The 115343-nt window shown below is 50.7% G+C and carries 104 protein-coding genes and 1 tRNA gene (1 of these 105 running past the window's edge); 46 read left to right on the forward strand and 59 right to left on the reverse strand.

The window, feature by feature from the left end; translation table 11 throughout:
- Nucleotides 1–369: 369 nt before the first annotated feature.
- The 4 genes from fabF to Q4E93_RS18315 all read left to right on the forward strand — a co-directional run bounded on the left by fabF (nt 370) and on the right by Q4E93_RS18315 (nt 6098).
- Complete coding sequence (fabF, locus tag Q4E93_RS18300) at nt 370–1623, forward strand: beta-ketoacyl-ACP synthase II (protein ID WP_303587649.1); 1254 nt, start codon at nt 370–372, stop codon at nt 1621–1623.
- 823 nt (nt 1624–2446) lie between these two features.
- Entirely contained in the window at nt 2447–3178 is a 732-nt protein-coding gene (gene rnc, locus Q4E93_RS18305) for a ribonuclease III (RefSeq protein WP_303587650.1), read from the forward strand.
- A gap of 494 nt (nt 3179–3672) precedes the next feature.
- Nucleotides 3673–4818 carry a T9SS type A sorting domain-containing protein gene (locus Q4E93_RS18310; RefSeq protein ID WP_303587651.1) on the forward strand — a complete coding sequence of 382 codons (1146 nt, stop codon included), beginning with the start codon at nt 3673–3675 and terminating at the stop codon, nt 4816–4818.
- A 113-nt stretch (nt 4819–4931) separates the two neighbouring features.
- Complete coding sequence (locus Q4E93_RS18315) at nt 4932–6098, forward strand: T9SS type A sorting domain-containing protein (protein WP_303587652.1); 1167 nt, start codon at nt 4932–4934, stop codon at nt 6096–6098.
- 171 nt (nt 6099–6269) lie between these two features.
- Here Q4E93_RS18315 and Q4E93_RS18320 read toward each other — a convergent pair whose 3' ends face one another.
- Nucleotides 6270–7643, reverse strand: a complete 1374-nt coding sequence (locus Q4E93_RS18320; RefSeq protein WP_303587653.1) for a S41 family peptidase — start codon at nt 7641–7643, stop codon at nt 6270–6272.
- A 277-nt stretch (nt 7644–7920) separates the two neighbouring features.
- Here Q4E93_RS18320 and Q4E93_RS18325 point away from each other — a divergent pair, with 277 nt between their 5' ends.
- The 3 genes from Q4E93_RS18325 to Q4E93_RS18335 all read left to right on the forward strand — a co-directional run bounded on the left by Q4E93_RS18325 (nt 7921) and on the right by Q4E93_RS18335 (nt 11700).
- Nucleotides 7921–9123, forward strand: a complete 1203-nt coding sequence (locus Q4E93_RS18325; protein ID WP_303587654.1) for a T9SS type A sorting domain-containing protein — start codon at nt 7921–7923, stop codon at nt 9121–9123.
- Nucleotides 9124–9192: 69 nt separating this feature from the next.
- Nucleotides 9193–9912 (forward strand): ankyrin repeat domain-containing protein, encoded by a 720-nt coding sequence (locus tag Q4E93_RS18330; RefSeq protein WP_303587655.1) that lies wholly within the window; start codon nt 9193–9195, stop codon nt 9910–9912.
- A gap of 93 nt (nt 9913–10005) precedes the next feature.
- The gene (locus Q4E93_RS18335) at nt 10006–11700 is read left to right on the forward strand and encodes a hypothetical protein (protein ID WP_303587656.1); all 1695 of its coding nucleotides are present in this window, start codon (nt 10006–10008) and stop codon (nt 11698–11700) included.
- Nucleotide 11701: 1 nt separating this feature from the next.
- Here the strand turns inward: Q4E93_RS18335 and mce are convergent, their stop codons facing one another.
- Both mce and Q4E93_RS18345 read right to left on the reverse strand, forming a co-directional pair.
- Nucleotides 11702–12103, reverse strand: a complete 402-nt coding sequence (gene mce / locus Q4E93_RS18340) for a methylmalonyl-CoA epimerase (protein WP_303587657.1) — start codon at nt 12101–12103, stop codon at nt 11702–11704.
- A 26-nt stretch (nt 12104–12129) separates the two neighbouring features.
- Nucleotides 12130–12594 carry a hypothetical protein gene (locus Q4E93_RS18345; protein WP_303587658.1) on the reverse strand — a complete coding sequence of 155 codons (465 nt, stop codon included), beginning with the start codon at nt 12592–12594 and terminating at the stop codon, nt 12130–12132.
- 11 nt (nt 12595–12605) lie between these two features.
- Here Q4E93_RS18345 and Q4E93_RS18350 point away from each other — a divergent pair, with 11 nt between their 5' ends.
- Both Q4E93_RS18350 and gldG read left to right on the forward strand, forming a co-directional pair.
- Nucleotides 12606–13835 (forward strand): IscS subfamily cysteine desulfurase, encoded by a 1230-nt coding sequence (locus Q4E93_RS18350; protein ID WP_303587659.1) that lies wholly within the window; start codon nt 12606–12608, stop codon nt 13833–13835.
- Nucleotides 13836–14455: 620 nt separating this feature from the next.
- On the forward strand, nt 14456–16963 hold the full coding sequence (gldG, locus tag Q4E93_RS18355) for a gliding motility-associated ABC transporter substrate-binding protein GldG (protein WP_303587660.1): 2508 nt from the start codon (nt 14456–14458) through the stop codon (nt 16961–16963).
- 127 nt (nt 16964–17090) lie between these two features.
- On the opposite strand, the gene Q4E93_RS18360 is transcribed toward gldG, so the two are convergent.
- From Q4E93_RS18360 to Q4E93_RS18400, 9 genes are all read right to left on the reverse strand, one after another.
- Nucleotides 17091–17756: a YiaD family glycine zipper/OmpA-like lipoprotein gene (locus Q4E93_RS18360; RefSeq protein WP_303587661.1), complete on the reverse strand. Its 666-nt coding sequence runs from the start codon at nt 17754–17756 to the stop codon at nt 17091–17093.
- Between the two features lie 108 nt (nt 17757–17864).
- Nucleotides 17865–18689 carry a tetratricopeptide repeat protein gene (locus Q4E93_RS18365; protein WP_303587662.1) on the reverse strand — a complete coding sequence of 275 codons (825 nt, stop codon included), beginning with the start codon at nt 18687–18689 and terminating at the stop codon, nt 17865–17867.
- A 59-nt stretch (nt 18690–18748) separates the two neighbouring features.
- Nucleotides 18749–19981, reverse strand: a complete 1233-nt coding sequence (locus Q4E93_RS18370; RefSeq protein WP_303587663.1) for an FAD:protein FMN transferase — start codon at nt 19979–19981, stop codon at nt 18749–18751.
- Between the two features lie 36 nt (nt 19982–20017).
- The gene (locus Q4E93_RS18375; RefSeq protein WP_303587664.1) at nt 20018–22498 is read right to left on the reverse strand and encodes a hypothetical protein; all 2481 of its coding nucleotides are present in this window, start codon (nt 22496–22498) and stop codon (nt 20018–20020) included.
- A 15-nt stretch (nt 22499–22513) separates the two neighbouring features.
- Nucleotides 22514–23272: a DUF3823 domain-containing protein gene (locus tag Q4E93_RS18380; RefSeq protein WP_303587665.1), complete on the reverse strand. Its 759-nt coding sequence runs from the start codon at nt 23270–23272 to the stop codon at nt 22514–22516.
- Between the two features lie 29 nt (nt 23273–23301).
- Nucleotides 23302–25215, reverse strand: coding sequence for a RagB/SusD family nutrient uptake outer membrane protein (locus tag Q4E93_RS18385; RefSeq protein WP_303587666.1), 1914 nt, complete (start codon nt 25213–25215; stop codon nt 23302–23304).
- Between the two features lie 11 nt (nt 25216–25226).
- Nucleotides 25227–28586, reverse strand: a complete 3360-nt coding sequence (locus Q4E93_RS18390; RefSeq protein WP_303587667.1) for a TonB-dependent receptor — start codon at nt 28584–28586, stop codon at nt 25227–25229.
- Between the two features lie 278 nt (nt 28587–28864).
- Nucleotides 28865–30130, reverse strand: a complete 1266-nt coding sequence (locus Q4E93_RS18395) for a FecR family protein (RefSeq protein ID WP_303587668.1) — start codon at nt 30128–30130, stop codon at nt 28865–28867.
- A gap of 103 nt (nt 30131–30233) precedes the next feature.
- Nucleotides 30234–30836 (reverse strand): RNA polymerase sigma factor, encoded by a 603-nt coding sequence (locus Q4E93_RS18400; RefSeq protein ID WP_303587669.1) that lies wholly within the window; start codon nt 30834–30836, stop codon nt 30234–30236.
- 137 nt (nt 30837–30973) lie between these two features.
- Here Q4E93_RS18400 and Q4E93_RS18405 point away from each other — a divergent pair, with 137 nt between their 5' ends.
- The gene (locus Q4E93_RS18405) at nt 30974–32623 is read left to right on the forward strand and encodes a T9SS type A sorting domain-containing protein (protein ID WP_303587670.1); all 1650 of its coding nucleotides are present in this window, start codon (nt 30974–30976) and stop codon (nt 32621–32623) included.
- A gap of 36 nt (nt 32624–32659) precedes the next feature.
- Nucleotides 32660–34024 carry an O-antigen ligase family protein gene (locus Q4E93_RS18410; RefSeq protein ID WP_303587671.1) on the forward strand — a complete coding sequence of 455 codons (1365 nt, stop codon included), beginning with the start codon at nt 32660–32662 and terminating at the stop codon, nt 34022–34024.
- Between the two features lie 6 nt (nt 34025–34030).
- On the opposite strand, the gene Q4E93_RS18415 is transcribed toward Q4E93_RS18410, so the two are convergent.
- Genes Q4E93_RS18415 through Q4E93_RS18455 form a run of 9 tightly spaced genes read right to left on the reverse strand, consistent with a single transcriptional unit; the run spans nt 34031 to nt 47084 of the window.
- Complete coding sequence (locus tag Q4E93_RS18415) at nt 34031–34771, reverse strand: ABC transporter ATP-binding protein (RefSeq protein WP_303587672.1); 741 nt, start codon at nt 34769–34771, stop codon at nt 34031–34033.
- Nucleotides 34772–34773: 2 nt separating this feature from the next.
- Nucleotides 34774–35571 carry an ABC transporter permease gene (locus tag Q4E93_RS18420; protein ID WP_303587673.1) on the reverse strand — a complete coding sequence of 266 codons (798 nt, stop codon included), beginning with the start codon at nt 35569–35571 and terminating at the stop codon, nt 34774–34776.
- Nucleotides 35572–35573: 2 nt separating this feature from the next.
- Nucleotides 35574–37847, reverse strand: a complete 2274-nt coding sequence (locus Q4E93_RS18425) for a glycosyltransferase (RefSeq protein WP_303587675.1) — start codon at nt 37845–37847, stop codon at nt 35574–35576.
- Nucleotides 37844–38968 carry a hypothetical protein gene (locus Q4E93_RS18430; protein WP_303587677.1) on the reverse strand — a complete coding sequence of 375 codons (1125 nt, stop codon included), beginning with the start codon at nt 38966–38968 and terminating at the stop codon, nt 37844–37846. The genes Q4E93_RS18425 and Q4E93_RS18430 overlap by 4 nt, the downstream gene beginning before the upstream one ends.
- Complete coding sequence (locus tag Q4E93_RS18435; protein WP_303587678.1) at nt 38965–39681, reverse strand: rhamnan synthesis F family protein; 717 nt, start codon at nt 39679–39681, stop codon at nt 38965–38967. The genes Q4E93_RS18430 and Q4E93_RS18435 overlap by 4 nt, the downstream gene beginning before the upstream one ends.
- Nucleotides 39669–44819 carry a glycosyltransferase gene (locus Q4E93_RS18440; protein ID WP_303587680.1) on the reverse strand — a complete coding sequence of 1717 codons (5151 nt, stop codon included), beginning with the start codon at nt 44817–44819 and terminating at the stop codon, nt 39669–39671. The genes Q4E93_RS18435 and Q4E93_RS18440 overlap by 13 nt, the downstream gene beginning before the upstream one ends.
- 17 nt (nt 44820–44836) lie before the next feature.
- Nucleotides 44837–45157, reverse strand: coding sequence for a hypothetical protein (locus Q4E93_RS18445; protein ID WP_303587682.1), 321 nt, complete (start codon nt 45155–45157; stop codon nt 44837–44839).
- Nucleotides 45158–45163: 6 nt separating this feature from the next.
- A complete protein-coding gene (locus tag Q4E93_RS18450) occupies nt 45164–46252 on the reverse strand; it encodes a glycosyltransferase (RefSeq protein ID WP_303587684.1) in 1089 nt (362 codons plus the stop codon).
- Between the two features lie 7 nt (nt 46253–46259).
- Entirely contained in the window at nt 46260–47084 is an 825-nt protein-coding gene (locus Q4E93_RS18455) for a glycosyltransferase (protein ID WP_303587686.1), read from the reverse strand.
- 139 nt (nt 47085–47223) lie between these two features.
- Here Q4E93_RS18455 and Q4E93_RS18460 point away from each other — a divergent pair, with 139 nt between their 5' ends.
- Genes Q4E93_RS18460 through Q4E93_RS18495 form a run of 8 tightly spaced genes read left to right on the forward strand, consistent with a single transcriptional unit; the run spans nt 47224 to nt 56381 of the window.
- Entirely contained in the window at nt 47224–48150 is a 927-nt protein-coding gene (locus Q4E93_RS18460) for a TerC/Alx family metal homeostasis membrane protein (protein ID WP_303587688.1), read from the forward strand.
- On the forward strand, nt 48147–50816 hold the full coding sequence (locus Q4E93_RS18465) for a bifunctional UDP-N-acetylmuramoyl-tripeptide:D-alanyl-D-alanine ligase/alanine racemase (protein WP_303587690.1): 2670 nt from the start codon (nt 48147–48149) through the stop codon (nt 50814–50816). Before Q4E93_RS18460 ends, Q4E93_RS18465 begins: the two co-directional genes overlap by 4 nt.
- 42 nt (nt 50817–50858) lie before the next feature.
- On the forward strand, nt 50859–51560 hold the full coding sequence (locus tag Q4E93_RS18470) for a lipoprotein signal peptidase (RefSeq protein WP_303587692.1): 702 nt from the start codon (nt 50859–50861) through the stop codon (nt 51558–51560).
- Between the two features lie 45 nt (nt 51561–51605).
- A complete protein-coding gene (locus Q4E93_RS18475) occupies nt 51606–52187 on the forward strand; it encodes an RNA polymerase sigma factor (RefSeq protein WP_303587694.1) in 582 nt (193 codons plus the stop codon).
- Nucleotides 52184–52630: an anti-sigma factor family protein gene (locus Q4E93_RS18480; RefSeq protein ID WP_303587696.1), complete on the forward strand. Its 447-nt coding sequence runs from the start codon at nt 52184–52186 to the stop codon at nt 52628–52630. The genes Q4E93_RS18475 and Q4E93_RS18480 overlap by 4 nt, the downstream gene beginning before the upstream one ends.
- A 55-nt stretch (nt 52631–52685) precedes the next feature.
- Nucleotides 52686–53129, forward strand: a complete 444-nt coding sequence (locus tag Q4E93_RS18485; protein ID WP_303587698.1) for a hypothetical protein — start codon at nt 52686–52688, stop codon at nt 53127–53129.
- A 14-nt stretch (nt 53130–53143) separates the two neighbouring features.
- Nucleotides 53144–53884 (forward strand): hypothetical protein, encoded by a 741-nt coding sequence (locus Q4E93_RS18490; protein WP_303587700.1) that lies wholly within the window; start codon nt 53144–53146, stop codon nt 53882–53884.
- Nucleotides 53885–53897: 13 nt separating this feature from the next.
- Nucleotides 53898–56381, forward strand: a complete 2484-nt coding sequence (locus tag Q4E93_RS18495) for a M1 family aminopeptidase (protein WP_303587702.1) — start codon at nt 53898–53900, stop codon at nt 56379–56381.
- Nucleotides 56382–56419: 38 nt separating this feature from the next.
- Here the strand turns inward: Q4E93_RS18495 and Q4E93_RS18500 are convergent, their stop codons facing one another.
- Both Q4E93_RS18500 and Q4E93_RS18505 read right to left on the reverse strand, forming a co-directional pair.
- Complete coding sequence (locus Q4E93_RS18500) at nt 56420–56683, reverse strand: PDDEXK nuclease domain-containing protein (protein ID WP_303588856.1); 264 nt, start codon at nt 56681–56683, stop codon at nt 56420–56422.
- A 212-nt stretch (nt 56684–56895) separates the two neighbouring features.
- Complete coding sequence (locus Q4E93_RS18505) at nt 56896–57561, reverse strand: hypothetical protein (protein ID WP_303587704.1); 666 nt, start codon at nt 57559–57561, stop codon at nt 56896–56898.
- A 111-nt stretch (nt 57562–57672) separates the two neighbouring features.
- On the opposite strand from Q4E93_RS18505, the gene Q4E93_RS18510 reads away from it, so the two are divergent.
- Together Q4E93_RS18510 and Q4E93_RS18515 are read left to right on the forward strand one after the other, a co-directional pair.
- On the forward strand, nt 57673–58629 hold the full coding sequence (locus Q4E93_RS18510; protein ID WP_303587706.1) for a hypothetical protein: 957 nt from the start codon (nt 57673–57675) through the stop codon (nt 58627–58629).
- Between the two features lie 59 nt (nt 58630–58688).
- Complete coding sequence (locus tag Q4E93_RS18515; protein ID WP_303587708.1) at nt 58689–58871, forward strand: tyrosine-type recombinase/integrase; 183 nt, start codon at nt 58689–58691, stop codon at nt 58869–58871.
- A 235-nt stretch (nt 58872–59106) separates the two neighbouring features.
- Here the strand turns inward: Q4E93_RS18515 and Q4E93_RS18520 are convergent, their stop codons facing one another.
- Nucleotides 59107–61863 (reverse strand): T9SS type A sorting domain-containing protein, encoded by a 2757-nt coding sequence (locus tag Q4E93_RS18520; RefSeq protein ID WP_303587710.1) that lies wholly within the window; start codon nt 61861–61863, stop codon nt 59107–59109.
- Between the two features lie 82 nt (nt 61864–61945).
- On the opposite strand from Q4E93_RS18520, the gene Q4E93_RS18525 reads away from it, so the two are divergent.
- Together Q4E93_RS18525 and Q4E93_RS18530 are read left to right on the forward strand one after the other, a co-directional pair.
- Nucleotides 61946–63763, forward strand: a complete 1818-nt coding sequence (locus tag Q4E93_RS18525; protein ID WP_303587712.1) for a PQQ-dependent sugar dehydrogenase — start codon at nt 61946–61948, stop codon at nt 63761–63763.
- 56 nt (nt 63764–63819) lie between these two features.
- Nucleotides 63820–64476, forward strand: a complete 657-nt coding sequence (locus tag Q4E93_RS18530; RefSeq protein WP_303587713.1) for a hypothetical protein — start codon at nt 63820–63822, stop codon at nt 64474–64476.
- On the opposite strand, the gene fumC is transcribed toward Q4E93_RS18530, so the two are convergent.
- Nucleotides 64442–65842 (reverse strand): class II fumarate hydratase, encoded by a 1401-nt coding sequence (gene fumC, locus Q4E93_RS18535; RefSeq protein WP_303587715.1) that lies wholly within the window; start codon nt 65840–65842, stop codon nt 64442–64444. The genes Q4E93_RS18530 and fumC overlap by 35 nt on opposite strands.
- 196 nt (nt 65843–66038) lie before the next feature.
- On the opposite strand from fumC, the gene Q4E93_RS18540 reads away from it, so the two are divergent.
- Nucleotides 66039–68984: a M16 family metallopeptidase gene (locus Q4E93_RS18540; RefSeq protein ID WP_303587717.1), complete on the forward strand. Its 2946-nt coding sequence runs from the start codon at nt 66039–66041 to the stop codon at nt 68982–68984.
- A 12-nt stretch (nt 68985–68996) separates the two neighbouring features.
- Here Q4E93_RS18540 and Q4E93_RS18545 read toward each other — a convergent pair whose 3' ends face one another.
- The 4 genes from Q4E93_RS18545 to gltX are packed head-to-tail and all read right to left on the reverse strand — an operon-like array spanning nt 68997 to nt 72571.
- Nucleotides 68997–69596 carry a hypothetical protein gene (locus tag Q4E93_RS18545; protein ID WP_303587718.1) on the reverse strand — a complete coding sequence of 200 codons (600 nt, stop codon included), beginning with the start codon at nt 69594–69596 and terminating at the stop codon, nt 68997–68999.
- Nucleotides 69597–69639: 43 nt separating this feature from the next.
- The gene (locus Q4E93_RS18550) at nt 69640–70419 is read right to left on the reverse strand and encodes an enoyl-CoA hydratase/isomerase family protein (RefSeq protein WP_303587720.1); all 780 of its coding nucleotides are present in this window, start codon (nt 70417–70419) and stop codon (nt 69640–69642) included.
- A gap of 18 nt (nt 70420–70437) precedes the next feature.
- On the reverse strand, nt 70438–70869 hold the full coding sequence (locus tag Q4E93_RS18555) for a cobalamin B12-binding domain-containing protein (protein WP_303587722.1): 432 nt from the start codon (nt 70867–70869) through the stop codon (nt 70438–70440).
- Nucleotides 70870–70885: 16 nt separating this feature from the next.
- Nucleotides 70886–72571, reverse strand: a complete 1686-nt coding sequence (gltX, locus tag Q4E93_RS18560) for a glutamate--tRNA ligase (RefSeq protein ID WP_303587724.1) — start codon at nt 72569–72571, stop codon at nt 70886–70888.
- 393 nt (nt 72572–72964) lie between these two features.
- Here gltX and Q4E93_RS18565 point away from each other — a divergent pair, with 393 nt between their 5' ends.
- The 5 genes from Q4E93_RS18565 (at nt 72965) to Q4E93_RS18585 (ending at nt 76546) form a co-directional block, all read left to right on the forward strand.
- Nucleotides 72965–73897 carry an ARPP-1 family domain-containing protein gene (locus Q4E93_RS18565; RefSeq protein ID WP_303587726.1) on the forward strand — a complete coding sequence of 311 codons (933 nt, stop codon included), beginning with the start codon at nt 72965–72967 and terminating at the stop codon, nt 73895–73897.
- Nucleotides 73898–73908: 11 nt separating this feature from the next.
- Entirely contained in the window at nt 73909–74553 is a 645-nt protein-coding gene (locus Q4E93_RS18570) for a polysaccharide deacetylase family protein (RefSeq protein WP_303587727.1), read from the forward strand.
- Nucleotides 74554–74947: 394 nt separating this feature from the next.
- Entirely contained in the window at nt 74948–75715 is a 768-nt protein-coding gene (locus tag Q4E93_RS18575) for a TatD family hydrolase (RefSeq protein WP_303587729.1), read from the forward strand.
- A gap of 30 nt (nt 75716–75745) precedes the next feature.
- Nucleotides 75746–75832, forward strand: a tRNA-Ser gene (locus Q4E93_RS18580).
- A gap of 384 nt (nt 75833–76216) precedes the next feature.
- On the forward strand, nt 76217–76546 hold the full coding sequence (locus tag Q4E93_RS18585) for a hypothetical protein (RefSeq protein ID WP_303587731.1): 330 nt from the start codon (nt 76217–76219) through the stop codon (nt 76544–76546).
- Nucleotides 76547–76894: 348 nt separating this feature from the next.
- Here Q4E93_RS18585 and Q4E93_RS18590 read toward each other — a convergent pair whose 3' ends face one another.
- Nucleotides 76895–77332, reverse strand: coding sequence for a winged helix-turn-helix transcriptional regulator (locus tag Q4E93_RS18590; RefSeq protein ID WP_303587733.1), 438 nt, complete (start codon nt 77330–77332; stop codon nt 76895–76897).
- 10 nt (nt 77333–77342) lie between these two features.
- Between Q4E93_RS18590 and Q4E93_RS18595 the strand changes: the two genes are divergently transcribed.
- Nucleotides 77343–77741, forward strand: a complete 399-nt coding sequence (locus tag Q4E93_RS18595) for a DoxX family protein (protein ID WP_303587734.1) — start codon at nt 77343–77345, stop codon at nt 77739–77741.
- A 521-nt stretch (nt 77742–78262) separates the two neighbouring features.
- Here the strand turns inward: Q4E93_RS18595 and Q4E93_RS18600 are convergent.
- The 4 genes from Q4E93_RS18600 to Q4E93_RS18615 form a co-directional block, all read right to left on the reverse strand.
- Nucleotides 78263–79027, reverse strand: coding sequence for a hypothetical protein (locus tag Q4E93_RS18600; RefSeq protein ID WP_303587736.1), 765 nt, complete (start codon nt 79025–79027; stop codon nt 78263–78265).
- Between the two features lie 409 nt (nt 79028–79436).
- The gene (locus tag Q4E93_RS18605; RefSeq protein ID WP_303587738.1) at nt 79437–79967 is read right to left on the reverse strand and encodes a hypothetical protein; all 531 of its coding nucleotides are present in this window, start codon (nt 79965–79967) and stop codon (nt 79437–79439) included.
- Nucleotides 79968–80154: 187 nt separating this feature from the next.
- Nucleotides 80155–80859 carry a LytR/AlgR family response regulator transcription factor gene (locus tag Q4E93_RS18610; protein ID WP_303587739.1) on the reverse strand — a complete coding sequence of 235 codons (705 nt, stop codon included), beginning with the start codon at nt 80857–80859 and terminating at the stop codon, nt 80155–80157.
- Nucleotides 80856–81896 carry a sensor histidine kinase gene (locus Q4E93_RS18615; RefSeq protein ID WP_303587741.1) on the reverse strand — a complete coding sequence of 347 codons (1041 nt, stop codon included), beginning with the start codon at nt 81894–81896 and terminating at the stop codon, nt 80856–80858. The genes Q4E93_RS18610 and Q4E93_RS18615 overlap by 4 nt, the downstream gene beginning before the upstream one ends.
- Before the next feature lie 202 nt (nt 81897–82098).
- Between Q4E93_RS18615 and Q4E93_RS18620 the strand changes: the two genes are divergently transcribed.
- The 3 genes from Q4E93_RS18620 (at nt 82099) to Q4E93_RS18630 (ending at nt 85357) form a co-directional block, all read left to right on the forward strand.
- Entirely contained in the window at nt 82099–83022 is a 924-nt protein-coding gene (locus Q4E93_RS18620) for an ABC transporter ATP-binding protein (protein WP_303587742.1), read from the forward strand.
- A gap of 6 nt (nt 83023–83028) precedes the next feature.
- Nucleotides 83029–83781, forward strand: coding sequence for an ABC transporter permease (locus Q4E93_RS18625; protein WP_303587744.1), 753 nt, complete (start codon nt 83029–83031; stop codon nt 83779–83781).
- Nucleotides 83782–84136: 355 nt separating this feature from the next.
- Nucleotides 84137–85357, forward strand: a complete 1221-nt coding sequence (locus Q4E93_RS18630; RefSeq protein WP_303587745.1) for a YXWGXW repeat-containing protein — start codon at nt 84137–84139, stop codon at nt 85355–85357.
- A 144-nt stretch (nt 85358–85501) separates the two neighbouring features.
- On the opposite strand, the gene Q4E93_RS18635 is transcribed toward Q4E93_RS18630, so the two are convergent.
- The 4 genes from Q4E93_RS18635 to Q4E93_RS18650 form a co-directional block, all read right to left on the reverse strand.
- Nucleotides 85502–86284, reverse strand: coding sequence for a helix-turn-helix domain-containing protein (locus Q4E93_RS18635; RefSeq protein WP_303587747.1), 783 nt, complete (start codon nt 86282–86284; stop codon nt 85502–85504).
- Nucleotides 86285–86358: 74 nt separating this feature from the next.
- Complete coding sequence (locus tag Q4E93_RS18640) at nt 86359–87396, reverse strand: SDR family oxidoreductase (protein WP_303587749.1); 1038 nt, start codon at nt 87394–87396, stop codon at nt 86359–86361.
- A 325-nt stretch (nt 87397–87721) separates the two neighbouring features.
- A complete protein-coding gene (locus Q4E93_RS18645; RefSeq protein WP_303587750.1) occupies nt 87722–88594 on the reverse strand; it encodes an MBL fold metallo-hydrolase in 873 nt (290 codons plus the stop codon).
- 60 nt (nt 88595–88654) lie between these two features.
- A complete protein-coding gene (locus tag Q4E93_RS18650) occupies nt 88655–89533 on the reverse strand; it encodes a helix-turn-helix domain-containing protein (protein WP_303587752.1) in 879 nt (292 codons plus the stop codon).
- Nucleotides 89534–89871: 338 nt separating this feature from the next.
- Between Q4E93_RS18650 and Q4E93_RS18655 the strand changes: the two genes are divergently transcribed.
- Nucleotides 89872–90444: a dihydrofolate reductase family protein gene (locus tag Q4E93_RS18655; protein ID WP_303587755.1), complete on the forward strand. Its 573-nt coding sequence runs from the start codon at nt 89872–89874 to the stop codon at nt 90442–90444.
- A 311-nt stretch (nt 90445–90755) separates the two neighbouring features.
- On the forward strand, nt 90756–91286 hold the full coding sequence (locus Q4E93_RS18660) for a nuclear transport factor 2 family protein (protein WP_303587756.1): 531 nt from the start codon (nt 90756–90758) through the stop codon (nt 91284–91286).
- Between the two features lie 155 nt (nt 91287–91441).
- On the opposite strand, the gene Q4E93_RS18665 is transcribed toward Q4E93_RS18660, so the two are convergent.
- The 7 genes from Q4E93_RS18665 to Q4E93_RS18695 form a co-directional block, all read right to left on the reverse strand.
- Nucleotides 91442–91990 (reverse strand): hypothetical protein, encoded by a 549-nt coding sequence (locus Q4E93_RS18665; protein WP_303587758.1) that lies wholly within the window; start codon nt 91988–91990, stop codon nt 91442–91444.
- Between the two features lie 188 nt (nt 91991–92178).
- A complete protein-coding gene (locus Q4E93_RS18670) occupies nt 92179–92823 on the reverse strand; it encodes a dihydrofolate reductase family protein (RefSeq protein WP_303587759.1) in 645 nt (214 codons plus the stop codon).
- Between the two features lie 393 nt (nt 92824–93216).
- Nucleotides 93217–93537: a peptidase associated/transthyretin-like domain-containing protein gene (locus Q4E93_RS18675; RefSeq protein WP_303587761.1), complete on the reverse strand. Its 321-nt coding sequence runs from the start codon at nt 93535–93537 to the stop codon at nt 93217–93219.
- Nucleotides 93538–93793: 256 nt separating this feature from the next.
- Nucleotides 93794–94165 carry a hypothetical protein gene (locus tag Q4E93_RS18680; RefSeq protein WP_303587763.1) on the reverse strand — a complete coding sequence of 124 codons (372 nt, stop codon included), beginning with the start codon at nt 94163–94165 and terminating at the stop codon, nt 93794–93796.
- A 370-nt stretch (nt 94166–94535) separates the two neighbouring features.
- Complete coding sequence (locus Q4E93_RS18685; RefSeq protein WP_303587765.1) at nt 94536–95300, reverse strand: hypothetical protein; 765 nt, start codon at nt 95298–95300, stop codon at nt 94536–94538.
- 224 nt (nt 95301–95524) lie between these two features.
- Nucleotides 95525–96007, reverse strand: coding sequence for a hypothetical protein (locus Q4E93_RS18690; RefSeq protein WP_303587767.1), 483 nt, complete (start codon nt 96005–96007; stop codon nt 95525–95527).
- Between the two features lie 235 nt (nt 96008–96242).
- Entirely contained in the window at nt 96243–96854 is a 612-nt protein-coding gene (locus Q4E93_RS18695; protein WP_303587769.1) for a class I SAM-dependent methyltransferase, read from the reverse strand.
- A 36-nt stretch (nt 96855–96890) separates the two neighbouring features.
- Between Q4E93_RS18695 and Q4E93_RS18700 the strand changes: the two genes are divergently transcribed.
- From Q4E93_RS18700 to Q4E93_RS18710, 3 genes are all read left to right on the forward strand, one after another.
- Nucleotides 96891–97310, forward strand: coding sequence for a response regulator transcription factor (locus Q4E93_RS18700; RefSeq protein WP_303587771.1), 420 nt, complete (start codon nt 96891–96893; stop codon nt 97308–97310).
- A 103-nt stretch (nt 97311–97413) separates the two neighbouring features.
- Nucleotides 97414–97941, forward strand: a complete 528-nt coding sequence (locus Q4E93_RS18705; RefSeq protein ID WP_303587773.1) for a DUF4199 domain-containing protein — start codon at nt 97414–97416, stop codon at nt 97939–97941.
- Between the two features lie 11 nt (nt 97942–97952).
- On the forward strand, nt 97953–98492 hold the full coding sequence (locus tag Q4E93_RS18710; protein ID WP_303587775.1) for a hypothetical protein: 540 nt from the start codon (nt 97953–97955) through the stop codon (nt 98490–98492).
- Nucleotides 98493–98626: 134 nt separating this feature from the next.
- Here the strand turns inward: Q4E93_RS18710 and Q4E93_RS18715 are convergent, their stop codons facing one another.
- A complete protein-coding gene (locus Q4E93_RS18715) occupies nt 98627–99007 on the reverse strand; it encodes a chorismate mutase (protein WP_303587777.1) in 381 nt (126 codons plus the stop codon).
- A 697-nt stretch (nt 99008–99704) separates the two neighbouring features.
- Nucleotides 99705–100136: a hypothetical protein gene (locus Q4E93_RS18720; protein ID WP_303587779.1), complete on the reverse strand. Its 432-nt coding sequence runs from the start codon at nt 100134–100136 to the stop codon at nt 99705–99707.
- 129 nt (nt 100137–100265) lie between these two features.
- Between Q4E93_RS18720 and Q4E93_RS18725 the strand changes: the two genes are divergently transcribed.
- Nucleotides 100266–100832: a hypothetical protein gene (locus Q4E93_RS18725; RefSeq protein ID WP_303587780.1), complete on the forward strand. Its 567-nt coding sequence runs from the start codon at nt 100266–100268 to the stop codon at nt 100830–100832.
- 108 nt (nt 100833–100940) lie between these two features.
- Here Q4E93_RS18725 and Q4E93_RS18730 read toward each other — a convergent pair whose 3' ends face one another.
- The 10 genes from Q4E93_RS18730 to Q4E93_RS18775 form a co-directional block, all read right to left on the reverse strand.
- Nucleotides 100941–102119 (reverse strand): RNA polymerase sigma factor, encoded by a 1179-nt coding sequence (locus Q4E93_RS18730; protein ID WP_303587782.1) that lies wholly within the window; start codon nt 102117–102119, stop codon nt 100941–100943.
- A gap of 43 nt (nt 102120–102162) precedes the next feature.
- The gene (locus Q4E93_RS18735) at nt 102163–102531 is read right to left on the reverse strand and encodes a YciI family protein (protein WP_303587784.1); all 369 of its coding nucleotides are present in this window, start codon (nt 102529–102531) and stop codon (nt 102163–102165) included.
- Between the two features lie 34 nt (nt 102532–102565).
- Nucleotides 102566–103504 (reverse strand): alpha/beta hydrolase, encoded by a 939-nt coding sequence (locus Q4E93_RS18740; protein WP_303587786.1) that lies wholly within the window; start codon nt 103502–103504, stop codon nt 102566–102568.
- A 178-nt stretch (nt 103505–103682) separates the two neighbouring features.
- A complete protein-coding gene (locus Q4E93_RS18745) occupies nt 103683–104351 on the reverse strand; it encodes a ClpP family protease (protein WP_303587788.1) in 669 nt (222 codons plus the stop codon).
- A 1-nt stretch (nt 104352) separates the two neighbouring features.
- The gene (locus Q4E93_RS18750) at nt 104353–104610 is read right to left on the reverse strand and encodes a hypothetical protein (RefSeq protein WP_303587790.1); all 258 of its coding nucleotides are present in this window, start codon (nt 104608–104610) and stop codon (nt 104353–104355) included.
- Nucleotides 104600–105106, reverse strand: a complete 507-nt coding sequence (locus Q4E93_RS18755) for an RNA polymerase sigma factor (protein WP_303587791.1) — start codon at nt 105104–105106, stop codon at nt 104600–104602. The genes Q4E93_RS18750 and Q4E93_RS18755 overlap by 11 nt, the downstream gene beginning before the upstream one ends.
- A gap of 153 nt (nt 105107–105259) precedes the next feature.
- The gene (locus Q4E93_RS18760; protein WP_303587792.1) at nt 105260–105829 is read right to left on the reverse strand and encodes a hypothetical protein; all 570 of its coding nucleotides are present in this window, start codon (nt 105827–105829) and stop codon (nt 105260–105262) included.
- Entirely contained in the window at nt 105819–106325 is a 507-nt protein-coding gene (locus Q4E93_RS18765; protein ID WP_303587793.1) for an RNA polymerase sigma factor, read from the reverse strand. Before Q4E93_RS18765 ends, Q4E93_RS18760 begins: the two co-directional genes overlap by 11 nt.
- Nucleotides 106326–106342: 17 nt before the next feature.
- A complete protein-coding gene (locus Q4E93_RS18770) occupies nt 106343–106645 on the reverse strand; it encodes a hypothetical protein (protein ID WP_303587795.1) in 303 nt (100 codons plus the stop codon).
- 215 nt (nt 106646–106860) lie between these two features.
- Nucleotides 106861–107484, reverse strand: coding sequence for a hypothetical protein (locus Q4E93_RS18775; RefSeq protein ID WP_303587796.1), 624 nt, complete (start codon nt 107482–107484; stop codon nt 106861–106863).
- Between the two features lie 455 nt (nt 107485–107939).
- On the opposite strand from Q4E93_RS18775, the gene Q4E93_RS18780 reads away from it, so the two are divergent.
- On the forward strand, nt 107940–108440 hold the full coding sequence (locus Q4E93_RS18780) for an LIC_13387 family protein (RefSeq protein WP_303587797.1): 501 nt from the start codon (nt 107940–107942) through the stop codon (nt 108438–108440).
- Here Q4E93_RS18780 and Q4E93_RS18785 read toward each other — a convergent pair.
- Nucleotides 108426–109610 carry an amidohydrolase family protein gene (locus tag Q4E93_RS18785; RefSeq protein ID WP_303587799.1) on the reverse strand — a complete coding sequence of 395 codons (1185 nt, stop codon included), beginning with the start codon at nt 109608–109610 and terminating at the stop codon, nt 108426–108428. The genes Q4E93_RS18780 and Q4E93_RS18785 overlap by 15 nt on opposite strands.
- Nucleotides 109611–109975: 365 nt before the next feature.
- On the opposite strand from Q4E93_RS18785, the gene Q4E93_RS18790 reads away from it, so the two are divergent.
- Both Q4E93_RS18790 and Q4E93_RS18795 read left to right on the forward strand, forming a co-directional pair.
- Entirely contained in the window at nt 109976–110779 is an 804-nt protein-coding gene (locus Q4E93_RS18790) for a helix-turn-helix domain-containing protein (protein WP_303587801.1), read from the forward strand.
- A gap of 59 nt (nt 110780–110838) precedes the next feature.
- On the forward strand, nt 110839–111600 hold the full coding sequence (locus Q4E93_RS18795; RefSeq protein WP_303587803.1) for an SDR family oxidoreductase: 762 nt from the start codon (nt 110839–110841) through the stop codon (nt 111598–111600).
- Nucleotides 111601–111617: 17 nt separating this feature from the next.
- Here the strand turns inward: Q4E93_RS18795 and Q4E93_RS18800 are convergent, their stop codons facing one another.
- Nucleotides 111618–112487, reverse strand: coding sequence for a class I SAM-dependent methyltransferase (locus Q4E93_RS18800; protein WP_303587804.1), 870 nt, complete (start codon nt 112485–112487; stop codon nt 111618–111620).
- 151 nt (nt 112488–112638) lie between these two features.
- Here Q4E93_RS18800 and Q4E93_RS18805 point away from each other — a divergent pair, with 151 nt between their 5' ends.
- The 4 genes from Q4E93_RS18805 to Q4E93_RS18820 all read left to right on the forward strand — a co-directional run.
- Nucleotides 112639–113664, forward strand: a complete 1026-nt coding sequence (locus tag Q4E93_RS18805; protein ID WP_303587807.1) for a hypothetical protein — start codon at nt 112639–112641, stop codon at nt 113662–113664.
- A gap of 84 nt (nt 113665–113748) precedes the next feature.
- Nucleotides 113749–114339, forward strand: a complete 591-nt coding sequence (locus Q4E93_RS18810) for a Crp/Fnr family transcriptional regulator (RefSeq protein WP_303587809.1) — start codon at nt 113749–113751, stop codon at nt 114337–114339.
- A 92-nt stretch (nt 114340–114431) separates the two neighbouring features.
- Nucleotides 114432–114902 carry a RidA family protein gene (locus tag Q4E93_RS18815; protein WP_303587811.1) on the forward strand — a complete coding sequence of 157 codons (471 nt, stop codon included), beginning with the start codon at nt 114432–114434 and terminating at the stop codon, nt 114900–114902.
- A gap of 151 nt (nt 114903–115053) precedes the next feature.
- Nucleotides 115054–115343, forward strand: partial view of an ABC transporter permease gene (locus Q4E93_RS18820; RefSeq protein ID WP_303587813.1) — the beginning only. The gene runs 2107 nt beyond the window's last position; 290 of the gene's 2397 nt are visible here — the first part of the coding sequence; the start codon lies at nt 115054–115056; the stop codon falls past the right edge of the window.

The following is a 115343-nucleotide window of genomic DNA, read 5'->3' on the forward strand; positions in this document are numbered from 1 at the left end:
CGAAGAATGCAGCTTCGACGAAGGCCGTACGATCGAGAAGGACCGTGTGAAGTACCCGAGGATACGAAGGGTACGAACGAGAAGGACTGTGTCGAAGTAACCCTGGGTACGAACGAGGTCTCTGAGAAAGGGCCCAACAGTGTTGGAACCAACGAAGGCAACCGAGCGGCAGGCGAAGGTTGCGACCAAGGTCTCAACGGTGTTGAGACCGTAAGCCTGGCGACGCCCTCGTGACGAAGCAGCCCTGACGAAGTTCTCCGACGAAGATCAGGGCAGCTTTCTGAAGGACTACAGATATTAGCCATTTGCTGGAATTGGACTAATTTCTTTCAAAGCACAATTCCGGCATAATTCCGGGAAAATCCAAATATGCAGTTGAAAAGAGTTGTTGTTACGGGTATCGGTGCCCTTACGCCGATAGGCAATAATTTAAACGATTACTGGAAGGGACTCCTTGGCGGCGTTTCTGGCGCCGGGCATATCACCCTATTTGATGCTTCCAAGTTCAAAACGAAATTTGCCTGTGAGCTGAAGGGGTTTGATCCGTTGCAACATCTTGACAAAAAAGAGGCCCGCAAACTGGACCGGTATACCCAACTCGCGGTGGCGGCCAGCGACGAGGCGGTGAAAGATGCTGCCATCGACAAGGACTCCATGAATCCCGACCGCATTGGCGTCGTTTTCGCCAGCGGCATCGGCGGTCTGATCACCTTCCAGGAAGAAGTGATCAGTTTTGCAAAAGGGGACGGCACTCCCCGATTTAACCCTTTCTTCATTCCCAAGATGATCCTGGACATTGCCGCCGGGCATATCTCCATGCGGCATGGATTTCGCGGGCCGAATTTCGCCGTCACCAGCGCCTGCGCCTCTTCCACCAATGCGATTATGGAAGCCTTCAACCTTATACGATTGGGTATGGCCGACATCATTGTCAGCGGAGGGTCGGAGGCGGTAGTGAGCGAGGCCGGGGTAGGCGGTTTCAACGCCATGAAGGCGCTGAGCGAGCGCAATGACGATCCCGGCACTGCCAGCCGTCCCTACGATAAGGACCGGGATGGATTTGTCATGGGAGAAGCTGCCGGCGTCCTGATACTGGAGGAGCTGGAGCATGCCAAGGCGCGCGGCGCAAAGATCTACTGTGAGATTGCCGGCTGCGGCGCCACGGCGGACGCCTATCATATGACAGCCCCTCATCCGGAAGGCCTGGGCGCCAAGAATGTTATGCTGGCTGCGCTGAAAGATGCGGGTCTACAGCCCACCGATATCGATTATATCAATACCCATGGTACCTCCACGCCGCTGGGCGACGTTGCCGAGGTAAAAGCCATCATGGATGTCTTTGGAGAGCAGGCTTACAAGGTCAATATCAGCTCTACGAAATCCATGACAGGGCATTGCCTGGGTGCTGCCGGCGTGATCGAGGCCATCGCCTGTATGATGAGCGTGGTGCACGACGAAATACCGCCCACCATCAACCATTTCACGGACGATCCCGAACTTGACCCCCGGCTTAACTTCACTTTCTGGAAACCACAACAACGAACTGTCCGGACCGCCCTGAGCAACACCTTTGGCTTCGGCGGTCACAATGCCTGTGTAATCGTTAAGAAATACCTGGCCTAACCGAGCTTATTGAAGGCAAACGAGCTAACTTGCCCCCGAGCGGTGCGAAGGGAACGAATGTAGCGGAGTATAACGGAGGCTACGAATGTAATCGAACGAAGTGAAGATTACGAACGAGGAGAGGCGTGTCGAAGCAGCCTCGACGAAGTTCTGAGCGAGGAACACGGCTTTGCCCAAATGCCAGGCAAGAGAAGCAACTTTCCTGATATTCCGGGTAACCGGGTAACACGAAGACGGGTGAGCGAAGCGTAGCCGAGCGAAGCAAAGGTTAGGAACGTACCTGAGGAGCGAAAGATACGAATGTAATCGAACGAAGTGAAGATTACGAACGAGGTATCCGAGAAAGGGTCCAACAGTGTTGGAACCAACGAAGGATACGGGCGTAGCCCTCGTGTCGAAGCAGCCTCGACGAAGTTCTGAGCGAAAAACGCAGCTTTGACGAAGTTCTGAGCGTAGGATGTAATCGAGCGGAGCGAAGATTACGAGCGAGGTATCCGAGGAGGGGTCCAACAGTGTTGGAACCAACGAAGGCAACCGAACGCAGGCGAAGGCGACCAAGGTCTCAACGGTGTTGAGATCGTAGGCCTGGCGAAGCCCTCGTGTCGAAGCAGTCCTGACGAAGCTCTCCGACGAAGTTCGTGCTGGCAAGGTGTCAACGGTGCTGAGACGGTAGGCCTAACGAGAAGGAGCAAGGGGCGAGGTTGCGACGAAGTTGTAACCGACCCTGACAAAGTTGCCTGGCCCCATCCGGGAATGGGCTATTCTAGGGACAGGTTTTCCGGACATATTTTTATCAGATCAAAAAAAATTGTAGCTTGTTAATGTGGGAATCTTCGAACGTATCATAAAGGGCGACGCTGCGGGCAATTCGTTTAAGAAACAACTTCGTAATGTGCTGGGTTTTGTGCCCGGCAAAGCGGTGTTATACAGGACCGCACTTACACACCGTAGTGTAAAGGACGGTGCGGACGAGAACAACGAGCGGTTGGAATATCTCGGGGACGCAATCCTCAGCGCCATCATTGCCGATTTCCTGTTTAAAAAATACCCTTATAAAGAAGAGGGCTTCCTCACGGAGATGCGCAGCAAGATGGTCAATCGCAACCAGTTGAATGACATTGCCATTAAAATGGGGTTAAAAAAGATCAGCAATTTCAATAAGTTCGACAGCTCGCTGAAGATGAGCCAGATCTTCGGCAATACCCTGGAGGCCATTGTAGGTGCTATCTACCTCGACAAAGGGTTTGATAAGACGCGCCAATGGGTCATGGAAAGGATCATCCAGCCCTATCTGTTCATGGACGACCTGGAAAACCTGGAGATCAATCATAAAAATAAGCTTTACGGCTGGGCCAATAAGAATGGCAAAGTCCTTGAATTCGAGACCCTTGACGAAAGGCTCGAAGGAGGCCGGCGGCTCTTTACCGTGGGGGCAGTCGTAGACGGAGAGATCATCGCCCAGGGAAAGGCCTATAATAAAAAGGACGCCAGCCAGATCGCCGCACAGCTGGCGCTGGATAAGCTCGGGCTGGCCAAAGAAGCGGGCGAAGAATAAAGGTCATCTCCAAGTCCCTGATACGGGCCGAGAATGAAGTCATCCTCCCAAGTCCCTGATACGGGCGGAGAATAAAGCTCATCCTGCCAAGTCCCTGATGCGGGCGAAGAATAAAGGACATCTCCAAGTCCCTGATGCAGGCAAAGAATAAAACTCATCCCCAAGCCCCGATGCGGGCGGAGAATAAAGTCATCCTCCCAAGTCCTTGATAATGATGCACTCTAAATTTTTTTACTGAAGGGCTTGCATAATCGTAGTTTTCTTTCTACTTTTACTCCGTCGAACGCCTCAATCCTCGGAAAATTTGCTTCTTCCTAAGTGTAACACCCCGAACCCAATATTCCTTCTTTAATTATTGTCTTTAACCTTCACCTGGCAACCCCGGGATAAGGATCTCATACTTCAGTCGTCCAATACATTCTGCGAAAGCTTACGATGAATCCATTGTCTATGGTTTACCACAAACCACATTCAATCAATTAATTATTGTGATCATGAAAAAGCTTTACCCTTTATCGGCTTTAGTGTCTGTAATCCTTCTCACCCATGGAGCCCAGGCTCAAACAGGCGGCACCTACACTGCCGTACGTGACGGCAACTGGCACGTCACTTCCGGTCCTAACGTATGGGATCCCAGTGGCGAACCCCCTACCAACTGTAACAATTGTGCTGTCATTATCAATTCCGGCGTAACAGTGACCCTGAACACGCACGTGGTCCTCTCAGGCAGCAGCACGCTGCAGGTGGGAAGTGCGGGCTCCGGCGCCATCGCCAATCTCCTGATCCCTGCTTCCGGCGGGACTGATTGGGCTACTGGCTACAATGTCATCCTTCCCAACGACGGATCGAGCCCTGCCAACAGGATCCTCCTGATCCGGGCCAGCGACAAGATTAATGCCAGCAGCGCTGGTACCTATGACGGTGTGCTCACCAGCTTTATCACCAGTGGTGTCACCACTTATTTCAAGCAGCTGGGCAACGCTCCCTCCGGCTTTGTGGAAACCACGGTAGCCAGCAACAGCCCTGCGGCTTATGGCACCACGCTGGCGGGTGAAGTTACTCTCAGCGCCAACGGCACGCTGCCCGTCACGCTGGAAGATTTCGATGCCGCAGTGAGCGGCGGTGAGGTCAGCCTGACCTGGAAAACCGCCATGGAGCAAAATTCCAGCCGATTTGACATCGAACGCAGCTCCAACGGCGGCGCCAAATGGGAGGTCATCGGTTCAGTGGCGGCCAAAGGCCAATCCATTACGGTAGTGAACTATGCCTTTACGGACGCCAACCCGGGTTCCGGCACCCTTCAATACCGTTTGCATGAGTATGACCTGGACGGCCGCCCTGCTTTATCCGATATCAAAGTGGTCCGTCTGTCGACCCTGGCTACGGTCAGCATCTTCCCCAACCCGGCTAAAGACTATGTCAATGTCTCTCTGCCTGTAAGTGAAGCTACTGCCGGTGCGGTGAGCGTCCGCCTCTTTGGACAGAGCGGTCAGCTGCTAGCTGAAAAGAACGTAAAGGGCGCAGGTGGCACCATCCTCTCTTTCCCTGTAAGCAGCTATGCTCCAGGCAACTACCTGGTGCAGGTGGTTACGGCGGACGGCGCAAGGCAGGTGAACAAGGTGGTTATTTCGAAGCAATAAGATCTTTCGTAATAAAATGCAGCGAGCCGCCCATTCGGGCGGCTCTTTTTTTTATATATGTGAAATAAACCGCTGACAACGGAGTTTAATAGACAGATCCAATCCCCCCTACCATGATGAACCGCAACCTTTCCCTTTGGAAAAACGCCTGTCTTGCGCTCTGCGCGGGGCTCCTCCTGCACCATAGCGCCGGGGCTCAGTGTGCGAATAACCTCTCCTCCCGCACCTACGACACGCTGCTCACCGGGCCGGGCTACGGCACCTACCAGCTCAGCTTCCCCAAATGGAGTATCGACTCAGGCCTCCTGGTGTCCGTGAAGGTCAGCGCCGTGGTGAATGTCCAATATGGCTTTTCCCTGAAAAATGTGGACGTAATGGCCGGCACCTATGGCCTTTGGGTTGGCCGGGAAGACATGATCACCAGCCCGTCCCTGCCGGCGACCTACGACAATATCACCGAACAAAAGATCGGCTCCTATACGCTGAACCCGGGGGACCAGGTGGCTGTCCCGCCCTTTCCTTTCCTGAGTAATTATGCGAATGTGGACAGCTTTTCTGCCGGGACCGCCCCTTTCCTGGGGGCGGGGAATGTAAATTTTACTTATTCCCCCATCACCTATACCAATATCCATGCTTCCAATAACGTCAGCTACAGCTATCATGCTACGGCCTCCGACGTGACACGCTTTTCCCTTACTTATATCTTTTGCAGGGATGGGGTTGTCCTGGCCAGCGGCCTGACGGCCTTTACGGCTGTGGCGAAGGACCCTGGCTCCGTACAGCTGGATTGGAGCGCGGCGGCAGGCGCCGCCAGCAGGGTCTACGAGGTCCAGCGCAGCAGGGATGGTACGGCCTTTGCCACCATTGGCTCCCGGGCATCTGTGGCGGGTGAGATGGACTATACCTATGCGGATCGTCCCGGTGCAGGCGGCAAATGGTATTACAGGTTGCGAGTCGTGACGCCGGGTGAGATCGCCTATTCTCCGATCAAAGAGGTAGTGCTGGAGAAGGGTGGTGGAGGAAAGCTGGTAGTTTATCCCAACCCCGCGGTGGACCATATCAACCTGGTGATGCCGGGTGATGCGGACGCGCCTGGTGACTGGCGGGTGGATATCTGTGCTGCCGACGGCAGATTGGTACAACGCGCCGACTTCTTTCACACCAATAACTTCTTTATCAATTTCAGGCAGCAGCTGTCGCCCGGGATCTATTTTGTCCGCGCTTCCCATCTGCAAAGTGGCAGTGGACAGGTGACGGCCTTTAGCGTGGATGCCAGGTAAGGCCTGTTCACCCCTGCCATTAAAGTTAAGGGTGCTCTTTAAAGTTAAGGGTGCTCTTTTAAGTTAAGGGTGCTCTTTTATGTTAAGGGTGCTCTTTTATGTTAAGGGTACTCTTTTATGTTAAGGGTACTCTTTTATGTTAAGGGTACTCTTTTAAGTTAAGGGTGATCTTTATAAGCCTTTTTGTTTCGGCTGATTTTCCGAAATGAGCTTCATGGCCAATGCTTTTGCCGGATCTTTTCCCGCCAGGATCTCGGCAATTTTCGGATGGACTGGATAATCCGGCATGACGCCATGACCGTCATTAGAGCCTGCGGTGATCCGATAGGTGGTGGTGGAAATTTCGATCTTGATCTTTGTTCGGGGCAGGATCAGTTCCACCGGATCGCCGCTGATAACGTGTGGATTTCCTCCTGTCTCTTCTCCGATGAAAAGGGCCCTTCGATCTCTTTTCAGGCAGGCGCAGACGATGGCCGTATTGGAGAAGCTCCCTCCATTCATCAGCACAAACAGCTTTCCTTTAAAGCGGTTTGCCCTGGGTTGAATAATACGCGCCTCTTTCCCGTCAAGCAAGAATCGGCAGGAATGCAGCGCTAAGAAGGATAGCAACATTCGCCCGGGAGGAAAGTCCCCGCCCTGGTTGTCCCTAAGGTCCAGGACCAGGCTCCTGATCTGATGGCGGTTGATTTGCGTAAACATGCTGTCAAACGCCTGTTTGTAGTCCTGTCGGTACAAAAGCTGGAGTAGATCAGGGTCGAAACTTTTAATCGTAAGGACCGCAACATGCTTTTCCTTTTCTTCCTGCAAAGAAATACCCTGGCCTTCCTTGTCAGGCGGATATTGGGCCGCATAGCGCATCTGACGGTAGCAGCGGATGCTATCCTTTGTCAGGGCTGTGACATATTTCGTATATGGCGCACCGGTGCCATCTCTGAGGCCCATGGCGAATCCGGCGGGCTGCCCGAAGATAAAGCTGTAATAGGCCGAAAAATAATGGTTGAGGATCCAAACGGGATAGGTGCGGTTATATCCATCCCTGACTTGTCTCACCAGTAATTGTTCCATGATGGAAGAAACGCTTAGCCCATTGACGCTTAGAATTTCCGATCCCGCCTGAAGGGTGCTGTCCGCCGAGTAATTTTCGACGATTGTCAATTTTCCATTTTCAAAATAGACCCCTAAAGGGAGCAGCCTGCCGCTGCGATTGAAATAGGCCATCGCCGAATCTTCGGGTAAGAACATCGTGTGCCCGTTGTTGATCCTGGAATGCAGTAGCGTTAAAAGCCGGTAAAATTCCTGCGCGGTCAATGGACCCGTGATGACATGGTCCACGCTGTCAAAGAGCCGATCGAGAGAAGCCCTGGTACTATATCGGTATAGTCCCGGATGCATCTTTTTCAGCTTATCATGTACGAAGTGAAGGTCCGCTTTCAAGGCTTCCTTCGAATACCGTTGGTTGGGATCATAGGGCAGGACCTGCGGGTGCCCGGTCCGGACATGGAATAAGAAGGTCAGGAGAAGCAAACACCGGTTGGCTATGTGCATCACAGTCGATATTGAGTAAGTAAGATAGACACAATTCTAATGTCGACCCGTGGAAATACCGGGTCTTTTCACCCATGATACGTAGTGCGTGCGCCATAAACGCTGTAGTTCTCCAACTACATTGAAGGGTAATCACTTGTAGGGGTTTTACTAACGGCGGATGGATTAATTACCTATTAAAATCGGTAAACCTACTAGGGGACATAAAATAAAACGGCCCCGTTTGTAGTTATATGCCTTGCAGTATTCCGGTATCCGTATCATTTAATTTATTCCTATGCGTCCTCTGAAAACCTCCGTACCCCTGGCGACATTCCTATTGTCGCTGGTCACCCTATCATCGTCTCCCTTATTGTCTGTCGCGCAATGCACGGGCGCGCTTCAATCCACTTCTTACAGCACAACTTTTACTGGCACAGGTAACGCAGTCTATGGTGTGACATGGCCCCAATATGCGCCGCCGGGCGGCTACTCCCTGGTGTCGGCAGTATTGAAGTCGGTGGTGTCCATCACGGCATCCTACCAGATCACCAATAACAACGGCGCCGATGCTACAAATGTCAAGCCGGGCGTGACCGGGGAGGACATCCTCCAGGTGAACGGCAATGACCTTACAGATGAGGATGGCAATAGCATCTCCGACGTGACCTTTCTGAAGAACCTTACGGCCGTCCCGGTGATCCATGCCGGGGAAACCTATAATTACCCGGCGACGGTGGTCTACAACAATTTCAAGATGATGAATGACTCCATCGCGACGAACAATGGCATGCTGAACGATTTTGTGGGGACGGGCGACCTGAATATCACCTATTCCAATACTCCGGGCTACAATATCAATGCCGCCGTGCAGGTGACCCCTTCCTATTCCATTACCAATAAGGTCTCGCTGACCTATTATTATTGTTATACGGGTGCGCTGGCATCGGCTATTCTAACGTTTACAGCTACGCGTCAGAATGACGGGACGGTGGCCCTCAACTGGATCAGCGCGGAAGCGCAGTCCAGGCGGCAGTATGTCGTCCAGGTGAGCGAAGGCAATAACACCGATTTTTCGGATGTCAACGCCCAGCTGAGCACCGGCATCGCCGGCAATGCGGCGTACTCCTATAGCTATGTGCTCTCTCCCAACGACGGGAAGAGGCTATATTTCCGGATCAAAGTGCTGGATGCGCAGGGGGATGCGACTTATTCGCCGTTGCGGATCATCGACCTGGATGCGGCAGGAGGTGCCGGGAATTTCCTGATCTACCCTAATCCGCCCAATGACTTTATCAATGTGGTCTTTCCTTTTGCGGACTCGGAATGGCAGGTGGATATCCTGGCTGCTGACGGCAGCCGTGTACAGCGGAACTACTATAAGAATACGGCTTCGGGCCGGGTGAATTTCATCCACCGGCTGCCTTCGGGCACATATTTCGTGCGGGCCACGGACCTGCAGTCGGCTAAGTCGCGATCGGCGTCGTTTATCATCCGGTGACACCGGCTGACAAAAGATTTTTCTGGCCGGGCTATTGCAATCGGCGATTTTTTTCGCTACCTTATGGGTATGATTGCCATGCCATCCCTCATCCCCACCCATGTGTGGAATGCGCTTTCCCTCGCCATTGCCAGGGGCGCCACCGACCAGGTGCAGCACCTGGTTGAAGAAAACAATCTCGACGTCAACGCCTGTCTGAGCGACGGTTTCTGGATGCCGGTGCTGATGGAAGCGCTGCTTGCCAGCGGGTTTTCGTCGGGGCAGGAGCGGCTGGAACTGCTGCGGTATCTGCTGAAGAAAGGCGCCAATCCCAATACGTGCTGCAGCAAGGGTTACAACTGCCTGCATATCGCGGTGCAGCAACCACAATATTTTCGTGCGCTGGACCTCTTCCTCGACTTCGATGCGGATGTCAATGTGACGGACGCCGATGGCTCTAACGTTGTGTACTGGGCTATCCAGGGCTTTCTTTTACGGAAGGAAGAGGCGGAAGACCGGGCATTGTCGCTGCGCGTGCTGGAAAAGATCCTGCTGCACGGGGCTGACCTGGATCAAAAGAACCGGTATGGCATGAATGCCCGTGGATGGCTGGGCCATGCGGCACCGGAGGTAAAAGCGCTGGTAGCCCGTTGGGAAGCGGGCAGCCCGGCTGTCCGTCCGGCCTACACCTTGCAGCCGGCATTCCCGGAACAGATGGCAGTGGTTCCCCGAAAGGAGCAACTCCGGCCGGGGCTGGCGCAAAAAATATGGAGGATATTCCGTGGGTCCCCCGCTGCTGCAGGCGGGTAGGTTCATTTTGGTCCAACATAGTAAGGGAATGGAAAAAGAGTGACTTTGATTGCTAAGCTTTTTCTATTATTTTGGGCCCAAACCCAAATAACTATGAAGCCCCTGTTAACCCTCACACTGGCATTGACCTCCTTTGCCGCGCTCTCCCAGTCCAAAGTCTCCTGGGGAGAAGAATTCAAAATGCATAGAAGCAGCACCGACCTGTCCATCGTGTATACGGATAAATCCGGCGTCTACATGGAAGAGTCACATGACATCGCAAAGGTGGGACTGTTCAGCGGCAGGGTGCGTAAATCCAGCATCCTGGTGAAGCTGGACGCCAATATGGCGGAACAATATCGCAATGATTTCGACAAAGAGCTGAAAGGAAAGGATTTCGACAGGCTGTTCCTCATCCGGGACCGTCTCTACCTCTTCGCTACGGACTTTACTAAAAAAGACAACACCCTGCACCTGTATGCCGCAGAGATCGACAAAGGTTCCGGCAACCTGAAAGGTGACTGGCAGGAGATCTATGCCTGGCAGAAGAATGACAAAAAAGAGGAGATCGACTATAACATCACCCTCAACGAAGACAGCTCCAAAGTGGTGCTGACGGGTACCTATACGGGAAAGGAGCAGAACAGGTACGAGATCAAGATGATGGACGCCAACCTGAAGCTGATTGGCAAGCCGTTGAATATTTCCAACGAGTTTGATCCGAAGACCTTCCAGGTGCAGGATTTCGTCTATACTACTTCCGGCAATGCGATCCTCATCGGCCGGATCTATACATATGAGGAAGGGAAGAAGAAAAAGGATAAGTTCCTCCTTTTTTCAAATTACAGCATCCGCATTTACGATCTGCAGGGAAAGATGGTAAAGGAGCTGTCGACGGACATTGACGGGAAGTTCCTGGTCACGGGCAAAATGTTCCAGCTGAAAAACGAGCTGGTGCTGGCGGCTTTCTACAGTAACGAGAAGAAACGAAAGGAGATCAACGGTATGTTGGTGCAACGTTTCGATCCCGCGACGGGCAAAGTGCTGATGACGGCGAAAAAAGATCTCAACACCTCCCTGATCTCCGAAGTGGAGGACGATGATGGCGATGATAAGAAAAAGAAAAAAGATAAGGATGACGACAATGAGGAAGGGCTCACGGCCAACCTGGTCTTCCGGAATTTTTACATCGCGCCGGATAATGGGCTGGTGATCCTGGCCGAGAAATACAGCCGGCGCCTGATCGAAACATCCTCCTATTCTCCCGGATTCGGTCCCAATGCGGTGGGCACCTGGAGTCATAATACGTATGTCCGGTATGATTGCGGGGATATTTATATGAGCAAGGTGTCGGCGGCAGGGAATATTGACTGGCTGCACGTGCTGCCGAAGAGCCAGGTAGAAACGATCCAGATCGGGCACGCCAGCTCTCCGGGGATGGGTGTCGGTTTCTGGGGCTTTTTCGATCGCGCGGATGGCCGGCCATTTTATGCGGGGTTCAGCAGCCTCGCGGGTAAGGGCACTATCCACCTCTTTTTCAACGATAATGACAAAAACGCCGACGTACTACAGCCCGGCACGAAGATCAAACAGGTCACGCGCTTTGGTATTACGTCCTGCTACCAGGTGAACCTGGATATGGTGACGGGTAAATACACCCGCAAGGCCATTTTCAGCAATAAGGACATCCCTACTTCCATGCCCAGGCTGGGATCCGTGATGAACAATACCTTGTGGGTAACGGGGAAGGACGACCGTACGTTTGCGAAGTCCAAGATCGCCGTGGGCAAGATCGTGTGCGCGGATTAGGTCAAGGCTTTTCCATGCACAGTTCGATGAGCATGGAGTGGGTGTCTTTGGGATGAAGGAAGCAGATCAGCTTATTGTCGGCCCCGGGCTTGGGCCGGTCGCTGAGCAGGGTGAAGCCGGCATCGGCCAGCCTTTTCATTTCAGCATGGATATCGGCTACCTCGAAAGCAATGTGGTGCATCCCCTCGCCTTTTTTTTCTATGAAGCGTGTGATGACACTGTCGGGTTCCTGCCCCTGCAGCAGCTCGATCTTCGTCTCTCCTTTTTTAAAGAATGCGGTGGTCACTTTTTCGGTGTCCACTGCTTCCGTTTTGTAGCACTGGGTGTCGAGCAGCGCCTCGAACAAGGGAATGGATACGGCGAGGTCCCGGACGGCAATGCCGATGTGTTCGACTTTCTTCATGGGGATTTTTTTCAAAAGTAAGGGGATCATCTTTTAAATCGGTAGAAGAATTGTTTTTCATCTCCGATGAGGATCAGCGTGTCCTTTGTATGCAGCCTGACCTGGAACCTTCCCTGGTAGTCATCGTACTGGATGACGAGGGTGTCCCTGGATAAAAAGAAAGGAAATGTCCTGAACGATTGGGGGTAGTTGATTTTGGACCCTTTGATGACAAAGGCAGCGTTGTCCTCTCCGACGGCAGCCCAGATCCCCTGAAGCATCGCCGGGTTGTTCAAACGTTGTTCAACGACCCTGGGAGTCGTGTCCTGCGTGGAAATATGCGATACGCAAGACCCTGGGGAATGGCTGGCGGACGAACAAAGGGACAGTATGACCACGGCGGCGGTGAAGGGGGAGAAGTTCATGGGATAAATGTAAGCAGTTCCTGGTTGAGGGCAAAGGTTATATAGTCCGGAGGATGTTCGTCCACCGGAGACCTGCGAGATGGACATAATCGGTAACTTTGTACCTCATTCACCCGGAGGACCTCATGCTCAAGCTGCCTATCTACTTCGACAACAATGCCACTACCCCCTGCGATCCGCGGGTGGTGGAAGCGATGCTTCCCTATTTCACGGAAAAATTCGGCAATGCCGCCAGCCGGACCCATGCTTTTGGCTGGGAGGGGGAGGAGGCGGTGGAGCAGGCCCGTGAGCAGGTGGCCAGGCTGATAGGGGCGGAGCCAAAAGAGATCGTTTTTACTTCGGGCGCCACGGAAGCGGATAATCTGGCGATCAAGGGGGTATTCGAAATGTATGCGGCCAAGGGCAGCCATATCATCACGGTGGCCACGGAGCATAAGGCGGTGCTGGACACCTGCCATCATATCGGGAAGCTGGGAGGTGAAGTGACCTATCTGCCTGTGAGCAGGGAGGGGCTGGTCGACCTGCGGACGTTGGAGGCGGCTATCCGGCCGTCGACGGTGCTGATCGCGGTTATGTATGCCAATAACGAGATTGGGGTGATCCAGCCCATCCGCGAGATCAGCGGGATCGCCAGGAAGCACGGGGTCCTTTTCTTCGTGGATGCGGCCCAGGCGGCGGGCAAGGTGCCTGTGCATGTACAGTCCGACGGCATCGACCTCCTGGCGATGAGCGCCCATAAATTATATGGCCCCAAGGGCGTAGGCGCCTTATACGTACGGCGGAGGGACCCGCGGGTGCGGCTGACGGCGCAGATGGATGGGGGTGGCCATGAGCGGGGTATGCGAAGCGGGACCTTGAACGTACCGGCCATCGTGGGCTTTGGGAAAGCCTGTGAGCTCTGCCGCCTGGAGATGGCGACGGAGGCGGTGCGGGTATCGGGACTGCGGGACAGGCTGGAGGCGGGCCTGCTCCAGCTGGAGCAAGTCTTCGTCAATGGCAGCAGGCAACATAGATTGCCCGGGACGGTGAACCTCTCGTTCCGGGGTGCCCCGGCCGAGGGACTGATCACGATGATCAATAAGAACATCGCCCTTTCGTCAGGATCGGCCTGCACGTCGGCCTCGCTGGAGCCAAGCTACGTATTGAAGGCGCTGGGGCTGGACGATGACCTGGCGCACAGCAGCCTGCGATTTGGATTGGGAAGGTTCAATACCGAAAATGAAGTAGATTATGCGATCAGTCAGCTAAGGATGGGGGTTGAAAGGCTGAGAGCGCAGAGCCCGATGTGGGAGACGTATAAGGAACAAAATGGGGTTAAAAACAGGTAAGTTATTGATATTCAGTTAAAAATAATGGAATTATATTCATATATAAATTATTTGTTCTATAATAATGTAAATATTTTGTAATATGATTGACGGCCCGCTTCTTTGAACGGGTGTGGAGGTGTTGGAAGGGTGTGTTGGGGCAATTGAAAGGTGCAGGGAGGCTTTAAAAAATAAGAAATGTGGTGGGAGGGCTGAATGCGGCTACCGGCGGATTGCAGGATGGGCTTGGGTTAAAAGCAAAAAACCGCCTATGAGGGCGGATCTTGCTTTGCAGTTGGTTTCGGTTAAATCTTTTTTAGTTACCTAACCATAATATTTTTTCGAAGGAGGTTGGTTCTTATTGAGTATGCGAATATAAGTATTCCTTTCGTTCTGACGCGTTTTTAGCAGGATCTAATTTTACTTTTTTTCCACATTTCAATATTTTATAATACGACTTTGCCTAGCCGGAAAGAGCCGGATGTCCTGGAAAGGACAAAAAAAGTTGATCCAATAAAATGTAGGGTAGAAAGGGTGCTGATCATAAACGATGAATGTCAATATATATTGTGTGAGTGAATTTGAACATGGGTCATACTCGTAGCGCTGATTACATCGTTATATCGCTTATTTTCGCGCACATGTGGGCAGTCTGCAAAAAAGAACTTCGTCAAAGCTTTAGTAATCTAACGGGTTATATCGCTATCATCGTCTTCCTGTTGTTGAATGGGCTCCTTCTGTTCGTGTTCCCGGACACGGATATATTGGCAGGGGGTTATGCGACCCTGGACAAGTTCTTTGAGCTGGCTCCCTGGATCTTGCTGTTGCTGATCCCGGCTATCACGATGCGCAGCTTGTCCGAAGAGTTCCGGACGGGGACCTTCGAGATCCTGCAGACGATCCCGCTCAGCCGGACGCAGCTGGTGGTGGGCAAATACCTGGCGGCCCTGTTGGTGGTGGTCATCGCCCTGGTGCCTACCCTGCTTTATTTCCTTACTATCCAACGGCTTTCGGGCCAGGGCGGCATCGACGTTGGCGCCACTATCGGCAGCTACATCGGGTTGGTATTCCTATGTGCCGTGTTTACTTCCATCGGCATGCTCTGCAGCAGCTGGACCAGCAATGCGGTGGTTGCATTCATCGCGGCGGCTTTTGCCTGCTTCCTTTTATACAGCGGGTTCAATGCGGTGAGCCAGCTGCCGGTGTTTGCCGCGGGGGCGGACTTCTATATCGAGATGCTCGGCATCGATTTCCATTACAGGAGCATCAGCAGGGGGGTGGTGGACAGCAGGGATCTCATCTATTTTCTCAGTATCATTCTCTTGTTTTTGAGATGGACGAATTGGAATCTGGCACGGAAACAAGCCACGAGCCACGAGCTACGAGCTACGAGGGGAGGACCTAATAAGGCCCTGGCTCACAGCTCACAGCTCACAGCTCGCAGCTCAAAGTGGGCTCGCAGTTGGCTAGGGGTCATCGTCGTGCTGCTGCTCATCAACCTGGGCGCCAGCCGCTTCCACTACCGCCTGGACCTGACCCATGAGAAGCGCTATACGCTGAGTATCTCCACCAGAGAGCTGCTGCGCCACCTGGATGACGACATACAGGTCGACTTCTTTCTCCAGGGCGATCTGAAGGCCGGTATCCGCAAACTCTCGAAAAGTACGCTGGAGCTCCTCCAGGAATTTTCTGAATATGCCGATGGACGTATCCGGGTAAGGGTGACGGACCCGCTGGCGGGATTGGACGATACCGCCAGTATGCGAACGCTGGACTCCCTCCAGCGCATGGGCATCCAGCCGAAGACGCAGGTGGCCCAATCCAAAAAAGGTGATGAGCAAAGCCAGCGCATCGTCATTCCGGGCGCCCTCCTCCATTATAAGGATAAAGTATTCCCTGTCGATCTGCTGAAAGGTGTGCAGGTGGCCAAACAGGACCAGCCGGAAGATCAGCTGTATACCAACGCGGAAACCCTGCTGGAATATAAGTTCGGCAGCGCCATCGATAAGATCACCCGCAAAAAAGTACCTACAGTGGGCTATGTGGTGGGCAATGGCGAGCCGGTGGATTACAGCGTGTATAATCTGATAGAGGATATGCGGTCCAATTACCGATTTGGTATCATAAAGCTGGACAGCATGCCGGTGATCCCGCAGGAGGTGAATGCGCTCATCATTGTAAAACCTACCCAAAAGTTCACGGACCGGGAAAAGCTGACGCTGGACCAGTATGTCCTCCATGGGGGCCATATCATCTGGGCGGTGGACATTCTCCATGCGGAGACGGACAGCCTGCGCCTGGACAGGGAGACGCTGGCGTATGACAGGGGTTTGGAATTAGAGGACCTCTTCTTCAAATATGGCGTCCGTGTGAAACAGGACCTTGTGGAAGACGCCGGCCAAAGCGCCAGTCTCAATATGGTGGTCGGCACCATTGGGGGCAAGCCGGATATGCAGCTCATACCCTGGCCCTATTACCCATTGTTGAACGGGAGCCTGTACCACCCCATTTCCAAGAACCTGGACCCTGTCTATGCGCGTTTTGCCAACTCCATCGATACGGTGAAAGCGCCGGGCATTCAAAAGACGGTGCTGCTCCAGACCTCCGCCAATGGCCGGGTGGTCAGTACACCTGCGATCATCTCTTTTGAAAGCGCGAAGCAGGCCAGCGATCTACGGCTCTTCAATACGCCGAATATTCCCGTGGCCTACCTGCTGGAGGGCAAATTTAGTTCTCTCTTTGCCGGCAGGATAGGTACGGCTGTAGCCGATAGTTTGGCCAATGATTATCATCAGCCATTCCTATCCGAGGGAGACAAGCCTGGCCGTGTCATTGTCATGGGCGATGCAGATATAGTGATGAACGAGGTGGTCCAGCAGGGCCGGCAGCCCCTGCAGATGGGATACAGCAAGGACATCAATTACAAGTTTGCAAATGAGGACTTCATCGAGAACTGCCTGGAATATATGACGAACCCCTCCCGGATCCTGGAGACGCGCAGCAAGGATTTCACCCTAAGGCTGCTGGACCCTGCCAAGGTGGAAACGGGCCGTCCTTTCTGGCAGTTCATTAACATCGGCCTGCCCATTCTGCTGGTGATCGCGGGGGGGTATCTCTATCAGTTCCTAAGGAGGAGAAAATATACTTAGCTGCAAGCTACAAGCTTCAAGCTACAAGCTACAAGTGGCTTAAAGGTACGTGCTTGTAGCTTGCAGCTTGAGGCTTCAAGTGGCTTAAAAGTACGTGCTTGTAGCTTGTAGCTTGAAGCTTGCAGCTCTAATTCAGTTTCCCGTCCTTCGCCTCCTGCTTCATCTGCTCATTAGCCGTAATGGCCACTTCCACGCGACGATTCATGGTGCGGTTGGCATCCGTGGTGTTGGGAACTTTCGGCTGTGACTCTCCATACCATTTCACGTTCATACGGCTGGAGGACACTCCCTTTGACTGAAGATAATCGCTGACGGAATAAGCCCTCTTTTTGGATAGCTCCATATTGTATTCGGGCGTGCCGGTGTCGTCGGTATGTCCTTCGATGAGGATATTCGTTTCGGGATATTTTACAAATACGCCGGCGACTTTTTCCAGGTTGGTTTTCGCAGCTTCGCTGAGGGCGCTGGAATTGATCTGGAACAGCAGACCGGAATTGAAGGTCATGTTGATCCCCTCACCCACTCTTTCCACCTGGGCGTCGGGTACGGCCTGTTTGATCTCTTTGGCTTGTTTGTCCATGTGATGCCCGATGACATAACCGGCGCCGCCGCCTACCGCAGCTCCGATGAGGGCGCCCCATACGGAGCTTTTGCCTCCGCCCCCGATGAGCGCACCGGCGCCTGCACCGGCGGCGGCGCCGATGGCCGTGCCTTTCTGGGTGTTGTTGGCGCTTTTACAATTTGTCAGGAGAACGGCGAAGAGGGCGGGTATGAAGATCCAATTTTTACGCATGGCTACTAGTATTTTTCGAATGTTTGAATAGTGGTTACTTTTTGACGGCTTCTACTGGCTGGGTTCATTTACATTTATTGGCTGGTGCCTTTATTCACTGGCAGAAGATCATTGGCAGACGGTGGCCTGTACGAGGTCGACCTGGACATCCCTGAGGCCCTTGCCCTGTGCGGTCCTGATGCTGCTGCAAAGGGTCTGCTTGTCGGATGCGCTGATCTTCTTTTTCAGCCCGTCGGCACTTTCGGTGCCATATTTTTTCTGGTATTGTTTAATGACGGTGACGGTGCGGGCCTTCCAGGTTTCCGCGTCGTCCTTGCCTTTGGCGATGGTCTCGTCATAGTTGGCGATGGCGGCTGAATAGTTGCCGGCGGCGGCGTTGATGTCTCCCCGCTGGAGATAGAAGTTCAGGTTGCTGCCGTCCAGGGAGATGGCTTCGCCGATATGCTGGAGGGCGTCCGTATACATTTGCTGGCGCATCTCCGTCTCCGCGATCTTGGCGTAGATGGTGGCGCGCTGGGTCGTGTTGCGATTCTTCTCCGTGAGGTTGGTGATGGTGGCCAGGTCGGCCTTGGCTTCGCCCGTCATGCCCAGACCCAGCTCGGCATTGGCCCTTTCGAAGAGGTTGTCCAGGCTGCTGGCGTTGATCTTCAGTCCGGCATTGGCGGCGGTAAGCGCGTCATTGTACTGGCGGAGGCCGTTGAGGGCAGCTGCTTTGCCGGCATAACCTTTCTCTTTGGCGTCGTAAGCGTCGCACTTGGATAATACTTTGTTGAAATTGTCCAGGGCGGAGGAGTAGTCGCCTGACTTATTCTGGGACTGGCCAGTACTGATCAGGTTGTAACAATTGTTGGACATGGTGACGAGTCCGCTCTTGCATTGGGTAGCTGTAAGGGACAATACGATTAGTCCCGTTGCGATCAGGTGATTTTTCATTGGTTCAAATATTCTTTACGAACGTACCGTTCGCGTTGAGGGTGTAAAAGTAAGGATTTTTACATTAACTTATAAAAGCCGGCCGTAGCCGTATCCGTCATCTCTCCGCCTTCACGGTGATAGATAAAATACGCTTCCAGCCCGGGGTGCCGCCGTAGAAAAGCAAAAGCTTTTTGCAAACCCATCCCCATCAAAGCATTGTCATAGCCATCGGCGGTGATGGCGTCATGAGCGTATACTGTTACGCTAATCAATTCATTCTGGAATGGATAGCCTGTCCTGGGATCCATCAGGTGGGATATTTTTTTGCCGTTGATCTCGTAATATTTCCGGTAATTACCGGAAGTCGTGATGGCGCCATGGTCGACGTGTACGATCTTTTCAATGACCGGCGCGTCCAAACTATTTTGCGCCGGGGCTTCAATGCCTATCTGCAGGGTGGTGCCTCCGGGATACTTTTTCCCTTTTACCCTCAATTCGCCGCCCACCTCCACGATGTAGTTCTTTATGCCCCTGCTTTCCAGGAAACCGGCCACCACATCCACGCTATATCCCTGGGCAATGCTGTTGACATCGATCTTTACACAAGGCTTGTCCTTTAAAAGCCAACGATCGCGGATATGAATTTTGTCGGAACCGACGCAGGCCATGGTCGTACGGACCATCAGGGAATCCGGGTGTGCCGGGGGATGCGGGGTTGTTGGTGTATCAGTGACCATCGAAGAATTCAGGTTTGTCGGGCAATCCGGCGCTGTTGATAAATCAGTGACTGTCTGATAATGCGGGGTTGTTGGTGAATCAGTGACTGTCGAAGAATCCGGGTTTGTCGGGGAATGCGGGGTTGTTGGTGAATCAGTGACCGTCGAAGAATCCGGGTTTGTCGGGGAATCCGGCGCCGTAGAAGCATGGCGGGGGCCGAATCCCCATAGGTCCATCAGTGGATAAACCGTGATATCCGAGATACCCCCAGTGGCTTTGTATATTTCCAAAGAACGCCGGACCACCTTGTTCAAATGCTCATCCATTTGTATGCCTTCTGCGGCGCTGTTAAACCGGCTGATGATCGAATAGGGCTTATAGATGGAGAGGGAGCTGTCTATATTATCCAGCAGGCTGTCGATCTGTCTTTTAACCACCAGGCTGTCATGGGCGAAAAATGTAATATGGTAAGTTGTTCCCTGGGCATATCCGGAAATGTAGAAGGCCGACAAGGGATCTGCGGTATCGTTTTTAAATGATAGCATGCCCATCAGCAGGAAGAAAAATATGCATACACGATGCTTCGGGTTCATGTAAGGATCATCTTGAGCGTCAAAAATATCGATGATCTACCAATCTATGTTAACTTTTATCCCCTCCGGGCTGTTGTCGAATCCAAGGTAAAGTGTACCCGAGGCTGCGTCCCATGAGGTATTTACGTCTGTAAGATTTTCTCCTTTGCTATTGGTGCATGTTGTCCGGGCCGGAGCGGCAGGCAGCAGCATCCGCATGCTGTTCCTCGTGTTCAAGGGGCTTTTGGCTATGAAGGAATAGGTCTTGTCCTTTATGGTCTCCTCGTAGATCCTGCACGCGGATGCCAGTACCTGCGGTTTCTTTTTGTCGGCGACCCTGCCTATGTTGTACAAGAAAGCTTGTGTGCCTGGCTGTACGGTCTTTTGGGTCAGCGCGGGTAATTGCGGGTCGAAGAGGTCAATGACAGGCCCATTGATGACATAAGGTTCGCTGCCGGCGCCTTCATCCATGACGGAGACAATGTCATAGGGTCCCCTTTGTAAGTAGAAATTGTTTTTTATCATCAGCTCGCCGGCTTTGGCGTCGTTCTTATAAGCGTTTTTCAGCAGCCCGATGTAGGCGGCGTCGTTGTTGGGCTCCATTACAAATTCCTTCGGGTTCTGGCGGACTACGTAGACCTTGCCCTTGCCGACGGAGAAGGATTGGGTAAAGCCGGCGGTGGAGGGATTGGTGCTGCCGGTGGATGTTTGATTGGTGCTGCCGGTGGATGTTTGACTGGTGCTGCCGGTGGATGTCTGACTGGTGCTGCCGGTGGCGGACATTTGTTCCGCGCTGACAGTAGATGTTTGATTGGCGATACTGGCCGGCCTGATATGCAATAAATGGAACAGGTGCTCCGATGGAGCGGCGTAATGGTTGGCGCCGGTATTCCACCATTCCATTACTTTCTGGTAAGGGTCGTCATCCTTGCCGCAATAAATCAGCACGCCGCCCTTGTTCACCCAGTCGGCGAGATGTTGGTGCACTTCAGGGGACAGGGGCTTCATATTGGAATAGCTCATCACGAGGATCCTGATGTCTTTCAGGGTAGCCGGATAAGCCAGATTTTCCATATGCACGGTCTCTACGGGGACGCCTCTTTTCACCAGGGGTAATGTCTGCCCGTAGAAATTGGAGAACTGGGGATCCTCAAATCCTTCATGGGTGGGGAACCGCTGGAACATGAGCGAATTGCCCATCAGCACGCCGATGCCGCCGGAGCCGCTGATCCGATGGGATGACACCTGGATATTGTTGAGGGCATTCACCATCACCTGCATCTGGGTGGAATAATATTTCGGGATCAGCACTTTTTCATCGCTGTTCGCCAGCTTGTAAGGCCGGGTATAGATCCGCTCCGGCCAGGGCATTACTTCATAATCGGCCACCATGGGATACAATATTTCGGCCGTGAAAGTAGCTTCGTAGTTCCGTTTGTAATCGGCCCAGTCCCTTGGCCAGTCTTCGATGGGATCCGTGAGAAAGAATAACTTTCTTTTGGTGGGCGCTGTCATGGACACCATGGAGCCGTATTCCAGGAAAGCGTTCTCGAAGACTCTTTCTTTTTTGACGCCATTGAAATACGTCGGCTCGCGGGAGGTCCCCGTCCACACCTGTGCAATATAGCCGTCGATGCCGGGTAAGCTGGCCAGGCTCGCTTCGGGACTTACGATCTTCCAGGAGGAATAATTCACCAGGGAATGCGTGGGTATATAGACCTTTACATCCAATCCTTTTGTTTTGCCATATGCTTTGGCGTAGGAGGACACCTGTTTGATGGCATTATAGTATAATTGATATTTTAATTTACTGGAGAGATACGTATTCTCGGGCGATTCGTGCTGTGCGCGCCAGGGAAAGCCATAGAACTTCTGCCACTCCTGTTTGAAGACCTCGCCGTAGCCGGCCCTGGCCCAGAACTCGGGCTCTTCCAGGTAAATGGAAGTGACGCCGGCATCGATGACCCTTTTCACCACGCCTCTTTGCATGAAATCAATATAGGAGGCGACAGGCACTATATAAGGGATGTTGTGTCCATGCCAGATGGTATCGCCTCTTTCAGTGACCTGTCCCTCTCCCAAATGATTCTTGCCATCCCACTTGCCCAAAAAATAATCGTCATACTGTCCCCAGGCGATGCCTGTCATGAAATGGACCTGGTATCCTCTGTCGCGCCAGCTCTTTACCCTGTCTTCGAAGCTGACATGTCCCCGCTCGCTGACGCCATAGACGATGGCGATGTCGGAGCGTACGTCTATTTCCGGTATCCAGGCATGGCTGGTCTGGAAGGCCGTTTTTTCGGGCGGTGAGGAGGGGCGGTCATGTCCGGAGGATTGGGTTCGGCCGGAGGATTGGGACTGGTCTGCAGATTTAGTCCGACCGGAAGGTTGGTTTTGGTCTGCAGATTTAGTCCGGCCGGAAGGTTGGTTTTGGGCTGCAGATTTAGTTCGGCCGGAAGGTTGGGTTTGGTCTGAAGACTGGGCCTGTCCTTTAAGTACGAAGAGGGTAAGCGCGCAGAGGATTACGATCCATTTCATGTTGACAGCGATTTACTAGGGAAGTGTGATTTTCTTAATATCGGTGTAATTGTATTGCTTTAGTCCATAGGTGGTCCTGGCGCCAATCCGGAGCCAGTAGGACCGCTTGGGCGGCAGCTTACCGGTGGTCGTCAGGACGATGGTCTGGCCCAGCAGGGCATTGCCTGCCGATCCGCTGTACGTCACCTGTCTGGAATACCGGTTGTCATAATTATTATTTCCTACGTAAGGGACAGTATTCAGATAGAGGAAGAGATCGCTGACGTCATTCTGGAAATCGGGATTGCTGGTGCCCCGGCTAAAGCGCGCCTGCACGGTGATCGTGCTGTCGGCATTCACGACGGGGTCGCTGACCCATTCCACCCGGAGAAAGGGCTCCACTTCGAAAGTGATGTTCTGCGCACTGCCTCCCAGCACGACCTTCTGGCGCTTATCCACAGTGATATTGCCCGCGTTGTCGTATTGCACCAGGGGCACAAAAGCGCCTTCCACGCTGATCATGTTCGTGCTGGCGAAAAGCTTGGTATTATTGAAAGTGCCATCCTGCATGCTGTAAAAATAGAATGGCGTGGGATTGTCGCTCCAACTGATCTCCTCCAGCTTGACCCTGGTGCCACCGCCGCCCGTTTCGGTCTGGATAGTGGTCTTTCCTCCGCCTGCATCGACTACACGTCCTGTGAGGGTGGCATTGGGTTGGGGAAAATTATCCAGCTTGGAACATGATACGGTGGCGATGACCGCCAACGTAACAAATGTATATAATAGTTTACGCATCTTTTTAGATTTTGTGTTAGTGTTTGGCGTCAGTAACCGGGATTCTGTTTCAGGCTATGGCTTTTATTGATCTCGTCGGTGGGGATCTGTTCGTAATACCATTTCGGATCGAAATTGTAGAACCTGTTCTTCTCATCCTTCCTTACATCAAAGAAGTACTTGTAATTCTCCGCCACGTAGAAGGGCATCATCACCCTGTATAAGGAATTGTTCTGCTCTTTGTCGAGGATCCTCCATCTTTTCAGGTCCCACCAGATCTTGTTCTCGAATCCCAGCTCTTTACGCCTTTCTTTCTGGATGATCTTCAGGTCGCTGAGATCGGCGGCGGTTGCCAGCAGGTCCGCGCCGGCCCTTTCCCGCACGAGGTTGATGGCGGTGAATGCCTCCTGCTGATAGTTGGCGCCCGTCTGTCCCGCGGAGAAGAGTTCATAAGCGGCCTCGGCCTTGTTCAGCAGCACTTCGGCATAGCGGATCTCGATCCATGTCTGGTCCTCGTTGTTTTCCTTCACCTGTGATTTGTCGAGGCTTTCATCCAGGTATTTCCGGATGAAAAAACCGGTCTGCGAGCAGGTCTCTTCGCTGAAGAACGTGCCGCTGGCCCCGGCGGGATTCATCTTGGTGCCATTGGGCAGGGTATAGGGCGTTTGCGAGCCGTTGGCGGATTGGACGATATTGGTGGTGGGATATTGTATGGTAGAGCCGGCGGGGATGAGCGGGCTGATACCGCCCGCTGCGCTGCCCGTGTAGATGCCCCGGCGGATCTCGATGCTCTGTCCTTTGAAGTTGTCGCCGGGCAGGATAACGGTGGCTCGCAGCCTGGGTTCTGCGCCCGCGAAAATATCCATGGTATTGTCGTAGAGGATATATTTCCCGGAGCCGTCCAGGTTCTGTATGGTGCCATCGGGGTTCTTCGGCAGGCCGTCGAACATTTCCACATAGTTCAGCGTGGGGGAAACTTCCGAAGAATATCCATTGGGACCCATGCATTGGAGGGGGACCATGTAGGCGTCGTAACCATGTACGGACTGCGGGTAGGAATATTGTTTGACGAAGATATTCTCGGGGCTGTCGCCGTCGAAGAACAGCTTCACATAATTCTGGTACTGGGCTTCCTTGTCGCCCGCGGCCCATGCTTTCTTATAGAGGCTGAACTGGCCATCCAGCAGCACCGCTGCATCGTAAGCGGCCTTGAAATAAGTGTTGGCCTTCTCGGGCGGGAGACCGCAGAGCCTGTTGTGGCTGTCATCGAAGAGGGATACCTGGTTGTATTTTGCGATCGAGCCGGCATACAGCATGGCCCTTGACTTGAATGCGGCGGCGGCATATTTGGTGGCCCGTCCCTGCTGGTTGCTGCCGGACATTTTCGCGATGGCAGTGTCCAGGTCGGCGGCGATGAAATCATAGGTCTTTTCTTCCGAGGCACGGGGGACGTCCAGGCTGGTGACATTGTCCGTCGGGTACTGGAGCACGTCACTGACGATGGGGACGCCGCCATATCTTTTGGCCAGGGAGAAATAGGTGAAGGCCCGGATGAAATGGGCTTCTCCGATCCAGGAATCCACGTCGGCGGCTTCGAAATTGGCTGCATATTTTGGCAGCGCCTGGAGGAAATAATTGGTCTCACGGATCAGCTTGTACGCGTCGCCCCAGTAGAGGACGGCCTCTGTCATGGCGCCGCGCTGGTCGCGGCTGAGCGCCTCGCCCGTGACGGCGGGGAAGGGGCTGATGATCCAGAACATGTTCAGGCCCCGTTGGGGAGAATACCGGAAGTCCTCGATGGGCAGCTCGCTGTACATCCTCGCCATATAGATCTGGATACCGCCGTTGGTGCTGAAAACGTCGTTGTCCTGTATGATGTTCATCGGGGCAAGGTCCAGCTTGGTACATGCATTCAGGCCGCATGCAAGCGCAATTATGATAATGAGATATCTAAGAATTTTCATGGTGCTAGTATTTAAAAATTAACAACTACGCCTCCGCTGACGGTCTTGTTAAGCGGATAGAGGTACCCGTAAGTCGCGGAGGGATGTTCCGGGTCGACATACTTCAGTTTGGTAAAGGTCAGCAGGTTGTACCCGTTGATATAGGCCCTTACGCCCTTGATGCCCATCTTCGATACGATGTTATACGGGATGGTATATCCGATCTCCACTGACTTGAGCCGCAGGTAAGCCCCGTTCTGCGTATTGACGGCGGAATTGGTGGGCGGTACGGTGCCGGTGTAAGGGAAATGCCCGGAGACCCAGACGGTGTTGGGATCATATGGGTCGGCAGTCGGGTCTACGGGATGATAGTTGTCCAGGAACTGGGATAGGGCGCTGCTCCGGTTGGACCCCCACAACGGGGTGTTCAGCTGCTCGAAATAAGCGATGTCATACTTTGCGGCGCCCTGCAAAAGGAGGTTGATGTCAAAGCCTTTGTAAGCGCCGCCGATGGTCAGGCCATACTGGATCAGGGGGTCGCCCGAATACGCGTAGGGATGTTGGTCGAGATCGTCTATCTGCCCGTCGCCGTTCCAGTCCTGCAAAGCATAGTCGCCCGGCAGGGTGTTGCGGCCCAGGGCAGTTTGACTGTTGTAGATGTCATTGAATGAGCCGTACCTGCCTGCGTCACCAAAACCCCAGTAGATGCCGCTGTACCGGCCGTTCATATTATTCCTCCAGTTGAGGTAGGAGTTGCCTGCCTTGGCCTGTTCCTGGTACCGCAGCATGGTGCGGGAATAGGAGAACATGCCTTTCAGAAAATAGGAGAATTTTCCGAGATGGTTGCGGTGGGTGACCTCCAGGTCGACGCCCCGGGTCCTGTCGGTGTTGAGGTTCTCCTGCGGCAGGTTGGCCCCTACGACGCCGGGGAGGCTGAGGACCCTGGTGGTGAGGAGTCCGTTCCTGTCCCTGTTGAAGAAATCCACCGTCACGCCCAATAAACCCTTCCATGCTTCGGCATCGATGCCGATGTCGAAGGTTTTGGAGGTATACCAGGTGAGATTGGGATTGGGGATGCCGGTGCTGGACAATGCATTGACAAAAGTGCCGTCAAAGACGGACCCGGGCGGCAGGCGGTTGTTATCTCCCGTGGTGGGATACTGATAGCCTGTGATGTACTGGTAGTTGGCGCCCTGGTCATCACCCAGCTTGCCATAGGAAGCCCGCAGCTTGAGGCTGTTGATAAAGGCCAGTGAATGACTGTTCATCCAGAAAGGTTCTTCGGAGATGCGCCATCCCACGGAGGCGGCGGGGAAGAAGCCCCAGCGGTGCGTGGGCGGGAAGCGGGAGGAGCCGTCATACCGGAAGCTGAACTCGGCAAGATATTTTGAGTCGAAGCCATAGTTCAGGCGGCCGACAAGTCCTTTGTTGGCGAATTTGTACAGGTCATTGGGATAGGTATTCCCCTGCTGGTTGAGGGCATTGCCGGCCAGCAGCTGATCCACGGGCAGGGATAGTTGCCGCGAAGCATAGAAGTTATCGCTGCTCCGGGTACTTTGCTCGTACAGCACGAGGGCCTCTACGCTGTGAATGGCCGCAAACGTATGGTTGTAGTTCAGGGACAGCTGTGACAGGGACCTGGGCAGCGAAAAGAATTCACGGGTGATGGTGTTGGGCGAATTCTGGATGAATTTATTATAGGTCCCGGTGGCGCTGTTGTACGTGTACTGATTGTAGGACTTCTGGAAGAACTTATTTTCCACGACGTTGTAGTCATAGCTGTACATGCCTTTCAGGTTCAGCCCATCCACATAAGGGATCTTATAGGTGAGGGCAATGGAGGACTGGAACCATTTTTTATTCCAGATCTTATACCCGGAGACATCGCTCCTGGACAGGGAGATGGGATTCGTCCCATCCACGGAACCCTGGAAGAGGTGAGCGGGATCATCGTTGGCATAGAAGGGGTCCAGGGGATTTTGCCGCCAGATGCTGCGGATGATCCACCAGGAATCGGAGTTGGGCTGGTTCTTGGTGTCCAGGATGCCATTGACATTCAGGTCCAGGGTGATCCGGCTGGTCAGCCGGCTGGTGATATTGCTGCGGACGTTGAAGCGTTTGTAGTTCAGGTCGCCGCTCTTCAATATGCCGTCCTGGTAAAGATATCCGGCACTGAGGAAATAAGTGGTGTTGTCATTGCCGCCGCTGGCGGTGAGCGTATGCTGTGTCTGGGGGACGCTGTTGGCGATGGCGGCATGATACCAGTCATAGCTTTTTTTCGAGCCGCTCTTATAGGTGTCGAAATCTTCGGGCTTGTATACGAGGACGCCGCCATTGACATTGTGCAATGCCTGCTGGTTTACCAGGGTCATATAGCCGATGGCATCCAGGGGTTTGGGAAGGCCCGAGGGGAATTGCCAACCCTGGTTACCGGAGTAGGTGAGGGCCAGCGTTCCTTTCTTTCCTTTTTTGGTGGTGACGAGGATGACGCCATTGGCGGACCTTACGCCGTATACGGCGGCGGAGGCGTCCTTCAGCACGGAGACACTCTCGATGTCATTGGGGTCCAGGCGGGTGATATTGTCTCTGGGCACCCCGTCCACTACGACGAGTGGCGAGCCCAGTCCCCGGATATTGATGGAGTTGTTGAAGTCACCCGGTTCGGCGGTGTTCTGTATGACGCGCAGACCCGCCACTTTTCCTGTGAGCATATTCTGGACGTTCTCATTCTTCGTGGTGACGATCTCAGCGCTGGTGACGGAGGTGACGGCGCCGGTGAGGGCTTTCTTTTTCTGGCTGCCGTAGGCGATGACGACGGAATTCTCCAGCTCGGAGATCTCCATCTTCATGGAAAGATGGATGGCCTGTTGCAGGCTTCCGACCCTGATGGTTTGTGTCTGGTAGCCGATGGAGCTGATCTCCAGCTGATCGCCTTCCGCGGCGGTGATGGAGAATTTTCCATCTGTGTCGGTGGCGGTGCCTTTGCCGGTGCGTTTGTTCTTAATGGTGACGCCGGCGAGCGGCTTGCCGTCGGGGTCTCTTATCACACCGGTGATCTCGGCGGTGGGCGCCGCTTCGACCCCGATGACGGGCGGCATAATTTTTTCCTTGACGATGATGGTCTTTTCGATGATGCTATAGGTCAGGGGCATATCCTTGAAGCACCGGTCCAGCACTTCTTCGACGGACGCGTTCCTGACGCTGATGTCGACCTTCCCTGCCAGCCGCAGCAGCTCGTCCTTGTAAAAGAAATGGAATCCGGATTGTTTCTGGATGGCCCTGAAGACTTTTTGCAGCGGCGCATTCCTTTCATTCAGCGAGATCTTCTGGGCATGGCCTTCTGCGTGCATCTGCAGGCCGGCCGCGATCAGCAAAACAACCGTAAGTCTCATAATCAGAAGCATTTGTGAGAGCGAGGGTCCCGTGTATGGCGGGATCCTGCATGAATTCAAGCTCAGTTTAATCCAATCGTAATATCTTTTCAAAGGATGGATTGAACCTCGTAGGGCTCTTTTTCCGAAATTTGTACTCGGTTTCATACATTTGCAATGTTTGGGTTATGAAAAAAGAAATCCTTCCACCGAAGGTGTAATTGAGTAACCCTTATATTATCCAGGGGCGCCGCAATCGCCTCTGGTTTTTAAGGTCAGCTATTTTGAAAAAATATTTTCTATAATACAGTTAGGTCCTTTCCTTCAATTTTAAATTTCAGACCGCCTTCTTCCAGTATTCGTAAGACTTTCAGTAAGCTTTGCTCCCGTCCTACCGTCCAGCTGTAGTGCCCTTCGGGCGCTTTGCCTGCGTAATGAACATCTACGTCGTACCATCTTTCCATTTGCCGCATGATGGTCTGTATATCCGTGCTCTCGAACTGGAACATCCCATTCTTCCATGCCACGACGACTTCGGTGTCCACCGGGTTGACGATGATGGAGGCGGACCCGTTATAGATGCTGGCCTGCTGTCCGGGAGTGAGCCTGGTGCTCTCGCCAGGTTTACCGGCGAGCGGCCCGACCCGCACGGCGCCATCCAGGAGCGTGGTGGTAAGCATCGCCTCATTGCTGTAGGCGTTTACGTTGAACCTTGTGCCCAGCACTTCTATTCTTGTGTCATTCACCCGCACGGTGAAAGGCATATTCCTGTTGGGGACGATGTCGAAGTAGGCTTCTCCTGTGACGGTGACGGCGCGTTCCCTGCCTACGAAGGCGGTGGGAAAACGCAGGGAGGATGCTGCATTGAGCCAGACCTTGCTTCCATCCGGCAATACCACCTGGTATTGTCCGCCGCGCGGGGTGGAGATCATATTGTAAGCCGGAGCGCTTGTAGCTTGCAGCTTGTAGCTTGCGGCTGCTTTATAAGCGAGCTGTCCATTGTCAAGCTTGAGGATCTTCGTGCTTCCCTGCTGTGCCAGCATGCCCGTGTCCGAGTCGTCTAATACGATGGAGGAGCTGTCGGCCAGTAGCAGGATGGCCTTATTACGTCCGGGAGCTACGTCGTTGGATTGAGCAGGCCGCATCCGGACGAGCTCGATGGCCGGGCGACCGGGGGTTTTCAGAAGATAATAGCCTGCTATGATCAGGATGCATGCCGCCGCCGCAGCTATGCTGCGCCATAGCCGGGCATTCCTTTGTTGGAGACTGTGTTCGCTTCGTCCGACTACTGGCGGAACTTCCGGGGGAGCCATCCGGATGACGCTGGCCGCGGGTGGGCGCTCTTCTCCCGCCTGCTGCAGGATCTTGTGGAATATAATGTCCGAGCGGCTTTTGTCCGAGAGATCCTTGTAAGCATTGCTGGCCAACGCCTGGTCAATGGCTGCTTTGAGCGCTTCGGTATTTTCAGGTTGCCCGAGGCGCGCCAGCAATTCGTGCAGCTCTTCTGCAGAAAGGGAGTCGTTGAGGTATCTGTTCAGCAGATCTGAAAAGTCGGCATTACTCATATGGCGTCGTTGAGATGGTATTGTCCATCCGTAGTAAAGACGCACGAAAAAAGGCCAGGTATGAGTGGGGAAGGGAAGTTTTTGAGAAAAAAATTATAGCAGATTATAGCAAGCCGAGGATGATGCAGTAAAGGATGGCGAAAGCTTCCACCTCGGCATGCATCCGGAGGTAGTTCCGGATAAACAGGAGCGCCTTGCTCATGTGGGATTTCACGGTGTTCTTAGAGATGTCCAATTTGGCGGCGATCTCTTCCTGGTTGAGGCCCTGCTCCCGGCTGAGGCAATAAATAAGGTGCTGCTGAGGCGGCAGCTGCTCGATGGCTTTATGCAGCAGGTGTTCGGTCTCCCGCAGCATCAGCTGATCTTCGGGGTTGCTGTCTGTCTCCCGGAAATAGTTGAGCAGGTGATCCGGGAAGGACGTTTCTATTATTTTTTTGCGGAGGGTGCTTAAGATATGGTTGCGGGCGATGATGAAGAGATAATCATTGAATTTTCTCACCTGGGGAAGCTCTTCCCGCCGGAGCCAGATCTTTACAAAGACATCCTGCGCCATTTCTTCAGCTATGACGGGGGATTTGGTGAAGGCAAAGGCTACTCCGTAGATATTGTCCCAATGATGATCAAACAGCTGCCGGAAGGCGACCTCATCACCTTTGGCAATGCAAGCCAGCAAAGAGATCTCATCGTATGATGTGATAGCAGGCAATCTAAGACGCAGTTGCAGTTTTGTGAATAAAATTATACAAAAGGATCTTAATATTTGTAAAATTTTTTATGGGCGTGCGCCAAATTACCCTAAATTTAGGATAGCTGCCCTTTAGGACCCCACCCTAAACTTTCTGCATGAGAAAAGGCTTGATTGCTGTCGCCATGGCCGTCTGCTGCGTCATTCGCGCATGGCCTCAATACCCGGACCTTTCCCGGTATGAGGCTGTTTCCGCAGGCAAGGTCACCTTTCATTATCACTGCAATGACTGGCAGAATCTCACGCAAGGCTGTAATTTCGAAACTAATAAAATGAAAATGGAAGTGCCCCCCTGGATGATCCCGGGCGGATGGCATTCCTATTTCATGGTGGATGGCAGCAACAGTTATGTATGCTCCTCTCCCGCCAGCCTGGTGGTTAACAGCGACCTGGACATCAGGAGCGATGGTGCGGGGCCTTACAATGTCTCCACGCATTCCCTTGGGGGCGCAGGCGGTGGCTGCAGCGACAGGGTACCGGACTGGTCCAGGGTCTACTACGCCATTTACAGCGCTGAATATTTCCGTCATCCGGCGGCGGGCACGGTCTCGCTGGGATTCCTCCATGCGGAGAACAAGGATGTATGCGACGGCGGCAATGATTGCCACAACACGATCAACAGGGACCCATCCAATGTATGTCCCTTCAAGGGGGACTTTTGGCCCCGCTATAATTCATTCGTCTGTGCTTCGTGGATACCGAACAATGCGGCTACGAATTGGGGTCAGCAATATTTCTCCAATGAGATGGGGCCGATCGTCTGGCCCTGTGCGGGCTATCTGCAGTCCGACGGGACGAAGGCCAGCACGGGCGTGAACCACCCTTCTTCCATTCAGTATAACGGATATGTATATGTTTTTTATCACGATGCGGGTCCCTTTGCGGGCCTGAACCCGCATAGCGAGGAGGGCCGGCAGGAGGGCATCAAAGTGGCCCGCGCTCCTCTGGATAATGCCCTCGATCCCCGTGCTTACGAGGTCTATTACCGCGATCCGTCCGGCGTGGAGCATTGGAGTCCTGGTCTTCCGGCAGGCTTTGACAAAGACAACCTGCAGGCATATTTGCGGGTGCCCGGGCCCAGGAGCACGGACCTGATGGAAGACGAAGATAGCAACCAGTACAGGGACCTCCGCTTCAGCGTGGCCCGGGTACGCGACCGGGATTATTTCATCGGGGTGGAGTCCTATATAGATCATACGGATGGCCGCAAGTATAAGACGGCCCTGCGTTTCTCCACGGACCTGCTGCACTGGACAGATCGGCGTATGATCATTGACGTGGCAACGGATTTCACCACTTCTTTTATGAACTATCCGATCTTTTTGAGTGCAGACGGATGGTCCAATAGTGTAGTGGATGAAAAAGACCTGTATGTATTGGGGACGGGCGCGACCATCACCAACGTGGTGTACAGGAAGCACATCACTGTGGCGGGCCAGCCCCGGGTGCTGTCTGCAGGCGGTCCTGTCCTGTCCGGCGGTACGGCCGGCTCCCTGCAGGTGATGGAGGCGGCTCCCAATCCGGGACATGGCCTTTGCCGGCTGACCTACCAGCTCAATGAATATGCCATCGTCCGGGTGAATGTGCTGGATATGGCCGGCCGGATGCTGGCGAAGGGTATCCCGGTGCAGCGGGCGCCAGGTTCCTATACGGAGCCGGTGGACCTCAGCGGCTTTGCGGGCGGGATATACCTGCTGGAACTGGTGACGGGCAAAGATAGGCGGGTGCTTAAAGTGATAAAGGAATAGCAGGACTGGCCACATTTTTGCAAGGGTATCACCTGTATGCAGCAATCAGCCAGCAAAAGACGGGGGATGGCAGGTGTCGACCCGCTCCTGTCGAGGGATACGGTGGGTAGAAGTCTTTCCCGGAAAGAGCAGTTACTTTATTGGCTCTCGGCCGGCTTCTTCTGTACTCTCTTCCTTCCGGGCATGCCGGTGGTCAATAATGTGTTTACGGGAGGGCTCTTTGTTTTCAGCTTTTTTTATAATACACTGGCGGAGAAGCGGCAGCTCCTGGTCCTGCGTAAGGAGGTGCTGCTCATGGTCCTCTTTTTTTTACTGCATATCATCAGCGTCTTTTTTTCGCAGGACAAGCGGGAGGCCGTCAATATGCTGGTCCTGCGTATCCCATTGCTGCTCTTCCCGCTGTCGCTGGGGCTGATCCACATCCGGCCGGCGTTGAAGAACAGGATATTGTTGTCCTATTGCTGTGTGGTGACGGTGGTGGCCCTCATCTGCCTGGTATGGGCGCTGGCGAAATATCTGCGGACGGGGGACGGGGTGTACCTGTATAACGACTCCCTGACCTTGCCGATCAAAATGCAATCCTCCTATTTTGCCCTGGTGGTATCGGTGGCGGTCTTCAGCATTTTTTATCTGCTGGAGAGTGGCTATCTGGTGCGGCTACCCAAGCGCTATGCGCAGCTGAGCATTGTTTTCCTGCTGGTATTCCACTTTCTGCTGGCAAGCCGGATCTCCCTATTCATCCTTTATGCAGGATTGCTGATCCTGGCGGGATCGTATATGGTGAAAATGAAACGCACGGGGCTGGGCCTGCTGCTGGTGGCGGGACTGCTCATCTGCGTGGTGGTGTGTATCCGGGCCTTTCCCAAGACGCTGAACAGATTTCGCGAGCTGGAATATCCCACTTATCATTTTAACAGCGAGGCCGCGGAAAGCCATTACAATGGCACGTTGACCCCCGACCAATGGAATGGGGCGAACATCCGGCTGGCGATCTGGAAATGCGGATGGCAGGTGGGGAAAGCGCATTGGCTGACGGGCGTCCAGCTGGGAGATAAACAGGCGCGGCTGATGGAAGCGTATAAGGCGAACGGGTTTGAATTTGGCGTCCGTAACCGCCGTAATATGCACAGTCTCTACCTGGATATTTTTTGCTGTTTTGGGATCATCGGCCTGGCGCTCTTCCTGGCGGGCTATCTGGTGCTGCCCTTGCGGACGGCCTGGCGTTCCGCGGACTGGATCGGGCTGGCGATACTATTGACCTTTGCCATCGGCATGATCGTGGAATCGTATTTCGATCGCAGCGCAGGCTGTCTGCTGGCGGGGTTCTTCTTCAGCTTTATCGCAGGGTATAAGGACGGAATCCCGGGGAAGAAGCAATGGAATATGTGGGTGGTGGGATAGGGGCGGTCAGGCATTGTCTTCCACATACATGCTGATAGCCTTTGCCGTGTCCCCGAAATACACCAGCTCCCCTTTACGCATAAATGCGGCCCGTGTGCAATACTTCTGTATCACATCCATGCTGTGACTGACGAGGACGACGGTCTTTCCCTCTATCCAGCTGGACTCGAATACCTTCACGGCTTTTTCCTGAAATTTCGCATCTCCCACGGCAAAGATCTCGTCGAGGAACATGATGTCGGCGCCGGCATTGACGGCGATGGAGAAAGCGAGCCTGGCCATCATCCCGGATGAGAAATATTTCACTTTGGTATCGACGAACTCCCTGATCTCGGCGAAGTCGACGATCTTGTCAAACAGCCCGTCGATGGCTTTGATCTTCAGGCCCAGCACGGAGGCGGAGACATAGATGTTCTCCCTTGCGGTGAGCTCCTGGCTCATGCCCACGCCCAGGTTGAGCAGGAGGGTGGTGCCGTAGATGTCTATATTCCCCGTGTCGGCGGGATAAACGCCTGCCAGCAGCTTGACCAGGGTGGATTTGCCGCACCCATTCCTTCCCAGCAGTCCCACGCACTCGCCCCTGCGGACCTCGAAATCCATCGGCTTCACGGCCTGGACATTTTTGCCGCGTGGCGGATTGAAGAGGTTGAAGAGCCGGTGCTTCACGGTGTTGTGACTATCCTCCGATATGTGGAAGGTCTTGCTGATATGGGTCGCCCTGATGGCGGCGGGTGTGGTGGTGGTCATGATCATAATTTTTCGGCGGCTTTTGAACCGAGGCGGTTCAGCAGCATCAGGCCAATGAGCAATAGGATCAGTGCATAGATAAAGTCGAAAGCCATGAGCTTAAAGCCGGGCCGGGTATGCTCCATCATCACTTTCCGGGCATTGATGATAATGCCTGCGATGGGATTGGCATATTCGAAGCTGGGCAGCGCCTCCTTGAATGTATTGAGCTTGTAAAAAATGGGCGAAAGGAAGAACAGCATGGATACGAACACGGTCCAGATCTGGTGGATATCCTTTGCCACTATGTATATATTCGACAGGATGAGCGACATGCCGAGGGCCAGCAGGAAAAGGTTGACGAACAGGGGTATGATCCAGAAATTCTGGAACGACAGGCCCGTGGATTGTTTTTCTATCAGGCTGTAGAACAACAGGAACATGAGGAAGTTGAAAAAGAAGCCGATGGAGTTACTGACGATGGTGGAGAGGTAGATCTCCAGCTTATTCATGTTGCTGTATTCATACAGGTATTTTTTTACGTGCAGGATCTGTACGGTGCCTGTGGTGGACTCTACGAAGAAGTTCCATAATATGAGGCCGATGAACAGGTAGGATGCAAACGCGGGCACGCCTTGTTTGAGGATCACCTGGAACACGGTGTAATATATGGCTATATCCATCAGGGGCTTGATGAGGGCCCATAAGAGGCCGAGCTTATTTTCATAATAGCGAAGCTTGAACTCTATCTTGGCCAGCAGCCAAAGTCTTTCCAGTTTGTTGCTACGGTTTATCCAGTCTTTTACAATGCTCGCGATCATCTTTAGAAGTTCAGTTTGTTTTTTATGGTCAGTGCGAATCTTTTCAGCCGGGGGCTTTTCTTAACGGCTGCTTTCAAATGCTGTACCAAACGGTTCTCATGCTGCACGACGGTGGAGGACCGCACCCCGAAAGTGGGGTTGTCGAATTGGTAGCCGGGTCCGTTGGCATTTAATATATTGATCACCTGCGTGGCGAATTTGGCATAATAGTCCTTGTTTTTTTCGGTGATATACCGGTTGGAGTACAGGATCTTTTCAGTTGTAGCCTGGCGGAACATGGAACCTTTCCGGATACGATAGTGGAACAAGGGCTCGGGAATAACGACGCCATTGAAGCCATGCCGCAGCATGCTGAGGACGCTGTCATAATCTTCCATGCAGTAGTCGACCTTTTTATCGTTGAGGCCGCCGGCGAGAAATGCCGCCCGTTTGTAGACCAGGCTGCTGCTGTTGATGGGGTTATGTACAAGGGCATAGGGCGGCTGCGGCGTAAAGGTGGGCCAGAGGCGATGGCCGTCGCCGAAATATTGCACCCAGGAGCCGGCAAAAAAGACATTGTCGCTATGCTGCAGCGCATGGATGCACTTTTCATAGTAAGTGGTGGAGACCTTATCGTCGGCATCGAGGAAGGCCAGCCAGGCGCCACGGGCTCTTTCGGCGCCCTTGTTCCTCGTATATGCCAGTCCGTGGTTTTTTTGCCGGATGATGTTGATGCGGGGGTCGGTGGTCAGCTTGTCCAGCTGCTGGATGCTGACGGGATCGGTGCTTCCGTCGTCGATGATGATGACCTCCAGGTCCTGGTAAGTGGAATTGAGCACGGAGTGGAGGCATTCATTGATATAGCGGCCCATGTTGAAATAGGGGATGACGACGGAAAGAAGATGGCCTGTTTGGACGGTGGGGTTGGTCAACGGGACAGACGGGTCGGCCGATGGCTGATCGGAAGACAGAGACGGGTCGGTCGACGGCTGGTCAGCGGATGTGGGCAGCGCGGCGATGGGTTCCTGGTGGACGAAGGGGAAATGGTGGCGGGCCTTGCCGGCCGGGGACGGACTTTGTCCGGCGTGCGCGCTGTCCGTGGTTTCCTTCAGCAGGGCCAGTTTCCGCGGGCCGATGTTGTCGAAGCCGTAGCATGCATGGATCTTCCTGCTGGCGTTGGCGCCGATGCGTTTGATCTCTTCTACGGGCAACGCCAGGATCCTATGCAGCTGGCGGGCAAATGAGGGCGGGTCCCTGTGATCGAACAGGAACCCTGTCTCTCCGTCTTCGATGATCTCGGGCTGACCACCCTGTATGGAGGCCAGCACGATCTTGCCCAGGGCCATGGCTTCGATGACGACATACGGCATATTGTCCACGATGCTGGGTACGATGACCAGGTGGGCATACTGCAGCGTATCCTTGATCCAGTCGGGCTGGATCTGGCCTTGCAGCAGCAGCAGTCCTTTTTCCTGGTAGCTTTTATATTTATCGTGGATCAGCTGGCCCATGGTGCGTTGCTCGGGATGGAATACGATGTCTGTTCCCCCGACGATGTGCAGGGGATGGGGAAAGCCTTCGTCCCATAGGGCCGTGAAATATTCCATCAGCTCGAAGCTGCCTTTCTGTGGCGAGAGCTTGCCGTAGTAAATGATCTTGCCGGGAATATGGGCGGGTGCATCCACGGGCGGCTGATCGGGTTGGTAGGGATTGGGGAGGATACGGATGGGCCTGCCGGTGAGGTCGATCTGCCGGCCGATGGCTTCCACGAGGAAGCGGGTGGGCGAGATCAGGAGGTCTGCGCCGACGATGGCCTGCTTTTCCATTTCGCAGGTCCAGAACTCGGGGAACCTGTACAATGGCACCCGATTGTAGTCCAGGTAAATGAATGCGGGACTATGCAGGGTCAGCACGAGGGGTACGCCGGCCAGGAAAGGATAGCCGAGGTGTTTGAACTGCACCAGGTAGTAGGCGATGCCCAGGTAGTCCTGCGCCTCGATGTAGTCGGGCTTGCCGTCTTCGAGGATGAGGGCCCGGACGATGCCGGCGAAGGCATAGCTGAGCCTGGCGGTATAGCCCAGCGATCCGGACAGCCGGTGCCTGTCGCTGTTGAAGCGGATGATCCGTATGTTATGCTCTTCGGGCAGGTCTTCGCGATCCCGGACCTTGTCGTCGGCCACGAATACGGTGACATGACAGCCTGCCGCCGCCAGCATCCGGGCGGTGTAATGGCAGTAGGTGCCGATGCCTCCTCCATAAAAGGGAGGATATTCCGTTGTTAGTAGCCAATAGTTCACGTCCTATCTTTTTTTTGATGACCGTTGGGGTTGCGCGATGCGGTGTGGCGATGCAGCCGGCGGCGGATGGCCAGGACCAGGCTTTTCGCGGTCCTTTTGCCTGTCAGCACTTTTATCACGTGGCCCAATCTTTTGTACCACAGGGGCAGTGCCTCGTATTCCTGCTGGTACCAGGAAAAAAGGGTGTCATAGTCGTCTTTGTATTTATTGCGAATAATGTTGATAGTGGTCTCGGCATTGTGCATCCGCTCCTGCAATACCCGGTGCTTATTTTGGAGGTTGTCCAGTGTTTTTTGCAGCTGGTGCTTTTCGGTGAGCAGGGCTTGTAAAGGAGGGTTGTCCTGTAATAATGCTGCACAATGACGGTGAAGAGCTTCTTCGAGGGCAATGGTATGGTCGGGGTCTTGTCCTTCGATGAAGACATAGGGTTGGCCTGAGCCGGTCCCGGCAAGAGCCGTGTGTGGCGCTCCTGAAAGGATGCTGTCTGCGAGCCCGGCCACCTGGTGGTAGCCGGTCAGCCAGTGCGCGTGCCGTGTATTCCATTGGCGGATCTCCGGCCAGCCTTGTGCCTGCAGCCTTTGAATGAGACTTGCAGATGGTGCGGCCTGCCCTGCCAGGACGGGCCTGTCTTCCATGCGGATATATTGCCTGCCGAACATACAGAGGGCGATGACCTCGAACAGGCTGTCATCGGGTGTTTCGGGGAGCAGGAGAAAAGGGTTGTCCCCTGTTATCAGCCGTTGCAGGGCTTCATGGCTGGCGGCTGTTGGGTGGGTGTTTTGTGCCGCCGGGGCGACGGCCGGCTCGTGCGTTCCCGGGCGGGTGGTTGGCTCGTGTGTTGCCCGGTCGATGGCTGGCTCGTTCGTTCCCCGGTCGACAGCTGCATCGTGCGTTCCCTGGTCGACAGCTGTATCATGCGTTGCCCGGTCGACGGCTGTATCGTGCGTTCCCCGGTCGACGGCTGTATCGTCCATTCCCAGGCGGAGCGCCAGGCCGATGGCCGGATCTTCCGGTAGCCGGCGGTCCCGCAGGTCTGGTGGCCGGACGACCAGCAGCGGGCGATAGGGCCTTTCGGCGGAGATGTTCGTCTCCCGGGGGGCGATATGTTGGGTGCTGATCATATTCCTTTTATCGTGAGTCCCTGGTCCTCTGCGAGAAAACACAACAATCTTTCCCATGAATGGGTATAGGTGCCTGCCGCCAGGTCCAGCACATTACCTGTTTCCAGCTTCGCGCGCGCGTCGAGCGGGGAATGGGCCGAAAAGAATTGCTCGAAGATGCGGCTTCTGCCGATGAAGATGGTCCCGGCAATGAAGTCGTAGATCCTGCCATGGAGGCGGTAATCACGGATCATCTCCATCAGCAGCTGGTGATTGGTGGTGGTGAACGTTCCTTCGGAAGGCATGAACTCATTCTTTAAAAATGTTTTTGCCCCTACAATGCCGACGAGCCTGTCCTGCTCCAGCAACCGCAGCGCTTTATGCAGTCCTTCTTTGCTGAAGAGGCCATAGAGCTGCTGTGACCAATAGTCGGCATTGATGCTCTGGGGGCTGACTTTGTCGTGCAGCAGGGCGATGTATTCGGTTTTTTCACAGAAGTTCATATAATAGGAGAAGGCGGCCAGCTTGCCTCCGATGTCCTTCCCTTTATTGGGCACCTTCAGCCGGACGAGGGTATTGTCTTTTTTCGGAGGCTGTATCTCGTCCAGCACATCGTCATGGCACGCCGTGACGATGATGCGACTGGCTTTCCGGAGCACGGCCCGGCACCTGTCTTCCAGCAATGGCCAGGAGCCGGGATAGTAAAGGTGTATGAGTAAGGTCAGTCCTGGCATAGTAATGTTTTTTCGGTCTGTGATGGGCGTTCGGATGCGGGCGCCGGGTCCAGCAGGGTCAGGAATCGCTCTTCGAAGACTTCCATGGTCAGGTGTTCCTGGTACAGCAGACGGGCGGCTTTTCCCATGGCGGCAAGGAGGGCGGGTTGCCGCAGCGCCTGCTGGATCTTCATGGCAAGGGTCCTGCTGTCGTCATTGGGTATGACAAAACCGTTGATGCTGTCGGTCATCAATTCGGCAAATCCTGTGTGGGTAGAGACGATGCAGGGTTTGCCAAGACACAATGCTTCTACAATGACGACGGGAAAAGGGTCGTCACGGGATGGGCATACAATGACATCGCTGCGGCGCATCAGGTCGAGGCATTGTTCATGATCCCGTTCGCCTGTGACCTTTATATGGGTGGCGGCGGGGCCGATGTCCTGCAGCAGCTGCTGGTAATAGCCGGCATCGTGTGGCCGGCCTACCAACCATAGCTCGACCTTATCCTGCCACAGCGGGTCCAGCTGCTGAAAGGCTTTGACCAGGATGTCCTGTCCTTTCCGGGGCTCGATGGAGCCGATGATGCTGAAGATGATCTTCTCCCCGGCAGCCGCGTGATGGGCGTCGGGTGGCAGATCGGGATACCCGTAATATATTCTTTCGGGATGGGCGTTGTATTTTTTTGCGTACTGCAGCGCATAATCGCTGGGGACTATGACGGTGGGTGCATTTGCCAGGGTGTTGATGAATTGGGCGTCATGTGAAAAGGTCTCCAGGACCTTTGCCTCATGCAGCCACCAGAGGGTATGGGTGAGGTCGCTCAGCTGCCGCACGACGGGCCAGGTGACCACGGTATTGCAAATGACATGATCGAAATTGCGGGCAAACCGGGTGAGGGTCTCATGCTGTCGCAGCAACAACGAATCGATGATGACGGGCGCCCCGGCTTCCAGGAAAAGGGCGCCTGCAGGGCCTTCCCTTTCGCAGATGACGGTGACAAAATAGCCGTGTCGGATCAGCAGCCGGCAGAGCTGCAGCAGCATGATGGGGGCGCCGCTGAGGCTTAGGTCGTGGCTGACCAGCAGAATGTCTTTTTGAGCTACAAGCTGCAAGCTGCAAGCTACAAGTGGAGATCGCTTAGGCGGTGAGCCAACGGCTGTAGGCTGCGAAGTCTTACCAGGTCCTTCGCTTGCAGCTTGTAGCTTGAAGCTTGCCGCTTCTCTCCCAGCTGACGGTGCATAAATGCGATAGGGTTCCGGCGAGTCGTGATACAGGTGGTTCCGCATGGACGCGGTGAAATAGGGGTCTTCGGCTACGCGCTGCGCCCACCGGCGCAGGAGGTAGATGTCGGCCTTGTCCTTGCGGCGGCCGGCCGGCGAGGTCTCATATTCCTTCAGCGAAAGATGCCCGATGTGGCGAAGGGTGGCGTACGGGGTGTATACACAGCGGAACCCTGCGTCGAGGATCTTAAAGGACAGGTCCACGTCGGAGTGCGCGCTGGGCGTGTTGACCGGATCGAAGCCGCCAATGTCGTCGAACAGCTGCTTTCTTATGGCGAGGCAGGCCCCGGACAGGATGGAGACATTGCGCACGGACTGTGGGAAGTTGATATAATCGGTTGAATCTTTCCTGTATCCATGGAAGGTCGTGCCGGTGAGGCCTCTTACGCCTGTGGCCATGCCTGCATACTGGATGGTGTCGTCCTCATAGATCAATTTGGGGGATACCCCGCCGACGCCGGGAACAAACAAGTATTCGATGGTATTGCCGAGCCAGTTTTTTTCAAGGGGCCGGACGTCGTCGTTGAAGAAGAGGAGGATCTCACCGCGGGCATGGGCGGCGCCGGCATTGCATTTGTCGGAGAAATTATAGGGATGGTCGTAGGGGACGGCTGCAAGCTTCAAGCTGCAAGCTACAAGGGGAGATCTCTTAGGCTGGGAGCTATCGGTCTTATCAGGTCCTTGGCTTGTGGCTTGTAGCTTGTAGCTCGCAGCTTCTCTCGCCAGGCGCGAATGGGTGACAACGATGATCTCGAAGTTGGGGTAGTCGGTTAGACGGTAGAGACTGTCGAGGGTGTCCCGCAGGTTGTCTTTTGAATCCGTAGGTATGATGATCGACACCAGCGGTTGGGCTTCGACGTGCAATACGGCCCTGTTGGCGGTGGGCAGTGCAACGACCCCGGCAGCGATCTCCCTTCTTTTCATGGCATCGGCGAGGGCGGCGATATTCGTGATCCTGGCATGCGGCTTCCCGCCCTGGGAGGAAGAGCCGGCAGTCATCCGCCAGTGATAGACGACCTTTTCGATATGCCGGATACGGGAGGTCTTCTCCACGGCCCGGAGCATGAGGTCATAATCCTGGGACAGGTCATATTCTTTCCGGAAGCGGCCTGCCTTTTCCAGCAGGAAGTTTTTATGGTAGACGGTGAGGTGACCGGGATACATCATATTCAGCAACAACTCGGGACTGTAGGCCGGCTTGTAAAAAGGATCGCTGAGCCGGCCGTTCTCGTCCACCTTACATTCGTCGGTGTAGAGGATATCGGCGTCGCCGTGGAGATGCAGGTCCTTTACCACCTGGTACAACGCATCGGGGGTGAGCTCGTCATCATGGTCCATCAGCGCGATGTATTCCCCTCCGGCCACTTCCAGGGCGGCATTGGATGCTTCGGATATGCCGGCGTTCTTTGCAAGCCGGATCAGCCGTATCTTATCTTCTTTTTCGATCCGGTGAAGTACCTGCTGCGTGCCGCGGTCCGTAGAGCCGTCGTCCGCGATGCATAGCTCCCAATTGTCATACCACTGGTCCCTGATGCTGTCGACGGCCCTTTGCAGCCAGCGGGGATCTGTGTTAAAGACGGGCATGATAAAGGAGATCTTCGGCCGCCGGGTGAAACCTGCGATCTCTTTCATGGCTTTCACCGGGTCTTCCACTTCGCCGATGGCGGCGCCCGCGCCAGGCGGTGAGATCGCGGGCATACGCATCAGGGGTAGCAGGGTCTGGCGTGGGTGAAGTAGTCCCTGCAGTCCTTTTGAAAGTAAGGTTTTGCCTATCAATGACACGGCGCCCGTCACTCCTTTTTCCTGCATGGTCGACAGCAGGAAGGCGGTGAGATATTTTTCCCGGTCACGGGCAGCCGTCAATTGCCGTTGGAGGATCACGCCGGGCAGGCTGCGTTGTTCATACGTGCGTTTGTACCAATCGAGGTGCTGGTGGAGCAAGCCGATGTGCGCCTGGTGATCCTGTTGAAGGCGGGCTAATTGCTCCTGTGTCTTTATTTGCTGGGCTGCCTGTTCGCGGAGGGCATTGTCCAGCCGGGCATGCAGGGCGGTGACTTCTGCCTGATATTGCTCACGGGTGTCCTGCAGTTCCCTGGAAGCCTGCTGGTATTGCGTCCTCCAGGTCTTTTTCAGCCGGATGCCGCCATGTGAAAAAGGGCGGCCGGGCAGGAGCGGGACGGCCCCGAAATATTTTTCTTCCAGCCGGACGCAGGATGCCAGCTCCTCGTCGCCAAAGGGAAAGAACGTATTGACCAGAGCGGTCACGAGGGGTATCAGGCCGGTTGGCGTGCCGTCTGCCGGAAGGGCATACATGCTCATCTTATCCAGGCTGTAGACCAGCCCTCTGAAAAAAATAAAATAAAGCGGAACATTTTCCGGGGTCCTCCATTCCTGGTCGAATACGGTGGCCTTGCCTTCCCCCGTGATAAGGATATTAAAGGGAGTAAGGTCGAGATATTGTCCGGGGAGGATAGGGTGGCCTGTGCCGATGGTGGCATCGCCGCCAGGATGGCTATGGTCCAGCAGGACCTGGTAATACCGGGCTGCCCAGTCATGCAGTCCGTCAACGGTCCATCCTTCCCGGGTGATGATGTCGAATGCGCCGGCGGAAAGTAACTTGCCCGGGATATATGCTTCGTCAATGATGAGGTGTTCCATCGGTTGGCCCGTGGGACAGGGTGCGTCGGGGTACAGCCGCTGTCTGAGGACCTGGATGGCGCCGGTGTCTCCGCGGGTGAAAATATTGCTTTTGCAGTAACATTTCTGCCGGGCGCTGTTATAGGAATAGACGAGGGCCTCGTCAGGAGCAAGGGTGGGTTTGGAAGAGGGACTGGGGTTGGAGGATAGGTAGTTATTAGATGACGGGCGATTGTCGGATGACTGGCCTTTGGCTGCCGGCTGCCTCTCCGGCCCGGCGATCACCAGGAATGAGTTGGAAAGGTCGGGCATCAGGTGGTTGTTCAGCAGGGCGGTGGCGGTGCGGGTGGGCCAGAATTCCGTGGCCTGACCGTTGCCGTGCGGGTAGTCGAACTTTTCATGCAGCAGACCCGACAGCTGCAGGTCCTCCGCAAAAAATGCCGCTTCCTTTACGATTACGTCGGGCAATTTATAATCGGGGAATGGATAGAGGAATTCGCTGCTGGCAAAGCCTGCGTTCGAAAGGAGGAGGATGAGCTCCTGCCTGCCGAAGGTGACGGCGGTGTTGGAAGTGTACCTGTCTTCGATGCCGTCATATGGGCGGCCGGTATGATCTTCGGGCGCACCGGCCCAGTATTTCAGTCCGAGCTTGTTCTCGATGGCGACGATCAGCTGTCCATCAGGCCGGAGGCAGCTTCGCGCACGGCGGAGCATGTCGAGGGGCGGGTATTGTCCTTTTATAAAAAGGTGGCTGTATTCCAGCACGCCGATCAGCAGGACGATGTCGAATTGTTCTTCGCCGTTGAAATGGTCGAAATTGTCACAGACGACCCGGACATTGTCCAGGTCTCTGCATCGTTCGCGGGTGATGCGCGCCCTTCTTTCGCTGCCTTCCAGGGCGGTGACGATACTGCCGAGCTCACCGAGGTAGCGTGTCAGCGCGCCGCATCCACAGCCTATCTCGAGGACCGACGGAGCCGGAGCGCCTGTCTTCGCGGAGTTTTTTCCTTGCAGCAGCCCGGACAGGGGCCTTAATAAATGTGTCCGGGCCGGGCTCAGATGGTACATCGAAGGCCAGTCCCTGATGGCGGCGGCCAGGTCTGCCGAGCCGATGGAAACATCCGGGGCCTCCCTGATCTGCTGCAGCAGACGGGTTTCCACGGCGTCCCCGTCGGAATAAGAAAAGTGCCTTGGCCCGGGGGGAAATAATATATTATCTATGAGGATATAGTCTTTCATGCTTTCTCCTGCTGGATTCAGTTCCTTTTTCTCCTGAAAAGCTTTTGCCAGATGGTGCCGGGCAGGCTACGTTGTTCGTAGGTGCGCTGGTACCATTCAATGTCCTTCCGGTAATTGTCGATGTCATTGAGGAGCTTGTTGATCAGCTGGTGCGTGCCTTCGCCGGCCTGCCGGCATTGCTGCAATTGCTCTCTCAGGGCCAGGATCTCGGCGTCTTTTTTTTCGGACAGGGATTCCAGATATAGGAGGATATCCTTCAACCGCCGATTGACTGCATCCCAGTGCCGCGGATCGTCCTGGTCTTCAGGAATAGTGTCGGGGATTACATGCGTTCTCATGTTCATTTAACTTTTATACAGCTCGCGATACGAGTTGAATGTTGTATGGACGTCAAATTGCTGCGCACATACCTGACGGGAATATTCTCCCATCACGCTGAGCATCTCCCTGTTGTTATGATAGCGCAGGATCTTCAGTATCGCCTCCTCCTTGTCACGGAAAAGGTCTCCGTTAAGCCCGCCGTGGACGAGGTCCCTGTTGCCTATACAGTCGGTGACGAGCACGGGCTTCTTCAGCGCCAGCGCTTCCAGCACGGCGAAAGGCATGCCTTCAAAATGAGAAGTGGAAAGGTAGATATCGGCTCCTGCGATATATTCGTTCGATGCTGCCGGCGATACCCAGCCGGTGACGGAGATATTCCTGGCCGTCAGCCGCCGGCGCTCCTCTCCATCGCCTACCCAAATGAATTCGAAGTCGTCGAATGTTTCGAAATACTGTGCGATGGCATTAAAGAAGGCGGGGTCTTTCTGGTCGACGATCCTGCCGCTGGTGACGATACGGAAGCGGCCGGACCTTGGTATGGCGGTAGCCGACGCCTGTGCCGCGGGACCTTCGAGGGTCACGCCGTTGTTGATGCAGGTGGCCTCGATGCCCATGGCATGATAGGCCTCCCATTCGCTGGTGGAGCAACAGACGGTCTTGCCGCCCAGGAAGGAGGCAAATCGTTCCAGGCTTCCGTAGATGTATTGCATGAACCTGCTTTTGCCGACCAGGAATGGCGCCCCATTGGGTGTATAGACGACGGTGGTGATCCTGGCAAGGCGGCATGCAAGTCTGCCGAGAAAGCCGCTCTTCGAGGAATGCAGGTGCACGGCGTCGATGCGGTTCTGCTGCTTCAGCTGTTTGAGAATGGTATATAGCTCCCAGAAAGCGGCGGTGTCCTTGCGTACGCTCAGCGCTCGCTGCGCCGAAGGCCAGGGTATAAAGCGGGTATTGGAGGCGGGAAAATAACGTTTCACGTCGGCGGACCGCATGACGCTTTCCCTTTCCCCATGGATGATGATATGCAGATCATCCTGCAGATTCTCCACCAGGGATTTGACAAAAGTGGCTATGCCCGACGCAAAGGGTTCGACAACATGTATAATATTCATGACGGCGTTAGATATTACGTAATTGCTTTTTGATCTTCAATGCCCATTCTGCCGGTAGCAACATCAACAACCGAAGCCGGATCTCACCAAGTACACCGAACAAGAGGCTGTTCCGGTATTGCCGGACGACCTTTATGCGGCTTCTCAGCTGCTGTTTTCGATGACTATGCGACAGGCCCTCGGGGTTGATCTCGCAAATCATCAGGTAATAGGGCAGGATGGCCGCTTTCCCATGCTGGAGGAGCTCATAGAAGAACCCGTAATCCTCCGCATGGGGAAAGGTTTCAGGATACGCCGGCAGCCTGGCTGCTACGCCGGCACGCCACATGACCGTGGGGTGTATGAAAACATTCTTAAAATGCATTTCCCGCATGATCTGCTTATGCCGGGTAGGGATCGTGTACGTATAGGCTTCCCCCGTGGAGAAATCCTTGAAAACACACCAGCTGCCTACCAGGTCGACGTCCGGATGCTCGTCCAGGAAGGCTACCTGGCGGTGAAACCGGTCTTCGGAACACAGGTCCCCGCAATCCAGGCGGGCGATGAACCGGTAATCAGTCCTTCCCTCCAGGTAGTGGAGACCGGCATTCAAAGCTCTGGTAATGCCGCTGTTCTGTGGCAAGCGAATAACGCGCAGGTTTAGTAAGGGGGACAGGTGGTCGGTCAGGTCGGAGAGGGTCAACGACTCGATGCTGCCGTCGTCGATGATGAGTACAAAATATTTAACAGGGTCATAACAAATGCTCTGAAGGGACCGGAGCAGACCGTCCCGGTTGTTGTAACAGGAAATCAGCACACAAAAGTCCTTCTTCACGCCTATCGGTTCCTTCATGGACAAATAGTTTACCCTTTTTGATAATAAGCAAAGTTCAGGCCTAGTTCTCGCCGAGGCTGGGAGGGGGGTGAAAATTCCACACTCCGGTGGCGGGGCCGCGCGGACAGATTGGGGGCTAAACCCGTACCTTTATATTATGAGCCCATCGAATGTTTCGTATCTCACATTTGGCGTTGTTTTATTATTGGCTGTGATTTTTGACCTGGGTTTGCTGAGTAAGAAAGGGGCGGAGGTCACCATCCGGCGGGCGTTATTCCAGACGGGGTTCTGGGTATTGCTGGCCCTGGCGTTCTTTGGCTTTCTGTGGTATGAGAACGGGCATAAGATCGCCCTGGAATACCTGAGCGCCTACCTGATGGAATGGAGCCTGAGCATCGATAATATCTTTGTTTTCATCCTCATTTTCACCTTCTTCGGCGTGAAGCCTGTTTATTATGGCCGGGTATTGCTGATCGGTATCCTGATGGCCATTGTGCTGCGGATCCTCTTTATTACGGTGGGTATCGCGGCGGTGACATGGCTGCATGAGCTGCTGTATGTTTTTGGCGGCTTCCTTGTCTATACGGGTATCATGATGTTCAAGGCGAAAGGGGAGGAGGCGGTGAATGTGGAGGAGAACAAGGTGTACCGGTTGCTGAGGCGCATCGTTCCCCTGACGAGCACGGACGGGGGCGGCCGGATGAGTGTGATCATAGACGGTAAAAAGCGGTTTACCAACCTGTTCGTAGTGGTCGTATTGCTGGCCACGACGGATGTGCTGTTTGCACTGGACTCCATTCCGGCAGTATTCGGCATCAGCCGGGAGAAGATCGTTATTTATACTTCCAATATATTCGCGGTGCTGGGGCTGCGCTCCCTCTTCTTCCTCCTGCGGGGCGCGGTGGAGCGTTTCAGCCACCTGCAGCAGGGGATCGCGGTGGTGCTGATCTTCGTGGGGCTGAAAATGGTGGCGGAGATCGTAGACTTTTATCTTCCCGTGTACGTTTCCTTATTGGTGATCCTGCTGTGCATCGGCACGGCCATCGGATATTCTATGTATACTTCTACAAGAAAAAATAAATGAGTTACGGTATTCGTCATATAGCCGGGATCCTACAGGGCCATTTTCTGCAATTCCGGGGGGATGACGGGATCGAGCACCTGCTGCTGGACAGCCGGCGCCTGATCTTTCCGGATACCTCGCTGTTCTTTTCGCTCAGGGGTCCCCGGAGGACGGGGGGCTTGTTCATGGAGGAGCTGTATAAGCGGGGGGTGCGGAACTTTGTGGTGGAGGAGGGGGTGAGTGGGGAGCTGCAAGCTGCGAGCGGCGAGCTACGAGCTACGAGTGGGGAGCGGGGAGCTGCAAGCTACAAGCTGCAAGCTGCAAGTGATGAGGTAGGAGTTGGGAGTGATGAGGTAGGAGTTGGGAGTGATGAGGTAGGAGTTAGGAGTGATGAGGTAGGGGCTGGGGGTGGGAGCGATAAAGTTGATTTCTCGGGGGCCAATATCATTGTCGTGAAGGACACGCTGGCGGCCTTGCAGCAGCTGACGGCTTTTCATCGCCAGCAGTTTACGCTGCCGGTGATCGGCATTACGGGCAGCAACGGGAAGACGACGGTCAAGGAATGGCTGAATCAATTATTGGAGGATGCGTACCAGATCGTGCGCAGTCCCAAAAGCTATAATTCGCAGATTGGCGTGCCGCTCAGCGTCTGGCAGCTGAATGACTCGCATGAGCTGGCGATCTTCGAAGCGGGGATCTCGCGCCGGGGGGAAATGCAGCGGCTGGAGAAGATCATCTGCCCTACGATCGGTGTATTTACCAACATCGGGGGGGCGCATAGCGAAGGGTTTGCCAGCAGCGCGGAGAAGGCGGGAGAAAAGCTGCAGCTTTTTAATGACGCGGATATCCTGGTATATTGTAACGACCAGCCGGAGACGGTGGCGGCGGTGCACAAGTGGGTGCAGGGAGGGGCGAGCGCCCGGCCTTTTGCCTGGGGTAAAGGAGAAGATGTTGCCGTGCGGGTGGAGCAGATGGAAAAGAAAGCCGGCTGGACGTCTGTCACGGGCCGCTACCTGGGACAGGAGCTGCTGCTGCATATTCCTTTCACCGACGATGCCTCTGTCGAGAACGTCCTGCATTGCGTTTGCGTCATGCTGATCCTGGGACGGGGCGGCGAAGACATCAACCTCCGGCTGCAGCAGCTAACGCCCATCGCCATGCGCCTGGAGCTGAAAGGCGGCATCAATCACTGCTCTATCATCAACGACAGCTATAGCGCGGACCTGACATCGCTGTCCATCGCGCTGGACTTCCTTTCCCAGCAGCGGCAGCATCCGAAACGCACGGTGATCCTCTCGGATTTCCTGGAGAGCGGCCTGGATGAAAAAACGCTCTACACGACCATCGCCCGGGCGCTGTCGCTGAAAAAGGTCGACAGGCTGGTGGGCATCGGGGAACGTATCAGCGCGTTTGCGCCGGCGATGGTGGAAGTGTTCCGGGGCGCTGCGTCGTTCTATCCGTCCGTAGAGGCGTTCAGAAAAGATGTGCACCAGCTGCATTTCCGTGACGAGACCATTCTCCTGAAAGGGGCCCGTGTCTTTGCGTTCGAGGAGATCGACCGGCTGCTGTCCGAGCAAATTCACCAGACGGTGCTGGAGATCAACCTCAACGCCATGACGAACAACCTGGGGCAATACCGTCACCGCCTGCCGCCGACCACGCGGCTGATGGCCATGGTAAAAGCCTTCTCGTACGGCAGCGGGAGCTTTGAGATCGCCAACCGGCTGCAGCGGGATGGGGTCGACTACCTGGGGGTGGCCTATGCGGATGAAGGAGTGATCCTGCGGAAATCGGGGATTCATATGCCGATCATGGTGATGAATACGGAGAACAGCTCATTCGATCTGCTGGTGGAATACAACCTGGAGCCCGTGATCTTTTCTTTTAATTTACTGAACGCTTTCGACAAGTGGCTAAAGAAAGAAGGGGTGCTTACTTTTCCCGTGCATGTGGAGCTGGAGACGGGGATGAACAGGCTGGGCTTTTCCACGGACGGCGTAAATGATATGGACGGCCTCCTGCGTGCTTTGAAAGGGGCGAACTTCAAGATACAAAGCGTCTTCAGCCACCTGGCTGCGAGCGAGGAAGCGCAGCAAGATGACTATACGCATCTCCAGGCGGGGATCTTCCGGGCGGCGGTGGCCAGGCTGCAGGAGGCGCTGCCCTACTCATTCCTGCGGCATATCGCCAACTCGGCGGCCATTATCCGTCATCCGGACCTGCAGCTGGATATGGTGCGGCTGGGCATCGGGCTCTATGGTGTCGACAGTGCGGACTCCCATCAGCTGGAGCTCCAGGACGTCTCAACCCTGAAGTCCACCATCGCCCAGATCAAACGGCTGAAAGAGGGGGAAACGGTGGGTTACAATCGAAGGGGTATTGCGGGAAAGGACACGGTCATTGCCACGGTCCGGATCGGGTATGCGGACGGCTATCCGCGCAGTTTGGGCAATGGGGTGGGTAAAATGTGGGTCAAAGGGAGGCTGGCACCCGTCATCGGGAGCGTCTGCATGGATATGACGATGATCGATATTTCGGGGATGGGGGACGTGCACGAGGGCGATGAGGTGGTGGTCTTTGGCAAGGAGCTCTCTGTCAATCAGTTGGCGCACTGGGCCCAGACTATTCCCTACGAGATCCTTACGGGGGTAAGCCAGCGGGTGAAGCGGGTGTATTTCGAGGAATAGGATGTATATTTGTCCCTTTAGTTTAAATATAATATTGTTATCGTGAAGGCTAGAACCGTATTTCTCATCGTGTTGCTGATCATCGTGGCCGACCAGTCCCTGAAGGTCTGGGTCAAGACCCATATGCCCCTGAGCCATCCTCCGGAGATCTTCCGGGAGCAGGTGTCGCCCTATGACAATGGCATCAAATTGCTGGGCAGCAAGGCGCAGATCTATTTCGTGGAGAATGAGGGCATGGCCTGGGGCTGGAAATTCGGCGGCACCTGGGGTAAGATGGCCCTCACCCTTTTCCGTCTCGTGGCCGTCGTATTCGGCATCTATTATATACAGACGATCATCAAGAAAAAATATCATCGTGGCTTTATCATCTGTGCCGGCCTGATCTTTGCCGGCGCCCTGGGCAATCTGCTGGATAGTATGTTCTACGGCCTGATCTTCGAAGAGAGCACTTTCGACCATGTCGCCAAAATATTTCCTCCGCACGGCTATACTTCCTTCCTGCATGGCAGGGTAGTGGATATGTTGTATTTCCCGCTGGTGAAGACGCATTATCCTTCCTGGTTCCCCTTTATGGGCGGCGAGGATTTTGAGTTCTTCAGCCCTGTCTTCAACCTGGCAGATGCATCCATTTCGGTGGGTGTGATCACGATCCTGCTGTTCCAGAAGAAGTTCTTCCACAAACCTACCGATACGCCCGCTCCTGCGCTGGAAGAGCAGACGAAAGTGGACTCGGTACAGGCGTAACAGAATCTGCAACATTTTTCCCGGCGGCCTGTCAAATGTCAGTAAGTGGACCATAACAGCATAAACAGACAGGCGGAAAAACAACTTGTTGAAAGAATATTGCAGGGTGACAGCCGGGCATTCGAAGCTGTTATAAAAAGCACGGAGCGCCTGGTGGGACAGATAGTCGGCAGAATGATCGGGAACGCCGAGGACCGGAAAGATATCATACAGGACATTTACCTGAATACGTTCAAGCATCTCCCGGGCTTCCGGCATGCTGCCAGGCTTTCTACCTGGATCGGCCATATTGCCTATAACACCTGCCTCAATTTTCTCGAAAAACGACGACTTATTCTTCCGGGCGAAAACTTCCTTCCGGAAGAGGAGGAAAATGCGCAGGCATCGAATGCCATTGAATCCCTTATCGCCCATAAGCAGCTGACGGCAATATTGTCGGAAAAGCTGGCGCTGCTGCCACCTGTCTACCGGACCCTCATCGTCCTGTTCCACCAGGAGGCAATGAGCTATTCGGAGATCGGGGAGATCACTTCCCTGCCGGAGGGCACCGTAAAAAGCTATTTGTTCAGGGCGAGGAAGCAGCTGAAGGAACATGTGCTGACAGCTTATAAAAAAGATGAACTATGAACCATCACCATCTTTCTGACACGGACATACAGGAATATGTGCTGCACAGGGAAAATTGCAGGCAGGAGGCCATCGCACACCTGGATGCATGCGATCTATGCATGAGAAAGGCGGCCAATTACAGCCTGCTGATCGAAGCGATGGCGCTTATGCCAGCAACTGCCGTGGACATGGAAACCACCGCATCGATCATGGCCCGGCTGCCTGCGGGCCGCAGGCGGAGCCGGCGGGACAGCGTATTGGTTTGCCTGCTGGCGATGGCAGGAGGGGTCATCGTCGTACCCGGCTATCTTTTCCGGAGGTCTTTCCTGCAAGTCCTGGAAAATGTCCCGGCCCTGCTGCTGTGCCTGGTAGTGGCAGCCAGCCTGGTCATCCTGCTTTTCCGTGGACGGGCATTGCTGAAACATTATCAGCGCCGGATGAAGATGCTGGAATTTTCCTGATCTTTTTGCAACTATTTACAGCAGTAGCTGTCTGATCCTTTATACGCATAATATAATGAAAAGAATAATCGCAACTTTCACGGTGTTTCTCTCTGTCGCCGCTGCATATGCCCAGGACCGTAATGAGCCGTTGATCGACAGGGGGATGATCCGGGATACATTGAATATCGGCGGTATTTTGATGGTGATGTATATCATTACCTATTTAATACTCGAGATCCTGCAACGGAACCTGGATCATCGTCTAAAAAGCAAGATCATCGAGTCCGGCACCCAGGAGGGTATCGTCAGCCGTCTGCTGGCCAATAAAAAGAGGGACAACCGGAAGGTCATATTGCAATGGATCTGTGTATTGCTCAGCATCGGGGGCGGCCTCAGCATCATCAATTTTGCCCAGCCCTTCGGACTGCATTCGATTGCTATCATGGCCTTTAGCCTGGGCGCGGGCCTGCTGGCCTACTACCTCATCTCGGGCCGTGCGGGCAAGGACGACCTGTAAGTAAACAAGCATTTATGAAACTCACCTTTTTTCTGATCGCCTTCTGCCTGGTATTCCTCCGGGTGTATTTCAAGACACCCTGGACGGGAAATGGAGATAAGAACCATGTCTCCATCACCATCAAGAGCGGTGACGATTACGAGCAGATAAAATACGCAGGGAAGATCGAATTAAGCGAGGATGAGAGGGCCATCCGGAGCATCTCTCCCGGAGGCTACATTAAATACAGGCACAATGAGGTGAGGCTGCTGGCGGAAGGCGGGATCCAGGAGAAGATCAGCTATGAGATCCGGGACCATGGCGAGGAGCTGGATGCGGATGCGGAAGGCAGGCGGGTGGTCCGGGAAGCGCTGAGGGAGATGATCGCTTTTGGGTTCGGCGGACGTGACAGGATGATGCGCTTATATGAAAAAGGGGGCAACAGGGCATTGCTGGATGAGCTGGATCATCTGCGATCGACTGATGTCAGCCGCAGGTACCTGGACTTTGTGCTCAGCAGCCACCCGCTCCCACAGGAAGATATAAGCGCTGTCATCGCCAGGGTGGGGTCGATGGGTTCCGATGCGGACAAAGTGCATGCGCTGGGCCTGTTGATCGATGCGGACAGTATATCAACCCATAACTGGATAGGCATTCTCTCTGCTGCCGGCAAGCTGAATGCCAATGAGGAGAGGCGCCGGCTGCTGCTGCCGGCGGCTGACAAGATCCCCGGGGACAGCCTGGTAAGATCGGCTTACGAACAAGCGATTCATTAGTAAAACCCATCAAATGCGAACTATTATTGTCGTGCTGGCCGCGCTATGCGTCGCCGGCCTCTCCCGCCATGCCGTGGCGCAACAGGGATATTTTGGCCAGCCGGCCCTTGCGGGCTACCGTGCGACACCCGAAAGGATCAATGACCTGGTACACACCAGGCTGGAAGTAAGTTTTGACTATAAGAAACGCTACCTCTATGGCAGGGAATGGATAACGCTCCGGCCGCATTTTTACCAGACGGACTCCCTGCGGCTGGATGCAAAGGGAATGGACATCAAAAGGATCACTTTGCAGGAGAAAGGCGCTGATATCCCCCTGGCCTTTAGCTATGACAGCCTGACCATCGCCATTACATTGCACAGGATGTACAGGCATACGGAAAACTATACCCTCTGCATTGAATACACCGCAAAGCCGAATGAATTAAAAGGCAGGAGCAAGGGGGAAAAGGGTCTTTATTTCATCAATCCCGACAGCAGCGAGAAGGGCAAGCCTGTACAGATCTGGACGGAGGGAGAGCCGGAGAGCGCCTCCTGCTGGTTCCCGACCCTGGACCAGCCCGGCCAGAAGACAACGCAGGAGATGGTCATAACGGTGCCTTCCAAATACGTCACGCTTTCCAATGGCAGACTGGCATCACAACAGCGTAATGGGGATGGAACACGGTCCGATACCTGGAAAATGGACCAGCCGCATTCTCCTTACCTGTTCATGATGGCAGTGGGCGATTTCAGGATCCACCGGGAATACTGGCACGGCAAGGAGGTGGCTTATTACCTGGAGCCGGACTATGCTGCCTATGCCAAAGATATTTTCGGCAATACCCCGGAGGCGATGGCGTTCTTCTCGCGGGTGCTGGGAGTGGATTTCCCCTGGAATAAATATGCCCAGGTCGTTGTGCGGGATTATGTCAGCGGTGCAATGGAAAACACTTCCGCCGCCTTGTTTGGGGAAGCCACCCAGGGTACCCGGCGGCAACTGATGGACAGGTATTATGAGGCGGGCATCGAGCATGAGCTTTTTCATCAATGGTTCGGCGACTATGTGACTGCTGAAAGCTGGAGCCATCTCACCTTGAACGAATCATTTGCCGACCTGGGCGAGATCCTTTGGCTGGAGTATAAATATGGAAAGGATGCCGCGGATGAACATGTTTATGATGGCTTACAGGGATATTGGAACAACGAGGACAATGCGTCGAAAAAACTGGTTGAATTCAATTATAAAGAGGTCAAAGAGGTTTTCAACGGAGTGACCTACCAGAAGGGTGGGCGCATCCTGAATATGCTGCGCCACTACCTGGGCGATGAAGCATTCTACCGGGGGCTGCATATCTATCTTACGGAGAATGCCTATAAGCCCGCGGAGGTGCCGCAACTCCGGCTGGCAATGGAAGCGGCCAGCGGCAGGGATCTTAACTGGTTCTTCGATCAATGGTATTATCGCGCCGGCCATCCCATCCTGGATATCACCTTTCGTTGGGACCAGGATGCCGGCAAAGAGGTCGTTGCCGTACGCCAGCTGCAGGAGGGTCCGCCTTTTGTGCTGCCTGTATCCATCGATCTGTATGCCGGCGGCCATAAACAGCGCCAGCGGGTATGGGTGGTCGGTAAGGCCGACACCTTCAGCTTCCCGATGCCTTCCAGGCCTCAGCTGGTGAATTTCGATGCGGAAAGGGCGCTGGTGGCGCGGGAAAAGGATAATAAAACATTGGAGGAATATGTCTACCAATATTTTAATGCCCCTCTTTTTGCCGACCGTTCGGAGGCTGTCAAGACGGCCGCATCGCACCAGGAAGACCCGGGGGCGCAAAGCGTGATCCTTTCGGCCCTGTCGGATAAATATTCAGGCATACGGAACCTGGCCATCAGGATGCTGAACAGGGATCATGAAGATATCAGGAATGCCAATGAGCAATTACGCCATCGCGCCTTGCCGGTGCTGGCGAAGATCGCGGACGGGGATAGCAATACCCTGGTTCGGACGGCTGCCCTAATCACGCTGGCGATCCTGAAAGACCGGCGTTATTTACCTGTATTCGTCCGGGCGCTGGATGGCGGATCCTACAGCGTGCAGGGTGCGGCCATCACTGCCATTGGAGAAATAGACTCCATAGCCGCCATGAAATACGCCAAGACATTGGAGAAGGACAACCAGGGGCCGCTTACCCAGGCGATTGCGCGTGTGTATGCGAAGTACGGTGGGGAGGAACAATGGGCATTTGTGTTTCACCGGTATGTAAATGGGCGGTTACAGGATAAGATCCATCTGATGGAGGTGTTTGCGGCCATGATCGGCCGCATTGAAAGCCCTTCCCTTGCGCAGGACGGTATCAGCGAGCTGAAGCGGATAGCCATACAATATAAGAAGGATGGCGCCGGGAGCTATGTATCCAAGTTCCTGGATGTCATCAAAGACCAGCGTGCCGCAATGAGTGACGCTGCCTCTTCCCGCGCTGCGGCGGATGCCCTGGCCGAGATTGCGGCGGCGCCATAAAACTGGAAGAGCAGGGCGCGGGTGGATTCGGTGCAGGCTTAGGGAGTTTTAAGGAATTGAATTTCTCTTTCCAATTCTGCTTTCAATTCCTCAACTGTGGGAAGAATTAATTTATACTTCGAAGCGAAGATTTGTTTGCTTTCTTCCAGAATGCTATATTTTACTAATGCCTGATTTTTTTCAGCGCAAAGAACTATGCCTATGGTGGGATTATCGCCTTCTGTAGTATGCAAATCCTCGAACATGCGAACATACATATCCATCTGACCGATGTCCTGATGCGTCAGCTCATTTAATTTCAGGTCTTATGTTGCGTAGACGGTTATGTGGTATTCCAATAATATTGAATTGATTTTTAATTGATTATATCATATGGACGTGACATAAGGTTTAATCGTTGAGGTCGCTTTCGTCAATTGAATTTACAAGATTTCACCCGCTGGAGGTTCAGTCGCGAAAATAACTTTCTCTCAAAATCAGTTCGAATGCGAATCTCCTTGTACGTAAGTGGTTATTATAATTTACTTTGCTCGACTCTGGCTATATAATATTCAAACTCGAGATAATTGCCTTTTAAGGCAACACAACGATTTAAATGCTCTTGATATTCTTCAGAATTGCCACTTTGCAATCCTTTGGCAGCTTTATAAAATTCAACTTTGCATTCCTTTCTATTTTTCAAAATTTCGTGTGTTTGCTCTTCCCACATTTTATTAAGGTCCAATTCTGATATCTGACCGAGGAGGAATAAGGGGATGGTTGTCTTTCGTTTTTTGAGTTCTTTTGTCGCTATTTTTAATATATCTAATCGGTTTAGTTTAATGGCCAGGTAGAAAAGAATAGAACCAGGAACAGATATGTCACTTGTGTACATCTTTAACTTTGGATTTTCAACGGGGTATTTAAAATACCCAAGCGCCTCCTCGATTTCCTCCATTGCATAATAGCAAAGCCCAATATTCAGATAGGTTCCGTCACTTATCCGATTTACGTTGTGCTCAATGTCGTTCAATAGCAAATAATCCTTAAGAGCCTTTTCATAATTACCCCGCAAAAACGCAGATATTGCCCTGGCCCTTAAATCAAAAGTCTCATTTGTCTTGGAATAGTTCTGATCGGCAATTTTGTAAGCAGATTCAAAATCGTCTATAAAAATTGAGTCCCAAGGGTTTATTGTCATCGTTCTTTCCAGTTATAATTGGGCACAAATACCCAATAATCCCAAATATAGGCAACATAGAGTGGTTAGTCAATCCTCCTTTTTATCTTTTATAAAAAAAGGAGGTCAACCATGCTACATCAAGTGATCAGAAGGGCTTACTACTTAAATAAGCACCTGGAAGCACCGCTACTCAACGAGCGGGAAGAATATCTGGAATACCTGGCCGGTAGAGGACTTTACCGGGAAACGCTGAAGATTATAGCGGAGTATCTATTACGAATAGTTGAGTTTCTTCATTTGGAAAAAGAAAGGCTTGTCTCGATTGATGATATCGAAAGGGCTGCATCGGCCTGGGCAAGGTCGAAACACCATCATCCAATGAAAAAGACATTCTCCAAATCGGGAGCCAAGAAGTTTGTCGTGCTGTCAATAGATTGGCTGAAAAGGATCAATCGTTTAGGGGAACTTCCGGAAGACCGAATCCCCTTATTTAATCGGCTGTTTGAACGAAGGCACACTCGCAAGCGCCTTACTTCCGCACCCCTTTTACAGGAACGCCTTTTGTACTTACAGTATTGGGACAATCTCAAAGCCAGAGATGGCACCCTGCGTAGAATGGCACAGTATCAATTGCTCATTATGGATTTATTGCGCTGCCATACCATCCGGAAGATATCTATCCACGAAATTGAGAAAGCTGCGGAAAGATGGGCTAAAAATGAAAAGGTGCGCCGAAGGGACAATACGTATTCCAGGTACTCCAAAAGACGATTTATCTATGACGCCGTAAGCTGGTTCAAGATGCTGGATTGCCTAACAGCAGAACCTGAGCCGCTCATCCCGTTCCAGGATTGCCGGGACAAATATCTTGATTATATGGTGCAGGAGCAAGGTCTTGCAGAGGAAACCGTCTACGGCAGATCCTGTTTGCTGAAAGACTTTCTGGCGAACATTAACGAACGGGTGCAGACGTTTGCGGCAATTTTGCCCGGTACGATTGATGACGTACTGATAAAGAAACATGATAGAGACGGATTATCCCGAAGGTCCGTTCAATCCTATGCGTCCGTGGTCAGGTCGAGCTAAAGCGTCTTTTTGATGGGGCGTTGAGCTATCAAACGAACAAATGCCATATCGAGCCTTATATGGTTCGCATATCCCTGATCCTGACCTATACATTCGGGCTGAGAGTCCATGAGACTTTGTCTATTACACTCGGAGATATGGATATGGATAACCTGGTGATCACCATCCGGCAGTCGAAGTTCTATAAATCAAGGCTAGTTCCGTTCAACCAGCTGATCTTGTTTTCCACAATTTTATCCTGAATTATAGCGCCAAGGTACTAAATAAAGTAGTGAATACTAAAAAAAATAGCTATTCGATGGAGTAATAAACCTGGTCGATGCGTCCATTTCAATGGGCGTGATGGCGATCCTGCTATTCCAAGATGTGCAGAGCCAATAAAGGATATCAAAAAAGAATATGAATGGAATGATAAAATAAAAAACTGACCGGAAAGGCTCCGGTCAGTAAACTATAAGGGTACGGATCAACTCATTTTCATTTCGCGTACTTCACCATCTTCTGGGTGAAGATCTTATCTCCTGTCGTCAGCTGCAGGATATACGTCCCGTTGGATAGCCCGCCCAATCCCCGGATCTCGAAATTGTTCAACCCCTGGGTCAGCGTCTGCTGCTGGACTTTTACCACCCGGCCATACATGTCCACCAGGCTGAGGCGCAGGGTGGCATTGCCGGGACTGGCCAGCTCCATGGTGATATGGTCGGTGAATGGGTTGACCAGGCTGCGGATGGCCAGCTCGATGCTGCCGTCGCTCACCATTACCTGGCTGCTATAGGTGCTATAGGTTCCGGATGTCAGGCGCAGGCGGTAGTAACGTGCTCCTGCCAGCGGCGTGAGATCTGTAAACTGGTAGCTTGCCCCCAGGCCGGCCCCGGCCTGTCCATGTACGGTGCCGATGGACGTGAACCTGCTGCCGTCATCACTGCTCTCCACGGTGAAGATCAGGTCATTTGTCTCTTCGGTGGACACCCATTGCAGGAAGCCATAGCCGCCTTGTCCGTCCCCCGGCGTATTTTTCACCTGTCCTTTAAAGCTCAGGAGCCTGACGGGCAGAACGATATTACAGTTGACGGCTTTGATGATCTTGGGCGACAGGGTGATGAACGAGCAATTGGGGTTGCTCAGGTTGGCGGTGGTGCTGGCGACGGTGATCCGGTATTTGATCAGCGTGTCCACCAGGTTCAACCTGAAATAGCGGGTGACCAGATATTCATATTGGCCAGTGCCTGCGTTGTACACGGGCGTTCCGCTGCCGGAAGCCGGCTTGCCTGTCGTGTCTACGCCGGTGGTCGTCCAGGTGACGCCATTATCCATGCTCTTCTCCAGCTTCCACTCTGTATAGTTATTAAAAAAGGAGTTCACTTTAAAACGGACGGTGTCGTCTGTTCCCTGGCAAAGCGTATCGGGTTTGTTGGGGGTGAGGACCATGCTGGGGTAACAGGAGGCTACGCCGATGTCATCGATCGCCCAGTCATTACCGCCGCCGCCGGGGGCATTGTTACGGATGCTGACGATCATCGTGGTCTGCGTGGGGCCCGTCAGATACGTGAATCCTTTCTGCACCCATTGCCCGGTGTAAGGCATATTACCCGTGGTATAATAATCATACCCGTTGATATTAAAAGTGAGGTTGGGTTGGACGCCGGATGAGTCGCCGGGCCCCGTGGGAATATACCCGCTGCTGGTGTTGCCTGTCCCGTTGGAGTCGCAGCCGCAATGGGAACAGATGTTGCGGAACCAGGCGGTATACTGATAATAGGTGTTGGGACATAAGTTATATACGGTATCCAGGAAGGCGGTGTCTGTCCGGTAAGCGGCGTTGACGACCACCATATATCCTCCGCTGGCGCCGTTGAGGTCATCGGTGGGCGGATTGCCCAGCAGGGGATTGGTGGCGCCTGTGTGGTCGCCAATGATATCCCATACGCCGAAGATCCTGTGATTGCCGCCGTCGGGGATGGAGTAGGCGGTGTTGGAGGTGGCATAGCCGGTGGCGAGGGTCGTGCCGCCGCTGGTGTTATTGGACACGCCGTAATAATAGTCCTGGGGCATGGCGGCACTGTTGGAAAAAGCGGCATAAGTATAATTGGCCGGCACTTTATTGGAGGCCGTCCTGTCCTTTACATTCCCGGAGCCGAAGGTTCCGCCGTATTCATTGATCAGGGCATTGGTGCCTACGGAGTTGGCGCAGAGGCCATAGTTCTTAAACACCATGATAGTGTTGGAAGGGAAGATGATGCCGGCGGGCGCATTGCCGGTGTTGTAGCTGATGGTGCCGTTGCCCACGTCGATCTGCGAGCCATAGCCGCCGGTGACGCGGATCCTGTAAGACACTACCATGATACAGGTGGTGCCATAAAAATTCGGTTTGCTGGTGTTGGCGATATAGCCTCCGGTGGTGCTGGTGGCGGCGGCACCCATATTGATGGTGATGGCGGACCCGCTGATGCTTGCGGCATCGCCGTCAGCGGCGTCGGTGAACTGCTGGTATATCTTTCCTTCATTCGTCAGGATCCGCAGCGTGCCGGGAACATAGCTCGCATTGGTGGGAATGGCGTCGGTGAAGGTAGTGTTGAAGGTTGCGTTGGCTTTGACGACCATGGTGGCGCGTATCTCCAGGATATCGCCTGTCTCCACGGTACCCCCCGTGGTGCCCTTGGTGATATTCACATAGCTCTTCCCATAGTCGACCGAGGAATTGGAGGGGTTGGTGACACACATGGAGAACGTCCAGCTATTGGTGGTGATCGTGCCCGTACTGGTGTTCGTGTATACCCGTACGTAATAGGTATTGCCGACGGTGAGTCCGCTGCCTCCGACGGTGTTGCCTACATTGAGGGAGAGGCTGTTTGAACTGGCGGCGGGATTGCCTGAAACGCAGGCGATGGACGTCATCGATCCGCAGGCGCCTGACAGCAGCTGTATGACGGCGGTGGCGGCCTTCAGATTGGAGCCCATGCCATTCATGTTGATGGTCGGCCAGGGGTTTGTCGCGACGAATTTAAACCAAACGTCGGCGGAGCCATTATTGCCGCATCCGGCAGGGTTACCTGTGGACGGGGTCATATTTTTCAGGTTGCCGACGGAGGCAGAACAGCCCGCGCTCACCGTCAGGGCGGGTGCGCCCGAACAGTTGTCGGATGCCTGGGCAAGACCTTTTTTCGAATACAGGAAAAGTAGGCCGATGGCTAGAAAAACCTTTACGAACAGGGTAGGTGTAAAAGTAGTTTTCATAAGAATGAATGGTAAGGATCGAAATTGATTATAAAAGTACCCTTTATTTTAATGGTGGTCAATCGTATAAATACCCGGGCAAATGGAAAATCTACTATTCCAAATGCGGCGGATATTACATTTATTTGCAGATCCTGTCCCGATGAAAAGCTATATCCTATATGCTTACAGCCTCGCCGCGTGCCTGTGCTCAACCCTCTGCTCTTTTGCGCAACTCACTGTTACTTATTACGGTCAGACCTTCAAGGTCGACACTTTGTACCCTGCCAGCGGCCTAGCGGGAATGAATACGCCCTGGGAGATGGTGTATGGACCGGATGATTCCTTGTGGGTCGCGGCGGCCCATGACTATAAAGTGTGGAAGATCCACCCGGGCAATAAAGGCGCCCGTCTGCTGCTGGACCTGGGTGGCAGCAAGGATTTTACTAACCCTGCTGCCTGGCCGCAAGGGGGGCTGATGGGCCTGGCCATCCACCCGCAGTTCTATTCCGGGAAGCCCTGGGTCTATATCGCCTTTGTCTATCACAAGGTGAGCTGCGGCGTCGCCAGCACGGGCGGAAATTATTGCAGCTATAAGACGAAGATCGCCCGGTACAGCTATGGATTTTCCACCGGCGCGCTGACATGGGTGGACGATGTCGTGAACGACCTGGATGGCAGCAGCGACCATAACTCGGGAAGATTGCGCATCAGCCCGCTGGTAGAGAGCGACGGGCGGTACCATCTCTATTACACCATTGGCGACATGGGCGCCGGCAACCTGGCGAATGTGGACCGTATCAACTATGCGCAGGATACGACGGTCATCCAGGGCAAGGTGCTGCGGCTGAATACGGAGCCGGACCCTGCGCTGCCTCTTGCGCAACAATGGATACCGGGCGACAATCCCTTTCCCGCCGGCGCGGCCCCTTCGGCGAAATCTCCGGTGTATTCCTTTGGTCACCGCAATCCGCAGGGGCTGGTGTTCGGGTCCGTGAATGGGGGTGCGAGCTATATCCTTTACAGCAGCGAGCATGGCGACCGGAGCGACGATGAAGTGAATATTATCCTCCCGCATACCAATTATGGCTGGCCGAAGGTGGCGGGGCTTTGTGATGACAACTATACTTCCGTGGCAGGCGACAGCATGTACCTGGCCAATAAGGCCGTGATCAGCGAGACAGGATTTTGTCTGACTACGCCGACTACCCTGCATGAACCGATCTTCTCTTTCTATAACTGGAACCGTGCGACCAATAAGACGGCGCAGGGCAAGCCTTCCAATATGTACTGGCCTACGATCGCCCCAGCCTCCATCGCCTTTTACGGCCAGGGCGCCATCCCGGGATGGAACTATTCCTTGCTGGTGCCTTCCCTGAAGAACGGGCTTTTCCGGCTGAAGCTGAAGCCGGACGGTCTCAGCATCGACAGTGCCGCCTTGCCTACCGATACGCTGCATTATCTGCCAGGCCTTCGTCTCCGCAACATCACGGTGGCGCCATCGGGCGATACGCTGTTCGTGTCAGTGGATAATTCCTGCTGTGCCATCGACTCTTCCGGCACGCTGGGGACCTCCGTCTCCAACCCTCCCTACAAAGGATATATTTTGCGGATGATCTACCTGAAGACACTGTACCTGGAGGAAGGCGGCGCGGGGCCCGGGCCTCCGGCGAAGGCCCCTGTCTGTAAGGTCTATCCTAACCCGGCGCATTCGACTTTATACGTGGAGGGGACATCGCATGAACGCAAGCCCTGGGTGGCGACGCTCTATGATATCACCGGCAAGGTGATGTTGCAGCGGGAGACTACGGAAGATCATTTCACGCTGGACATTCATGCCTTTTCCCCGGGGGTGTATGTATTCAGGCTGCAAAATGGCTATGCGGTGCCATTAATGACGGAAAAAATACTGGTGCGATAGATTTAATTATGTTTGCAAAAACATAGCCTTTGAAGCTGGTGGTCATTGGGCATTTAATGCTGATTTCATATTACCTGGAATTTGTTTCCTTCCTGATAGGATGTATTGTTTACCGCAGGTCGTGGCCGCTGCCCTATCGGTGCCTGGTTTGGGTAAAGGGCCTTAAGGCCGTTGTGGAGATTGGGGGCATGCTCTGGTCCAGTTTCACGATGACCAGTAATCACTGGATCTACAATCTGTATTTCCCTTTGCAATGCGCAGGGCTGCTGTTCATATTTTATAAATGTTCCGTCCAGCCTGGGGTCAGGAGGTTCGATGCCTGGCTGCTGGGGGCGATGCCGCTGGTGTGCTGCATCTTCTGGTGGAAGGGCTCTTTTTATGAGCTCAACCTCATGGCGACGGTGGCCTTTGCCTTTCTCCTGCTGCTGTCTGCCTGCGCGGCCTTTGTCGACCTGCTGCTGGAACAGGGGTATGGTCATTTACTCTGGCAGCCTTTGTTCTGGCTCTCCTCGACCATCCTGGTCTACAGCGTCGGCTCCATCTTTTATTACTCCACGTGGGAGTACAGTAAAAAAATGATCCTGGACTATCTCTTTTCTCTTCTCTTTGTATCGACGGAGTATGCCATTAATTTGGGGATCATCGCCTGTTTTATTTGCCTGTACCTGCAAAAGCGGATCAATCGATCTTCCCCACCATCCCTTCCGGCCTGACCCACTGATCAAACTGTTCCGGAGTGACATGTCCCAGCTTTACGGCCATTTCTTTCAGGGTCGTCCCTTCCTTATGCGCTTTCTGGGCGATCTCGGCAGCCTTGTAGTAGCCGATGTGCGTATTGAGGGAGGTCACGAGCATCAGGGAGTTCTCCACGTGTTTGCGGATATTGGCCTCGATGGGCTCTATGCCTTTGGCGCAGCGTTCGGAAAAGCTGACGCAGCCATCGCCGATGAGGCGGGCGCTGTGGAGGAAATTATAGATCATCACGGGTTTGAACACATTCAGCTCGAAGTGTCCTGTCGCACCGCCGATGTTGATGGCGACGTCATTGCCCATGACCTGGGCGGCGATCATGGTGAGCGCTTCGCATTGGGTGGGGTTGACCTTACCGGGCATGATGGAAGAGCCGGGCTCGTTGTCGGGGATAAAGATCTCGCCGATGCCACTGCGGGGGCCGGAGGACAGCATGCGGATGTCGTTGGCGATCTTCATCAGGCTGACGGCGACTGTCTTCAGGGCGCCGTGGGCTTCCACGATGGCGTCATGGGCGGCCAGGGCTTCGAATTTGTTTTCGGCGGTGATGAAGGGAAGACCGGTGAGCGCGGCGATCTTTTTCGCCACGTTGTCGGCATAGTCCGGGGGAGTGTTGATGCCGGTGCCTACGGCGGTGCCGCCGAGCGCCAGCTCGGAGAGATGGGCGAGGGTATTTTTGATGGCCCTCAGACCGTGGTCCAGCTGGGAGACATATCCGCTGAATTCCTGACCCAGGGTGAGGGGCGTAGCGTCCATGAAGTGGGTACGGCCGATCTTGACCACTTTTTTAAAGGCGGCGCTTTTGGCTGCCAGGGTATTTCGCAGCTGTTCGATGCCGGGTATGGCGATCTCCACCAGCATCTTATATGCGGCGATGTGCATGGCGGTGGGGAAGGTGTCGTTGGACGACTGGGATTTGTTCACGTCGTCATTGGGATGCAGGGCCTTTTCCTTATCGGTGAGCTTGCCGCCTTTGAGAACATGTCCGCGGTAGGCGACGACTTCGTTGACGTTCATATTGCTTTGGGTCCCGCTGCCTGTCTGCCAGACGACGAGGGGGAACCAGCTGTCCAGCTTGCCTGCGAGGATCTCGTCGCAGACCTGGCCGATGAGGTCGGATTTTTCCTTGGGGAGCACGCCGGCGTCGAGGTTGGTGAGAGCCGCGGCCTTCTTCAGGTAGGCGAAGGCGCGGATGATCTCTTTCGGCATTCGATTGATGTCCTGGGCGATGGCGAAATTTTCTATACTGCGTTGGGTCTGAGCGCCATAATATGCGTCGATGGGCACTTTCACTTCGCCCATGGTATCTTTTTCGATCCGATATTCCATAGTTGTTGAGTTGTTATTTTGGAGGCGTAAAGGTAAACTAATACGGCCAGATAGGGAAGGGGAATTGGTCCTGTACTGGTAATCGGGGGGTCTGTCCTGATGAAACCATTGTTCGTAATGGTTTTTATGAACGGCAGGGCAGGATTGTGAAAAATTATTGTACTTTATCGGATATTCTTTAAACACGCTTTTATATATGCAACTACGGAAGATCTTTTTCTCGTTTGTTCTGGTGGTAATATCCCTGGCATCGCAGACGCTGTTGGCGCAGGACAAATATGTGTGGAAGCAGGTCAGTGCGGCGGGCTACACGTACAAGTATGTCACGGGCGATCCCATGCAGGCGCGATTTTATACATTGGCCAATGGACTGACGGTGATCCTCAGCCCCAACCATAAAGAGCCGCGGGTGTCGGTGCGGATCGCGGTCCGTGCAGGCAGCAATACGGACCCCAGGGACCATACGGGTCTGGCCCATTACCTGGAACACCTGCTTTTCAAGGGCACGGACCAATTCGGCTCCCTGGACTGGGCGAAGGAAAAGCCCTACCTGGACCAGATCGACGGCTTGTATGAGCAGTACAACTCCACGAAAGACTCTGCAAAACGCCGGGTCATCTATCACCGGATAGACAGTGTCAGCGGGCTGGCCTCGAAATATGCCATTGCCAATGAATATGACAAGATGATGGCCAACATCGGGTCTACGGGCACCAATGCGCATACGGCGGTGGAAGAGACGGTGTATGAAGAGGACATTCCTTCCAATGCCATGGACAAGTTCCTGGTGGTGCAGGCGGAGCGTTTCCGCGATCCCATCCTCCGGCTCTTCCATACGGAGCTGGAAGCGGTGTACGAGGAAAAGAACAGGACCCTGGACAATGACGGCAACAAGATGTACGAGGCGATGCTCCATTCCCTTTTCCCTACGCACAACTATGGGCAACAGACGACCATCGGCACCATCGAGCACCTGAAGAACCCTTCCCTGAAAGCCATCCGGGACTATTATCATAAATATTATGTACCGAATAATATGGCGATCATCATGGCGGGGGATATCGATCCTGACCAGCTGATCAAAAAGGTCGACCAGGCTTTTGCCTATATGAAGCGCCAGCCTGTGCAATTGTATAACCCCGCCCCGGAAAAGCCGTTGACGGCGCCGATCGTCAAGGATATCTTCGGGCCCAGCGCGGAGAACATGCGGATCTGCTACCGTACGCCCGCGGCCACTACGCATGACGCGATGGTGCTGGACCTGATCTCCAGCGTGCTCTCCAACGGTAAGGCGGGCTTGCTGGACCTGAACCTCAACAAGCAGCAGAAAGTGCAGGGCTCGCAGGCGGGACTGCTCCAGTACAAGGACTACGGCGTGTTTATTTTGGTGGGCAATGCGCGGCAGGGGCAGACCCTGGAAGAGGTGAAAGACCTGCTGATGCAGCAAGTGGACCTGCTGAAGAAGGGCAATTTCGACGAGAGCCTCATCAAGGCCATCGTGGCCAATGCCAAGCTCTCCCTGCTGGAGGAGCTGGAGAAGAACCCTACCCGCACAGGCGCGCTGGTGAATGGCTTTATCAAGCACCGGGGTGAGAAATGGGATAAGGACGTTTCGGACCTGGATGACCAGGCTAAGGTCAGCAAGGCGGAGATCATGGCGATCGCCAATAAATATTTAGGGAATAACTATGTGCTGCTGTACAAGCGGAAGGGTGAGGACAAGAACATCGTGAAGGTGGACAAGCCGGCCATTACGCCGGTGGAGACCAATGCGGGCAAGCAATCTCCTTTTGTCAAGAAGATCGAAGGTATGTCTGTGTCGGACATGCATCCTCAATGGCTGGATTTCAGCAGCGGGATCGTCCGGGCCAAGGCGGGTATTGCGGACGTGCTGTATGTGCCTAATAAGGAGAATGAGCTGTTCCATTTATACTATCGCCTGGAGATGGGCAGCCGTAATAACAAGCTGCTGCCCCTGGCGGCGCAGTACTTCCAGTTCCTGGGGACGGATAAGTATTCTTCGGAGCAGATCAGTAAGGAGTTCTATAATATCGCCTGTAATTTCAGCATCAATGCCACGGCGGACGTGACGACCGTGAGCATCACGGGCCTGCAGGAGAATTTCGACAAGGCGGCGGCGCTCTTCGAGGACATTCTCGCCAACTGCCGTCCCGATACGGCGGCCCTGGCTTCCCTGAAAGGCAGGATCCTGAAAGCAAGGTCCAATGCGAAGCTGAACAAGCAGGCCATTTTGCAGGGATTGATCAACTACGCCCGCTATGGCGAGAAGAACCCGTATAATGATGTGCTCACCACGGACGAGCTGAATAACCTGAAGGCGGAAGACCTGGTGAATATCCTGCATGGGTTGCTGAGCTATAAACATTCCATCATTTATTATGGCAAGCTGCCTGTGGAGTCGTTTACTTCCACGATTGCCAGTGTTCATAAGCTGCCGGCTGCCTTTACGACCGCGCCGGCCCGGAAGGAATATCCATTCACCAGCCAGACGACGAGCCAGGTGCTGTTCGCCAATTACGATATGGTGCAGGCGGAGATCTGCTGGATCCGCAATGCGGCGCCTTATGATGTCAATAAAGAGCCTGTGGTGGATGTATTCGATAATTATTTCGGGGGCGGCATGGGTTCTATCGTTTTCCAGACGATCCGTGAATCGAAGGCGCTGGCCTATTCGACCTTTGCTACTTACGGTACGCCGGCCAGGAAAGAGGATCCCTATTATATCCTTGCCTACATCGGCTGCCAGGCGGATAAGATGGCCGATGCGCTGAAGGGGATGAACGATCTGCTGAACGAGCTGCCTGTCTCTGACAAGGGTTTCGAGCTGGCCAAGGTCAGCCTGAAGAAAGACATCGAGACGGAACGTGTCACCCAGGATGGGATCGTCTTCTCTTACCTGGCGGCGAAGGATAAGGGGCTGGATTATGACCAGCGTAAGACGGAGTATGAGGCGCTGGATAAGCTGTCGATGGAGGATGTAAAGCGGTTCCACCAGGACCAGCTGTCAGGAAAGAAATATACGTATTGCGTGGTGGCTTCGGATAAGAAGGTGAATATGGATGACCTGAAGAAAGTGGGAGAGGTGAAAGTGCTGAGCCTGGAGGAGGTGTTTGGATACTAGCGGTGCTTTCGCCTATTGGTTGCCGTACTTTCCTTTGAAATGGATAAGTACGATCAGCATTTCGATGCGGTCGATCTGGAGGGTTTCGAGCGGTATATATCCATGACTGGTTTCGTCGTCCGCATGGGAGATGGTGATCAGCATGTAGCCGGAAGGGGACTCGCCGTCTCCCCGCAGGTATTTCCATTCCGCAATGTTCCTCCAGGGGACGATCACACCGGGGAAATGGAGACCCTGCTCCGTAAACTGAAACTCGTCTTCCCCTTTGGGGTGGATCTTGTTATCCTGCAGGAGCTGGGCGGTGGGATAGGGTGGCCGGTGGATCTCATCCAGCATGGCGTCTGTCAGCGTGATATCCAGTCTTTGGGTCTGCTTCATTTCTTCCAGGATGGCGTATAACACGCCGGGATATTTGCTGGTCCTAAGGGCCAGCGACACCATGATGCTGCGGGAAAAGAATAGCAGGACCCCGCCGCCTCCCAGGCTGAACTCCAGGGCCAGCGCGCGACCTTCCCTGGACCACGACAGGATGGCTGCAATGGCTGCGACGATCCCCAGGAGCAGGAGGAGTTGGGCGTTCGTGATCAGACGGACAGCGGTCTTTATGCGCATAATGATAAAACGCCGGGTCAGTACAGCGGATTGCGAAGTGTGGTTATTTCCCTGAAAAGTGCGGCTTCCTCTTCTCCAGGAATGCTGCCGTGCCTTCCTTCATATCTGCTGTGCCGAAGCATTCGCCGAAGGCTTCCTGCTCGAAGGCAAAGCCGTCTCCCAGTCCGTCTGTTTCGGCAATATTGGCGCATTCGATGATCCTGGCGACGGCCAGGGGCGCTTTTTCTCCAATGATGGACAGGATCTCCCGGGCCTTGGTGAGGAGTTCGTCAGGTTCGATGATGTAGTTGACGAGTCGGAGCTGCAGGGCTTCCTGGGCGTCGACCATGCGGCCCGTGAGCATCAGCTCGATGGCTTTCGCTTTTCCCACGATGCGGGTGAGGCGCTGCGTGCCGCCATACCCGGGGATGAGGCCGAGGTTGACCTCGGGCTGGCCGAAGCGGGCGTTGGGCGTGCAGAGTCGAAAATGGCAGGCCATGGCCAGCTCGCATCCTCCGCCCAGGGCAAAGCCGTTGACGGCGGCGATGATGGGTTTGGCCGCGCTCTCTATACGATCGAATATTTCCTGGCCTCTCTCTGCCAGGGCCTGGCCTTCTTCCGCGCTGAGGCCCTGAAATTCGGTGATGTCCGCCCCGGCTACAAAGGCCTTGGGGCCGGCGCCGGTGAGGATGGCGCCTTTGATCTCTTTATTGACATAAACCTCGCTGACCACTTCGTCCAGTTCGGCCATGACGGTCTTGTTCAGGGCGTTCAGCTTGTCGGGGCGGTTGATGGTGATGGTGAGGATATTATCCGTGAGATAGGTGTGTAAGGTGGTATACATGAGGAAGGTTTTAGCTGTTTAAAAATCGCGATGGGTCCGGACCCAGTCGGTGATATAGGTGGCGATCTCGGCGGTGGGGGTACCGGGGGGGAAGAGGGTGCCTACGCCCAGCTGCTGCAGCTGTCCCCTGTCTTCTTCAGGGATGATGCCGCCGCCGGTGAGCAGCACATCGTCCATGCCTTTTGTCTGCATGAGCTGGATGATCCGGGGGAATACGGTCATATGGGCGCCGCTGAGGATGCTGATGCCGATGGCGTCCACGTCTTCCTGCAGGGCGGCATTGACGACCATTTCGGGTGTCTGGCGCAGTCCGGTGTAGATGACTTCCATTCCGGCGTCCCGCAGGGCGGTGGCGATCACCCGGGCGCCTCTGTCATGTCCGTCCAGGCCGACCTTGGCTACCAGCACCCGGATGGGTCTGCCGGGATTCGTTGTTGCGTGATTTGACATGGCCAAATGTAAGGATTTAGGACTGCAATTGTGCCAGCACCGCTTTGATCCGGGCGATGGATTCTTCGGGACCCAGCACGGTGATGATGTCGAAGACGCCGGGGCCGAACTTACCACCTACCAGCATGAGGCGAAGGGGCAGCAGCAGGTCGCCGGGTTTGATCTCGGCAGCGGCGGCCATTTCCTTGAATTCTTTTTCCAGGGTGGGGGCGTCCCATGTCCGTATGAGTTGGAGCTGCCTGATCCATTCCACGAAGAATAATTGTTTGGCGTCGTTCCATTTGGGTTTGACGGGGCTGAGGTCGGTGTCTGCGGCGTTAGGGGCCCGGAAGAAGAAGCTTGCCTGCTGGACAAATTCGGTCAGCAGGTGGCAGCGGTCTTTCACCAGCGTGAGGATCTGCTGGAATTTCTCTTCCTGCTGGCTGGGGGCTGGCGTTTCGTCGTAGGTGGGGATGGAGGCGGGTCCGGTGATGCCGGGCGCTATTTCGCTCAATTCAGCGACGGTGTCCAGGGCGGTGGCGGGGCTTGCGTTGGTCGTGCCGGTGGTGCCTGCGTTGCCGAGGGGGTCGATGCCTGCGGCGCGGAAGAATCCGATCACCTGGTCCTGGTAGGCGCTGACGGGTAGCCGTTTGATCCATTCCTGGTTGAACCATTTCGCTTTCTCGAAATCGAACTTGGCCCCGCCCTTGTGGACGCGGTCCAGGGAGAATTTTTCTATCAGCTCGTCCAGGGTGAACAGCTCCTGTCCACTGCCGTCATTCCATCCGAGCATGGCGAGCATATTGAGAAAGGCTTCGGGTAAGAAGCCCATTTCACGGAATCCTTTATTGATTTGCCCGGTCGCGGGGTCTGTCCAGTTCATCGCGAAGACGGGGAAGCCGAGGCGGTCTCCGTCGCGTTTGCTTAATTTTCCGTTGCCATCGGGCTTCAGGATCAAGGGCAGGTGGGCCCAGCGGGGCATTTTATCCTCTCCGAACAGGTGACGCCATAGTAATATATGTACGGGGGCGCTGGGGAGCCATTCTTCTCCCCGGAAGGCATGGGTGATCTCCATGAGGTGGTCGTCGACGACCACGGCGAGGTGATAAGTGGGCATGCCATCGGCCTTGAGCAGGACCTTGTCGTCGACGCCGTCCGTGGAAAAGCGGACCTCTCCCCGGATGAGGTCGGTGAAATGGATCTCTTCTTTGGGCATGACCTTGATGCGTACGACATAGGGCGTTCCGGCGTCGAGCAGCGCTTTTACTTCCGCGGCGGGCAGGCTGAGGGAGTTCCTCATCCGGGTCCGCAGGGTGTGGTTATATTGGGGGGAGGGGTTTTCGGCCGATTTGTATTGGGTCCGCATATTCTCCAGCTCTTCGGTGGTGTCGAAAGCGTAGTAGGCGTGGCCCTGGTCGATCAACTGCTGGGCATATTCGGCGTAGATGCTTTTGGCCTTACGTTCGCTCTGGCGGTAGGGGCCATAAGCGCCGGGGTGGAAGGGGCTTTCGTCGGGGATGAGCCCGCACCAGGCGAGGCAGTCGAGGATGTATTCTTCGGCGCCGCTGACATACCGGCTCTGGTCGGTGTCTTCGATGCGGAGGACGAAGTCGCCTTTGTGCTGGCGGGCGAAGAGGTAATTATAGAGTACGGTCCTGACGCCTCCCAGGTGGAGTCCGCCGGTGGGGCTGGGGGCGAAGCGAAGCCTGACTTTTTTGCTCATAGGGGGCAAAGGTACAAACATTCTATTTGGAAGCGGGAGAGGGTGTTCCGTTTGCGGTGTTTTGCCGATGTTGCCGGGTGATGCGTGTTTTGCAGGGCGGAGGAGAAGTATTTTTTGGGGGAGCATACTGGAAACTTTTCGGGGTGGTTGATGGCGAAAGTGTTCTAAAAGTTTCCAGTATAGTCGGGGGGTCTCTAGGGGACGCCGGAGGAGGGGTGCAGGAATTTGCAGGAATGCGTCTGTTGCTGCGTAGGGCGTTGCGGTACAACTGTGCGACGCAAGGATGTACGATAGTAGTTGGGTGGCTGGGTCCATAGAAATTGTAGAACGGGTACTAATCCTGCTGTTCCGCCGTTATTCTAATGGACTAATGCTGTGAATGTGAAATGTTTTTTGACGCTTTTGCTCGGTTGCTCGCTTGTCAGTGCATCTGCCCAGCTGACGTATGAGACATTATACGTGGATTATGATAGTGCCTGGACGTTTAAGAATCTGAAGATCATTCCTATCCGGCGGAAAGGAGGTGGGCCGGGACCCGGTGCGGGCCTGGCGGATGTGGTGCCGTTGAACCAGGCGCTGAGCCAGGGTTTGGTCTCGGTGTCGGAGCGGGGTACGACTTCCTTTGAAAATGTGCATTGGCTGCGGATCAACACGCATTCGGATAAATCGGTGTACATCGCGGGTGGGGAGATCGTTGCGGGGGGAAGGCAGGACAGGATGGTGGTCCGGGATACGATCCTGCGGCCTTCTGCCAAGGACCAGTATGTGCCCGTGATGTGTGTGGAAGAGGGGCGTTGGAGTGATAAGGAGAAGAAGTTCGGCTATGGCGGCTATGGCAATGCGCATCTGCGCAAAACGCTGGATTCCACGCCCAACCAGGTGTTGATATGGCGGGAGATCGACAAGCAGCTGCAGTCGGGGGCTTTCAAGAACAACACGCAGGCTTATCTTTCGCGCAACCTGGACAAAAAGTATGTGTCGGGCAGCGACGACTATTTCCGCTATTTCCTCGATAAATTCAAACGTTCGGACAGTACGATCGTGGGCTTTGTGGCCATTTCGGGGGACAAGGTCATCGGCAGCGATATCTTCGCCACGCGGGACCTGTTCTATCATCAGCTGGAACCTTTACTCCATAGTTATATCGACGACGTGATGCTGTTCGGCAAGCCGGTGTCCATGAAGGACGCGCTGATCCGGCGTTATATGGATAAATTACTAAAAGACGAGCCGAGCCAGACTGAGTTTTGCCGCAAGAACGGGAAGATCTTCCGGGAAGGTACGCAGGTGGTGCATGTCAACACCTTTCTGAAGGAGAGTATGTAACTTACGGGCCTATGTTCTACCTGGTAAAGACGCCCTGGTGGCTAAAGAAATGGTATGGCAGCCTGGTTTGGGACCTCCCGCAAAAGGCGGGAGACAAAGTGCTTTACCTGACCTTCGATGACGGTCCGCATCCTGTGGCCACCCCCTTTGTGCTGGACGAGCTGCGCCGGTATGCCGCAAAGGCCACTTTCTTCTGCATCGGCAAGAACGTCCGGGAGCAGCCGCTGATCTACCGGCGGATCCTGGAAGACGGGCACCGGGTGGGCAATCACACGCAAAATCACCTCAACGGGTGGAAGTCTTCGGACAAAGATTACCTGCACGACATCGGGGAAGCGGCCCGTTATATCGATTCGGCTCTTTTCCGTCCTCCTTACGGGAGGATCAGCGCTTTCCAGGCTTCGCTGCTGCGAAAGGCTCCTTTCCAGTTTGAAATCATCATGTGGGACGTGCTCAGCGCGGACTTCGACAGGGCGCTAAGCCCCGGGAGGTGCGCCCGCAACGTGATACGGCATGCCCGCCCGGGATCTATCATTGTCTTCCATGACAGTGAAAAGGCATTTCCAAGACTCAAGGAGGCGCTGCCGGCGGTGCTTGCTCATTTTGGGGAGAAAGGTTACCGGTTCGAAAGTATCCGGCCGGTGGCGGTCCGCTGATTTGGCATGATTTCAGTAAACAACTTCATGGTTAGCCGAATGGCTGTATACATTGCGGAAAATACGGTGGCAATTTTGTGACGGAAAACATCATTTCCGGCGTGATCAAACAGTGATAAGTATGCGCTGTACAGGGCAGAAAAAGGGGCTGAAAGGCCCGTCAATGCTATAAAATAAATTGGGCCTGGGTAGACACCCTGGCCCGTTTTTAATCCGTACCCTATGAAAACTGGTTTAAAGGTAAATCTTTTTTTGATTTATCCAAAGTAATTTACGGGGGCGGCACAATAAGGTTTTTTATCTGCAGCAGGAATATTCGCTGCGCCCGTCTGGATAATAACGCACTGATATGCTGGTTTTTGGGGATATTTGCGACGGACAAGTCTCTATTCATATGCAACTGATCGACACGCATTGTCATTTGTACAACAAGGAGTTTACCCGGGATATCGATGAAGTAATACATCGGGCTGAGAAAGAAGGAGTTGAGAAATTCTATTTACCTGCCGTGGACAGCGAGTCCCACGATGCGCTGCTATCGCTGGAGCAGCAGTACCCGGGCAAGTGCATCGGCATGATGGGGCTACATCCGACATCCGTGAAAGAGGAATATGTGTCGGAACTGAAGCGGGTGGAAGACTGGTTGCAGCGGCGCGCCTGGGTGGCAGTGGGCGAGATCGGCCTTGACTTTTACTGGGACAGGACGTTTGAAAAGCAGCAGTACCAGGCTTTTCACCAGCAGATCGAATGGGCGCTGCACTACCGTATCCCCATCGTCATTCATTCCCGGGAGTCGATGCAGGAGAGCATCGGCGTGGTGCGGGAGCATCAAAAGGGGGATCTCCGTGGCATTTTCCATTGTTTCACCGGGGGGTATGAAGCTGCCCGCCAGATCATTGACCTGGGTTTGTACCTGGGCATTGGGGGCGTGCTGACGTACAAGAATTCCGGCCTGGGGGAGGCGCTGAAGGATCTGCCCCTGGAAAGTATGGTGCTGGAGACGGATGCGCCCTACCTGAGTCCTGTGCCTTTCCGGGGAAAACGCAATGAGAGCAGCTATCTTAAGTATGTCGTGGCGAAGCTGGCGGAGGTGAAGGGGGTGACGCCGGAAGAAGTAGCCCGGATCACGACGGAGAATGCTCAAAAAATATTCGGAAGCTAAGCTGGGAAATTGTATTTTTGCGGCCCTTCAGGAGAGGTGTCCGAGTGGTTGAAGGAGCACGCCTGGAAAGTGTGTATACTCGAAAGGGTATCGCGGGTTCGAATCCCGCCCTCTCCGCAAACTTAAGAAAAGAAGTGCCCCCGATAGGGGGCATTTTTCGTTTCCGGCAGCGTGGCAAGCGCGGCTACCAGAAGATTGAAGAAGAGAAAGCATTTACCAGGGCTTGGGCAGGCTTGCCAAAGCGGACGGGGGCGAAAAAGGACGCACGCAGTGCGGCACTTCTTTTCTTTGTTTGACACCCCCCACCTGGGATCACCGGAGTCGTCCGTCGAGGGCGCGTAGGTAATCCCGCCCTCGGCGCCTGGTCCGAAAGGAGTAGAATTAGGCAGAATTTTGCTTGGTTCTTCCTTTTTTTTGTTCGATAATGTCGTATTTTACTTCCTTAGTTCGCTTAATTTATATATAGTAAACCATACCTATTTCAAACGATTCATTTTCTTCATGTCCATCGCAACGACCTATTTTATAAAGGCTCAGATTCCAGGGGCCGACATTAACCGCCTGTTAGATTTATATAAACGCGAAATATTGATTCAAGGCGCCGAGTATGCACAAATAAATGGCAATGTTGTAGAATTCTCAGGAGGATCAAGCATCAGAAAATATGGGAATAAATTTGCTGGTTTTTCTCAAGGACAACTGGTCATAGAAGAAACGGAATCAGAATTTGAAATTCATCTCGAAGCTGATTCCCCCAAATGGATTTTGCTATTTGATGTTTATTTTACGAAACTCAGAAATGACCTTGAGAGAGAGCTACAAGAAGGGTAACTTAAGCCTCACCCTTACGGGATCACGGAGTCGTCCGTCGAGGGCGCGGAGGTAATCCCTCCTTCTCCGCAAAACATGGGATCCATCGAACTGCCTTCACAGTTATCTATACTGAAGGTATTTTTCGATTTAAACTTCTGACTTTCGCCGATCTAAATTGTAGAGATCTTAAAGCTCATAAAGAATTGCTTACAGAAATCGATTCACTCCCCGATGGTTGAATCCTACGGGTTTTTGGCCAGTTCACGTCCCAGAATATGATTAGCTCCTGGCACTGCCGCTTGGTACCTTTAAAATCTACATCCTTCTATAGGCCGTCTATTGCCTTCTTCTAAGTAGTACTGATAATTATTTACCGATAACTTTCTTACGATGAACCAAACCCCATAAATGAAGCTCATCTAATAACTTTTCAAGCGACAATCCATGTGGCGTTATTGAATACTCGACAGTCGGTGGAAAAGTATCATAAACATCTCGGCGAACAAGCTTATTTGCTTCCAAACTCTTTAACTCTTTGGACAACGTTTTATCCGTAATTCCAGAGACTTCTTTTGCTATCTGCTTAAACCTCTTGGGCTTTTCTGCCAATGAAAACAAGATCAGTAATTTCCATCTTCCTTCTAGCGCTTCAAGAGCATCTTTGATAGAAAGCATTGTTTTGGGACAACCAGCTTTTGACAACATAACTTTTAGTTTCTGCATTACTTCCAAATTGGATAGCGCTTTCCAAACAGGAAGTAATATCATTTGGATAGTAAAGGTATCTAAGTTTGCGGCAACCAAAAAACAAGTTATGCCAACAGAACAAAAGATATCAAAAAAGATAAACATTATCCTATGGATTGCACAAACCCTTTTAGCTGCTGTCTTTATTTGGGCAGGGTTCATGAAAATATTTCTACCCAGCAATTTGCCGTTCCCCTGGATAAGAGACAATGCCAATCTTGCTCTAATTACAGGTGTCGTTGATCTATTGGCAGGAATTGGAATAATGTTGCCCGCCTTAATTCGCATAAAACCCGAACTAACAGCATATGCGGCATATGGAACGATCGTCTTGATGATAGCGGCAAGCATTTTTCACATTTCAAGGGGTGAAGCAAAAGATATTGGCGTTAATATTTTTGTTATTGTCCTTGCGGCATTCATTGCATGGGGCAGGCAAAAGAAAGCACCACTAAAACCCAAATAAAGTTGACAAAATATTGGCTGGGGGCCTCTTCCTTATTTGTTTTTTTCCAGGAAGTCTAAAGTGAGCGTTAAATGGTAAAGGCATTGATTTGACGCCCTTCCCCTTGGGATCGCCGGAGTCGTCCGTCGAGGGCGCCGAGGTAATCCCGCCCTCGACGCAATCCATGGGAATCCATCGGATTCCAATAGAATCCACGGGAATCCAAAGAAATGCCTTCAGAATTGACGATCTGAAGGCATTTTTCTATTTAAATGTTATACTCTTGGCTGGACCTAATTTGTGGGGAGCTTACAATATTCTCTTATGGGCACCTGCAAACTTCACGGCGTTAATCCTTTGACTGGCTTAAGAATGTATTGGAACTAGTTTCCGCGCACCCCATCAACAGAATCCTGGAGTTACTCCCGTATCATTGGAAGTCCAATACTCTTGACATAGTATAGCCTTCGCTGATATTGACACAAAACAAAGAAGGGGCAAGCGGATTTCGGGTCTGTCATAAGACGCAAAGTTTACTCCCGTTATAAAGACACTGTATGCCAAACACAGTCTTGCCTTAAAGTCGTAATCTTGAATTGATTCCGTTTATGTCGCTTAAAGTTGGTAAAATCAAAAAGATAAACTCTTGCATTTTTTTCGTCCCAATACGCAGATTTATATCTAATGGTCTTATTTGGAAATAACTCCTTTGAAATAATCTCCCAGTTTTTTTTAAGCCGGAGAGAACAACTATCCCAATTTTCATCAGGCTGTATACTATTTCCATTCAAAACAACGCCTAAAAGTTTAGAGCTATCGGATAATTCAATTTTTTGGCAATGTAAAACTGAAAATAATAGTTCATCAATAATTTCACCTGCAGTTCCAATTGTATCGTTCAAATTTAGTGAATCTAAGCATGTGTTTAATTCGTTTTCGAAAGTACTGTTTATCCTTTTTTTGTTAGAATTTACGCTGTCAAATGAGAAGTTCCAATAATCGTAAAAAGTATTTGAGAAGAAAGGTATTCCGTAATATTTAAAGTCGGAATTTGAAATTAAAATTATTTGTTGCTTGTCATCTACGGCATCAGGTTGGGAAAACAATTCGATGGATACTTTTGGTCTCCCAAATGAAACACTTCTTACAAGATGAAAATTATTTGACTGATTTTGAGGGTGAATTTTTAGTTGTGGAAATCTATTAATCAATCCCGAGAATATTTGTGTTTCCGTCTTTTGCTGTCTGCAACCGAAAGTAGACAGAAAGAAAAATAATGTAATAAAAGTCTTAAATAATTGCGTCATCTTTCTTTTTCAAATAAGATTAAAAATTACCTTATTTCCATAATTTGATTAGGTACTTCACCGGGAGGATACGGGACGAGTAATTATGTAAGAAAAGCATAGTGCAGATATGCTACGATGAACCTTTTGAAGATCCGGTGTATGACAATATCAATGGCTGAAAATGAATGGGTTGACGACAAACGTTGGTGTAGAATCATTCGTCACTAATTCAAATGGCAGTTCACCGTTGGCTTACCTTTCCCGGCTATATTCCAACATGCCTAGCTTCAGTTGCTTCCTTAAATTTCGGCATCCGAGCTAGTCCAATGGGCAGGTTTCGATCGACATAAAACTTTTAGAGGACGAGATCGTTCAGAAATCGAGCCGATTTAGTATAGATTACTTCATATAGCCAACGCTAAATCACTTAATTGCTATGTTCTCGACCGAATGAAGAATTGTCTCGTTCTGCAATATATTCCTTTATGAAATTAACATGTTCCTGCAATATCCCATTTGAATTAGTTACTGCCAGATCAAGAAGTGATTTAGCCTTTTCGTCATAAGGCATTTCTTCCCCCCATAGTAGTTTGTCTAAAACACCTAAACCCCACTCAATTACGTTTGGATCATTTAAAAATTCCTCAATCCAGGAAATAGAAATAGGGTTTGCCATTTGCTTGATAAACCAAACAGCCTGCGATGCCCTTTCTCCTGTTGACGACTTGTAAATTTGGTATGCATATAAGACGGCCTTTTCAGATCGCAGCAGCCGAAGACAATTCATTGCCACTTCCTGACCTCGCTTCATAGATATGCTATATTCTACAGTGGCTGTTATCCATTCATCCCCTAAGATTGTTTCAAATGCTGCTGTGGCATAATCATCCCCACCTGCTTCGCCATCCTCTCGAATTGATCCAATTTGCCTTCCTATTTCAGCCCAATCTGTGATCATGACTATTTTTTGTTAAATAAATTTTGAAAATACTTGGTTCGAATAGCCATAAGGATGACCTTATTGAACTTGAACCATTTTTCAGTTGATCTTGAATTGGTTGAAAAGATAGGCAAAATATATTTAAAAGGGAAAACTCCAAATCCACCCAAAAGGCCCGGTTTTTTTTACATGGAGACCAGCATTGTTATAAGCCCAAAATTTTAAAAAAGCCATTTTTATAATTGCTGCCTAAAGGAATTTCCTTTTTACCGATAAAAACCAGGTTACCCTGCAAACGGGTGATTTTTGACGTGTTGACAATAAATGACCGGTGTACCCTCGAAAACAGGGCTGCGGGCAATTGTTTTTCTATGGCGGATAAGGGCATCGTGGACAACAGGGCCTCTTCCATCGTAACAACTTTGGTATTATTTCTGCTGGCTTCTAAAAATAAAATCCGGTCGAAATTTATTCTATGGATCATCCCTTCTGTACGGACGAACAGATATTCATGCTGATTCTCCGATGGCTTGATTGAAGCAGTCGTTTTCTGCTTACCGATATTTTCTGCCACTTTATCTATAGCCATAATAAACCGATCAAGAGAAAAAGGCTTGACAAGGTAATCGCATACGGCCAGATCGAAAGCCTCCGAAGCGTATTCCTTATAAGCGGTCGTGAAAATTACCTGGGGGGGATTTTTAAGTGTTTTCACCAGGTCGAGCCCGCTGAGGACAGGCATATTGATATCTATAAACAGCAAGTCAACCTCTAGTTGCTGTAAATTCTCCCGTGCCTGAAAAGCATCACTGCATGTTCCGACAACCTGGAGGGTAGGAAGGTGTTTACAGTACTCGATCAGTATCTCCCGTGCAACGGGAGCGTCGTCGACAATAAGGCAATTGATCATACTTCAGCTGCTTTTAAACGAAGGTCAACAGTATAAATCCCGTTTTCATTCTTTGTATCGTAAAAATAGTCGTTTCCGTAGATCAGGGCCAGCCTTTTCAGCGTATGGCTTAGACCGACCCCCGATGATTCTTTCAAGATTGTTTGCGGCTGGCCGGCTGGCTGATAGGAATTTTTTAGGGTGAAGTGAATCCACCCCTCTCTGATATGTAAGGTAATAGCGATAAATACCCTGGACTCACGGGTGTTTTTTGAATGTTTGAAGGCATTTTCTACAAAAACGATGAGTAACATAGGTGCAATCCGTAGGTGTTCGTCATCAATAGCTTCCAGATCCGTTTCCAATAATAGCTTGTCGCCTGTTTGAATTTTTTCAAACTCAATATAATTATGAATGTACAACAGTTCATTTTTAAGCGGTATAAACCGTTCTCTCGTCTCATAGATCGAATATCGCAGGAGTTCCGATAGTTTGAGCAGCAATGATGGAACTCTTTGGTGCTGGGTGATTGAAATGCCGTAAATATTATTCAGTGTGTTGAAGAGGAAATGCGGACTCAGTTGGGAGAGCAACAGGCGGAGTTCGCTTTCTTTCTGTTCCTCCCGGATCCTGGCCTCGGTCACCTGTCTGAGTATGCTGTTCCGCACAAGGGCGATAGATAAACCCAAAAAAATGAAAAGGACGACCAGCGGAAAGCAGACCGCGAGGTATTGTACGAAATAATGGGGGATACTGCCCCTGAACAACCAAGCCGCACCAGTTGCGCCCATTATGGACAGTATCAGAACACTTAAAAGCAGACTTCTCAGGAACGGAGCCCGGATGCCCCCTGATAACCACCGTTTACCGCTCCACCTGCCAGCATAGGTACAGCCTAGAATAAAAAGACAGGTCAACAAAGCTGGAAATTCGATACCCCTGTTGTCACTTAATACGACCGGGATGGCAAACAATAGCACGAACAACAGACAGAAGAAAACATGCACCCCAATTTTGGAGGTGATTAACTTACCGATCAGGAGTTCCAGCTCTTTCATGGTATAAAGATGCGAAATCAGTGATAGAATCAAAGCGTCGATGCTCAAAAGCGGATTTGCCGTGCTGAATCGTCAAAATAACCGGATGAGCCTTTGAGCGCCTGAGACAGCTTTTCGGACAGCTGAAAACTGCCTTCTGTCCGCCTGAATTTTGAGAACCGGTTTTACCATGAATATTTGTCGTATCAATCAAGTATAAATTATGCAAAACAGCGACAAACTCATTATTGAAACCAACCATTTGTCTTTTGGTTTTTCAAAAGATAAGATTGTATTACAGGATATTAACCTGCAAATTCCGCGGGGCTCGATCTATGGATTCTTAGGACCCAATGGGGCCGGAAAAACCACAACCATCCGGCTATTGTTAAACCTGCTGAAACCCGACCATGGTTCCATAACGGTTTTGGGGGAATCCGTCAGAAATGCCTCCGTCAATTTATTTTCCCGGATCGGGGCCCTGATAGAAACGCCTTCCTTATACGAACACCTGACGGGGTTTGACAATTTACAGGTGACCGCGGGCATCCGGAATATTCCGAAAAGCAGGGTATTGGAAGTGCTGGAAATCTTACAGCTTAGCCGGGACGCTGACAAGCACGTAAAAAATTATTCGTTGGGTATGAAGCAGCGGATCGGCCTCGCGCTGGCCTTGCTTTCATCACCCGATTTGCTGATTTTGGATGAACCGACCAATGGATTGGATCCTAACGGAATTATTGAGATCAGGGAGCTCTTGCTGCATTTAAATAGGGATCGAGGAGTCACGATTTTGGTATCCAGCCATCTGCTTTCAGAGATTGAAAAGCTGGTTACTCATATAGGCATCCTGGATCAGGGGAAAATGGTTTTCCAGGGATCGCTAAAGCACCTGCAAGCCATCAGGCAGGAGCAATCTGTTATTGAGATCAGCACGGATCGAAACAATGTGGCGATGGAAGTATTGCTCAACAATAAGCTAGTTGCTAAGATAGGCAAAGAGTTCCTGGAGGTGCAATACCTGGATCAATTCCAGGTGTCGGCTATTATCGGCCTGTTGACAAAGGCAGGGGTGGCCATTTATCGTATGCAGCTCATAGAAAGTAGCCTGGAACAGACTTTTCTTTCATTTATCAACAAAAACTAAACGTTTATGAACCTTTTAGATATCGAACTTATTAAGTTAAAAAACACATTTGCCTTATGGCTGACCTTTGTGGGTGCTTTATTTTTGCCGTTGCTATTATTTACAACTTATCTTTTTGAATCGCAGGAGTTTCTTCCCGCGCCGCGGATAAATCCCTGGTATGATTACCTATTAAGGACTTTTAACGGTTGTTGCTTTTTTTCCTTAGGATTTATACTACTTATCATCGGACTCATCCTTAATATTGAACACAAAGCCAACAGCTGGAAGCAACTGTTCACCTTGCCGGTGCGTAGAGGACGTTTATATCGCGCCAAAACCACCCTGATATTCTCGGTAATCACAGTATTCTTTCTGTTGTACTTTGTTTTTGCCATAACGTCCGGTCAACTGCTTGGCTTGATCAAACCTTCGTTGGGGTTTAGACAGTATAGGGTACCTTATGACTATATTTTCAGGTTTCTGCTCGACCTTTTTGTTTCGATCATTCCGATGATTATTATTCAGTACTGGATATCCTTTCGCATGAGAAACCTGATCACTTCATTGGGGATGGGGTTGTTCGGTCTGTTGATGGGGTTGCTATTAAAAAACTGGGATCATATTATTTACCTGCCCTATGCCACGCCATTCCAGATGCTGAATTATAAAGAAACGGACGTCCTAAACAGGCAACATTTTTATTTGGTTAATGCGGGTTACAGCTTGTTGTTTATTGTGTTGAGTTACAAAGACTTCACTAAAAGATTTCAGGGATGATTTCCAGTTTTGAGCATCTTAGCCAATTTAGAGGCGTTGCCTGGTTTACAGACAAAAATGTCCTGAACAATGATCATTGATTATGTTTTTTAGTGAATAAGCAAATTATACGGCTCACTAAATTTAGCCAAAGTTTCTATCCTAAAGAATTAACAAGATTACGTCCGACCTCCCGGTATTCGCCCTGATTGTTTAATGGCACAAAGAGGTCGCCAAAACAAAAAAGTTTGTTAATTCATTCAAAGAATGAAGCCGGTCACGCCTGTCTAAACTTAATGAAATGTTATTCAATCTTTTCCTGGTTAAACTGTATATCATTTGCCGCTTCTAATAAGAGTGAATAAAATTTATGAAAATGAAAAAGATATCCAGCATACTTATGACTTGCAGTTTATTGCTTGCAGCATTTGTTGCGAATGCTCAATTTAGCGTCGACGTAAGTATTAGAGCAGATATAGCGCCTCCTCCGTTGCCTTACTATGTTCAACCCCCTTGCCCGGAGGATGGATTTTTATGGATTCCAGGATATTGGGCTTATGATGGAGATGATGATGACTATTATTGGGTTCCCGGTGTTTGGGTGAGTCCACCTGAGCCCGGTTATTTATGGACACCCTGTTATTGGGGATATGAAGGTGGGATTTATGCGTGGCATCCAGGATACTGGGGTACCCATGTAGGATTCTATGGTGGGGTCAACTACGGCTATGGCTATTGCGGAACTGGCTTCGTTGGTGGCAGGTGGGAAGGAGGAGAATTTAGCTATAATACGGCTGTAATGAATGTAAATACGACTATTGTACACAATACTTATATAAATCAGACGGTAATCAACAACACCACGGTAACTAATTCACGCACCTGCTTCAACGGAGGCCCTGGAGGAATTGCGGCCCGTCCAAACAGGCAGGAACAAATAGCTATGCGTGAATATCATCAGCAGCCGACTAATGAACAAATAAGCCATCAGCAATTCATGAGCCGCGATCGAAATCAGTTCGCTTCCATTAACCATGGTCGCCCGACTACGGCAGCCATGAATGTTGTCAATGGGAACCGCTATAACCTGCAAGGGCGCCCAACCGGGTTGAATCAATATCCCCAACAACGGCAAAATGAAGCCAGACAACAGCAGTTCAATCAACGGCGGGCCGGACAAGAACAACAGATCATGCGCCAGCAGCAGTTTAATCAACAACAGGCTTTACAACGGCAAAGTGAAACCAGGCAGCAACTGTTCAATCAACAGCGGGCTGCACAAGAACAACAGATCATGCGCCAGCAGCAGTTTAATCAACAACAGGCTTTGCAACGGCAAAATGAAGCGAGACAACAGCAGTTCAGTCAACAGCGGGCCGCACAACAACAACAGCAGATCATGCGCCAGCAGCAGTTTAATCAACAACAGGCTTTGCAACGGCAAAATGAAGCGAGACAACAGCAGTTCAATCAACAGCGGGGTGCACAACAACAGATGTCGCGCCAACAACAATGGGAACGTCAACCCGCCATCCGCCCTCAACAATCTCCGACTCAACACAACAGTAATCAAAGGGAATTTTGGCGTCACGGATAAAACATATCCAGTAGGCCTCACCAGGCGCGGGGCTTTGTACCCTCCGCTGGAATATATTTAATCCGGTCCCTTTTGATCAGATCCTTGATAGATATACCGGCTTCCTGCTGCTTTAAGATCGAGATGATCTGGGTCTCCGTAATGTCATGTCAATTTGTTGGGTGACCTTCCGAAATGCTTCTTAAATGCAAAGCAGAAATGTGAAAGATCCTCAAAGCCCAAATCCACAAAAATTTCCATTGGTTTCTTCCCTTCCTTTTCCATCAAAAAACGAGCCTCTGTTAACCGTCTCTTTAATAGCCAACGGTGTGGCGTATCATTATACGTTTGTTTAAAATCCCGCTTGAAAGATGACAGACTTCTTCCCGTTAGAAAAGCAAAGCGGTCAAGATTTACATTAAACCTGTAATTTTGATTCATAAATAGTTCCAGGTCGATTTTGCCGGGAATGCCATAATCAAAAAATAGACCTGAAAGTTCAGGCTTAGACTGCAGCAATATAAGCAGCAGTTCCTCGCGCTTCAAATCAAAGAAACTTTTGCCCATTCGCCCGTCACTATCGTAATAAGGGTTTAACGATCCAATGAACTTTGACAACAGATCATTGCTGGCAATCTTCACAAAAGCATCAGTAAACTTATTTGATTTTATTGATGACCTATGTTTTTCCTGAAAAGTTCTCAGAAATGGTTGATCGAATATAAAAGTGACTTTAGTTGCTTTTATGGCTTCATGAACGTTTAAGTATTTGCCCAATTGGTTTTTACGGAGGATACAGCATTCACCAGATGACAAACAATAATTATTTTCGCCATAGCGTCCTTCGAGTCTGCCATTACTGAGATAGAGGAAAAGGTGTTCAGCAATGAACTGCTCGGCCGCTAACTCAGGTCCGATTATTAGCGTTTTTGAAACGGGTTCTTTCATTGTATTAACGAAGTTAAGCATGATGCCTGTTAAATCAAACCGCTGGCATAAGAGCGACAACACCAAAATATAATTTATCTTTTGATCAATCCAAACGCGAACAAACTTTCCGCGGTTGCTAATACAGCTTCTTCATTGCTTCCTGGTGCCCATTTCAAAATATCTTTTGCCTTTTGATTACTTGCCGCAGGATGTTTTCCTAAACCTGGCACAACAGATTTTAGTGTAGGATCTAAAAGCGCTGCAAATTTAACTAACCAGTCGGGCAGTACACGGGACGGAACTTTTTTTGCGGCATCACCTAAATGAGACTTGAGTATATCTGCCATTTCTTTGACACTCAATGGCTCGCCCGTTACAGCCAGGAAACGCTCGCCGTTAGCAGCCGGACTGAGCATAGCCCTGATATGAAGATCTGCAACATCCCGAACATCAACCACACTAAAAGAAATATTTGGTACTCCCGGCATTCCTTCGAGAAGCTTCTGGATGCTTTCCGTAGATGTACTTGTTTCGGGGCTTAACACCGGACCTAATATACCAACCGGATTGATCACGGCCAGCTCCAGCCCCTTTCCTTGTTTGGCAATAAAGTCCCATGCTTCTTTTTCCGCGAGCGTCTTCGATTTCTGATACGCCAATACAGGTACTTCACTATTTAGCCTCGTCCAATCCTTTTCTGTGAAAACCCGTTTTTTTTCAGCATATCCATATCCTACAGCTGCAAAAGATGAAGTGACTACTATTCGTTGAACTTTTGCATCACGAGCGGCAAGAAGAACGCGTCGTGTTCCTTCAACTGCCGGCACGATCAACTCACGCTCATCTTTTGGTACCGTCGATGGGAAGGGGGAGGCGGTATGTAATACATATTTACAGTCCTTGACAGCAGCGGGCCAATTGTCGTCCTTTGTTAAATCTGTTTCTATGAAGCTCAGATCCTCAAATGTCGATATACCGCCATTTTTTAACTTCTCAATCACCTTACTCTTTTGATTTATAGAGCGGACGGTAGTCTTCACGCTATAGCCTTGACGTAATAACTGCAATATACAATGCGCACCTAAAAAGCCGCTGCCTCCAGTTACTAAAACGTTCGTCTTTTGTTCCATGGTTATTTATATATATCACAAAACTCGGACTTATAGGATTTAATAACTGTGTTAAAAAGGTCAAATACGCTGTGTAAATCAGTCCATCAAGGTGACAAATTGATCCCTTTTCGGCAGGTGATCTCTATTATAATAAAGAACAGGATAAGTTCCACTTACCTTTGTCGATCCGAACTCGCCCAGGTAACCCAATAAACTGTAAGTCAGGTCCAGGTATCCGCCAATCGGTTCGAAAGTTGTAGCCGGGTGAGGCAGGGTGAGGCAGCCAGCTTTCCGCAAGGCATGGTAATCCATCGAAATCCACGGGAATCCAATGTTATGGTTTTCAGGAGGCCTTTTTTGCCGCCAGGGCCCCTCCCCATAGCGACCCCGGGTTGGCGCGGTCAGCGTACAGCAATAACATCTTGTTATATAGTTCGAGGTTGGTGGCACTTTCGTCATTCAGGCGGTCGAAATCTTCCAAGTATTTACGGGTCATCGCCAAAATAGCCGGATCGTCTGGAAGGGATGGTTGTTTATGACCCGCGACAACCGATTTCGGGTGCAATCCCGCCAGCATGTCGAGGCTGCTTCGCCATTCTTTTCGGGTTTCCCGGGTGGTTTCTGCCAGGTATAGATGAACACCATTGTACGCCACATCGCCGGCGACAATCAATCCGATGGATGGCACATAGAGGCTGGTCGAATCGTGCGTGTCGGAAAAGCCTGTCGGGAGAACCACCAATTTTTCTCCTTCCAGTTCGAACTCATCGCTGTCCATGGCCTGAGGAACAGCAAGTTTCTCGGGTATCTGTCCGGGAAATCTGGGAGCCCAGAAGCCGTTTATGACTTCTGGCCGCACCTGTTCGGCACAATCTCTTGCGACGGCCGGGGTGGCTATAGCAATCGCATCCGGAAAGCGATCGAGCAACAACTGGAGACCGTAAAAATGATCACCATGCGGATGCGTAATGTAGATATATGTAAGATTCTTTCCGGTAGCGGCGATGGAATTGGCAAGGTCCTTTGTATGTTCGATGGCGAGAAAGACGTCCACCAGTACCGCATCCTTTTTACCATATATAAGCGTGGCGCTGTTGGGTACCCATTTGAGGTCCTCAAGACCGGGTGGGGTATTGGGGTCGCGGTTCAGACCTGGCCTCGTGGACGTAAATACCTGGTAGGCCAACGGATCTTTGGAGCTCTGTTGTTGTTTCATGCCATCAAAACTACTGCCTTTTATGAATGGCTGCAATACGTGGATCAGTGTAAAATGTACCTAAATCAAAGAATTTGCTTTGGTTCTGTATGCAAGCGGCGTCAATCCGGAATTCTGTTTGAAAAAACGGAAGAAATGATTAGGGCAGTTGAAGCCGAGGCCCTCCCCTATAGCCCCAATGGTGAAATTACTGTGGCGAAGGAGGGCCTTTGCCTCGGCGATTTTCGCTGCGGCGATATGTTGCGTTGTCGTTTGGCCAGTCATGTTTCGAATCGTGGTGTTCAGGTGATTGACATGAATCGCAAGCCGACGGGCGAAATCTGCCGGCGTTCGGAGCTGCATCGGCTGGTCGGGGGACTGGATAGGAAACTGCTCTTCCAGGAGTTGCAAAAACTGGCGGGTGATCCGCACCGCAGCATCCGGGTGCCCGGCAGGCGCTGATTGGGTTCCCCCTTTCATCGCCTCGAATATCAGGAGTTGGATGTAGTTGAAGATCATTTCGTTACTAAAAGCGAACCTGGCATTGACCGCCACCGTCAATTGCTCGAAGAGCATCTTGACCACCGCCAATTGTTCAGGTTCAGGAAACAGCAGCATTGTACTGGCCGGGGCCAGTTCCGGATAAGCCCGGAACCGCCCCAAGGTGTCGTTGACCGCCAGAAATTCCCTTGTAAATACACACCAATATCCCCATCGCTTGTCCTGCAAGCTGTCGTATGCGTAGCTAACCAGGGGATTGGCGAAAAACAGGACGGGGTGTTTGCAGACGATCAACTCGTCATTGATGACCAATCGACAAGGGTTCCCGATCAACCAAATCTTATACCATCTATTCCGATTCAAAGGGACCGTCACCCGGTGGCCCGCGAAGGAATACTGTTTTGCGTTGACGGAATAAGAAAGCTTTTTAACGTTGTGGCCAAAAATTTTTGTCGGCATGGCCAAAACTACGAGAGAAGGCTCCACTAACCAAACTGTCAAAGCAAGATGCCATAGGCCAGACCATTGAGCGCAAGTAAACCCGCGAGAAGGTGCCTGCCAGAATATCTGACTTCTGTGTTCGCTATCTTTAACCGGACCTGATTTGTGGGGCTTACAGAATAATTAAAATAAATTTGCGCAAGTAAAACCTTGCGCATATATTTGCAAGCAATTACTTGCGCATTAGTAGAGAGGTAAATGCCATTGAAGGCGGCAAGCAGACTTTACATCGACTTGAAAACTATATTAAAATATTAAAAAGTAACAAACATAAATAATAACTAAAAAAAGAAAATATGAGAAAAATAATTTCATTTATGCACATATCGCTTGACGGTTTTGTAGCAGGGCCTAACGGGGAGATGAACTGGATCAAACTTGGTGAAGAAATTTTTGATCATGTCGGGAAGCGGATCGGCGAAACCGATACGGCATTATACGGACGAGTAACTTACCAGATGATGGAAAATTACTGGCCTACCGCAGGAGACAAGCCGGATGCGACCAAGCACGACATTAAACATTCAAAGTGGTATAAAAAAGCTCACAAAATTGTTTTATCGAAAACAATGAAAGACACGGGTTTGATTGATTCAACAATTATTAGCGACAACCTTTCGGATAAAATAAACGAAATAAAACAACAGGCAGATGGAGAAGTCTTGCTTTTTGGTAGCCCGACGGCCACACATTCACTTATTCAACAGAACTTAATTGATGGCTACTGGCTATTTGTTAATCCAATTATTCTTGGACGAGGCGTTCCTTTGTTTGTAGACATTAAAGACAAAATAAAACTAAACCTATTGACTACGAGACAATTTACTTGTGGGGTAACTGAACTGAATTACGCGGTGGACAGACAATAATGACGAGCCTCTAACAGGATATTATCGGTCATTGAAACAAACGAAAATATAAGCCAAAAGAAAAAGACAACAGCAAGCCGTTTATATTGGGGGTAATTTAAAAATTCACAGACAAATTGCCCATTCAGAATTAGCTATCATTCCAGGTGTACACGGTGAATATATTGGGGGAATAACAACATTACAAAATGGATCTAACGAATCAAGTTTTGTTATACCAGTGATTGAAAGTTTCCTTAACAAATCATCAATAGATTAATGATCCGGACTGATATATAAAAGTTAACGGTCGGCAAATTCAAATCCACTATATGAAAAATATAGCCATCACTCTGTTATTTATAACACAGACTTTCCTTGTAAAATCGCAGTCCGTCCTGGATTCCGTAAGGCGACTAAATTCAAATGAATTCAGAAATGACATTGCCATACGCGGGTTAATTGACAGTTTTGCATATTACGCGGACAGGACGAAAGCTCAACGGCAGGCGGCTCTTTTTGTTGAAAATGGTACGTTGGAAGTTTATCGGTCAGACCCCGATACAAGTAAGCCTATTTTCGTATTGAAAGGGCGCAAAGAATTAGAAAAAGCGTTCAAGGGCCTGGAAAAATACAATATGACGTTTCACCTTAACGGGCAGAACTCGATCAAATTCGGGGATGATACAACCGGGACTGTCCAATGTCTTGCTCATCATATCTTTTTTGAAGATGGGAAAAGAATATTACTAACCGAAGGTATTCGCTATTATGATACTTATACCCGTCAAAATAATCAATGGCTATTTGTAAAAAGAAAGCTAATTATTGATTGGGAAGACAAAAGATTGTCAACACCTTAAATTCCTATTTAGATGAGATGTGATGAGTGTTTTCGACTGGAAAGAAAGGGGGGCATACATAAGGTGTTGAGAAAAATTGCCAATTAAGAGCAAGTATTGCTGGGGTTTCGTCAGGTTACTGCTGATTTTTACTGAAAAACGGACCTCCACAGGCATCAGCGTGGGGAAAGAAAGGAAAAATATTCGTTGAGTTCACCGAGGTAATCTCCGCTATGCACGCTGTTGTAAGTTTTGGCGATAGGCCTGCCTTTGCCTGAGAGGATGAAACCATAGCTGACTGAATCACGGTCGATGATTAGCGGTCCATCTTTACAGTCTTTAATGCTGACGTATCTTTTGGTAGTTGTCAGGACCTTGATGTCTTTATATCGTTCGTTTTTCTTCATACTGTCTCGGGTGGCACTAATGCCAACACCAAAATCAGCGTCTCCATCGCCCGCTTCGTCCTCAGCGTCCTTTTCCAACTCCGCATATCTGGCCTCATCAGGTTGAAGGAAGAGAATAAAGTTTCCGGTTACGGATAGGGTGTCTCGCAGATGAGATTTCAGGACGACTGGTGAGTCATTTTTAGCGTGAGGGGTCGGACTGCTGACGGTTTTTGTTGTATCTATGACAGTGAGGGGTTCAGGAGCAGGTTTATTAGCAGGTGAATGACAACTCATTGAAAGGACAAGGAGGCAGGGCAGGCATTGGTTGATTTTCATATAGAACTAATTGTAATGGGGCGGCTTAAATTTACAAAATTCACTTGTAATTCAAAAATATCGCCAAGGGATATCCTCTATTACAGGAGTGGGGATGGAAATGAAAAAAAACCTTCGGAATAAGTCAATCTGAAAGCTTTTAATATTTGAAAAATCTGCCATGGGTGGGCCTAAATCGTCAGTTCGCCCTAACTTTTTGTTGCAATAATATGCGTTGCTTTTTCTCCGTTTATTTTTTGGACTTGATTGAATCCTAAGGCAGACATATCTATTCCTGAAAATAATTGTTCTCCGCTGCCAAGAAATATCGGGGAGAAGACCAGGTGCATTTCATTAATATAGCCTGCTTGTAAGAATTGACGGATGGTCGAAACTCCGCCACCAATGCGTATGTCTTTACCATTCGCGACCTTTTTGGCCTCTTCCAGGGCGGATTCAATACCACCTGTAATAAAGTGAAATGTTGTTCCACCTTTCATTTTAAGTGGTTCTCTTGCATGATGGGTTAAAACAAAGACAGGAACATGATATGGCGGCTCTTCACCCCACCAGCCTTTCCACTCATTATCCGGCCAGGGGCCGCGAACCGGCCCAAACATATTGCGTCCCATAATCCACGCGCCAATATTCTCCATTGACTTCTCAGCGAAGTCGTTATCCACTCCCTCAGTTCCGCCCTCTTTGCGGGTCATACGATGAAACATCTTTGTGGTTACGATCCATGTATGAAGCTCTTCGCCTCCTACGCCGAGTGGATTCTCTAATCCTTGGTCTTGCCCAGCTCCAAATCCATCCAGGGAAACTGAAAATGCTGCTACTTTTATCTTGCCCATGCTTTCATAATTTTAGGTGAACTGACTCCATACAAAGATCGGGAGAAAATCAGATTGGGATAGGGGCTGTATATGACAAAATTTGGGAAATGGTCTTCCCAAATTGATATACTTGTTCCAAATCGGACATCAATTCATCTGGCTCTCCCAACCTTGGGATCACCGAGCACTGCGTAGCGTAAAGGCAATCCCGCCCACTCCGCAATTGTTACATGCAAAGGAAATTTTTATTATATAGTGAAGGTAATCTTGGCAGGTGGCAGTTGGAATAATCCCTTCCCCCTCCGCATCTCAAGCCAGCCCTGAAATTGGCGGAGGGCTCCTGGAAATTCCTTATAAAATATATTTAAAACCAAAGGTTATTGAAAGGAATAGGCAAAATAGAAAAACAGGTTATTGCTGCAAGGTAATTTCTCCTACATCAGTAGCCTTCTTTTCTTTGACAACCACTCCTTCCTTTTCAAAATTCTTATAAGGAGCAATGGCTTCTATCACTAGTTTGTAAGTGCCAGGTTTTACTTCACCAATTTCAAAAGCGCCGTTTTGAACATTAGTTCTCATCGTGTCCATTCCCGAAACCACGTAAGCTGAAGTTGCGGCAGCTGAAGGGCTCACTGTTCCTTTGATGGAGCCATTCTTAAAAGTAGTAAAAGCAAATAGAGAAAATGCCATTACTAAGCTTGCAGCAAGGACTGCTATTTTATTCGTTTTCATAAAAATGTTTTAAACGTGAGTGAATTAAGTTGACTACTTAAACGTCTAGCCAGCCGCTTATCTCTACGAAATTCAATAACTATGCCAGCCCCCGGCATAAATGTTTTTACAGTACTAAGGAGCTGTGTGGGGTTTTTAATGCACATTTTGTGCTACAAAATCCTGTTTCTTCTAAGGCTTTACAGTAGTGGCCAGATTACAGGACATAATGGTACGATATGACGCACATCCATTTGATGAAGGTTACAGGATACTGCTATTTGAAGCCTATGTCCTTTGCCCTAAGTTTCGCTGCTAATCTTCCCATATTCCTTATTCTAATTTTTTGCCCAGGTTTCCAGTTCCCGCCTCCGAAAGGTTGGATAAAATTAATATTTCTTAATGCCCTTAAAATATAATGGTAGTCACTATTTCTTATGAAATCACCTGGCACTTCAACATCCCTGCCTTCTACTTCAATTTGGTTGTATATTCTACTGAATTCCTTCCTTTGCTGTTCTGTAAGCGTAGCTATTGCTTCATCTATTTCATTTAAAATAGGTTTTATGAAAATCTCGCTTGTTTGCCTGGAGGACGTTAGTTCATATTCTCCGATCTTAATTTTTACCTCAGTGGCATCTTTTGTCAATTTAAGAATATAAGGCCATAATTTATATAAAGCAATTAATACGGTAATCGGCCATAAAAGGCTAGCGATTGATTTAATTAGTTCCGGCGTCATATGGCTTTCAGCATTTCTTTCCAACCTATGAAAGATTTTTGATTTGTGAAACGTGAAAAACACCCGAAATGGAGAAACGTGTATTAAATGACATTTCAGAAAGTCATTGATTCTCAATAGATTTTGATCTGGCTCCCCGCATTGGGATCAACGGAGTCGTCTGTTGAGGGCCAGAATCGGATCGTGAAGTTCAGCGAAGGGTTAGAAACGGCGGTAGATAAAGCGGAAAGAATGGACGGAACTGATGATCGAGTACAATGTCGGTGTTGAATGGTTGCTACTGCGAGCAGTCATATTCATAAGTATTCTTAAATACCTGGTTGTTGTACCGGTACGTTGCAGTTGCGATCTTGCCGGTGTTATCAAAGGTGTAATTATATTCGGAAATGTACGTGCCGGACTGAGACGAACGGAGCAGATGCTTGTTTCGGATAATGACCATTCCGTAGTCACCGATACTCTGGAAGCTCTGATAGTCTCCATCGGCGGTGGGTTTGTCGGTATAATAGGTAAAGTTGGTGGTAGAACTCCCGGTCCCGTCGGTGTAAGTTTTACTGACACAGTCGCCATTTACAAATTTATAGGTGCTGGTTGCGGTACGACGATTGGCTCCTGAAATGTCTGCCTGGACATAGGCGATTGATTGCAACAGACCTGCGGCATCATAGGAATAGTTGGAGAGATCATAATAGTCATTGGCGACATAGGTGCGTTTTATCTGTACAGGCATTCCCTTGCCGTTGATAAGAATAGTATCGGTCGGGCTTTGGAGATTGGTCGGCGTGATCACAATGGCGCTGTCATGATGGATGAAAACCCGCGTGGACGAACCATTCAACGTATTGAATTGGGTATAGGCAACCCGGCCATCGTTGTCATAGAAAATCCGGGTAACGGCTGTTTCCATTCCACTGGGAACGAACAGTGTATCATAATTAACAGCTATCCTGCAGGCATTGGATGTACGGGAATTACCTTTTTTACACCCCAATGTGCAAGCCAGGCAGAATGACAAGAGAAAAAAAGAACGGATAATCGTCATAAAATGGCCTTTCTTCGAAAGTAGCGGCTATTCATCCGTAAGCGTAAAAGCATTTATCAGATGGCGGGATTGGATGAGCGGCTGACGGCTTAAAGGACGCTGCGGATGAAGTGAGAAAGTGTAGCGGTGAAAAGACGGGCATTATTTCCAATCATTACCTGGAAATCTTTCCTGATCGCACCGCCATCTCACACTGACCGGGTTATCTGCAATTGCTGATCGAATTATTTGCAGACACTGATCGAGTTGATTATCTTATTCAACGTATCCTCCGGATATTTTGCGTAGTTCTTGGGGAATCTGATCAGGAATTGATACATGAATCCTTTGGAGATAACCAAGCATTTCAACCAGGTGGATAGTTCCGCTGCTCCATTCCAATGACCGGTCATTAAGAACACCAGCACATCCTGGCCGTTGATCTTCCGGATCTCGTTCTTTTGTATGGTCCCGTTATAAAAGGATGCTGCCATGGATTCGCCCAATTGTTTTGCTTCATCCAAGCTAGCCCCTTCCTTTTTCCGCCGGATCATCACGTCGACGCTGTCCTTTTCGTTGTCGTAAACGATTATCTCATAGGCTTTCTCCGCTTTTGGTTCGGAAGTCCTGGTGAGATTATCCGGCAGGTCGAAAGTGAAACAATTAAAAAAGGTCTGCCGGGAAAGTGTAACCACTTTTTTGTCCGATGTCTGGGCGGATACATTCATAGTTTGAAACAATAAAATGAGCGGAAATATCCCTAACAGGCTTTTTCCCGAGCGCATGAAATGTGTTTGCATAAGAATTATACTTGGGTCTTTTATTTACCTAAGATAGGAACTTTGTTCCTTACTTCAGGGAGCAGGGTTACAATATCCAATGGGGACCCAGAAGCGACTGATAGCGGGTATATTATGATCGCAAATAAGTGGGAAGCAGGAGAATAATTTCACATTGTGAGCGTTACGCCCTTCTGAAGCTGCAGAATGTAAATGATTGTATCGTATGAAACGGCGTTTCATGCTTTTCATCAATGCACCTTATTTTTTCAAAAGAAGATTGTAGTATACTTGTTAGCATTCTTTGCGAATATCGTTTTACTGGAAGGCCACTGCATTTTTCCGGCCCATCTTCTGCAAAAGTTCCTATGATCAATGCTCCGTGTGGTTGAATGCTGTCTTCCATCAGTCGGGTATAGCGCCGAATATTGTCTGGCTGCGTTACAAAGTGAAAAACTGCCCTGTCATGCCAGCAATCATAATGCCTGGAGGGCAAAAATTCTAATATGTCACCTACTATCCATTGTACACGATCAGCGTCTTTTCCCAACCGTTCCCGGGCATTTTGGATAGCAGCCGCAGAAATATCCAGGACAGTAATGTCGGTATAACCCTTTTCCAACAGCGTATCCGCCAAACGGCTGTCTCCACCGCCCACATCAATGATCGCTGCGTTTTTGGGAAGGTTAAGCTCCTCTATAAATGCCACAGAGGTGGCTGGGTATGGCTGAAACCAACTCTTCTCGTTATCATTCTTATGAGCGAATATCTTGTCCCAATGCATCCGTTTGTTCATAAAATCGTAATTTACGGTTATGAAAATACAGCCTGGATGAGAAAATATGCCACTACTGTAAAGATCGCATTATTAACAGCTTCCGCAGTTATTTTGTTTCAGGTAATCAGCCTTTTTGCTGTGTATCAATACATCCGGCTTGACCTTTACCTTAGTCTGGTTGCCGCCTGTTTTTTGACAACCGGAATGTTAATAGCCCGGCGGCCGTCAGTGGCGCCAGCCCCCAAACCCGTTGACAACCCGGCCCCCTCTCTCCAAACGCTGCTCACTCAACGGGAACTGCAAATCCTCCAGCTTATCGTCGACGGCAAAACCAACAAAGAAATTGCCGCTGTCCATTTCGTAGAGGTCAGCACTGTAAAGACCCATATAAATAACATTTACACCAAGCTGGCTGTCACTAATCGCGTTGAAGCACGCCTTAAATATGCCGAAATGGCAGGAAAGCTGGCGTGATTATAAAAATCCATCCTTTCTCCACCCCCGGTTTCTTGTTTTTTGATTTCCGAAAGCCCAAATTTGCTGCGGCAATGACATTTCCCTACAAATCAAATCTTGAATGAAACCTTCCGTAAAAACCGGCTTGTATACCGGCCTGCTTTCCGGCCTTTGGGTCTTATCCTGCTTTACTATTGTGAGCTGGTTTAACAGTTCTCTGCACCTCGAGATCCCTGCCTGGCGGATCAGGGCGTATTCTGGTTTGTTCAGCATCATCATATTGGTGGTAGGCATTTACCTCGGAATCAGGGAGGCCAAGCACCAAAACGGCTCGCAAATAACTTACGGCGGCGCTATCAAGACCGGCGTTATTGTCTCGATCATCACGGGGGTATTGGTCGCTTTTTTCAGCTTTTTGTATTGCACCACCATTAATCCCGGCTATGCCGCCTATATGGAAAAAGAAGCAGAAAAGGCAATGATCGCGGCCCATGACAGCCCCGAAAAAATCAGGCAGCAGCTGGACAAAGTAAAACAGGATTTCAGCACCTCATCGCAGGTGCTAATGGCACTGGTTGGGCAAATTGTAATCGGCACTATCAGTTCCCTAATCATTGGAATGTTCGTTCGAAATAAGAAGCAATCTTAAATAAGCAAGCAATGAAAATGTCTATTCTAAAGCCGTCTTTGACCGGCATCGTCCTTTGCCTCTCCGTAGCACTGCAGGCACAGCAATCTGCGTCAGATAATTCAACCTTGAAAAAATTCGCTTTTCTTATTGGTGATTGGGTGGGTGAAGGTAATGGCCAACCCGGGCAGGGTACAGGCTATTTCAGCATCAAGCCTGATCTGGATGGAAGGATATTGGTAAGAAAAAATCATACGGACTATCCTGCCACTGCGCAAAAAGCGGCTTTTACGCACGATGACCTGATGATAATATATGCCGACAAACCCGGCGAATTGTCAAAAGCCATTTATACGGACAATGAAGATCATACCATTCATTATGCGATCACCTTTTCCGACGATCAAAAAACAATCAGTTTTACCAGTCCTGTGACGGCCGGTGTGCCCACCTTCCGGCTATCCTATACCCAGGTCGATGCATCTACTTTAACGCTCAAATTTGAAATTGCACCACCGGGCAAACCGGATGTCTTTAATTCCTATCTTGAAGGTAAGGTTCATCGAAAATAATGAGCAAAAATGCCGCCCAAAGCTGGAAACATGACAAAGAATAAATAGTATCAAAAAGAAAATGGTCCGAGAATTGTGTCGTACGGCCCGCAAGTCTTTTCACTGCACCCCGTAGCCATACGGAAAAACCTGGTCTACTGGCTGACGTTATTGCCAGATCTCAAACTATCTTCTATACGCAGGCTTTCTTCATGAATGGCGTTCAGCAGTTTGGTGATAAATTCAGCTGACAACCCTTCTTTTGTACCGGCCTCAATGCTTCTTTTCATGACTTCCTGGAAACGAGCCGGCTGTAACGAGGCGATGTTGTGCTTTGCCTTATAAATTCCGATCTCCTTTACGGCACGTTCCCGGGCACCCAATGTAGCTATAAGTATTTTATCCAATGAATCGATCTTCCTACGTTGAATTTCCATAGGATTGTCTGTGTTTTGCTTTGAATCAGTCTGAGCCTGGCAAGTTGCAAAAACTCCGATAGAAATTACCAGCGACGCCAGTACTTGAATAATTTTCATGGTAATGTGCTTTGATTAATGATAGGTCACAAAGATACAGCTCTATTTTATGCTTACGAATCCCCGCTTTGGGAACTTTCAAGCTCATAATCACCGCACTATCAATAGATAGACCTACCTCAGGACCCTTCAAATAGAATTTCATGCCATAGGGAATGCCTGTTATTATCCCGACAGAAAGAAATGTTGGTCGCGCACAATTAATTCATGGCTTACTCGCCCAATTTGGATCGCCGTGTCACACGGAGGGTGCCAGTAGTCCCGCCCTAACCGCTAAGTCTTACGGGTTAAGGTTAAAATTTCTACCTTTGATCTAAGGGTACTTATATGAGAATTATTTTTGAGGACTTTTTCGTGTTCGAATTTTTCCAATCGATTTTTGTGTCCTACTCAAGAGAGCTAGTTTCGAATCAACAAAGGGTTTGAATCCCCCTTGGAAGTTCATTACTTCGTAATACAAGGAATATTAGGGGAATTGGCGGATCGCAAAATCTTTTAATGGATTTAATTGGAAATTTAAAATTAGCACCGTATGAACTCCATTGCCTCAGTTTCATAGTGGTGATCAGGAGGTTCGACCTGTAAAACGAATCCCAAGGCCGAAGAAACCACCCCGACACTATTATATGAATTATAAAGACGTTTAATCCTCAACAATGCGATTCGGGGAAAGGTGGGTTGTAGTGCAAAGCGCTCCTCAATCCGCAGGCCGGAATTTACCAGGCCCTTCACTATTGTTTAGGACGGCGGCGACCAGCAGCGCCGCCATACTGTAAAGCCAAATCCAATACCCGACCTTAAGTGTCACCGCCCCAACCATCGCCTCCGACTTTTTACCAGGAATCTTATCTATGAGCAGAAAACTAAGGGAGAATAGGAAGGCAGCAGATGCCGTGTAAAGGGCTGTGCGACGCCATATGCTCTTACTACGGTGAAAAAATAAGAGCAAGGTAAAAATAAGTAATGGGTTGGCCAGCCAGGACCAACCAAACGATCTTCCAATGCCGACCCATCCGTAGATCAGCGCTCCAAGACCAATTACGGCAGCGTCTCCTATCGCAAAAGCAGGCAGCAGCAATGAGCAGAAGAACAGAATGGCAGGAAGATACCTGAGAAAACGTCGAGTCATTGAATAAAGATAGAAATATCTAGAGGCTTTTTCATTCTAAAGTAAGTCAACCCAATTTGGGCCATATTATGTGTTTTTTTTGCTTTATTTGCAAAGACTAAAGCACATACTCTCATCAATTTCATTCAAATGGACCGATTCGAAATAGCTGAAAACCCTTCCATTTTGGCCGAACGAGAAGTTCCAATAAGTGAAGTAAAACTTTTTGGGTTCAAGCTCTTTGATGAATGCTTTTTACTTAAAATCGACGAAGTTGATTCCATAACCTTAGTAAAACTCCCTGTCAATGTGAAGCAACTGTTCGGTGGAGACGGGAAAAACTGGCTCTACGAAATAGATGGGCATCGGCAAACCTTTACATTTAAACAACAATTTGATTCGGTTATGAGACATGGAGGATGCTTGCACATGAAAAATAAAGTTACCTACATTATTGATGAACAGAAGATAACCGGGATGAAACTGTACAACAATGTGCATGGATTTTACAAAAGCACCCCTAAAGAAAAAATAGAGAATATTTTTGGCAAGGCCGACAAAATTGAAGAAATATTTTTTGAAGTAGATGGATCACTAGCCAGTAGTGAGTTTACATATTTTGATAGGCCGATGAGCATAAGCGTTGAAGCATGGAATAATGAAATATCTACAATTCATATAGGACGGCTTCCATTTAAATTAAGCTGGCAAAAATAACCTAACATATCGCTGAATTGAATACTTCATTCTTATATCTCGTGGGTCGAAAACAAGGGGAGCTTACAACCTGTTGAGTACCGAAGGAAATATAAAATATAGGTTTTCCTAAAGGCCGCTGATTTTCCTCATAAGGATCTCCTTGTCATTGTGGGTGGTAGCCAGCGCATAGGCCTTTTCAAAACAGGCCTTGGCATTTTTATCGCCGATGTTTTTGTACAGTTCGCCCAGCAATGTAAAATAAAAATGGTTGTTATCGAGCTTCAACTTCATTGCCTCGATTAACGCAGGTTTTGCACCTTTGGCCTTGAATAAGGCATACGTTCTGTTCAGCGCGACGCTGGGCGAGTAATTAATTAACAGCAACTGATTGTATAGTTGCAGAATTTTTCCCCATTTTTCAGGAGGATCATTTTTTTGACAATGCCACCAGGCGATCCTTGCTTCCAAATGATAGGAGGTCATTTCCGGTCCCCGGGCAGAGAGGGCCAGAAAATACTCGCCTTTATTGATCAGTTCATCATCCCATAGATCTTTATCCTGGTCCTCATATAGGATCAGGGAACTGTCACCACCTTGCCTGGCCCTGAACCGGGATGCGTGAAAACACATCAATGCAATCAACGCATTGGTCTGCGGAAGATTGGTGGTTTCCAATCCCGTGAGGAGAACGCCTAAATGCAGGGCCTCCACACATAGATCCTTGCGGAGAGTTTCATTTTTCGTCGTGGAATAATAACCTTCATTAAAAAGCAGGTAGATAATGTGCAGGACATTATCCAGGCGATTATTGATTTCCGGCCCCCGGGGCATTTCCAGGAGTACATTTTCTTTTCTTAGTTTCTCCTTGGCCCGGAACAGTCTTTTATTGATCGTTTCTTTGTTCGTCAGAAAGGCTTCTGCAATTTCATCGATGCCAAAACCGCAAAGAATACGCAGGGCAAGTCCGATCTGCGCCTCGCTAATAATAGCCGGATTGCAGATGGCGAATAACATCTTGAGCTGGCTATCCATGATATTCCCGTCGGAAAAATCAGGATCCTGTGGTAGGGCCGGGCCCTCTTGTCCGGTGATCAGCGCGGGAACTATTTTCCGGCTGAAGGTCTTATGGCGTTTGAAATAATGGGATGTCAGGTGTTTGGCCACCGAATAAAGCCATGCGGTGGGATTGTCCGGCATTCCTTTGATACTCCATGATTCCGCGGCTTGTAAAAAGGCTTCGCTGACGATGTCCTCGGTAAGGTCAAGATGTTGTAAGCCAAAAAGGTTGCTGATCACAGCAACCATTTTTGAGAATTCATTTCTGAATAACCGCGTTATAATATCCGGATCATTCCCCATTTTCCATCGCAAGGATCGCCTGATTAGTTGCGGCAAATGGCCTGACTTCGACAGTACCTCCTATATCGAATATAGGGCAGCCGTGGGCAAGCGTAATAGCCTCATCAATATTTTCAGCCCTGACGATCATGAATCCGCCCAGTTGTTCCTTAACCTCGACAAAAGGACCATCTGTTACCACCCCGCTGGCCTTCAATACCTTCCCGCCAAAGGCAAGACGCCTGGTGGTGACAAATTTTCCCTGGGCGGCGATGCCGGCAGCCCAGTCATCCCATAGCGGTAGGTTGACTTTCAACTGCTCCGGCGTGGGCAGGTTATCTCCTGCCAGATGTCTGAAGACGAGTGCAAATTCTTCCATAGTACTATAATTATAACGAATGTAAACAATTCAGTTAAGCCAGCCCGAGTTTGGGTTTTACCCATTTGGCATATCTGGCAATAGCGTCGTTGGATTCGGGAGCGCGGCCGGCAGCCATATGGAAAGTATGCTGCATGCCGGGAAAAATATCAAAACTGACATCCACCCCTGCTTTCCTGGCGCGTTCCGCCAACAGGGTGCTGTCATCCAATAACATTTCATTACCACCCGCCTGCAAATAGATCGGGGGAAGGCCTTTGAGATCGGCGTAGACCGGGCTGATGCAGGGGTCTTTGGGATTGCCTTTTTCCCCGACAAACATGCCCGCCATATCGTTGATCCACTGCACGGTGAAAAGGGCATCCTTATCGGCATTATATATCCTGGATTCCCCGGTGCCTGCCATGTCGAACCAGCCACCAAAAGGCATACTTGCCGCCGGCAAAGGCAGGCCTTTGTCACGGGCAAGCACTACGGTAGTAATAGCAAGATTGGCGCCGGCCGAATCTCCGGCAAAGGCGACATGGTTTGCCTTAATACCCTGGTCGAGCAGCCATTTATACGCTGCCAGTCCTTCATTTACCTGGGTGGGAAATTGGTGTTCAGGTGTGCGGCTGTAATTAAGAAGCAATGCCCTGCAGCCAATGGCCTTGGCAAAATGACCGAAGAGCTTTCTATGGGTATACATGGAGCCGCTAAAAAAACCTCCTCCATGAAAACAAAGGATGACACGATCGGTTGCACATCCTTTCGGGACAGCCCACATTGCCTCTACGCCACCCGCCTCGGTCTCGATATAATCCACCCCCCGTGGCTCGGCCGTAAGACGTTGCCAGTTCTCTCCATAGTCACGCGCCGCCTCGAGGGATTCATGACCAGGTGCGGCCGCAGCGCACTCCAGCCAATATTTGCGTACCTCATCGACTTGTTTGCTTGGTTTTCCAGTTACTTGTTGTTCAGTTGCAGTTGCCATAATCGGTAGATTTTTGATTGTCTACCTACATGGGGATCGAAATGGCGTGAATTGGACAAATGGACGGTGGTAATTTCCCTTTTTATCTCAAAATTCAGGAAAGGTAGAAAATTGTCCAATACTGGTCACTGATGTTATTGCCAGAAACCGGCTTTAAGGAAGCCTGGGGAACTATGCCCTATGACGTCGGATGCTGTTTAAACCCAATACTCTCCCGGTTTTTGCCCGAAACCTGAAAATGAATTTTGCTCTGGACCTCATCCAAAGAGATAAGATCGTCGGTATCTCCTAATACTTCATCGATGAGGCCGTACTGTTGGGCTTCAATGCTGTTCATAAACCGGTCGCGGCGGAACATCTCTTCTATTTCTTCCCGGCTGTGACCGGAAAATTTGCCGATCATGTAAAAGATCTGATTTTGCAGTCGTTCCTGTTCTCTATAGGCAATACGTACGTCCTCCGTATATCCCTTGGCGCCCCCGCCGGTGGGATGCATATGAATGGTAGCATGCGGCAGGGCATAACGCTGCCCTTTTTGCCCCGCCGTCAGCAGAAAGGTGCTCATACTGCCGCAAAAACCCATAGCTACCGTGGCTACCGGTGATTTTAGCTTCCGCATGGTATCATAGATGGCAAAGCCTCCATACACGATGCCGCCCGGACTGTTGAGGTAGAGCATGATGGGGTTGTGATTCTCACTGTCCAGGTAGAGCAGCTGAGCCACGATAAGATTGGCTACGTTCTCGTCTATGGCAGTTCCCAGGTAGACAATCCGCTCTTTCAGCAGCAGGCTATAGATATCGTACGCCCCCCTGGTCGAGCTGTCGATGACGGTTGGAATGATCATATCAGAAGAATATAGTTTTTAATTGATGGGCAAATGCGGGTTCCTCCAACAGTTGCCGGTGAATCCCCTCTAGTCTGCCACGTTCTTGCTTTCGGCTGTACAGTCGGATCAACCGATGAGCCAGGCGCTGTGCCTCCACTTTTTCAGCCAGTGCATCATTCATCAATAGCTGCGCTTCAAAGCGCTTTCCTTCCTCTTCGCTTAACTGGCAGAAAAGGTATTGATCGATCTGGGCGATCTCATTCAGGTCACTGCGCATAGGTTTCAGTTATTTTTATTTCCTCCCGGACTTTCTCCAGGCATTTATATTTCTGTACCGTCGCTGATCTTCTCCCTTTAAACCCGAATCGGCCGGCGATATGATCCATCGAGCAATGGTCGTAATAAAAAGCTTTTAAAAGCTCCAGGCATTTCTTCCCGCTCTTTTGAAGGGCATCCAGCAATTTTTGCTCCCTTTCTTCTGTGTCCGGATCCTCCGGCGTTGCCGCTTCGAACCCTTCGGGCAGGGACAGCATCGCCCCCTTCTTCCGGGTATGCAGCCAGCAGATTTTCGCTGTGCCCAGCAGATAGGCCTTGGGGGAGGATTGAAGCTGCAGCTTTCCAGTCTTCCCTTTTTCCAGGTAAATCAGTAAAGCATCATGGAAGCTGTCTTTAGCCTCTTCAAGACTTCCACCCATCCGCCGGACCATCCGTGCGAAATCGGGGAAACTTTCTCTGTACAGCTCGACGATGGGGTCATCATATTGTAGGGTCATACAAGTACCTTTTTTAATAAAGTGTCTAAAAAGGTAGGATAATCACCCGAAAATGGGATATATTTTCTAAAAAAAGTTATCAAGGTTTCGTCGGGCAATAAATTTTTTCTATCTGGAAAGATTGCTTGCCTGGTTCGAATGTCCTTGCCCTTTCTATTCTTCAGTCTCCAGGTCTTCCATTATTTTTTTCAGTTCTGCCAGTTGCTTGCCGTATCGGGTCCGGACATACAGCTTGAAAAGAAAAAAAGAAATGATTTGAGCAACCCCTAACCCTATGAGAATAACCAATAAGGAGGTCGACATACTGCCAATAATGATCAGAACAACTAATGGCCAAATAGAATAATTAAAGCCCTTATATATTTCAATATTTAGCTCCAGTTCATAGGCGATGTGATAAATGCTTTTTCTCAAACTAAGGTCATAACGACCGATGGCTTTATAAAAAAGATAAAATCGGGAAAAATAGTACATCGTCTGTGCCAGAAGAAGAAATATGGCTATGCTGACAATAAATACTGACCATGTATTTTTGAAAGACCGAAGGGCAACAAGGATCAGGAATACAAAACCTATCGCTTGTGAAATGAACTCCCGCTTCATGTTTCTCCTCAGCTTCGAAACAATAGAATGCGTTTCACTTAGTGGAACCTTTCTAATTGGCAAAGGGATGTCGCCTGCCTTATCATCTGCCCAGGCGCCCTTCAAGCTGTCAAAATTCATAACCCAATGTTTTAATAATGTACTTTAATTTATCCTTGGTACGGCCCAACCTTACCCGCACATTCAAAGGAGTAATACCTAAAATAGCTGCGATCTCTTTCCCTGATTGCCCTTCCATAAAGAGGAAGATCAATGCTTTTTCCACCTTATTTAACTGGTGCACAGCCATGTAAAATATCCTTAATTGTTCGTCCTGATCACTCACTGTATGTAATTCTTCCGGGAGCTGGTGATATGGAGCGGTGGTAAAAGTATTTTGCCGCCGTTTTTCCTTTTTGAAGAAGACAATCGCTGTATTGAACGCTACACGATACATCCAGGAACTGAACTGGCTGTCACCCCTGAAGGAATCATAGGACAACCAGAGCTGCAACATGATCTCCTGTAATAAATCATGCTGATCAGCTGGATTATCCTGATAAATGCGGCATATCTTATATAATATCCCGCTGTGCGCCTCCACTTGCTGCAAGAAACGGGCTTCTTTTGTACTCAACTCTTCAGCTTATTGAATTAATGATGAAGGCTTTGCTCATATTGCTCGATGGCCTTTTTGATAGCAAGACTCGTTTCGTCATCTTTCGCGACCTGGAATCCGCTGTCACTTTCGTTTAGCCACTCCCCTTCCATTGTTCTTAGCAGACGATATAGTTGTCCCTCTGCAATTTTGACAATATAACCCCTTCTTTCTTCCCTTTTAAGGCCGTTCCTTTTCAGCAGGTTAAAAGGATTGATCGATATAAGCTTTCTCATTACTTTTCCAAATCTCACTTCTCCCTTTATGTTGCCGGGAAGGTCAATTGTAAAGTACCCCATAAGATGCAATTAAGTTAGGAAATTCAAGATACACCGGGTAAGTATCTAACGCTGGGCGATTGTTACACGCAAAGGCAAACTTTCTTATATAATGAGGGTAGTCTTGACAGGCACCAATAGGAATAAGCCACTTTAATTTAATAAGTTATTGATTGTCAATAAGGAATAAGCAGATCGGTTTGAAAGTTGTCGCCCGCTGTATCCATCGGATACCTTCATTTCTCCATCTTTACGTACAATGTCAACACTGCCCGGTCGCCTTGCGGAACATTGGCAATGTAGTCGGAAATGCGGAATAGACCTTTTTTGCCACTCTTGTCAGTAAAAGCAAAGATCTTGTGGATGGCAACATCGTTGTTGCCATTGGTTATGTCGATGGCATAATTCCTGATAAGCGGTGTTTTCGCCAGCAGCACATCGATATCGGCGGGAGTTTTAAGAGCGTCAAACTCGGAGATTGTCACTGAGTCGGCGGCTGCCAGCAAGCTATTGGTGAGCGTCGAGAATGCATAGACGTACCCGGTACGGGTCGACATCGATTCCACATTTTCGAAAACACGACAGCTGGAGCAACCCCCACCGTGGTAGTTATAGGCAAAATCGATCTGGCTGGAGTTGGCCGCTGCCTGCGGCTGATTGAAGGTCTTGCCATCATAGAGATCTATCCAGCCGAATCTGGTAGGGTCCAGGTCATCCGTTCCAATGATGGATTCCACAGTGATGGTGTCCTGCTTCAAAGCGGAGCTGGCAGGCGCACTGTTTTTCTTGCTGCAGGAAGTGATGGTGATGCCGAGTACGAGCGATAACAAAGCTGCTATTTTCAATTTGTGGTTAAGCATGGTCATGAATATTAGTGCTGATGAGCGGCTAAAGTAAGATGCGTGCAAGTTCCGGATGGGCCTAGTTATCAGGCGGCGGAAACGGGTGAGCGTGTAACTGGTTCTGCCCATTGTCTGTGGCAAAAATACTGAACGTGGGAGTATCTAAAGGCTAGCGATCAGCGGATTATGTGGACTGCTGGTGGAGGGAAAGTAGCTATATACCTGGAAGGATAGGGCTATAATTGAGTAGTTGCCGGGAATGATCCAGCGGATGGCAGGATTCGACGAGTCGCTATCCAGCTATGTGTTGAGATTGATTTTCAATAAGTTTTATAATTGAAGCTCCTGTCCTACCATAAAATGTCTGGAAACGTTACCTAAAAACGTCTTAGTTATGGGCGTGAAGGATTCACCCCTGATTTGTCAACGATCTTAATGTGATAAATAATTATTCAAAGTGAGCATCAAAAATTATGACTAAAATAATTTCCGATAACCCGTCTTCATTGACGTCAGAAAAGAATTCTAATACCAAACGAAAATCAGGCTTTTTCAGCTCGCCAGTTGCATTGATCCGCGTCAGTTCCATCCTGATTGTTTTGGAGACAGCCGGGCATATGACGGGATATCCCTGGACCTCCAGCCATGTTCTTGAGGAAATTCAACTCGTTCATTCGATGAAAGCTGTCGACTTTATATTCTTTGGCGAGCGTTCAAGCTATTGGAACCTTTATTCAGGATGGGGTCTTTTCATCGCGATACTCCTGCTCACATTGGCGATCAGCCTCTGGTTTTTGTCGAACCTTGCCCGGCTTGCCCCAAGACAAGTAGGTGTCATTACAGGAATGATCTCAATGAGTTTGCTGGCCTGCGCTTATTTCTCTTTTCGTTTTTTCTATCTACCATCGAGTCTATTATTGTCTGCGACCTTCGTAATTTTATTGGCGGCGACCGTGCGGTTAAGGTGCCGGTGAGATGGTGGACGTGCCTGCTGGTGAACCTGGCTGGCTTTTCTGGTAGATAATGCGACCTTGTCTGAGCGTCAATGCCACATGATAGAAAGCGCTTTGATCTTTGGCAGGATCGCCATCCAGAACCAGGAGGTCTGCATCCATGCCCCGCCTGATGGCGCCAGTTGAGTCTGCAAATCCTAATCGTGCCGCAGGGATCGTGGTCAATGAAGCGAGGATCTGAGAGAAGGTCAGGCCGGCGCGCGCCAGATAGCCAAATTCCTTGGTCAATGAGGGGTAATCTGGTAGAAATCCTATGTCTGTGCCAAACATAATCTGGCCGCCGATGTCTGAGTAATTTTTTACTTCTTTCAGTATCCCGTCGAAATCCTGGTCCTGATCGAAAAGTGTGAAAGTAGGTATAAGCGTAACATTGGCTGCCTTCAACCGGCGTGCCACGGTGCTATCCCATTTCGACGGCTCTTCGGACGTATGTGCCAGAACATCCACGTGGGCGGCAAGGACAAGCTCAATACCTTCCATATTCGTAGGATGTGCGAAGACCAGTTTTCCTTTACGATGCGCCTCGGCCGTAGCTGCTTGAATAATGGGTAATGGCATTGGCTTAAATTGGAGACGACCGTTGGGGCGCATGATACTGACCGCCATAACCTTGACAACGTCTGCTCCCTGTGCCAGTTGTTCATCGACGATTCGAACGGCGTCGGCCGGGGTCGCCGCTTCATTCATTCTGACTTTCGCCACCAATTCCGGCGGCAAATAATCCGTAACATAATAGGGCAGCCCGTCTTTTGGGAAAATAATCATTCCCGCTGTCAGGATCCGGGGTCCCTTCACTTCTCCGGTGGTCACCCTGCGCCGCAATGCAAGCGTGTTCTGCAGTTCAGAGCCGATGTCCACTACAGAAGTGAAACCATATCTGGTCAGCATGTCCTGCAATTGGACGGTGAGCTGCGCAGCGGGGAGTTTGGCTGCATCATTCCACTTGGGTTCCATAAAATGGACGTGTGTATTCCAAAAGCCGGCAACCACCGTTTGTCCTGTGCAGTCGATAGTCTGCATATTCCGGGGGATTGATATTTCCCCTTTCTTGCCGACGGCAATGATCTTACCGTGGTTAACAATGACCACCCCATCAGGGATGGGCACTTCTCCCGGCGCCGGATAAATCAAGGCGCCAGTTAATGCGAATGCATCGGATACAGCAATTGGCTGCGCGGGAAGTGAGATTTCACACAGGATGAATAGGGTAAGTAACAGAGAATAGCCTGGTCTTCTGGTTAACATCATTGTTTCCGTTTTAAACATGGCAGTAGCTGTTGATTTTTAATTCCTGCAGTAAAGGGCAATCACCTTGCCAAGCAGTAAGCATTTTATAATCAATTGATTGTATTTTTATATTGCTGGTGGGCGTGTTCGTTAACGGTACACCAGGTGGTTGATTTCGATACATCATTCCGTATCGGTCAATAGCCTCGTTGTGGGTTGTAAAGTTGCCTGGGCTTGTGAATGTTCAGGATAAATTCGTAATATAGGATATGGAAATATCGAATACGAAACCGGAGCATTTCAAGATCGAGATCCAATGTCATCGTGCTAAAGAACTACAGCAAACCAGCTTAACCACAGACCGCCTGGTGATCAATATTGGCGAACCAAAGTTGGTTGAAATCAAACGACGTGGCGTCTGGGAACGAAAAACGTATGATACCGGAAATTTTTCCATCGTACCCTATGGGCATGAAAATATCGTTCGCTGGTTCGATAGTATCAAGTTCGTTGTGATCCAGATTGAACCTAGCTTCATTCATGAATTCCTGCAGCTAAAAAATCTCTCCTTAGGAGAGTATCGTGGAATCAGCGACAAACTGGTTTATGATATTGCATCCAGTTTTAAGCGGGAAATGGATCAGGTGCAATTGCCCTCAAAAATTTATATTCAATCTCTGGCCATTGACATCGCTATTCATTTAGGAACCCAATACGAAACGTCCGGCAGATCTGTATATGCTCCTAAAGGTAAATTCTCCTCTGTTCAGCTGAACCAAGTATTAGAATATTGTCACGCTTTTTTAAGCAATGATCTGGGAGTAGATGACATGGCCGCATTGATTCATTTAAGCCCGTTCCATTTCGCCCGTTTGTTTAAGAACACATTAGGAATTGCACCTCGCCAATATGTTTTACGATTGAAGGTCGATCGCGCCAAACAATTGATAAAGAAAAATGAACATAGTTTATCGTCTATTGCATACGATCTGGGTTTTGCAGATCAGGCGCATTTTAGCAATACTTTCCGGAAATTTACGGGAATATCGCCCAGCCAGTTTATGCAAGCATAATTCAGCAGAATTTTACAAGTTTTGCATCGTGTCCCGGCTTAGTTTAGCCTAAAAAAACTATGCAAGATCACAAAGAACTGTCGGGTAAAGTTGTTATTGTAACCGGATCCTCTCGCAATATGGGCAGATTGTTTGGTCTTAGCCTGGCCCAAAAAGGTGCTGATATCGTTGTGCATTATCATAATAAACAAGCACTGGCCGAAGCACAACAAACAGCGAGCCTGATCAAAGAGCAGGGCGTGAATGCGCTGTTATTTGAAGGGGACCTTTCTAAAACGGCTATTGTAAAACAACTTTTTGAGGAAACGATACGGGAATTTGGCCGGGTTGACATCGTGATCAACAATGCAGGGAAAGTAATCAAAAAAAAGATTACCGAAATTACGGAGGAAGATTACGACAGTTCGTTTTCCGTCAACGCAAAGGCCGCCTTTTTCGTGATGAAGGAAGCTGCCAGCGTCTTGGAATCCAACGGCCGCATTATCAATATAGGAACTACCATTTTAGGAGCCACCATTCCCAACTATGCGGTATATGCGGGGTCAAAGGGGCCGCTGGAACATTTTACCAGGGCCTTGGCAAAAGAAATCGGGGACCGTGGTATAACGGTCAATACAGTGGCCCCCGGTCCCATTGACGACTCTTTTTATCATGGGCAGGAAACACCGGAATCCGCAGCCAGAGCATCCATGGCCAGTGTAGCCGGGCGGCTTGGTCATCCGCAGGACATCGTGCCCGTGATCGAATTTTTAGCATCTCAGCAATCACAGTGGATAACAGCGCAAACGATATTTGTCAATGGTGGGTATTTAGCAAGATAATGGCACGGGGTTTAGATCTAAGTCGTTGCCAGTAAAAATATTTCTCCGCTTGCCGGTCTAAGCTGATCCATCCTGCCCGAGAAATATAACCGCTCTATCTCTTTTGTACCTACTATTCTTGCGTTTTTAAGCCCCGCATTGTTGGACATGGCGACGACCTCACTGGGATCAAAGAAACTGATAAATGGCGTACCAGCCGCTTTTGCCCCCTTTTCTGCCATTTCCTGCATCGCTTGATCTTCTTCATCAAGCAGTGTTACCGGCAAGTAAAATGCCATGGCGAGTGTCGAGCCTGCTGCCAGTTGTGAGATCTCCTTTAGGGTTGCGCTGATGGCGTCTTTTGTAAGATAAAGCGTAACTCCTGTGGATACGATAACCGCAGGTCTACGATTGTCAAATCCCGCTTTATGTAATTGGTCCCACCAGGAAGCGGTTTCAAAATTGACGGGTACGAAATGTAAATACCCAGGGAGTTCATAGCCAATTTCAGATAATCGCAGCTGTTTCCAGGCTAATGTATCGGGCTGGTCAATTTCATAGATCTGAAGCGCGGAGGCAATATCCGGTCTTCGTATCGCAAAAGTATCCAATCCGGCACCTAGAATAACATATTGGCTGATGCCTTGTTGACTTTGCTCAATCATTAAATCTTCAATAAAGCGGCTGCGTGCTACAATAGATGCCCGCAGTCGCTTCGTAAATTTCATGTCGGGGCGCTGCTGCCAATCGTCAGTTGGTTCGACCAATTTAAGACCGATCTCATCTTCCAATATATGCGGCGCTGCGTCTGTTTGAACATGCAAAGCCCGCCATAAGGCAGTTCGTACCGCACTGGAATCAGGCTTCGGGTGGGTGGAGATTTCAAAACTGTTCAACGCTTTTTTCATAGTATCTGGTTTTTTGCATATTTTAATCATCAAAGTTAACCGCGATAAGGAAGAAAGCACTTGCCATAGGACAAGAAATGTTAACCGGCGTCTGAATGCCCGGTGTGGGGGAGGGGTTTTCTTGTTTAAGTTTTTTTGTTATTTTGGGTACATGAACTTCTTCTCCCGTCTCCTAAAACGATCCAAAGTAGCGTCTCCGATCACCTGTCCAAGATGTCTGGGTAAAGGCCATGTCGATAAAGATGATATTATCCGGCTGAAACAGCAAGGTAAATGGAAGGCTGGCGCTTGCGCCTATTGTAAAGGAGTTGGCACTGTAAATAAAGAGATATTGTCAAAAGTACCGGCAAATGCCTCCTATTTAACGACCAATCTCTCGGAAGCAGAAAGGGAGGCAATTGTAAATAACACCCAGCGCGAAGACTGCCCGGTTTCGGAACATAGCCGGCTCTGGTTGGAGGACGCATTGCTTATACTGTTGGACCTTTTCGGCAAAGAGAATGTGCAACAAAGGCGGGTGCTGACACCACATCATTCACATTTTCCTATATCCTATGATGGAACCGAAGCGTCTGCCTATGAAACGATGAAAATTGTTGCCGCGCAAATGGATGTCCCCTTTGAATCGATTACACTTGATTATTACGATGGGCACGTACAGGAAGTATCGACAGGCAGTCCTTTTGGCGGGCGAATTTTTCTGCAGTCCAGGGAAGATGATAAAAACGCCTCTGGCCTTTATTGGGGTCAAACAGAGGATGGCAAATACGAAATTTGGCTAAATCGCGAAAACCTTACCAAACCGGAAAGTTTGGTCGCCACGCTAGCCCATGAGATCGCGCACATAAAATTGCTTGGTGAAAACCGTATAAATGTCAACAACGAACCTTTGACAGATCTGACGACGATCATTTTTGGACTGGGTATTTTCAACGCCAATGTGGCTTTTCAAACTTTTAGAAATTTTGATTCTTATGGCTGGCAATCCAACGGGTACCTGTCGCAAACGCAGTGGGGTTATGCATTGGCATTATACGCGTATGTGCGCGGGGAAAAATCACCTGCCTGGATCGATCATTTGACGCCAAATGTAAAACGCGATTTTTCGAAAGGGCAGCAGTTTATTCTGGATAACCTCAGGATCGTGTTCCAAAATATGCCTTTGACGCCCTGGTAATCTATGCCATCGATGAAAATGGCAACAGGTTTGAGATCATAAATGAAGAACTGGCTTGATTACATTGTCTTCCTATCTTGGGATATGAAGACGCTTATATCTTCAAACGCAATGCAAGCAAAACTAAGGGAACATATAGAAAAAATAGTATCGCTGACTGATGATGAATTCACATTTGTTCTCTCTCATTTTTCGTTCAGAAAAGTAAAAAAGCATCAGTTTCTGATACAGGAAGGCGACCTCGTTAACTACTCTTACTATGTGGTTTCCGGATTGTTAAAGCTATCGCATACCGATGCTAATGATAAAGAGCACATTCTGCATTTTGCCATGGAAGATTGGTGGGTAAGCGATTACAAAGCTTACTTCAGCAGAACCAAAGCTACCCTGTCGTTGGACTGCCTCGAAGAGGCCGGTGTCTTTTGTCTTTCGCTGGCAGACAGCGAAAAGTTATTTGCCGGTCTTCCAAAGATGGAACATTTCTTCCTTAAAAAATCACATTTTGGTTATATAGCGTCTCAGCAACGCGTACTTTCTTTACTTACCACCAGCGCGAAAGAACGTTACGAACAATTTCTCATGCAATATCCTTCGCTTATGCAGCGTGTAAACAAATCCCTTATTGCTTCCTATCTGGGCGTTTCCCGGGAAACGCTGAGCCGGCTGTCTTCTTAATGTGACATACATCACACCGAAATTGTGATGTATGTCCGACTAAAATTGCCCTGTTCTTCCCAGCTTTGCAGTGTAGATCTTACACTGCAATCATGAAAAAAACAGCAAAGATTTTGGCGTTGGCACTATTAGCCAGTGTACCAGTATTGGCACAAAATAAAAAACAAAATAAGATGGAAAAAAGAGTTATCAATCCCTGGCAATGGCAGGATCAACGTAGCTATGTGCAAGCCGTTGAAGTAAAGAACGTAAAGGGCACCCTCTATTGCTCGGGGCAGGCGGCGGTAGACGCTGACGGGAAATCAAGCACAGCAGACATGAAAACCCAATTAGCTCAAGCCATACAAAATCTTGAAAAAGTGATCAGCGAGGCTGGATACGAATGTAAAAATATTGTGCGATTAAATGTGATCACCACTTCCTCCGCAGCGTTTTTCACCTGCTTTGATATTTTCCAGGATTGGATAGCTAAGCATGGTATTAAGCAAGCGACCACCTTGATGGAAGTGAAAAGCCTTTTTGAAACATTGAAAATTGAATTCGAAGCAACAGTAGTCAGGTGAAAGTGTATCGAAACCGCACAATTGCTACAGCAAAAACGTACAGGTTAGCAGTTTATTGATTGCTAATATGCTATATATCAATTACATACTATTCAGGCACACGGTTGGTGATTTTGGCGTATAAGCTGGCTTTAATCGAAAATAGATTATCATGCTCAAAAACTATCTCACCATTGCCTGGCGCAATCTATTAAAGAACAAACTGTTCTCCTCCATCAATATCATCGGTCTCGCTCTCGGTATGGCCATCGCCCTGCTGATCGGCCTGTGGATAGCAGACGAGCTTCAGTTCGATCATTATTACCAGCGCCATGACCGGCTGGCAAGGGCCGCTGTGCTCCCCTATATTCATAAAGACACTATTTATACCAATCTGACCATACAGATGCCCCTGGGCAACGAGCTTCGTACGAAATACGGTAAGGACCTGAAATACGTATC

Source organism: Flavitalea plasmicola, from assembly GCF_030546645.1.
Taxonomy (GTDB): domain Bacteria; phylum Bacteroidota; class Bacteroidia; order Chitinophagales; family Chitinophagaceae; genus Puia.

What these genes read in the sequence shown, in the direction of transcription:
- fabF (WP_303587649.1), top strand. Translation starts at nt 370, where the DNA reads ATGCAGTTGAAAAGAGTTGTTGTTACGGGTATCGGTGCCCTTACGCCG.
- Q4E93_RS18310 (WP_303587651.1), top strand. Translation starts at nt 3,673, where the DNA reads ATGAAAAAGCTTTACCCTTTATCGGCTTTAGTGTCTGTAATCCTTCTC.
- Q4E93_RS18315 (WP_303587652.1), top strand. Translation starts at nt 4,932, where the DNA reads ATGATGAACCGCAACCTTTCCCTTTGGAAAAACGCCTGTCTTGCGCTC.
- Q4E93_RS18320 (WP_303587653.1), bottom strand. Translation starts at nt 7,643, where the DNA reads ATGCACATAGCCAACCGGTGTTTGCTTCTCCTGACCTTCTTATTCCAT.
- Q4E93_RS18325 (WP_303587654.1), top strand. Translation starts at nt 7,921, where the DNA reads ATGCGTCCTCTGAAAACCTCCGTACCCCTGGCGACATTCCTATTGTCG.
- Q4E93_RS18330 (WP_303587655.1), top strand. Translation starts at nt 9,193, where the DNA reads ATGATTGCCATGCCATCCCTCATCCCCACCCATGTGTGGAATGCGCTT.
- Q4E93_RS18335 (WP_303587656.1), top strand. Translation starts at nt 10,006, where the DNA reads ATGAAGCCCCTGTTAACCCTCACACTGGCATTGACCTCCTTTGCCGCG.
- mce (WP_303587657.1), bottom strand. Translation starts at nt 12,103, where the DNA reads ATGAAGAAAGTCGAACACATCGGCATTGCCGTCCGGGACCTCGCCGTA.
- Q4E93_RS18345 (WP_303587658.1), bottom strand. Translation starts at nt 12,594, where the DNA reads ATGTCCATCTCGCAGGTCTCCGGTGGACGAACATCCTCCGGACTATAT.
- gldG (WP_303587660.1), top strand. Translation starts at nt 14,456, where the DNA reads ATGTGGGCAGTCTGCAAAAAAGAACTTCGTCAAAGCTTTAGTAATCTA.
- Q4E93_RS18360 (WP_303587661.1), bottom strand. Translation starts at nt 17,756, where the DNA reads ATGCGTAAAAATTGGATCTTCATACCCGCCCTCTTCGCCGTTCTCCTG.
- Q4E93_RS18365 (WP_303587662.1), bottom strand. Translation starts at nt 18,689, where the DNA reads ATGAAAAATCACCTGATCGCAACGGGACTAATCGTATTGTCCCTTACA.
- Q4E93_RS18370 (WP_303587663.1), bottom strand. Translation starts at nt 19,981, where the DNA reads ATGAACCCGAAGCATCGTGTATGCATATTTTTCTTCCTGCTGATGGGC.
- Q4E93_RS18375 (WP_303587664.1), bottom strand. Translation starts at nt 22,498, where the DNA reads ATGAAATGGATCGTAATCCTCTGCGCGCTTACCCTCTTCGTACTTAAA.
- Q4E93_RS18380 (WP_303587665.1), bottom strand. Translation starts at nt 23,272, where the DNA reads ATGCGTAAACTATTATATACATTTGTTACGTTGGCGGTCATCGCCACC.
- Q4E93_RS18385 (WP_303587666.1), bottom strand. Translation starts at nt 25,215, where the DNA reads ATGAAAATTCTTAGATATCTCATTATCATAATTGCGCTTGCATGCGGC.
- Q4E93_RS18390 (WP_303587667.1), bottom strand. Translation starts at nt 28,586, where the DNA reads ATGAGACTTACGGTTGTTTTGCTGATCGCGGCCGGCCTGCAGATGCAC.
- Q4E93_RS18395 (WP_303587668.1), bottom strand. Translation starts at nt 30,130, where the DNA reads ATGAGTAATGCCGACTTTTCAGATCTGCTGAACAGATACCTCAACGAC.
- Q4E93_RS18405 (WP_303587670.1), top strand. Translation starts at nt 30,974, where the DNA reads ATGAGAAAAGGCTTGATTGCTGTCGCCATGGCCGTCTGCTGCGTCATT.
- Q4E93_RS18410 (WP_303587671.1), top strand. Translation starts at nt 32,660, where the DNA reads ATGCAGCAATCAGCCAGCAAAAGACGGGGGATGGCAGGTGTCGACCCG.
- Q4E93_RS18415 (WP_303587672.1), bottom strand. Translation starts at nt 34,771, where the DNA reads ATGACCACCACCACACCCGCCGCCATCAGGGCGACCCATATCAGCAAG.
- Q4E93_RS18420 (WP_303587673.1), bottom strand. Translation starts at nt 35,571, where the DNA reads ATGATCGCGAGCATTGTAAAAGACTGGATAAACCGTAGCAACAAACTG.
- Q4E93_RS18430 (WP_303587677.1), bottom strand. Translation starts at nt 38,968, where the DNA reads ATGATCAGCACCCAACATATCGCCCCCCGGGAGACGAACATCTCCGCC.
- Q4E93_RS18435 (WP_303587678.1), bottom strand. Translation starts at nt 39,681, where the DNA reads ATGCCAGGACTGACCTTACTCATACACCTTTACTATCCCGGCTCCTGG.
- Q4E93_RS18440 (WP_303587680.1), bottom strand. Translation starts at nt 44,819, where the DNA reads ATGAAAGACTATATCCTCATAGATAATATATTATTTCCCCCCGGGCCA.
- Q4E93_RS18445 (WP_303587682.1), bottom strand. Translation starts at nt 45,157, where the DNA reads ATGAGAACGCATGTAATCCCCGACACTATTCCTGAAGACCAGGACGAT.
- Q4E93_RS18450 (WP_303587684.1), bottom strand. Translation starts at nt 46,252, where the DNA reads ATGAATATTATACATGTTGTCGAACCCTTTGCGTCGGGCATAGCCACT.
- Q4E93_RS18455 (WP_303587686.1), bottom strand. Translation starts at nt 47,084, where the DNA reads ATGAAGGAACCGATAGGCGTGAAGAAGGACTTTTGTGTGCTGATTTCC.
- Q4E93_RS18460 (WP_303587688.1), top strand. Translation starts at nt 47,224, where the DNA reads ATGAGCCCATCGAATGTTTCGTATCTCACATTTGGCGTTGTTTTATTA.
- Q4E93_RS18465 (WP_303587690.1), top strand. Translation starts at nt 48,147, where the DNA reads ATGAGTTACGGTATTCGTCATATAGCCGGGATCCTACAGGGCCATTTT.
- Q4E93_RS18480 (WP_303587696.1), top strand. Translation starts at nt 52,184, where the DNA reads ATGAACCATCACCATCTTTCTGACACGGACATACAGGAATATGTGCTG.
- Q4E93_RS18485 (WP_303587698.1), top strand. Translation starts at nt 52,686, where the DNA reads ATGAAAAGAATAATCGCAACTTTCACGGTGTTTCTCTCTGTCGCCGCT.
- Q4E93_RS18490 (WP_303587700.1), top strand. Translation starts at nt 53,144, where the DNA reads ATGAAACTCACCTTTTTTCTGATCGCCTTCTGCCTGGTATTCCTCCGG.
- Q4E93_RS18495 (WP_303587702.1), top strand. Translation starts at nt 53,898, where the DNA reads ATGCGAACTATTATTGTCGTGCTGGCCGCGCTATGCGTCGCCGGCCTC.
- Q4E93_RS18505 (WP_303587704.1), bottom strand. Translation starts at nt 57,561, where the DNA reads ATGACAATAAACCCTTGGGACTCAATTTTTATAGACGATTTTGAATCT.
- Q4E93_RS18510 (WP_303587706.1), top strand. Translation starts at nt 57,673, where the DNA reads ATGCTACATCAAGTGATCAGAAGGGCTTACTACTTAAATAAGCACCTG.
- Q4E93_RS18515 (WP_303587708.1), top strand. Translation starts at nt 58,689, where the DNA reads ATGGTTCGCATATCCCTGATCCTGACCTATACATTCGGGCTGAGAGTC.
- Q4E93_RS18520 (WP_303587710.1), bottom strand. Translation starts at nt 61,863, where the DNA reads ATGAAAACTACTTTTACACCTACCCTGTTCGTAAAGGTTTTTCTAGCC.
- Q4E93_RS18525 (WP_303587712.1), top strand. Translation starts at nt 61,946, where the DNA reads ATGGAAAATCTACTATTCCAAATGCGGCGGATATTACATTTATTTGCA.
- Q4E93_RS18530 (WP_303587713.1), top strand. Translation starts at nt 63,820, where the DNA reads ATGCTGATTTCATATTACCTGGAATTTGTTTCCTTCCTGATAGGATGT.
- fumC (WP_303587715.1), bottom strand. Translation starts at nt 65,842, where the DNA reads ATGGAATATCGGATCGAAAAAGATACCATGGGCGAAGTGAAAGTGCCC.
- Q4E93_RS18540 (WP_303587717.1), top strand. Translation starts at nt 66,039, where the DNA reads ATGCAACTACGGAAGATCTTTTTCTCGTTTGTTCTGGTGGTAATATCC.
- Q4E93_RS18545 (WP_303587718.1), bottom strand. Translation starts at nt 69,596, where the DNA reads ATGCGCATAAAGACCGCTGTCCGTCTGATCACGAACGCCCAACTCCTC.
- Q4E93_RS18550 (WP_303587720.1), bottom strand. Translation starts at nt 70,419, where the DNA reads ATGTATACCACCTTACACACCTATCTCACGGATAATATCCTCACCATC.
- Q4E93_RS18555 (WP_303587722.1), bottom strand. Translation starts at nt 70,869, where the DNA reads ATGTCAAATCACGCAACAACGAATCCCGGCAGACCCATCCGGGTGCTG.
- gltX (WP_303587724.1), bottom strand. Translation starts at nt 72,571, where the DNA reads ATGAGCAAAAAAGTCAGGCTTCGCTTCGCCCCCAGCCCCACCGGCGGA.
- Q4E93_RS18570 (WP_303587727.1), top strand. Translation starts at nt 73,909, where the DNA reads ATGTTCTACCTGGTAAAGACGCCCTGGTGGCTAAAGAAATGGTATGGC.
- Q4E93_RS18575 (WP_303587729.1), top strand. Translation starts at nt 74,948, where the DNA reads ATGCAACTGATCGACACGCATTGTCATTTGTACAACAAGGAGTTTACC.
- Q4E93_RS18585 (WP_303587731.1), top strand. Translation starts at nt 76,217, where the DNA reads ATGTCCATCGCAACGACCTATTTTATAAAGGCTCAGATTCCAGGGGCC.
- Q4E93_RS18595 (WP_303587734.1), top strand. Translation starts at nt 77,343, where the DNA reads ATGCCAACAGAACAAAAGATATCAAAAAAGATAAACATTATCCTATGG.
- Q4E93_RS18600 (WP_303587736.1), bottom strand. Translation starts at nt 79,027, where the DNA reads ATGACGCAATTATTTAAGACTTTTATTACATTATTTTTCTTTCTGTCT.
- Q4E93_RS18605 (WP_303587738.1), bottom strand. Translation starts at nt 79,967, where the DNA reads ATGATCACAGATTGGGCTGAAATAGGAAGGCAAATTGGATCAATTCGA.
- Q4E93_RS18610 (WP_303587739.1), bottom strand. Translation starts at nt 80,859, where the DNA reads ATGATCAATTGCCTTATTGTCGACGACGCTCCCGTTGCACGGGAGATA.
- Q4E93_RS18615 (WP_303587741.1), bottom strand. Translation starts at nt 81,896, where the DNA reads ATGAAAGAGCTGGAACTCCTGATCGGTAAGTTAATCACCTCCAAAATT.
- Q4E93_RS18620 (WP_303587742.1), top strand. Translation starts at nt 82,099, where the DNA reads ATGCAAAACAGCGACAAACTCATTATTGAAACCAACCATTTGTCTTTT.
- Q4E93_RS18625 (WP_303587744.1), top strand. Translation starts at nt 83,029, where the DNA reads ATGAACCTTTTAGATATCGAACTTATTAAGTTAAAAAACACATTTGCC.
- Q4E93_RS18630 (WP_303587745.1), top strand. Translation starts at nt 84,137, where the DNA reads ATGAAAAAGATATCCAGCATACTTATGACTTGCAGTTTATTGCTTGCA.
- Q4E93_RS18635 (WP_303587747.1), bottom strand. Translation starts at nt 86,284, where the DNA reads ATGAAAGAACCCGTTTCAAAAACGCTAATAATCGGACCTGAGTTAGCG.
- Q4E93_RS18640 (WP_303587749.1), bottom strand. Translation starts at nt 87,396, where the DNA reads ATGGAACAAAAGACGAACGTTTTAGTAACTGGAGGCAGCGGCTTTTTA.
- Q4E93_RS18645 (WP_303587750.1), bottom strand. Translation starts at nt 88,594, where the DNA reads ATGAAACAACAACAGAGCTCCAAAGATCCGTTGGCCTACCAGGTATTT.
- Q4E93_RS18650 (WP_303587752.1), bottom strand. Translation starts at nt 89,533, where the DNA reads ATGCCGACAAAAATTTTTGGCCACAACGTTAAAAAGCTTTCTTATTCC.
- Q4E93_RS18655 (WP_303587755.1), top strand. Translation starts at nt 89,872, where the DNA reads ATGAGAAAAATAATTTCATTTATGCACATATCGCTTGACGGTTTTGTA.
- Q4E93_RS18660 (WP_303587756.1), top strand. Translation starts at nt 90,756, where the DNA reads ATGAAAAATATAGCCATCACTCTGTTATTTATAACACAGACTTTCCTT.
- Q4E93_RS18665 (WP_303587758.1), bottom strand. Translation starts at nt 91,990, where the DNA reads ATGAAAATCAACCAATGCCTGCCCTGCCTCCTTGTCCTTTCAATGAGT.
- Q4E93_RS18670 (WP_303587759.1), bottom strand. Translation starts at nt 92,823, where the DNA reads ATGGGCAAGATAAAAGTAGCAGCATTTTCAGTTTCCCTGGATGGATTT.
- Q4E93_RS18675 (WP_303587761.1), bottom strand. Translation starts at nt 93,537, where the DNA reads ATGAAAACGAATAAAATAGCAGTCCTTGCTGCAAGCTTAGTAATGGCA.
- Q4E93_RS18685 (WP_303587765.1), bottom strand. Translation starts at nt 95,300, where the DNA reads ATGACGATTATCCGTTCTTTTTTTCTCTTGTCATTCTGCCTGGCTTGC.
- Q4E93_RS18690 (WP_303587767.1), bottom strand. Translation starts at nt 96,007, where the DNA reads ATGAATGTATCCGCCCAGACATCGGACAAAAAAGTGGTTACACTTTCC.
- Q4E93_RS18695 (WP_303587769.1), bottom strand. Translation starts at nt 96,854, where the DNA reads ATGAACAAACGGATGCATTGGGACAAGATATTCGCTCATAAGAATGAT.
- Q4E93_RS18700 (WP_303587771.1), top strand. Translation starts at nt 96,891, where the DNA reads ATGAGAAAATATGCCACTACTGTAAAGATCGCATTATTAACAGCTTCC.
- Q4E93_RS18705 (WP_303587773.1), top strand. Translation starts at nt 97,414, where the DNA reads ATGAAACCTTCCGTAAAAACCGGCTTGTATACCGGCCTGCTTTCCGGC.
- Q4E93_RS18710 (WP_303587775.1), top strand. Translation starts at nt 97,953, where the DNA reads ATGAAAATGTCTATTCTAAAGCCGTCTTTGACCGGCATCGTCCTTTGC.
- Q4E93_RS18715 (WP_303587777.1), bottom strand. Translation starts at nt 99,007, where the DNA reads ATGAAAATTATTCAAGTACTGGCGTCGCTGGTAATTTCTATCGGAGTT.
- Q4E93_RS18720 (WP_303587779.1), bottom strand. Translation starts at nt 100,136, where the DNA reads ATGACTCGACGTTTTCTCAGGTATCTTCCTGCCATTCTGTTCTTCTGC.
- Q4E93_RS18725 (WP_303587780.1), top strand. Translation starts at nt 100,266, where the DNA reads ATGGACCGATTCGAAATAGCTGAAAACCCTTCCATTTTGGCCGAACGA.
- Q4E93_RS18730 (WP_303587782.1), bottom strand. Translation starts at nt 102,119, where the DNA reads ATGGTTGCTGTGATCAGCAACCTTTTTGGCTTACAACATCTTGACCTT.
- Q4E93_RS18735 (WP_303587784.1), bottom strand. Translation starts at nt 102,531, where the DNA reads ATGGAAGAATTTGCACTCGTCTTCAGACATCTGGCAGGAGATAACCTG.
- Q4E93_RS18740 (WP_303587786.1), bottom strand. Translation starts at nt 103,504, where the DNA reads ATGGCAACTGCAACTGAACAACAAGTAACTGGAAAACCAAGCAAACAA.
- Q4E93_RS18745 (WP_303587788.1), bottom strand. Translation starts at nt 104,351, where the DNA reads ATGATCATTCCAACCGTCATCGACAGCTCGACCAGGGGGGCGTACGAT.
- Q4E93_RS18750 (WP_303587790.1), bottom strand. Translation starts at nt 104,610, where the DNA reads ATGCGCAGTGACCTGAATGAGATCGCCCAGATCGATCAATACCTTTTC.
- Q4E93_RS18755 (WP_303587791.1), bottom strand. Translation starts at nt 105,106, where the DNA reads ATGACCCTACAATATGATGACCCCATCGTCGAGCTGTACAGAGAAAGT.
- Q4E93_RS18760 (WP_303587792.1), bottom strand. Translation starts at nt 105,829, where the DNA reads ATGAATTTTGACAGCTTGAAGGGCGCCTGGGCAGATGATAAGGCAGGC.
- Q4E93_RS18770 (WP_303587795.1), bottom strand. Translation starts at nt 106,645, where the DNA reads ATGGGGTACTTTACAATTGACCTTCCCGGCAACATAAAGGGAGAAGTG.
- Q4E93_RS18775 (WP_303587796.1), bottom strand. Translation starts at nt 107,484, where the DNA reads ATGCTTAACCACAAATTGAAAATAGCAGCTTTGTTATCGCTCGTACTC.
- Q4E93_RS18780 (WP_303587797.1), top strand. Translation starts at nt 107,940, where the DNA reads ATGACTAAAATAATTTCCGATAACCCGTCTTCATTGACGTCAGAAAAG.
- Q4E93_RS18790 (WP_303587801.1), top strand. Translation starts at nt 109,976, where the DNA reads ATGGAAATATCGAATACGAAACCGGAGCATTTCAAGATCGAGATCCAA.
- Q4E93_RS18795 (WP_303587803.1), top strand. Translation starts at nt 110,839, where the DNA reads ATGCAAGATCACAAAGAACTGTCGGGTAAAGTTGTTATTGTAACCGGA.
- Q4E93_RS18800 (WP_303587804.1), bottom strand. Translation starts at nt 112,487, where the DNA reads ATGAAAAAAGCGTTGAACAGTTTTGAAATCTCCACCCACCCGAAGCCT.
- Q4E93_RS18805 (WP_303587807.1), top strand. Translation starts at nt 112,639, where the DNA reads ATGAACTTCTTCTCCCGTCTCCTAAAACGATCCAAAGTAGCGTCTCCG.
- Q4E93_RS18810 (WP_303587809.1), top strand. Translation starts at nt 113,749, where the DNA reads ATGAAGACGCTTATATCTTCAAACGCAATGCAAGCAAAACTAAGGGAA.
- Q4E93_RS18815 (WP_303587811.1), top strand. Translation starts at nt 114,432, where the DNA reads ATGAAAAAAACAGCAAAGATTTTGGCGTTGGCACTATTAGCCAGTGTA.